Raw genomic sequence first — 114,051 nt, 5'->3', positions numbered from 1 at the left:
GATCCAGGCCAACCTGAAGGAAACGGTCACCCGCGTCCTCGCCAGCCTGACCCCGCGCGAGGAACGCGTGCTGCGCATGCGCTTTGGCATCGGCATGAACACCGACCACACGCTGGAGGAAGTGGGCCAGCAGTTCTCGGTCACCCGCGAACGCATCCGCCAGATCGAAGCCAAGGCGCTGCGCAAGTTGAAGCACCCGAGCCGGTCACGCAAGATGCGCTCGTTCCTGGATCAGTAAGCCTGGTTCCGGAGGACGGGGGCTGATGCGGAAGTTCTTGCTTGCTGCCGCGCTGCTTTCAGGCGCGCAGCCGAACATGGTGACGGCAAAGACCGTGGCGCCCGGCAGCGCCACGGGCAAACCGCAGGATGCCAACGCGCCCATCGACCCCGAGGCCCTGGCCTTGGCGCGGATGATCATCAGCATCGGATTTCCCGAAGCGCAACGATCTTCGATGTTCAACAATCTGCTGGATACGATGACCGGACAGATGCGCGGGGTCTTTTCCGCGAAACTGGACAACGATCCCCGCGCGAAGGCGATTGTCGAAAAGCATCTTGATGGATTCATCGCATCGAGCCGGGGTATCATGAATGCGCATATTCCGGCCTTCATGGATGCTTATGCGCAAGGCTATGCACGGGAGTTCAGCATCCCCGAACTACAGAGCATCCTCGACTTCGTGAAGACGCCTGCCGGTACGCATTTCTTCTCGCGAAGCTCTGCCATTATCGCAGACCCCGCGTTCGTCAGTGCCAATCAGGATTATCTGCGTGACCTGCAGCCAAACATCGAAAAGATGCAGGCTGACCTTATTGCAGAACTGACGGCCTACTTCGTGGAACACCCGCCGAAGCCGAACTCGTCATCCTGAGACGGCTGGTACCCAGACCGCACCTTTGATGTGCTGGATCAGGCCGTGTGGATTGAGGGTGTAAAGGATCAGGAACTCGACCTGTACCTGCACGCCCTGCGGCACCACGCTCATCCCTGAGTAGCCGCGTTCGGCCAGCACCTCGGCCGTAAGATCCTGCAGACCTTCAAATACGATCACCACGTTGGCAACGAACCCGCCCTTGCCGGGATAGAAGCCACGGAATGACACCGTTTCGCGGCAATAGGCATGGAAGAAGCGATAGAATTCGCGGAAGGCCGGTTTGCCTGAAACCCGAAAGCCGGCGTTCTCCAGCACGAAATCATCGGAGAAGAAGGTTTCGAGCATCGCGTAGTCACGCGCGTTGAAGGCTTCGATGTAGCGATGGTAGTCCTGCTCGTTCATGGCATTCTCCCAAATGTTAGGATAGCCGAAACGAGGGCACTGTCTACTTCAATCCACCCGGTACACTGCAAGCCGCACCGTGTTGCCCACTTTGCCACCGCGCGCGAGAAACAGGGCGCGGTTGACCCAGTCGTAGGCCGGGTGGCCGGTTTCGAGGCGGATTGCGGTGCGCATGTAGTATTCGGCAGGATCGACCTGTTCACCGGCGGCGATGCGGGCGTGGACCTGCGCCGGGGCGTGGCGGATGCCCTCGCTGATCACCTCGATCACCGCGCCATCCGGCGTCTCTATCGCATAGCGCGCGTCGAGATCGGCGATGCCGCCTTTCAGCACCGTCTGCCAGTCAGCACCAATCGGCAGGATCCGGCCCGACAGCAGCGGTCCGGATGCGCTGCCGCCAGTGATGGGGATGATGCGCCGCGTGCCCGCCGGGCAATCACCCATCTCGTGCGGGGGCGAAAGTTCGACGATGAGGTCAGTCGCATGAGTCAGCGCGATGGTCATGCCAGCACCTTTGCCACTTGCGCGCCTTGGGCAATGGTGCGCGGCGCGGCGTTGAGGCGATCCTTGGCGAAGCCAGCGGCCTGCTGGTAGGCCAGCATGAAGGCCGCGCGTTCCTCTGCCGGGATGACCGCGTCGATATCATCAAACTGGCCGCCGCAGCGTTCATCCACCATGTTGAGCAGGCCGAAGGGCCCAGCCCCGCGATTGCGCATGGCGACCTGGCCAATCGGCGCGCACAGTTCGGCATCGAAAGCGGCCAGCGCGGCGGGGGTGGCGCCGCGTTCCACCATGATGCGGCCGATCACGCGGGCATCGACGATCGCCTGTGAGGCGCCGTTCGATCCGGTGGGATACATCGGGTGCGCCGCATCGCCCAGCAAGGCAACCGGCCCATCGACCCAGGTGGGCAGCGGATCGCGGTCGATCATCGGGTTCTCGTAGGCCACGTCGGACCCGGCGAGCAGCGCGGGCAGATCGAGCCAATCATAGACGAATCCGTCGAATTCGTGCGCGAACTCGGCCAGCTCCACCGGGCGGAACCAGCCCGACTTGGACCAGTCATGATCGGTGTCGAAGGTCTGTTCGGCAATCCAGTTGATATCGGCCAGGCCGTTCTCGTCCGGATGCGAGATCGGGTAGATCACCACGCGGTGGCGGCTGGTGCCGAGCCCGACGAACGAGGAGCCGGTGCGGATCGGCACGCCCCTGGCCGTGCCGCGCCACATGATCGTGCCGCCCCAGTGGATCGGCGGCTGGCCGGGATGCATCTGCGCCCGCACCGAGGAATGGATGCCGTCCGCGCCGAACAGCAGCGCGCCGTTGAACTCCGCCTGCGTGTCGTCAGCCCGGTCGACCAGCGCGGTGACAGTGCCGTCGGCTTCCTTGCGGTATCCGCTCACCTTGTGCCCCAGCTTCACCGAGTCCGGCCCGAGCCGATCCAGCACTTCATGATAGAGCATCAGGTGAAACTTGCCGCGGTGCACCGCATACTGGTTCCAGTTGTAGCCGGCAAAGCGGCCGCGCGGCTCGGCATAGATCTCCTTGCCGTTCAACCCGACCAGCGCCCATTCGCGCGCCGGCACGCCCACGGCATCGAGCGCCGCCTCACCTATGCCAAGGTCCTCCAGCTCGCGCACCGCGTTGGGCTGAAGGTTGATGCCCACACCCAGCGGGCGCAGTTCGCGCACGGATTCGAACACGGTGCAGCGCACGCCGATCTGGTGAAGCGTGAGCGCCAGCACCAGCCCGCCGATGCCACCGCCGGCAATCAGAACCTCATCCCGCGCCATCGCGCATCCCATTCCTGCAAACGTTACCGCAGGGGCCTCTATCGTTGCCGATGCAGGCTGGCAATCGGCCCGTCCGACCGGTGATGCTCCCGGATGTTACAACAAACCCCTTTTGGGCAGGCCCCTCTGCCCCGATTTGCGGTGGATTGCAGCGCCACATGGGCCTAAGGGGGCGGCCACGAATCCCCAAACAGAGACGCAAACCCCACGATGCGCATCGCCATTGCATCCGATCACGCCGCAGTCGAGCTGAAGGCCGTGCTGCGCGAATACCTGATCGGCCTCGGCCACGAAGTTGCCGACCTCGGCCCGGAAACGGCAGATCGGGTGGACTACCCCGACTATGGCTACAAGCTGGCCGCCGTGGTTGCCGAAGGCGTGGCCGAACGCGGCGTGGCGCTGTGCGGATCGGGCATCGGCATTTCCATCGCGGTGAACCGCAACCCCGCCTGCCGCTGCGCGCTGGTGGGTGAACCGCTGTCCGCCGCCCTGGCGCGCGAGCACAACGACGCCAACGTGATCGCCATGGGTGCACGGCTGACGGGCGAGGACATGGCCAAGGCCTGCCTCGACGCGTTCCTGGGCACCGACTTCGGCGGTGGCCGCCATGGTCCCCGCGTTTCCAAGCTTTCCAACCCGCAGTTCTGAAGGAGCCACCCACGATGACCCTCGCCGCCACCGCGCAGCCGGAAATCCGCAAGGCCGGCTTCTTCACCGAACACCTCGCCAGCGCGGACCCCGAAGTCTTCGCCGCCGTGAAGGGTGAACTGCACCGCCAGCAGACCAAGATCGAGCTGATCGCGTCCGAAAACATCACCAGCCTGGCCGTGCTGGAAGCGACCGGTTCGGTCTTCACCAACAAGTATGCCGAAGGCTATCCGGGCAAGCGCTATTACGGCGGCTGCGAATATGCCGACGTGGTGGAGAACCTGGCGATCGAGCGCGCCAAGGCGCTGTTCGGCTGCCAGTTCGCCAATGTGCAGCCCAATTCGGGCAGCCAGATGAACCAGGCCGTGTTCCTTGCGCTGCTGCAGCCGGGCGACAGCTTCATGGGGCTGGACCTCAATTCGGGCGGGCACCTTACCCACGGCAGCCCCGTGAACATGAGCGGCAAGTGGTTCAAGCCCATCCCCTATGGCGTGCGCAAGGATGACGAGCAGCTCGACATGGAGCAGGTCGAGCGGCTGGCCCACGAGCACAAGCCGAAGCTGATCATCGCCGGCGGCACCGCCTATTCGCGCGTGTGGGACTTCGGCAAGTTCCGCGAGATCGCCGATGCAGTGGGCGCGCTGCTGCTGGTGGACATGAGCCACTTCTCCGGCCTTGTTGCCGGTGGCGCGCACCCTTCGCCCTTCCCGCATGCCCATGTGGTGACCACCACCACGCACAAGAGCCTGCGCGGCCCCCGTTCGGGCGTGATCCTCACCAATGACGAGGACATCGCCAAGAAGATCAACATGGCGGTGTTCCCCGGCATGCAGGGCGGCCCACTGGTTCACGTGATCGCCGCCAAGGCAGTGGCCTTCGGCGAAGCGCTGAAGCCCGAATTCAAGGCCTATGCCGCGCAGATCGTGGCCAATGCCCGCGCGCTGGCCGCCAGCGTGGCCGACAACGGGCTGCGCATCGTTTCGGGCGGCACCGACAACCACCTGATGCTGGTGGACCTGAGCCCCAAGAGCGTGACCGGCAAGGCCGCGGAAAAGGGCCTCGATCGCGCCTGGCTGACCTGCAACAAGAACGGCATCCCGTATGACACGCGTTCGCCGTTCGTCACCTCGGGCATCCGCCTCGGCACCCCGGCGGGCACGACCCGCGGTTTCCGCGAGGAAGAGTTCCGTGCCATCGGTGCGCTGATCGCGGAAGTGGTGGACGGCATGGCCCGCAACGGCGATGAAGGGGACGGACAGGTGGAACAGCGTGTGCGCGACCGGGTGGCCGCGCTTTGTGCGCAGTTCCCGATCTACCCGGAGCTGTAAGACCATGGATGACCGCAACGATCTGCCTTCCCGCGCGATGGACGAAATCACCGGCATGGCGAAGCAGGGCATGGCCCACCCTTCGACCAGGCCGGTGCTGACCGGGGCGGCGATCGGTGCGGTGGCCGGCGCCTTGCTGCCGGTGGTTTCGCTGCCGCTCGGCCTGGTTGCCGGCGCGGGCTTTGCGCTGTGGCAGAGGATCAAGAAGTAATTGCGCTGCCCCTTCTGCGCCCATGACAACAGCCAGGTGAAGGACAGCCGGCCGAGCGAGGACAACACCTCGATCCGCCGGCGCCGCCAGTGCGAAGGCTGCGGCGCGCGCTTCACCACGTTCGAACGCGTGCAGCTGCGCGAGGTTGTGGTGGTCAAGAGCGGCGACCGGCGCGAACCGTTCGATCGGCTGAAGATCGAACAGTCCGTCTCGCTCGCCTGCCGCAAGCGGCCGGTGTCACAGGAACGGCTGGACCAGCTGGTTTCCGGCATCCAGCGCCAGATCGAGACGATGGGCGATGCCGAAGTGCCTTCCAAGCTGATCGGGGAGATGGTGATGGAAGGCCTGCGCCAGCTGGACAGCGTGGCCTACATCCGCTTCGCCAGCGTCTATCGCGATTTCACCGAGGCGCGCGACTTCGAGGAATTCGCCAGCTCCGTACGCGAAGTGGCAGGGCCGCAGTCCGCATGAGCGAACAACCCGTGATCGTGCTCGTCCGGCCGCAGCTGGGCGAGAATATCGGCAAGGCGGCGCGCGCCATGCTGAACTTTGGCCTCACCGAGATGCGGCTGGTCTCGCCACGCGATGGCTGGCCCAATCCCTCGGCCGGCCCTGCCGCCGCCGGGGCGGACGTGGTGCTGGAAAAGGCGCAGGTGTTCGAGACGCTGGCCGAGGCGGTGGCCGATTGCAGCCACGTCTACGCCACCACCGTGCGCAAGCGCGGCGTGACCAAGCCGGTGCTGACGCCCGAGCAGGCGGCCAAGGACATCGTCGCCGCGCCGGGGCGCAGCGCGCTGGTGTTCGGGCCCGAGCGGTCGGGGCTGGAAACTGACGACGTGGCGCTGGCCCGCGCGATCATCACCGCACCGATCAATCCGGAGTTCGGTTCGCTGAACCTGGCGCAGGCGGTGATCCTGTGTGCGTATGAATACTCCAAGCATTGCGACCTGGTGCAGCCCACGCTGGAAGACCTGCTGCCCCCTGCCCCGCAGGAGGAGTTCGAAGGCATGTTCGAGCAGTTGACCGACATGCTGGAGCCGCGCGGTTACTTCGAACCATACAGCCGCGCCGCCGCCACGCGCCGCACGCTGCGCACCATGCTGACCAAGCCCGGCTGGAACCATCTGGAAGTGCGCACCATGCGCGGTGTGTTGAGCGCCCTTGCCCGCAAGCCCGGCCCCCGGCCCGGCAAGACCGGCGAGAAAGCTTGACATTCGGGGGAATCGCTGGTCTAGGCGCGCCTTCGCAATTGGCCCCGCAAGCCCGGTGAAGCGGCGGCCGCACGATCCCAAGGGGTTCGTGGTGCGGTTCCGGGTCTACGAAAACACCGGCACGATGCCGGGTTACATGGCAAGTTGAAAGGAACCTTACGTGTCAAAGCGCAAGGCATCGAAGCACAAGATTGACCGCCGTCTTGGCGAAAACATCTGGGGCCGTCCCAAGTCCTCCGTCAACCGTCGCTCGTATGGCCCAGGCCAGCACGGCCAGCGCCGCAAGAGCAAGGTTTCGGACTTCGGTCTGCAGCTGCGCGCCAAGCAGAAGCTCAAGGGCTACTACGGCGACGTGACCGAAAAGCAGTTCAAGGCCACCTATCAGGAAGCCGCCCGCATGAAGGGTGACACCGGCCAGAACCTGATCGGTCTGCTTGAACAGCGCCTCGACATGATCGTGTACCGCGCCAAGTTCGCGCCGACGATCTTCTCGGCCCGCCAGATCGTTTCGCACGGCCACATCCGCGTCAACGGCGTGAAGTGCAACATCGCCAGCCGCCGCGTGCGCGCGGGCGACGTGATCAGCCTCGGGCCCAAGGCCAAGGAAATGGCGCTGGTCGCCGAAGCCCAGGCGCTGCCCGAGCGCGAAGTGCCCGACTACGTCGTGGCCGAGGGTGACAAGGCGACGTTCGCCCGCGTCCCCACGCTGGACGAAGTGCCCTATCCGGTGAAGATGGAACCGAACCTGGTCGTCGAATTCTATTCGCGCTGACCGGTCCTTTCCGGACCTTCGGAACAGAACGAGGCGGGACGAAAGTCCCGCCTTTTTCGCATGTTACGCACTGGCTCAAAAATCGCAGGGATTGATCGCGGACAAGGGAACCGGGTCCCATTCTCGCGATTGACCGGGCATGACCACGATGTTTCGCTTCGTCACCGCGCACCGCACCGGCAAATGGTACTCAGACCTCGTTACCGCACAGCAGCAGGCCGGCGCCATCGGTGCCGGCTTTCGCGATCCGCGATCGGGCATGTTCTACCAGTACCCCGGCACCCAGCTTGAAACGCAGGTGGTGGACGACGATGACGGTGAAGCCATCGCCGCCTGAGCATCAGCGCATCAAGGTGCGAGGCCGAGTGCCTTGCGTATGAAGGCATCGCTCTTCGCCAACATGACGGCCCGAGCCTGGCTGTCTTCCAGATAGTGATCGAGACCTGCGAATTCGGTGTAGTCGACGCCCTTGCCCGCTTCGCGCAGCGTTTCAGCCATCAGCCGCGATTGGCTGACGCCGACATTGGCGTCGACATCGCCGTGGAACAGGAGGACGGGCGCCGCGATGCTGGCAGCGTGCCTTGCGGGTGAACCACTTTCGACATGTTCTCCATGACCGATGAACCGGTCCACCAGCACCCCGTTGGTATAGCCGTTGGCATCGGCGCGCAGTCGGTCAAGATCGGTGACCGGGGCCACAGCGACGATTGCCTTGAACAGGCCGGGTTCCGTTGCGACCGATTGCAGCGCGGCGTAACCGCCATAGGACCAGCCGAACACGGCCAGCTTGCCCGGCGCGGCGATGCCCTGCGAGACCAGCCAGCGCCCGGCATCGTCGATATCGCCGATGGCCGCGCGCCACGACTGGAAGCCATTCTTCTGATACCAGTCAGCGCCATAGCCCGCCGACCCGCGATAATTGGGTTGCAGCACGGCATAGCCGCGCGATGCGAAATACTGCACCAGCCAGTCGAATCCCCACTCGTCGCGTGAAGCGGGCCCGCCGTGCGGCATCACGATGGCCGGCAGGTCCTTGCCCGTTCCGGCGGCAGGGAGCGTAAGGTAAGCCGGAATTTCGGTGCCATCGGCCGCGAGATACCGCACCGGCCTCATCGGCGAAAGCGTCAGCCCGGCAAGATCGGGGCGCGAGGCAAGGATCTGCTCAAGCTTGTGCGCAGTCTTGTCGTAGAGATAGAACATCCCCGGATCGACATCGCTTCCGGCAAACAGCAGCAGGCGCTTTTCATCGGCACTGGCATCGACAAAGCTGATCGACGGATTGCCCGGCAGGGCGCGTTGCAGCGCAGCGCCCAGCTTGCGCAATTCGGGATCGAAGAATTCCACCTGCCGGCGCTCGGTGGCGAAGCTGGCCCCGACAACCCGGTGCTGCCGACCGATGGTGACCAGCGAATCCACATCGACATCATCGCGCGACAGCACAGTCTCGCGCATGGCGGTGTCATCCAGCTTAATCCGGACCAAGGCGGTGCGGCCGTTTCCCTGCGCTTCGAAGCCATAGACGACATCAAGCGCGGGATCGACGGCTTGCGGATCGAACCCCGTGGCAAGGTTGCCGTCGGACTGGTCAAGCCGGCCAAGATCACGCCAGACATCACCGTCCGCCTTGCGATAGAAATAGTCGATCACCCCGCTGGAGTAGCCGCCGGGAATTTCCTTCATCAGCCCCATCACCCGCACGCGGCCCAGCCCGTCGGAGATGTAGTCCGCTGCGTTGCGCTTGGCGGCTTCCACCGTGTGGCGCTGCAGGGTAACCGTGTGGATGGATTCCACGCCCAGGCCTTCGTCCGATTTGGCGAGGCGGGTGTTGATCGTTGCCTGCGGCACGAATTGCCGGGTCATCAGCACTTCGCCGGGCTTGTCCCCGGTCCAGTCGATCACCCGGCCGCCATAGTTCGCCACGTAAAGATCGCGGCCGTTCTCCTGCGCGGACAGGATTTTGGCGTTCCCGCCGTCGCTGTCCATGGCAGCCAGACGGGTGAAGCCATTGAGGATGCCGCCGGCGAAAGTCTGGACATAGATGCTGCAGACAAGCCGCGTGTCGGTCGACCACTGGCAGCGGCGCAGGCGGCTGATGGCGTTGCCGGTCTTGTTGTACCCCTCGACTGCGAAGATGCCCTTGGGCGCGCCGCCGGCGACCAGGTCCGCAATCAGCACGCGCTGCCCACGCACCATCGGCACGATCATCGCGACATGGCTGCCATCGGGCGAGAGCGACATCGCCTCGATCCCTTCACGCGCGCCGAACTTTTCCGCCAGCGTAGCACCGCCTGCCTCGTCGGCCTGCGCAACGCCTGCCCATCCGAGCGCCAGCACGGCACCGCACAAACCCATCTTCTTCCGCATGAAGCCCCCTGGTAAACGCCCGAAGACTGGCGCGACAGGTGAGGACTTGCCAGCAAAATCAGCACGTTCACGCCGATCTGGCGCTATCTGCCGAAGTAGTCCCGGCGGAAATCCGCGGCGAAGGCGGTGAAGCGCTGTTCGGCGATGGCGGTGCGCATGGCGGCCATCAACTGCTGGTAGAAGCTGATGTTGTGCTCGGTCAGCAGCATCGCGCCGAGGATCTCGCCCGACTTATGCAGGTGGTGCAGGTAGGCGCGGCTGTACTTGGCGCAAACCGGGCAGGTGCAGCGTTCGTCGATCGGTGCGCTGTCTTCCGCATGGCGCGCGTTGCGCATGTTGAGCGGGCCGTTCCAGGTGAAGGCCTGCCCGTTGCGGCCCGATCGGCTGGGCAGCACGCAATCGAACATGTCCACCCCGCGCTCCACCGCGCCAACAAGGTCGTCTGGCTTGCCCACGCCCATCAGGTAACGCGGGCGGTCAGTCGGCAATTGATCAGGCGCGAAATCGAGCGTGGCGAACATCGCTTCCTGCCCCTCACCCACCGCGAGCCCGCCGATGGCATAGCCATCGAAGCCGATGTCGGTCAGCGCATCGGCGCTCGCCTTGCGCAAGGACTCGTCCAGCGCGCCCTGCTGGATGCCGAACAGGGCGGCGCGGCCCGCATGTTCTGCTCCTGCATCGAACGCATAACGGCTGCGGCGGGCCCAGCGCATCGACATTTCCATGCTGCGCGCGATCACGTCGCGCGGCTGGTCTGCCCGCGGGCATTCATCGAAGCACATCACGATGTCGGACCCCAGCAGCCGCTGGATCTCCATAGACCGTTCGGGGCTGAGCATGTGGCGCGAGCCATCGAGGTGGCTGGCGAAGGTCACGCCCTCTTCGGTGATCTTGCGCAGGTCCGACAGGCTCATCACCTGGTAGCCGCCACTGTCGGTGAGGATCGGGCGGTCCCAGCCCATGAACTTGTGCAGGCCGCCCAGCCGCGCCACGCGTTCAGCGCCGGGGCGCAGCATCAGGTGATAGGTGTTGCCAAGGATGATGTCTGCGCCCGTGGCGCGCACGTCCTCAACCTTCATCGCCTTCACCGTGGCGGCGGTGCCCACCGGCATGAACGCCGGCGTGCGGATGTCACCGCGCAGCATCTGGATCGCGCCGGTGCGCGCCTTGCCGTCGGTGGCGTGAATCTGGAACGAAAAGCGGGTCATTGCAATGGGCCGGGGCAAAAGGAGATTGCGGCCCTTAGGCGCAAACGCCATGGCGCGCAAATGCATGACCCGATGATCCTGTCCGGCTGGTTCTATGCGGGCCTTACCGCGCTGGCCGTGGTGACCGGCTTCATCGACGCCATCGCGGGCGGCGGTGGCCTGCTGATGATGCCGGCGCTGATCACCACGGGTCTGCCCCCGCATGTGGTGCTGGGCACCAACAAGGTGCAGTCGATCTGCGGCACCACCATGGCCGCGTGGCGATATCGCAAGGCGGGCCTGTTCAGCATTGCCGAATCCTGGCCCAAGGCGCTGGCCAGCCTGGCAGGAGCTGCGGCGGGTGCCTGGCTGATCCAGCACATGGACGCGCATGTGCTGAAGCTGGTGGTGCCGCTGCTGCTGATGGCCGTGGCGATCTACACCGTCGTCTCTCCGCGCATGGACGATGGCGACAGCCGTTCACGCCTGTCCGAACGGCAATACCTGCCGGTGTCGGGCGCGATCGGGTTCTACGATGGATTCTTCGGCCCCGGTGCGGGGCAGTTCTACACCACCAGCCTGGTCGCATTGCGCGGCTTCGGCCTTACCCGCGCCACGGGGCTTACCAAGTTCCTCAACGTGGCAAGCAACTTTGCCAGCGCGGTGGTTTTTGCCGCAGGCGGACAGGTGCTGTGGCTGCTGGGCCTGTGCATGGGCCTGGGTGCGATTGCGGGTGCATGGCTTGGCAGCCACGCCGCCACCCGCTTTGGCGCACGCGTGATCCGGCCGTTGCTGGTTGCTGTCAGCCTGGGGCTGACCGGCCGGCTGGTCTGGGGCTGGTTCCATCCCTGATGCACCCTCGACCGTCCCGATATGAGCCAGATCGGATCGAACTAAGCCATCAATAGCGCTAGCCCTTAGTTGGCGAACCCGCAGTACAAGCGCACCCTTTTTGGTCAATAGGGGGCGAATCATGGTCGGGGCAACGGCACAACAACTTGAATTCAGGCCAAAGGGAGATGGCGTGCTCGCACGTGATCTGCGCGATGGCGGCTGGCGTGATCAGTGCCGCACGGCCTTCTTCAAGGCAGACCCATTCCCGCACATCGTGATCGACGGGCTGTTCGAAACCCAGTTCCTGCGCGAGGTGCGCGCTGAATTCGACAGCGGCCTTGCTGCCGCGCGCATGATCGCCAACCAGCGCGAACAGACCGTGCGCTCCACCGATCCGGCGACCTTCGGCCCGCAGACCCTGCGCTATTTCGACGCGATGCACCGCCACGCCATGGTGGATTTCCTGCAGGACATCACCGGTATCTCCCCTCTGCTGGTGGACCCCACTCTGCTGAACGGGGGCCTGCATGAATGCCGCGATGGCGGGCGGTTCGACATCCATCTCGATTTCAACCGACACCGCCACACCATGCTGGACAATGCGCTGGTGGCGCTGACCTATCTCAACGAAGGCTGGCAGGACGATTGGGGCGGCGGACTGGAGCTTTACTGCAGCAAGCGGCGGCAGGTGGTGCGAACGGTGGCCCCCGTGATGGCCCGCACGATCATTTTCGCCCATGGTCCCAACAGCTTCCATGGCCACACCCAGCCGGTGAACACCGGCGGGCGCATGGTGCGCCGATCACTCGCCACCTACTTCTACACCCGGCGCACCGGTGCGGGTGACAAGATCGGTTATCGCAGCACGGTTTTCGCCATGGATGGCAACCGGCGGTTTGCGCCGACCGATATCGTCTCAGCAGGGCCTGACCGCAGTCCGCGCCAGCGGATTGGCGAGGCGGCACGGCTGGTCACCCCCCCGCTGTTGTGGAACTGGATGCGGCATCTGGTCGGTTCGCTCTAGGGCGTTTTACTTCACGGAAACCTTCCATGCTATGCTGGCGCTCCAGTTTCGGAGAGTCACATGGCGATCACCCCCACGTTCCAGATGGTCAACACCGCAGCGGTGGACCAGGCAAAGGTAGACGCGCTGCAGGCCGTGGCCGCGCAGGCGGTGGCGCTGTGGGGCAAGGCGCTGGCCGGCAATGCCGCGCTTACCATCCGCATCGAGATCACCACCGACGTGCCCAGCGGCCGCGCCGATGGCGGCTGGCTGAACGGCACCACCCTGCCCAAGATGGATGGCTTCTGGATTGCCGATGGCGGCCCTGCCTACAAGCTGCAGGGCAATGCCAAGGCAGGCACCGAGCCCGACATCAGCATCCGCGTCGCCCCGGATTACCTGCTCAACGAGCTGTTCCTTGATCCCACCCCTGCCACGCGTGGCGAAACACCGTCAGATCGGACCGACGGCCTGGCGGTGATGCTGCACGAGATCGGCCACGCGCTCGGCTTCACGGGATACTATGACGAGGCACAGAACAGTTTCCCCGCCGGGTTCAAGACCGCCTACGACTATCGCCTGAAGATCGATGGTGGGGCGGTGATGTTCGATGGACCCAACGTGCGGGCATTGACCGGGGGCGCAATGCCGCTGACCGACAACAACTATTCCCATTATGGCAATTCGAACGCCTACCCGGGGGACAGCAACGACCCGTTGCTCGGGCTGATGAACGGCGTCGTCTATTATCGCGGGTATCCCTATGCCATCGGCGATCTGGACCTTGCCGTGCTTGCCGATACCAGCCTCGGCACGATCCGGGACGATATTCTCGACCTGCCGTTCCTTCCCTCCATGCGCGGAGGTGCAGGCAATGACACAATCAGCGGCGGCGTGGCAGACAACCTGCTCCAGGGCGATTCCGGTACCGATACAATCAGCGGCAATGACGGTAACGACACGCTGAAGGGCGGCGCTGGCGTGGATACGCTGAACGGTGGCGCCGGCAACGATTGGCTCGACGGTGGCAAGGGTGCCGACATCATGGCCGGCGGCACTGGCAACGACATCTATCTGGTAGATTCCACGGATGACAAGGTTTTCGAGGCGGTGACCACCGCGCCGGGCGACACCACCGACGCGGGAGGCACCGACACGGTTCGCACGGCATTGTCGTTCGACCTCTCCGCTCTCGCCTATGTCGAAAACCTGCAACTGGTGGGCAGTACGGCGATCAACGGTACTGGCAGCGCGCTGGCCAATCGCATTATCGGCAACGCCGCTGCCAACACGCTGTCCGGCCTTGGCGGCAGGGACATCCTGATCGGCGGTGGCGGCGACGATCGGCTGTTCGGCGGTAGCGGGAAGGACGCGCTGACCGGCGGCGCGGGGGCGGATCGCTTCGTCTTCGACACGGCATTGGATGCCCGCACCAACCGCGACAGCATTGCGGACTTCAACCATGGCGAAGGCGACAAGATCGTCCTCTCGCGCACGGTTTTCGGCGCTGTCGGCGCCGTGGGCGCGCTGGCCGATGCCGCGTTCCATGCTGCCGCCGATGCCACGCAGGCGCACGATGCATCTGACAGGATCGTCTACAATACCAGCACCGGCGTGCTCTACTATGATGCCGACGGGTTTGGTGGGGCGGGATCGGTGGCCTTTGCGATCCTGAAGGGCATTCCTGCGCTTGTTGCTGCGGATCTGCTGATCACGGCCTGACACCGCTTGCCGGGTGAGGCGCTTTGCCATAGCGCTCTGGACGGAGGAGAAGCCTGCCCGTGTCCGCGCCCGAACTTCACTCGAACTATCCCGCCAACCCCGCCTTTGGCACTGGCGTTTTCCGGCGCCGCATCCGGCTGGATGGCCGTGCGGGCGTTGTGGTGGTTCAGCTTGACGACAATTGCCACGCGATGTGGCTGCGGCTGGAACACGATGGCGCACGGGTTAAGGATGTGGTGGGCGACCTGACCCGATTTCCGACCACGGGCTGCCCCTCCGCCCCGGCCGGGCTGCGGGTGCTGAAAGACAAGCCTCTCAATGCCCCGCAGGCTGCGCTCTATTCCGGCGGCGGCCCGGTTGGCACCTGCACCCATATGTTTGATCTGGCCGTGCTGGCCATGGCGCACGCGCAGCGCGACCCCGGCCTGCGGACGTGGGATGTCATCGTGCCCGACATGGTAGACGGCATCACCACAGCGTCTGTCGAACTCGATGGCAGGCCCCTTCACCGGTGGCGGGTGGAGGAGCGGTTGGTTATCGCACCGGGACTGGAAGCCGATCCGCAGCCGCTGTTCCACAAGTTTCGTCCCTGGGCCGAACGACACTTCAGCGGCGATGCGCTGGAGGCCGCATTGGTGCTGCGCATGGGCCTGTTCGTGTCGCGAGCGCGGTTCTACATTACCGACGCACGCGAGATTCCGCTGACCGAAATGGCGATGCGGGAAGGTTCCTGCCACGCGTACTCGCGACCACAGATCGAGAGTTCACATGTCCTGCTCGGCACCGTGCGCGATTTCAGCCAGCAGTTGGAGGAAGCACCCTTGCCCGAGGCAGCGCTGCACGGCTCCGCACGATAAAAGCCGCAAAAGCTTCCGCGCGCTGGACCGCGATCAGGGGATCAGCAGGCTGGAATCACCATAGGAATAGAACCTGTAGCCCTGCGCGATGGCGTGGGCATAGGCGTCCTGCATGCGATCGAGCCCCATGAGTGCGCTGACCAGCATGAACAGGGTCGACTTGGGCAGGTGGAAGTTGGTCATCAGCCCGTCGATCGCGCGGAAGCGATAGCCCGGGGTGATGAAGATGCTGGTATCGCCTTCGAACTGACGAATGATCCTGTCTTCACCGGTCGCGCTTTCCAGCAGGCGCAGGCTGGTGGTGCCCACCGCGATTACGCGCTTGCCAGCAGCGCGTGCGGCGTTCAGCCGGTCTGCCGTGGCGGCGTCGATACGGCCCCATTCGGCGTGCATCGCGTGTTCGGTCGTGTCTTGCGCCTTCACCGGCAGGAATGTGCCCGCGCCCACGTGCAGTGTCAGCGTTTCATGCACCACGCCGCGCGCGTCCAGGGCGGCCAACAGTTCCGGGGTGAAATGCAGCGCGGCAGTCGGCGCGGCCACGGCCCCGTCCTTCTGCGCGAACATCGTCTGGTAATCCCGGCGGTCCTGCTCGTCGGTCGGCCGCTTGCCTGCGATATAGGGGGGCAAGGGCATGGTTCCGGCGCGCTCCAGCAGGACCTCCACCGGCTCGTCACCGGGGAAGAACAGCGTCCAGCTGCCATCGGCATGGCGCGCCTCGGCGGTGGCGGTCACCCCTGCGCCGAATTCGATCGTATCACCCCCGCGCAACCGCTTGCCATTGCGGACGAAGGCCTGCCAGCGCCGCAGGTCGATCCGCTTGTGCAGCGTGGCGCCGATCCTGGCATCTCCGCGTCGGCCTTCCAGCTGGGCGGGAATCACGCGTGTGTCGTTGAACACCAGCACATCGCCCGGGTTCAGAAGGCCGGGCAGATCGCGCACGATCAGATCGGCAAACGGCCCCTGCCCCGGCACCGACAGCAGCCGGGCCGAATCGCGCGGACGCGCCGGACGCAGCGCGATGCGCTCGGGCGGCAGCTCGAAGTCGAACAGATCGACCTTCATGGGAGATCAGTTGGACCGTGAATTGCTCAGCATGTCGGCGGTGATCGCCGGAGCGGCGGCAGGGGCCGGCGGGGCCGGCCGCGGCTTGTTGTCAGCGCCGATGGAGGCCTGGACGATGCGCGTGGGATTTGCTGGCGGCTCGCCCCGAACGATCGCGTCGACCGCATCCATGCCACCGATGACACGGGCAAAGTTCGTATATTTATGATCCAGCCCCATCCGCGGATAGAACACGATGAAGAACTGGGAATTCGCCGAATCCGGCTCATCCGTCCGTGCCATGGAGACGGTGCCGCGCAGGTGGGGGACATCGTTGAATTCGGCCTTGAGATCGGGCAGCTTCGAACCGCCCTGCCCGGTGCCGGTGGGATCGCCGGTCTGCGCCATGAAGCCATCGATCACGCGGTGGAAGATGATGCCGTCATAGAAGCCTTCGCGCACCAGCTGCTTGATCCGTTCCACGTGGTGCGGCGCCCAATCGGGCTTGAGCCGGATGGTCACGCGGCCCCCGTTCGACAGATCTAGATAGAGCACGTTCTCGGGATCGTGCGTCGGGTCCATGTCCACCGCATACTGCACGGCCTGCGAAGAGACGACGCGATCAACCTTGATCGGCTTGACCGGGTCCTTGCCGGGAGCGCCTTGCGCCAGGGCCGGGGCGCCGGCCAGCAGGACAGTTGAGGCGGCCATCGTGATGAGGAAGCGCGAAAGCATCAAGGAACCACCTGTGGAAGACATCATCCCGCGCGGATAGGCCCGGCGCGCTGACGCTGCAATGAACAAAACGAAACGTCCGCCGCGGCGGCTCAATAGTCGCCGAGCTGGCCGAGGCCCCTCACCCGCTCGATCACGTCCTCGCAGACGGTGGGCGTCACGAAGCGGTGGATGTCGCCGCCGAACAGGGCGATTTCCTTGACCAGCTTTGAAGCGATCGGCTGGAGCGAGACGTCGGCCATCAGGAAGACCGTTTCGATCCGGTCATTCAGCTGCTGGTTCATGCCGGCCATCTGGTATTCGTATTCAAAGTCGGCCACCGCGCGCAGGCCGCGCACGATCACGCTAGCGCCCTGCTTTTCGGCGAACTTCATCAGCAGCGCGTTGAAGCCCATGACGGTGACGTTGCCGATGCCCTGTGCCGCCACTTCGCGCTGAACCATGGCCATGCGCTCTTCGGGCGTGAACATCGGGTTCTTCGACGGGTTGGTGGTGACGCCGATGATCAGCTTGTCGACCAGCTTCGCCCCGCGTCGGATGATGTCCAGGTGCCCCAGCGTGATCGGGTCGAACGTGCCCGGATAGACGCCAATCCTCTCCCCCATGTTCAGTGATTCCTCTCGACTATGTACCGCGCCAGATCGCGGAGCAGGTCCGCCTCCGCGCCATAGGGGGCAAGGTGCTGGACCGCCTGCTCCACCAGGATGCGCGCCTGTTCACGCGCCCGTTCGATGCCGAGCAGGGACACGAAGGTTTCCTTGCCCTGCGCCGCATCCTTGCGCAGCGCCTTGCCTGCGGCGGCTTCGTCCCCTTCTTCATCAAGCAGATCGTCGGCGATCTGGAAGGCGAGGCCGATATCGCGCGCATAGCCGCGCAGGTGGGTGCGCCCTTCGGACGGGATCTTGCCAAGGATGGCGCCCATCTCCACCGCCGCGCCGAGCAGCGCGCCGGTCTTGAGCTGCTGCAGCCGGGTGACGGTGGGCAGGTCGAACGAAGCGGTTTCGGCGGCGATGTCCATCATCTGGCCGCCCGCCATGCCATTGGCCCCGCTGGCGGTGGCCAGGGTGCGGATCAGTTCGACACGGACGAAGGGATCGCCGCTCATCGCCGGATCGGACAGCACCTCGAAGGCGAAGGCGTGGAGCGAATCCCCCGCGAGCACGGCAGTCGCCTCGTCAAAGGCGAGGTGCAGCGTGGGCTTGCCATGGCGCAGCGCGTCATCATCCATGCACGGCAGGTCATCGTGGATCAGCGAATAGACGTGGATCGCCTCAATCGCTGCGCCTGCGCGCACCGCCGATGTGCGATCGACGCCAAACATCTGCGCGACGGCGCTGACCAGCAGCGGCCGCAGCCGCTTGCCCCCGCCGATAGCGGCATAGCGCATCGCCTCGACCAGCCGGTCGCGCGGGTCACCGGGAACAGGCAGCAGCGCATCGAACGTGGAATCGATATCGCGCTGGATGGCCGCGAGGGCCTGCTTCAGCGCGGCTTGGGGGGCATCGGCCTCCGACACGGCAATCACCCTGCGGTTTCGTCGAACGGACGCGTACCCTGCGCGCGCCCGTCGCGATCGGTAACGATGGCCTCGATCCGCGCCTGCGCGGAATCGAGCCGCGCCTGGCAATGCGCCCGCAGGGCATCGCCACGCGCATAAAGTTCAATCGATTCGTCGAGCGGCGCCTCGCCGCTCTCGAGCTTGCGCACGACATCTTCGAGCGCCTTGAGCGCGTCTTCGAAAGAAAGTGCCGCGATATCTGCCTGGGTTCCCATCGGAGGCAGCTTTGACCCGCCACAAGCGACTGGTCAAGCGCAACCGGAACGGGCCTGTCGGAAGAGGTCTGGCGCAAGCCGCGCCTAGAGGCTAAGGGCGCTGCCATGTCCGAAATCACTCCCGATGTCGTCGCCGCCCACGGGCTGTCCGAGGAAGAATACGCCCGCGTGCTGCACGCGCTGGGGCGTGAGCCGAACCTTGTGGAACTCGGCATCTTCTCGGTGATGTGGTCGGAGCACTGCTCCTACAAATCGAGCCGCATCCACCTGAAGAAGCTGCCGACCGAGGCCCCTTGGGTGATCTGCGGCCCCGGTGAGAACGCAGGCGTGATCGATATCGGCGATGGGCAGGCCGCCATCTTCAAGATGGAGAGCCACAACCACCCGAGCTACATCGAACCCTATCAGGGCGCAGCCACCGGCGTGGGCGGCATCCTGCGCGACGTGTTCACCATGGGCGCGCGCCCGGTGGCGAACATGAACGCGCTGCGATTTGGCCGGCCGGACCACCCCAAGATGAAGCACCTGGTGCAGGGCGTGGTTGCCGGGATCGGCGGTTACGGCAACTGCGTGGGCGTGCCGACCGTGGGTGGCGAGACCAACTTCCACAAGGCCTATGACGGCAACATCCTGGTCAACGCGATGACCGTGGGCGTGGCCGACACCGACAAGATCTTCTATTCGGCGGCAACCGGCATCGGCAACCCGATCGTCTATGTGGGTTCGAAGACCGGCCGCGACGGCATCCACGGCGCGACCATGGCCAGCGCGGACTTCGACGAGAAGAGCGAGGAAAAGCGCCCGACCGTGCAGGTGGGCGATCCGTTCACCGAAAAGCTGCTGATCGAGGCGTGCCTTGAACTGATGGCCACGGACGCCATCGTGGCGATCCAGGACATGGGCGCGGCGGGCCTCACCTCGTCATCGGTGGAAATGGCCACCAACGGCAAGGCCGGCATCATCCTGAACATGGACAAGGTGCCCTGCCGCGAAGAGGGCATGACGCCTTATGAAATGATGCTGTCGGAGAGCCAGGAGCGCATGCTCATGGTGCTGAAGCCCGGCAAGGAAGCCATGGCCGAGGCGATCTTCCGCAAGTGGGAGCTGGACTTTGCCGTGATCGGCGAAGTGACCGATACCGGCCACATGGTGCTGACCTTCCAGGGCGAAACGGTGTGCGACATTCCGCTGGGCCCCCTGGCCGAGGACGCGCCGCTGTACGACCGCCCTCACCTTTCGCTGGAGGAATACAAGGCCTGGGCCAACGTGGCGCCGCTGGGCGACGTGCCGGCGAGCAGCGACCTGGGCGCGGACCTGCTGAAGCTGATCGGCTGCCCGGACCTGGCCAACCGTCGCTGGATCTTCGAGCAGTACGACAGCCAGGTGGGTGCCGACACGCTGCAGAAATCGGGTGGCGACGCCGCGGTGGTGCGCGTGCACGGAACCGAAAAGGCGCTGGCGATCAGCACCGACTGCACTCCGCGCTATTGCTTTGCCGACCCCTATGAAGGTGGCAAGCAGGCGGTGGCCGAAACCTTCCGCAACATCTGCGCCGTGGGCGCGACGCCGCTGGCGATCACCAACTGCCTGAACTTCGCCAATCCGCAGCGCCCCGAAATCATGGCGCAGATCGTGGAAGCGCTGAACGGCATGGGCGACGCCTGCCGTGCGCTGGACTACCCGATCGTTTCGGGCAACGTCTCGCTCTATAACGAATCCAAGGCGACCGGCGGCGGCAGCGCGATCCTGCCCACCCCGGCCATCGGCGGCGTGGGCCTGATGCTCGACCACGAGCAGATGGTGACCGTGCCGTTCAAGGCCGAGGGCGAGGCGATCTTCGTGATCGGCCAGAGCAACGGGCACCTGGGCCAGAGCCTGTGGCTGCGCGAAATCCACGGTCGCGAGGACGGCGAGGCGCCGAAGGTGGACCTTGCCGCCGAACGCCGCCACGGCGAGTTCGTGCGCGAGCTGATCGCCGACGGCAAGGTGACGGCGGTCCACGACATTTCGGACGGTGGCCTGCTGGTCGCACTGGCCGAAATGGCGATGGCGAGCGGCATCGGCTGCCAGTTGGAAGGGATCGGCGACCACTTCACCGCCTTTGGCGAGGACCAGGGCCGCTATATCGTGACCAGCGCGGTGGCAGACACGATCCAGGCGGCGGGCATCCCGATGACGCGCATCGGCACGACCGGCGGATCCGCGGTTTCAGGTCCGGGCTTCTCGGTGCCGGTGGCAACGCTGCGCGAAGCGAACGAGGCGTTCTTCCGGGTGTGGATGGAAGGGTAAAGGACCCCTCAGGCCTGCCTGCGACCGGCCCCCTCCCCATTTGTGCTGCGCAAAAATGGGGAGGACTTTGGGGTTACGCCGCCTTTTTCTTGCCGAGGAGGTCGTAGGGATCGACGCCCATGGCCTTCCACACGGCGTGCGCCTGATGATAATGCACCGCAGGCGTAATGTTCAAATGGCGGCGCGCCTCGTCCAGACCAAGCGGCAGGATGTCGGTGATCGCCTGTTCGCACAGGCGCGGGCAGGCCTTGCCCAGACGCTGGCCTTCGCGGATGGCGCGCAGCACGGGGGCGCTGCTTTTCACCTGCTTGCGGATGTTGAGCCCGGCCATGTAGCCGATGAACAGGTGCGCCGGTGACGGCTGCTGGCTGTAGGTGAAAGCCAGCACGCAGGCTTCGCCCAGCGCATCGCGGCCATAGCCGGTAAGGACGTGCAGCAGATCGTGCACATCGCGCATGCGGTTCAGGTACCACAGGAACTGGTCCTGGAAGCGGGGGCGCCCTTCCGCAAACTTGTCGAATTCGGCAACGAGACCGGCGGCGGTGAGGCCTTCGTGCTCCATGAAATCGCAATAGGCGTGTGCGACCGAGCCGGCAGGCATGCGGCGCAGCGCATCGTGATCGTCAAGGATCGTCGGCAGGCTGGGTTCGCGCGCGCGAACCGACTGGCCCACCTCGCTCCTGAGATAGCGTTCCGCCGAGGCCCGCAGCCCCTGCCAGGGCAGCGCCTCGAAGATGGCGAAGACTTCCTCGGTGCGCTCCTTGTCCTTCAGCAATTCGCGGAAGTGATGGAGCGCCTTGCGCGGCTGCAGCGTGAGCACCGGGCGGCGCTCATCATAGAGCGGCAGGTCCGCAGACAGGGTTCCAGCAAAGGCGTTCATGCGATTCGTCCTCTGGTCGTCCTCTGGGCAGGACGGCTCGATCTATTAACACCTATGTAAATATTGCGTCAATCAAACACCCAGTCATCGCGCGCAATGCCATAGAGATCGAGGATCGCGGTCAGGTCGCCCCGGTCGATCCAGCCATCGGCGGCGGCGCGCGCCTTGGGCTTGGCGCGATAGGCGATGCCGTGGGTGGCAGATTCGATCATCGGGATGTCGTTGGCGCCATCACCCGTGGCGAGGCTAACCACATCTTCACCCAACCGCGCCGTCTCTTCGAGCAGGACCTTCTTCTTCACCGACGAATCGACGATACCGCCAACGAGATCGCCCGTGAGGCGGCCGTCATGCAGGCCCAGACGGTTGCCCACGACGCGATCGAAGCCAAGCAGATCGGCCACGGGATCGGCAAAGGAGTGGAACCCGCCGGTGACCAGCACGGTGTGGCAGCCGCGCGACTTGAGCGTGGCAACCAGCGTGCGCGCGCCGTCCATCGGACGGATGCGTTCATCAAGGCATTGGCGGATCGCGTCTTCGGGCAGGTCTTTCAGCAGCCCGACGCGTTCGCGCAGGGCGGATTCGAAATCGAGTTCCCCCTGCATCGCGCGCTCCGTGATCGCGGCGATGCGGTCCTTGAGCCCAGCAAAATCGGCCAGTTCATCAATGCATTCCTGGCCGATCATGGTCGAATCCATGTCGGACACGAACAGGCGCGGCGTTTCGAACGGGACGGTGGAAAGCAGGAGGTCGCTGTCAGGGAAGCACTGGTCAAGAATCTGGCGGATGCCGGCAGGATTGCCCTCAACCACCTCGAGTTCCAACACGTTGGTGCAGAATTCGAGCATGCCGGCGCCGGCCACTTCCCAATCGCGCGCCTCGATCATTTCCATGGCGAGCGCAAGATTGTCACCAAGCGTCTCAGGGTCTGCTATCAGCCGCGCGATGATCACAGGGAATTCCTCAGGTGTTGATGGCGTGAAGCCGAAGGTCGCGCTCATTGCAGGGCCGACGGCGAGCGGCAAGAGCGATCTGGCCGTGCGGCTGGCACTGGCCGAGATGGCCGCGGGACGCAAGGCGGTGGTGATCAACGCCGACAGCGCACAGGTCTATGCCGATCTTGGCGTGCTGAGCGCGCGCCCTTCGGCAGAGGAGATGCGCGGCGTGCCCCACCGGCTGTTCGGCGCCTGGGACGCGGCGCAGGCCTGTTCGGCGGCGGATTGGGCCGCGGCGGCGAAGGCGGAGATCGCAAAGGCGGCGGCGCACGGCGCGCTGGCAGTGCTGGTGGGCGGAACGGGCCTCTATATCCGCACCCTGCTGGACGGCATCGCGCCGGTGCCCGAAATCGAACCGGCGGTGCGCGAAGCCGTGCGGGCGCTGCCGGTGGCGGAGGCCTATGCCGCGCTGCAGAAGGAAGATCCAGCGCGGGCGGCGGTGCTGGGCCCAGCCGACAGCGCGCGGATCGCGCGGGCGCTTGAGGTCGTGCGATCGACCGGGCGGCCGCTTTCGGCGTGGCAGGCGGAAAAGGTGGGCGGAATCAGCGGTGAAATCGATCTGACCGCCGTGGTGCTGATGCCGGATCGGGACTGGCTTTATGAACGCTGCGACCGGCGGTTCGCGCTGATGTGGCAGGCGGGTGCGATGGCCGAGGTGGAGGCGCTGCTGGCGCGCGGGCTGGATCCTGCCCTGCCCGTGATGCGCGCGATCGGGGTGCCGGAAATCGCCGCCTTCCTGCGTGGTGACCTGAACGAGGAAGAGGCCATCGCAGCGGGTCAGCAGGCGACGCGGAACTACGCCAAGCGGCAGTACACGTGGCTGCGACACCAAGTTCCGGGCCACTGGCCCCGACTGCAGCAGCAGGATTACGCTGAAAACCACATTATTGAAATAATATTTCACAAATAGCCGGTTGACACGTTCGTTTATGTCATTTAGCAGGCCGTCAACTGCCTGAGAGTCCGCTTCTGTGGATTGCAGGCACCCGAAAGGGAGAGAAGGCCCGGCGCAGCCAGCCCTGCGCCGGGCCCATGTTTTTGGATGATCCGTATCGGCAGGCCCCTCGCCTGTCGGACATGCAAGGGAAGCTACCTGTGAAAACCGAGCGCAGCGGCGCCGAAATCCTGGTCGAGAGCCTGGTCGCAAAGGGCGTGGAGTTCGTCTTCGGCTATCCCGGCGGCGCGGTGCTGCCGATCTATGACGCACTGTTCGGCGACGAGCGCATCCGCCACATCCTGGTGCGGCACGAAGCCGGCGCGGCCCACGCGGCCGAAGGCTATGCCCGCGCCACGGGCAAGCCCGGCGTTGTGCTGGTCACTTCCGGCCCCGGTGCCACCAACGCGGTCACCGGCATTGCCGACGCCTTCATGGATTCGATCCCGCTGGTGGTCATCACCGGCCAGGTTCCCACTGCGCTGATCGGGTCGGACGCGTTCCAGGAAGCCGACACCGTTGGCATCACGCGCCACTGCACCAAGCACAACTATCTGGTGAAGGACCCGTCGCAGTTGGCCGGGATCATCGACGAGGCTTTCCGCATCGCCACCGAAGGCCGCCCCGGCCCGGTGGTGATCGACATTCCCAAGGACGTGCAGATCGCCTCGGCCGCGTGGAGCGGCCATGCACCGCAGCAGCGCAACCGCTATACCCCGCAGACCGAAGCCCCGGCGACAGACGTTGCCGAAGCCGTGCGCCTGATCGCCGCAGCGAAGGCGCCGGTGCTCTATACCGGTGGCGGCGTGATCAATTCGGGCGACGAGGCGACCCGTCTGCTCCGCGAACTGCAGAAGCTGACCGGAGCGCCTGTCACCTCCACGCTGATGGGCCTTGGCGCCTATCCGGCGGGCGATCCGGCGTGGCTGGGCATGCTGGGCATGCACGGCACCTATGAAGCGAACATGGCGATGAACCGGGCGGACCTGATCGTCTGCGTCGGCGCGCGCTTCGATGATCGCGTGACCGGGCGGCTCGATGCCTTTGCGCCCAACAGCAAGAAGATCCACATCGACATCGACCGCGCCTCGATCAACAAGACCGTGCAAGTTGACCTGCCGCTGATTGGCGATTGCGCCAAGGTGCTGGGCCAGATCGTGGAAGGCTGGCTGGAAACCGGCTGCACCAGGCAGGACCTGACCGAATGGTACGCCCGCATCGATGGCTGGCGCGCGCGCCAGAGCCTCGCCTACCCTTCGCGCGGGCAGGAAATCATGCCGCAGAAGGCGATCGAGCGGCTTTATGAGCTGACCAAGGACCGCGATCCGATCATCAGCACCGAAGTGGGCCAGCACCAGATGTGGGCGGCGCAGCACTTCCACTTCATGAAGCCGAACAAGTGGCTGACGTCCGGCGGGCTCGGCACCATGGGCTATGGCCTTCCGGCCGCCATCGGTGCGCAGGCCGGCTTCCCGGAAACGCTGGTGATCGATATCGCGGGCGACGCCTCGATCCAGATGAACATCCAGGAGATGGGCACGGCCACGCAGTATCGCCTGCCGGTGAAGGTCTTCGTGCTCAACAACGAATGGATGGGCATGGTCCGCCAGTGGCAGGAACTGACCTATGAAAGCCGCTATTCCAACTCCTATTCGGACAGCCTGCCCGATTTCGTGAAGCTGGCCGAAGCCTATGGCTGGAAGGGCATCCGCATCACCGACATGAGCGAGCTGGACGCCGGCATCCAGGCGATGATCGACCACGATGGCCCGGTCTTCGTCGATTGCCTGGTGACCAAGGAAGCCAACTGCTTCCCCATGATCCCGAGCGGCGCGGCGCACACCGACATGATCCTCTACGGCGACGAAGTGGCCGGCACGATGGACGACGAAGCCAAGGCGCTGGTCTGAGGGGGGACGGAACAATGATGCACATCAAGCAGGAGGCGCAGGAGCGCCACGTCCTGACCATCACGGTCGACAACGAGGCGGGCATCCTGGCCAAGATCGCCGGGCTGTTCACCGCGCGCGGCTATAACATCGACAGCCTGACCGTGGCCGACATCACCGACGGGCACGACGTGAGCCGGATCACCATCGTGACCCACGGTCCGCCGCCAGTGATCGATCAGATCCGCGCGCAGCTGGAACGGCTGGTGCCGGTCCACAAGGTGACCGACCTGACCGAGGTTGGCCCCTTCGTGGAACGCGAACTGGCGCTGATCAAGGTGGCCGGCAAGGGCGAGAACCGTGTCGAGGCGCTGCGCCTTGCCGACGTGTTCCGTGCCAAGGTTGTCGACACCACCACGGCAAGCTTCGTTTTCGAACTGACCGGCACGCCGGACAAGATCGACACCTTCGTGGGCCTGATGAAGGAACTGGGCCTGGTCGAGGTTGGCCGGACCGGCATCGTCGGCATGGTCCGCGGGGCGAACGCGGCCTGACATTCTTTGCACTGGCGGCGCCGCGGCCTGACGGCTATCGGCGCGCCCAAGTTTACCGATCACACAGAATGCCATTTGAAAGGAATACAGCGTGAAGGTCTATTACGACGCGGACTGTGATCTGAACCTGATCACCGGCAAGAAGATCGCCATCCTGGGTTACGGTTCGCAGGGCCACGCCCATGCGCAGAACCTGCGTGATTCGGGCGTGAAGGAAGTGGCCATTGCGCTGCGTCCCGGTTCGGCCAGCGCCAAGAAGGCCGAAGCGGCCGGTTTCAAGGTGCTGCCCAACGCCGAAGCAGCCGCCTGGGCCGACATCCTCATGATCCTCGCCCCCGACGAGCACCAGGCCGCGATCTATGCCGACGACCTGCATGCCAACCTGAAGCCCGGCTCGGCTCTGGCCTTTGCCCACGGCCTCAATATCCACTTCGGCCTGATCGAGCCCCGCGCCGACATCGACGTGATCATGATCGCGCCCAAGGGCCCCGGCCACACCGTGCGCGGTGAATACCAGCGCGGCGGCGGCGTTCCCTGCCTGATCGCGGTGCACCAGGACAAGACCGGCAATGCGCACGACGTGGCGCTGGCCTATGCCTCGGGCGTGGGCGGTGGCCGTTCGGGCATCATCGAAACCAACTTCCGCGAGGAATGCGAAACCGACCTGTTCGGCGAACAGGCCGTGCTGTGCGGTGGCGCCACGCATCTGGTTCAGGCCGGCTTCGAAACGCTGGTGGAAGCCGGCTACGCCCCGGAAATGGCCTATTTCGAATGCCTGCACGAACTGAAGCTGATCGTCGACCTGATGTATGAAGGCGGCATCGCCAACATGCGCTATTCGATCTCGAACACCGCCGAATATGGTGACATCAAGACCGGCCCGCGCATCATCACCGACGAGACCAAGAAGGAAATGAAACGCGTTCTGGCCGACATCCAGTCGGGCCGCTTCGTGAAGGACTTCGTGCTCGACAACCGCGCCGGCCAGCCCGAGCTGAAGGCTTCGCGCATCGCCGCCAAGCGTCACCCGATCGAGGAAACTGGCGCCAAGCTGCGTGCGATGATGCCCTGGATCGGCGCGAACAAGCTGGTTGACCAGACCAAGAACTGATCCGGCGCAAGCAGGACCAGCGAAAGGGCCGCCCGGGGATACCCCCGTGCGGCCCTTTCCTTTGCGGGCTTTCAACTTTCTCGAACGGTGACAGCCGAAGGATCGCAATTGGCAGTCATCGCCCGGTGCGATACCTCTGTCACTCCAGAGCCTGTTTCAGGGAGATCCCGTCGTGCCCCAGTTTACCCGCATCATGAAGTATGCGCTTCCCGCAGCCCTTGCCGCCGTGGTCGCGGCCCCGATCGTCGCCCAGATGCCTGCTGGCCAGCCCGGTGCTGCCGACAAGGCGCGCGTCACGGCCGGAACCTATGTTGTCGATGCTGGCCACGCCCAGATCGGCTGGCGGCTCAACCACATGGGATTCAACGATACTCTGGGCCTGATCGGTGGCGAGACCGGCACCCTGACGCTCGACCCGGCGAACCCGGCAGCGTCGAAGGTTTCGATCTCGATCCCCGTTGCCAAGCTGGTGTCTGCTGACGCCGGCCTCACCGCGCACCTGATGAAGCCCGCCGGCGCCAACGGCAAGGCAGACTTCTTCGGCGCGAATCCGGCGCCCGCCACGTTCGAATCGACCAGCGTCGCCGTGGGCGCCGACGGTACCAGCGCCAAGGTTGCCGGCAACCTGACGCTGAATGGCGCGACCAAGCCGGTGACCGTGGACGTGACCTTCGTCGGCGCAGGCAAGAACCCGATGAAGGGTGTGGAGACCGTGGGCTTCCACGGCACGGCCACGATCAAGCGCAGCGACTTCGGCCTTGGCTATGCCGTGCCCGTGGTGGGTGACGACGTGTCACTGACCATCTCGATCGCCTTCGAAAAGAAGGCCTGACCGGTCGAGGGGAGCGGCAGGGCGCCGCTCCCCGCCCTGTTCGCATTCGTACCAAGGCCGCTGCGCAATCGCGCCGGTGCCAGGCGGGCTTCTCCATCGCTGGAGAGACCGCCAACCTTTTTCCAGATTCGCGTGCTGGCGCAATCTTGACCATTGGGTTGCGAACCTTTCGCGCCAACAGGCAGGCTTTTTCCCGGTCTGCCCTGCCGCTTGACGCTTTCATTCTGGACAACCGTTGACGGAAACACCATAGGCTGACGGCATGACCGTTCGGCTGGACCTTACCCTGCGACTTATCCGCCCTTGGGCGTGAGCTGACGCGTCTCTTCCAGGCGCGCACGGCGTCCAGGGGTCCCGAAGAAACCAGATCCAGACATTCCGGCTTCGAGAAGACGCAAACCCATGTCCATGCTCAAGAATCCCTCGGTCAAGTATCGTCCGTTCCCGCAGGTTCCGATCTCTGATCGCCAGTGGCCGAGCCGCCAGATCACCAAGGCGCCACGTTGGCTTTCCACCGACATGCGAGACGGCAACCAGTCGCTCATCGACCCGATGGACGCCGAAAAGAAGGCGCGCTTCTTCGATCTGCTCGTCAAGGTCGGGCTGAAGGAGATCGAAGTCGGCTTCCCCAGCGCCGGGGCGACTGAATATGATTTCATTCGCGGTCTCGTCGATGCGGGCCGCATTCCGGACGACGTCTTCGTTCAGGTGCTCACCCAATCGCGTGAAGACCTGATCAAGACCTCGTTCGAAAGCCTTGCCGGCGCAAAGCAGGCGATCGTCCACGTATACAACGCGGTTTCGCCGCTGTGGCGCAACGTGGTGTTCGGCATGGAAAAGCCCGAGGTGAAGGCAATCGCCCGCGCAGGGGCCAGTTACCTGCGCGATCAGGCGGCTCGCTTCCCCCAGACCGACTGGCACTTCGAATACAGCCCCGAGACCTTTTCCACCGCCGAGCTCGATTTCAGCATCGAATGCTGCGAGGCGGTGATGGATATCCTGCAGCCCACGGTCGAAAAGCCGATCATCCTCAACCTGCCGGCCACGGTGGAGGCGGCGACGCCGAACATCTATGCCGACCAGATCGAGTATTTCTGTCGCAACCTGCCGAACCGTGACCGCGCGGTGATCAGCCTGCACACCCACAACGACCGCGGCACCGGCGTGGCCGCTGCGGAACTGGGCATCATGGCCGGGGCAGATCGCGTCGAAGGCTGCATGTTCGGCAATGGCGAGCGGACGGGCAATTGCTGCCTGGTGACAGTCGCCCTCAACATGTACACGCAGGGCATTGATCCGGAACTGGATTTCTCGAACATCGATGAAGTGATCCAGACGGTGGAATACTGCAATCAGCTGCCGGTTCACCCGCGCCACCCCTATGGCGGCGAGCTGGTGTTCACGGCCTTTTCGGGCAGCCATCAGGACGCGATCAAGAAGGGCTTCGCCGCGCAGGAAAAGCGCAATGACGAGCTCTGGGCCGTGCCCTATCTGCCGATTGACCCGGCGGACCTTGGGCGCAGCTATGAAGCGGTGATCCGCGTCAATTCCCAGTCCGGCAAGGGCGGTTTCGCCTGGGTGCTGGAACAGGACCAGGGCCTGAAGCTGCCGAAGAAGATGCAGGCGCACTTCAGCCGTCACGTACAGGAACTGGCCGATGAACTCGGCCGCGAACTGCAGGCGGTGGATATCTGGAGCGTTTTCCGCAAGGTCTACCGCCTCGACGTGCCGCAGCACTTCCAGCTTGTGGACTATGAAGAAGCCCGTTCGCCCGACGGCACCCGCGTGTTCGCCGGAAAGATCGAGGTGGACGGCAAGGTGCAGAGCGTATCCGGGCGCGGCAACGGCCTGATCTCATCGGTCGTAGCCACGCTGAAGGATGGCTTCGGCATCGAGATCGACGTGCGCGACTATTCCGAGCACGCCCTGACCGGCGGCAGTGATGCGCGCGCGGCGGCCTACGTCGAATGCGTTGCACCCGATGGCCGGGTGTTCTGGGGCGTGGGCATCGACGAGGACGTGGCCACCGCCAGCGTCCGCGCGATCCTTTCAGCCGCCAACGCGGCCAGCAACTGACAATTCTTTAATGGAGCGGTCGCGACAGCACCGCTCCATTCAATCGCCCGATTGAACGAATAGTTGCGGGACATCGCCAGCCCCAATACGCTCGCCCCCGAAGCCCGCCAGAGGCAACGACGCGAGAGGTTCAATGGCTGAAGACATTATCGAGCCCGATCTGCCGATCATCGATCCGCACCACCATTTGTGGGATCTGCGGCCGCTGCTCGGCTCATTCCCTACGCCCCGCCACCCGTTTCTCGATGCCCTGACGCTTGGCGCGTACTACAATTTCGATGCGCTGCATGCCGATGCAACAAGCGGACATCACGTTATCGCCACGGTCTATATGGAATGCGGCGCCTACTATCGCGCTGATGCCGAACCTGCGTTCAAACCGGTGGGCGAAGTGGAAATGGCCAATGGCGTGGCCGCGCAGGGCGCCAGCGGGCTGTACGGCGATTTCCGCCCTTGCGCCGCGATCATCGGCCACGGCGATCTTACGCTGGGCGATGGCGTACGTCCGGTGCTGGAAGCCCTGCAGGCGGCGGGTGGCGGTCGCTTTTGCGGCATCCGGCACCAGGGGGCGTGGGATGCGGATCCCGACGTGCTTGGTCCGCCGTTCCACGCGCCGCCCCAACTGTATGCCAGCGATGCTTTCCGCTCCGGTTTCCGCCAACTGGGCGCAATGGGGCTTACGTTCGATGCCTGGGTGTGCGAACCGCAACTGCCCGACGTGATCGCCCTTGCCCGCGCCTTTCCGGAACAGCCGATCGTGCTTGATCACTGCGGCACCCCGCTTGGCATCGCAAGCTACAAGGGCAGACTGCCCGAACGCTTCGACACCTGGCGGGCATCGATCCGGGCGCTCGCGGAACTGCCCAACGTGTCGATCAAGCTGGGCGGGCTCGCCATGGCGTTCTGCATGATGCCTAGCGAAGGCCCTGCCGCCGGGGTGGGATCGGAAGCGCTGGCCGCGATGTGGCGGCCTTATATCGAAACCTGCATCGAAGCGTTCGGGCCACAACGCGCCATGTTCGAAAGCAATTTCCCGGTCGACCGCTGGGGGGCCGACTATCGCACCTTGTGGAACGCGTTCAAGCGGCTGACAGCAGGTGCCAGTGCGGAGGAAAAGCGCGCCCTCTTCGCCGCGACGGCCGCGCGGACCTATGGCATCGAGCATCTTCTGCCCCAGGGCTGAAAGCTTGCCCCAAAGGAACTTTGACAGGGCCCCGGACAGGGCATACGCAGTTCTTAAGTGATTGGTTAAATCTGGACGGAGAGATCCTGCATGGCCCTGCCCCCCCTGTTCGCCAACCTGCGCCTGCCAGTGATCGCCTCGCCTTTGTTCATCATATCCGGGCCGGAACTCGTGATTGCGCATTGCAAGGCCGGGGTCGTGGGGTCGTTTCCATCGCTCAACGCGCGGCCGATCAGCCAACTGGATGAATGGCTGCACCAGATCACCGAGGAATTGGCCGCCCATAACCGCGCCAACCCGCAAGCACCGGCCGCACCGTTTGCGGTCAACCAGATAGTCCACCGCACCAACAACCGCCTGGAAGAGGACATGGCGCTTTGCGCCAAGTGGAAGGTGCCGCTGATGATCACGTCTCTGGGGGCACGGGAGGACATCTATCAGGCGGCGCATTCGTGGGGCGGCATCGTGCTGCACGATGTTATCGACGATCGTTTTGCCCGCAAGGCGATCGAGAAGGGCGCGGATGGCCTTATCCCGGTGGCGGCGGGTGCTGGCGGCCATGCCGGTGCGCAAAGCCCGTTTGCCCTGATGCAGGAGATCCGCAGCTGGTTTGACGGCCTCATCGCCCTGTCCGGTGCCATTGCCCACGGGCGTTCGATCCTCGCTGCCCAGGCGCTCGGCGCCGATTTCGCCTATATCGGCTCTGCCTGGATCGCCACGCACGAGGCGCGGGCCGTCGACGCCTACAAGCAGGCCATCGTCGATGGGTCGGCTGCGGACATCATCTATTCCAATCTCTTCACCGGCGTCCACGGCAACTACCTGCGTCCGTCGATCGTCAACGCCGGGCTTGATCCCGACAACCTGCCGGTGAGCGACCCCAGCAAGATGAACTTCGGATCGGGCGGAAACACTGACGCAAAGGCGTGGAAGGACATCTGGGGTTCCGGCCAGGGCATCGGCGCGGTCAGGGCGGTCGAGACCGTGGCACAGCGGGTCGATGCTCTCGCTGGCCAATATGCCGAGGCCCTTGTCGCTCTCGACGGGGCTTCCGCCGCTTTCCGTCGCTAGTTCGGTCGCGCCCCACAGCATGTCGGCCATCCGATCGATATGGCTGAAATCGAGCGCCGGATCCCGCGTATTGAGTGGCGTTCCCTTCCAGCGGCGGTGATCGAGCAGACGCCGCCGCAAGGCCCGCTGCAGCAGGTCCAACCGCATCAGCGCCTCAGTCGTTGCTCTTTCGCCCACGGCGCGACTGCGGGCCTGCCAGCCCGAAGTTATCGGGCCCAACCGCTCGAGCACAACCTCGTTGTAGCGGTGGTGAGGGCCGCGGTGCATAGGTAGGCCGATGCGCAGGGCAACGCCTTCTTCGGCTGGCAGGAGCAGTCCATTGCGGCGAAAATCGTGGAAGCCGACCCGCTCAAGCCCGACCTTTTCCAGGAATGCACGGACCGCCGCGCTGGAGAAGATCTGGCGCGGCAGGATATGGTGTCGCTGAAGTCCAGCACTGTATCCTGCCGAACCAGCCGTGTTGACCGCCCTGAACGGAAGAATGGGACGGCTGGGCCGCGCCATAACTGGAATTTCCTCACTCCTGTTCATGAGCACAAATTCAAGGAACAGGGTTAAGAAAGACCTGCGAATTTCAGTTCACATCGGACCGAATTGCAACCGATTTGGCAATTGATTCGTTCCGCAAGCCGCAGAACCGGAAACCTAAAGCGGCCGGGCCTTGATGCGGAATGCCCCGTCCAACTCCAGCAAGACCTTCCCGAAGCCAGACAGCACCACTTCGCGCGCGCTGTCGAGACGACCATGCGCCACCAGCCAGTCCGTCAGCCGGATGGCGATCCGCGAATCCTCCTGGCTGATCTGGCCATCCTTGCCAGCAAGCACGAATTCCTGACCCGTGAGGAAGTGCAGGCCTTCACTGGCAAAGGAATCCGCCTCGCGGATCAGAGCTGTCAAGGCGAGAGCAGGAAACGGGCCTCCGCCGAGCCAAACGCCGACGGCTTCGTGAAACCACGCCACGCTCGTGGCCAACCGCGCAGGTTGCCACACGATGACTTCCGCGCCGGGCAGATTTCCCAATTCGCCAATCAGCGCCGCCATGACGCGGACGACTGGCAGGAGATGATCCGCCCCCACAAGGTGTTTGCCCGCGGCAACCGTGATCGCTGCCTTGCCTTGCAGTGTGATGGACGAAGGCAGGGCGACACGGTGCGCGATTTCAGGTGCATCGCAAATTTGCCCGGGACGAAGTCCGCCCACTTCAAAGCTGAGGCCGTCCTTGATGATGGCAAGGGTGCCATCACCCAGGGAGCCATCAATCGCGAATGATCCAAGCGAATCCGCGAGGTCGATAACCGCCTTCGCATCGGGTCTGGCGCCAGGATCGAACAGGAGCGCCGCCACCGGCGCGCAAGCTCCTGTTGATTGAGTGGCCACCCCGTCTGCTCCCTGCTCTTCGGAAAATCTTGGCACCATCGTCGCCTCTGCGTCGAGTCCCGAGTAGGTCGAATTTCAGCCCGAAACGGAGCCGTAGGGCCGGTTATGCCTAGAATATACCCATGGAAAGCCCGCTGGAGAGCAGCTGTCCCATTTCGCGACACTTGCCGAGTACTTCGCTGGGCACAACCTTCGGTGCCATGATTTCATCGGGCGTCTGTACCCCCAGGCGCGCGATCACTGGCGCGGCCACGCGGCGCAGGCGCCAGCCGGTGGCGATTCGGTCGATCTGGCGCTGCGTCCCCTCACCATCCGAACCCGCGGCGATCAGAGTGGCGAAAGGGCGACCTTCGATCCTGCCCAACACCGGATAATACGTCCGGTCGAAGAATGCCTTCATCTCACCACTCATGCTCGCCAGGTTCTCCGGGCAGGAAAAAACGTAGCCTGTCGCGGCAAGAAGGTCCGTGGCTTCCGCCTCCATCGCAGGCAGGGCGCGGGCATCGCCCATCTCCTTTGCCCCTGCCAGTGCCGCATCGGCCATTGCGCGAGCGGCGCCGGTACGGCTGTGCCACACGATCAGAAGCACGGGCTTCGACGCTGGTCGGAGTAATTCGTTTCAGCAGCCGCCATTGCTGCCCGGAACACCCAGTGCGCCGCCGATCAGGCCACCAAGTCCACCGAAGCCCCGCTTCTTCTTGGGCGGGCATTGCGGCTGCTCCCCACTCTGCTGTGGATTGCGCTGGCTCGCCTCATCCATGCCCGGCATACCCGGCATGATGGCGGTCATCGACCTGTGGCGGATGCGCGCCTGCCATTCGATGTTCCAAGCTGCCTTCGGGTTGGCCGGCTTGGGCGGATAGACGAAGTCCTCCTGGGGCCCATAGGCATAAAGCGAGACCATCATGAACTGCGGCGCCGCCTGCCTGACTTCGGCCGGGATCATGCAGGTGGTGGTCTGGGGCGAGAGGACCGTCTTGTTGGCCACCAGCCGCGCCACCGTGGCGGGCGAAAGCCAATCGACCAGCCCGCCCCCGAACTCGCGCGTCATGCTGGATGACCACCACACGATGTCCTGCATTTCGCGCCCGTCGCCCTTCCCCCCGATCAGCGACGCGTGATAGCCTGTCGCGTCTGCCAGCGGGCTCCACCGCAGCAGCGTGGCCCCGCTGGGCTGCGCGTTGGACGCGGCGCGCAGCGGCCCCATGAAATCGTGCGTCAGGGTAAAGGTCATCTCGGGCGAGTAATTGCCCGCCACGCGGTGCTGGCCGAGCAGCGAACTGTCCGGCTTCACCGCCTTGCCATCGCCCCATGGCCAGTAGCCGTAGGTCTTGCTGGAGGACGGCACAACATAGCGATCGGACGGGACCGAACTGGTCCACAGCCCCGGCGGCATCTGGCCCGCCGCGATCTTGGCGAAATCGATCACCACCGGCTGCCCCTTGGGTGCGTGTTCGCCGCAGCCCCAGAAGATCAGCATGCGCCCCTTCGGCCGCTGGAAATCACGCTCGGCCGGCATCTCGGGCGGGCCGGGCTTGACCTTCTCCGGTGTTTTCAAAACCACCGACGGTCCCAGCTTGGCCCCTGCAGGCATGAAATGGTCGGCCTTGGGCGCTGTGCCAGCCGGGGCCCTGCTCGATCCCAGGTCCAGCCAAAGCTCATGCTGCGCCGAATTGCCGCCGCGCCCCATGGCCATGCTCAAAGCAGAACCCATGCTCGGCTTGCCGCCCGATGCCATGCCGGCAAAGCCCGAGGTGGTGCCGGCGCGCATCTCGTAGCGGGCGACCGGGCCAGTGGTCGATTGGGCATAGACGAACGCGCCCACCGCGCCGAGGCCGATACCCGCCAGCGCCAGCGCCCTGAACTTTCCCAAATGCCGCATGCTCATGCCCCTGTGTCTGCCCGGCGTGATTCCGGCGGGGCATGGCCCCTTATGGTTGGACAGCGACCTTCTCGTTATTTCATCCGATAGTTACTGTGACCGCATGCACTTCTCCAGCGAATTTGATCACGATTGCATTCGGTCCGGCGCTTTTCCACGTCGGCCGGATGGTCTAGCGGAGACTGCATGATCCCCGTCAACGCCATCACCCGCTCGCTCTCCGGTCTTTCCTGGCGGTGGCGGGGAGGAAACATGGATATCGGCGGGGGAGAACACCACGGCGACGATCTGGTCGACCAGCTGCTGCTGGCCCGGGGCGTGAACCGTGACGAGCTTGATCGACACCGCCGGCCAACCCTGCGCGACTTCCTGCCCGATCCTTCCATCTTCCGAGACATGGACGTGGCGGCGGAACGGCTGGCGCAGGCTGTTCTCCAACGCGAATCGATCACCGTCTTTGGCGACTACGACGTAGACGGCGCCACCAGCGCGGCGCTGCTGATCCGGCTGCTGCGCGATCTGGGGGTGGAGGCGCGCGCCTATATCCCCGATCGCCTGCTGGAGGGCTATGGCCCCTCCGGCGAAGCGCTGGTTCGCCTGGCGCGCGAAGGATCGCGGCTGATCGTCACCGTCGATTGCGGTGCCATGGCGTACGAGGCGCTTGAGATGGCCGCCGCGGAAAGCGTGGATGTGATCGTCGTCGATCACCACAAGTGCGCGCCAGAGCTGCCGCGCGCCGCCGCGCTGGTGAACCCCAACCGGCTGGACGAGGCCGACGACGCCGCCGCGCACGGCCACCTTGCTGCGGTGGGCGTCGCCTTCCTGCTCGCCGTCGCCACCGTGCGCGCCCTGCGCCATCGCGGCTATTTCGAAAGCCGCAAGGCGCCCGAGCTGATGGGCCTGCTCGATCTCGTGGCGCTGGGCACCGTGGCCGACGTGGCGCAGCTCAAGGGTCTCAACCGTGCGCTGGTGGCGCAGGGCCTGAAGATCATGGCCCGGCGCGAGAACGTGGGCCTTGCCGCGCTGATCGATGCCTCCCGCCTAACCCGTGCGCCCACCTGCAGCGACCTCGGCTTCGCACTCGGCCCGCGCATCAACGCCGCGGGGCGCATCGGCGATTCCTCGCTCGGCGTGCGCCTGCTCACTACGCAGGATCCCGACGAAGCGCAGCAGATCGCCACGCAGCTCTCCGCGCTCAACGAAGAACGCCGCGCCATCGAACAGGCGGTGCAGGAAGCGGCCGAAGCGCAGATCGATTCGCAGCACAACCGCGCCGTCGTGGTGGTCGCGGGTGAAGGCTGGCACCCCGGCGTGATCGGCATCGTGGCCGGGCGCATCAAGGAACGCACCGGCAAGCCCACGCTGGTGATTGCGCTGGGCGCGGACGAGGCAGGCATGGGCAAGGGCTCGGGCCGCTCGATCGCCGGGGTGGACCTTGGCGCCGCAATCATCGCCGCGCGCGAGGCGGGAATGCTGGTGGCAGGTGGCGGCCACGCCATGGCCTGTGGCCTCACCATCGATCCCGCCCATCTGAATCGCCTGGCAGACTGGCTGGACGAACACCTTGCCCGTGATGTCGTGTCCGCGCGCGCATCGCAGTCGCTGCTGCTTGACCTGTCGCTCGCCCCCGGCGGCCTGACTCCTGCCCTTGTCGAATCACTCGATGCCGCCGGCCCCTTCGGCATTGGCTGGCCGGGTCCGCGCGTGGCGGTGGGGCCGGTGCGGCTGGTGAAGTGCGATCTCGTCGGTACGGACCACGTTCGCATGGTCGCCACGGGCCGCGACGGGCGCTCGTTCAAGGCCATCGCCTTTCGTGCGGCGCAGACCGAGTTGGGCCAGGCGCTGCTCCACGGTTCGCGCGGGCGGCAGTTCTGGCTGGCCGGGCGTGCCAGGATCGACGACTGGGGCAGCCGCCCTGCGGCCGAGCTGCACGTCGAAGATGCCGCCTTTGCGGATTGATGACAAAATTGCCCAAATCGATGCTTGACGCCCCCGCCTTTCGCCAATAGAGGCGCGGACCTGCCCAGCGGCGCTAGCCCAGTGGCCCCTTCGTCTAGCGGTCAGGACGCGGCCCTTTCACGGCTGAAACACGGGTTCGATTCCCGTAGGGGTCACCACTAGCAGCCCGGCGCGGGAACCCAAGGTTCCCCCTCCGGCCCCTTCGTCTAGCGGTCAGGACGCGGCCCTCTCACGGCTGAAACACGGGTTCGATTCCCGTAGGGGTCACCAGTTCAGCCAATCGCCGAAACTGCGGCCAACCGGCACAGATCAGTGCGTATGCGCCGGCTTCACCGCCACCGCGATCACGTTGGCAAAGTGTATGCGCAGCAGGTCGGTACGGATGTCCAGCTGGGCGTCGTGCCCCTCGAAGATCCGGGCCATCTCGGCCGGCGTGCGCACATGGCGGCCACGATCACTTTTCACGATGAACCGCGAAACCGCACCCTGCCCCTCGATCAGGGTCGGGTCGATCGTCACGAACCGCCCACCGGGCCGAAGCCGCCGCATGGCGCCGGCCACCAGCCGGGCCGCGATGTCATCCGGCAGGTGGTGCAGCACGCCAAAGGCATAGGCCGCATCGAATGCGCCACCAAGATCGAGCGACGGATCGGAAGCATCCGCCACAAGGAACCGCGCCTTGCTGCCGTGGCGCGCCTGGCTGGCCGCGATATAGGCGCTGGAGATATCCACGCCGATCGTCTCCACCCCTTCCGGCAGGAACGGGATCACCGCGCCAGTGCCGCAGCCGATGTCCAGCAGGCGCTCACCGGCGCGCGGACGCAGCCACTGGTCCACGAACAGGCGCTTGGCGCGGTTGGCGCCGACCCCGGCCTGATAGACATCGATCAGCGCCGGTACGGCAAGAACCTGACGAGCGAGCGCGATCATGCAAGACTCCCGATTGCGATGCACCCAATGCCGCCCAGGATCATCAGCGAACCGGCAATCACGGCGGGTCCGGGCCGTTCGCCCAGCACGGCTATCCCGGCGACCATCACCAGGATGAACGTGAGCGCGTTGAACGGATAGACCACACTGAGCGGCGCGCGGGACATGGCGAAGATCCACGCCGCGCTGCCTATGCCATAAAGGGCGAACCCCGCGAACACGCGGATGTTGATGTAGTCTGAAAGGGCCGTCGCGCCGTTCGCGCCCAGCTTCAGCAGGAACGTCCCCCCGGCGGCACACAGCGATCCCGCGATCAGCGCGACCAGCACGGGCCAGCCGAGCCCCGAAGGCGATGCAGCCGTCATGCGGCCAGCCGGCGCGCGGCCGCCGCCTTGCGCCGGGCATTGGCAGTGGCAATGCCCATCACCAGCGTTTCCGGCATCAGGCCAACGATCGCACGGCGCAGGTGCCAGCCGAACGAGCCGGCCATGCGCACCTTGTCACCATCTGCAACGCGCGTGGCCCGAACCGCCTCGGCCAGCCTCGCCTCTCCCGCGGCATTGGCAAAGATCAGGCTGTTATACCGGTACCAGGGCTGCACCTCGGCACGGTCGGCAATCTGCGGTCGCAGCCAGTCGAAACAGGCATAGCCGTGCCGTGCGAATTTCTGTCGCCAGTATTCCGGATGCTGCTCGTTCACATGGTGCTCGCCGCCCTGCCCCGGCACGGCCGCTGAAAACAGCACCACGTCCCCGTGCCGCACCAGCAAGGCGACAAAGGCATCGGCTTTCTCCGCCGGAAGGTGCTCGGCAACTTCCAGTGTCTGGACAAGGTCGAAGCGTCGACCAAGATCGAGAGGCTGGCCCAGATCGTGCGCCACGAAGCATTCGTCGGGAACCAGCAGCTTGAGCGCCCTGGCATAATCGCCATCCACCGCGATCACGTCGCGCACCCCGCCGGCGATCCACTCCGCCGCCCAGGCGCCAACGCCCGCGCCCACGTCGAGCAGGCTTTCGACACTCAGGGCCTGCTGCATGATCGGGATGACCACCTTGGCCGAGGCGCGGGAGCCGGCGTTGATGTAGTCATAGAACGCGTCGTTGTAGACATGACCCATAGTAAGCCGCCCCCTGTTCCGTTCACCAAATCTGCACGGAAGTGGTTAAGAATCACTTTCAGAACACGCGGCTCAATGGATTGTTAACCAAGTAATCGCATCATTCCCCTATCGCACTCCGGGGGCTGACGATGAACGACATGAGCTTTCAGCGCGGATTCGGGCCCGGAACTGGTTTCGGCTCGGATGCAATTCTGCGCGCCATGTTCGCCAATGCCCAGTTGTCCGATCCGCTGCTTCCCCGGCCGCGCCTGTCGATCGTGGTGCCCTGCTATAACGAGGAAGCCTGCCTCGAAACGCTCCATCGCCGCCTGACCGAACAAGCCCGTACGGCCGTGGGCGAGGATTACGAGATCGTGCTGGTCGATGATGGCTCGAAGGACCGCACCTGGCCGATGATGCGCGCCCTTGGCGAAACCGATCCGCACGTGCGCGCCCTTCGCCTGTCACGCAACCACGGCCACCAGCTGGCGCTATCCGCCGGGCTTGACCTGTGCCGGGGCGAACTGATCCTGATCATCGATGCAGACCTCCAGGATCCGCCCGAACTGCTCGGCGCAATGATCGCGCGGATGGAGGCCGAAGAGGCCGACGTGGTCTACGGCGTGCGCACGCAGCGGCTGGGCGAAACCGTGGCCAAGCGCGCCACAGCCAAGCTGTTCTACCGCCTGCTCGCCCACCTCTCGGATGGGGTGGAAATCCCGCTCGACACCGGCGACTTCCGCCTGATGAGCCGCCGTGCGCTCGATGTGCTGCAGGCCATGCCGGAACGCTCGCGCTTCATCCGCGGCATGGTGGCGTGGATCGGGTTCAAGCAGGTCGCCATCGAATACCAGCGCGACGAGCGTTTCGCTGGTGAGACCAACTATCCCTTCGTCAAGATGATACGGCTGGCGGTCGATGCGCTCACCGGCTTCTCGGTCGCACCGCTGCGCCTCGCCAGCTATGCGGGCTTCGCCTTCTCGCTGCTGTCGCTGGCGCTGATCGCCTATTCGCTGATCGGCTGGCTGGGCGGGCATACCGTGCCCGGCTGGACCTCGCTGATGATCGTCGTGCTAGTGCTCGGTTCGGTCCAGCTTTTCGTGCTCGGGCTTCTCGGCGAATACCTCGGCCGGCTCTATCACCAGGCCAAGGGCCGACCGCTCTATATCGTCAGCGAAATGGCAGTGCATCCCGGCGCGATGGCCCCATTGCCGCAGGCGCGCCTTGGCGTCGTCACCGCGCATCCGCCACGTCCCTGATGCCTGAACCCGCCGTGATCGAGACGACTGGAGCCAGACGCGCGCGTGCTTGGTTTGCCATCGCGCTCGGTACGCTGCTGATCACGCTCGTCGCCGGGCTGCTCGTGCCGGTCTATTCGGACGAAACCGGCTGGCGGTTCCAGGAGCGCGCCGGCATCGATGGCTTCGACATCCTGTTCAGCGATCTGTGCGGCCCCAACACGATCGCCACCGCCCCGTGGCACATGATGACCGTGCGCTGGTTCTCCGCTGCCGCCAACCTCACCTTTGCCAGCCCCTTCTTCATCCGGCTGGAGGGCGTGCTCTGCGCGCTGGCATGGCTGGTCATGGTCGGACTTCTGCTGCTGCGCCTTGAACCTGCGCGGGAACGGCGCCTTCAGCTCGGCACGATTGCAGCCGGCCTGCTGTCGCTCGGCACCCTGCCGTTCCTGCTGGTTCTCAGCCGGCCGGAACAACCCCTGATCCTCACCACGGCGCTGATCCTGCTGGTCACCTTCTGGCGTCCACCATCGCACACCATCACGCCCTTCTCCGCCTTGGCAAAGATCGCGCCCATCGTGATCCTCACGGTGATCGCGCAGAGCTATCACATGAAGGGCGTGCTCTACGCGGTCATCGCCTGCACCGCGATCCTGGTCTGCGCGCAGGGGCCGCGCACCTTGCTTCCCCGTGCTCTCGGGCTTGCGGCTGTTATCACCGTCATGCTGGCATCGGCACACTATTGGACCGCGCGGCTCGCCTGCCCCGGCAATGCGGCGATCGCGGCCATGTATGCGCATGAAAACGTCGCCTCCGCGCTTGCGGAAGGAAAGGGTCTCGGCAACGCGGTGCAGACCCTGTTGGCCGGTGCCAGCCCCCTGAACTACGTCGCCCTTACCGTGCCAACCGGCGCACCGATGTCGTCATGGCTGCCGCCCGGGCACGTGCCGACCTTGGTCACGGTCGTTTACCGTCTCGGTCTGCCGCTGTGCTGGGGGGCGGCAATCGTGGCCGCGCTCCTGTCCCTGACCATGCACATCCGCGCAAACGGCTTGCGCAGCCTGTTTGAACCGCGCCCGCTTCTCGCGTTGGCCCTGCTTGGCTGCGTGGCCATATGGGGGGCCAGCCAGCTCAATCGCAATGTCTATGAAGCAGGGCACGTGCTGCCCGCGCTGGTCCTCGCCACCCTGCTTGCCCTTACCCTGCCGCGCGCGGCCCGAGGTCGGTGGATGGCGCGCGCCACCGTGGGCGTCACCATCATTGGCGCGGCCAGCCAGCTCTTCCTGCTCGCGGCGTTCGTGCCACCTCTTGCCGCTGCGGCCCACACGCCGGGCTACGTCTCGGGCCAGCCCTATTCGGCATCCATCGCTGACTATGCCCCGGTCAGGCAGGATATCCATTCCGCCATGGTCGCGGCGGGGATTCCGCAAGGCAGAACGCTGAACCGCGTGATGGTCGATGAAGTGACCTACCTCGCCCTGCAGGATACGCGCCTGCCCATTCACCGGTTGGGCGTGCTGTCGGTCTGGAATGGCGGCCTTGCCGATCCGGTCGGCTATCTCCTGTCGCGCGGATCGGATGGCATCGTAATCGGTTGCCACCTACTTCCAGCGCGCCTGCGCCAGGCTGCGGCCCGGTCCGGTCCGATCTGCGCGCTCTCGGCAAAGACACTGGATCGCCTGCGCGGCGCGCCCTAAAGCGCGGGCCTGCATCCCTTTGAAGGCCCATTCGTGATCGACCTGGATACGCTGTCCACGGCGCAACTGTTCCTCGCCATCGCTGCGCCCGCGCTGCTGCTTTCGATCATTGCCGGCTGGCAGGATCACCGCCAGCAGCGCCGCCGCGATCTCGACAGGATCAGCCCGGTGCCCTGGCGGCCGATTTCGATCTTTGCCGCCTTTGTCGCGGTGGCCTGCATCGCCACCGCGATCCACGCGGGCTGAACGTCTTCGTCAGAAGCTGGCGTTCAGCGCCACCGACGCCACGTGGTCGTCGGTGTCTGGCCCGCCCCGCGCAAAGCCGTGCTGGTTCAGATACCCTGCTTCCAGCGTCACGTGCTTCACCAGCGGCGTGTTCACGCCCACGAAGGTGCGCATGCGGTCAAGGCCGGTCTGGCGCTGGAACGCCATCCGGTTCAGGTTGAAGAAGCTCTCGTTGCTGGCCACCAGCAGCGTCTTGCCCGCAATCGGCATGGTCGCCTTCACGAAGGGCCGCATGCGATACCCGGTGCCGACCACCCCGTCGCGCCAGCGCTCCTCGCCGCGCAGGCGCGCGCTGAACTTCACCGAACCCGCAGCCACGAAGTTGTCGAACGTCACCTGCTGGCGAAAGCGGTGCTCCATCACCGTGAAATCGCCATGCGAATAGTTGGGATCGTGGGTGTAGCCGGCCCAGACGGTCGTCGTCCGGTTCAGCTTGTAGCCGACCAGCAGGTTGTCCTCGACTTCGTAGAAGCCACGGTGGTTGGCAGTGCGCAGCACGGTCTCGTTGGTCACGCGAAAGCCGTGGCCCAGGTCCACGCCCACGTTCACCGTCTGCCAATACTGGCTGTCGTCACCCGCATGGGCTGCTGCCGGCAAGGCGGCAAGGCAACCCGAACCGATCGCCGCGAAAAGGATTGTGCGCACTGAACTCTCCATTGAAACGACGGTCCACCGGCGCGCTATGACATATTTATGACGCTAATATTTCAGTTTCACGACTTTTGTGACACTCATGGGACCATATTTTGACAATCCGCCAGATCAGCGCCCTCGCCTGAAATGTGACGGGCACGGCATCCCCTTGCGGCCCCTCCGTCGCTTCGCCTATCAGCGCGCTCACACATGAAGGCGTCATCGTTCCCTTGGGCCGCGGTCGGCATTGCGCTCGCCACCGGCATCGCCATGGTGCTGGCAGGCGCGCATCCGGGCCTCGTCGGCGCGGTGCTGCTGGTCTGGCTCGCCACGCTCTGGCTCGTCCGGCCCGAACCCGTGGTCGAATACCGCCCGCCCGATGACGGCAGCGTCTCGCGCCAGGCGATGATCGAGCTGGTCGAACCGTTCAGCGTGCCCGTCCTCATGCTCGATGCCCAGCGCATCGCCGCCGCCAACGCCGCCGCGCGTGAGGCGCTGGGCCGGCATATCGTGGGGCAGGACGCCCGCGTCGCCCTGCGCCATCCCGAGGCGATCACCCTGCTGTCCAAGCCCGAGGGCACCGCCACGGTAAAGGGCCTCACCGGTCCCCGCTCGATCTGGCAGGTCCGCCGCGTCGCCATAGATCCGCGCTATTCGCTGATCGAGATGGTCAACCGCACGGCCGAGGCGGACATCAGCCGCGCCCACACCGATTTCGTCGCCAACGCCAGCCACGAACTGCGCACGCCGCTCGCCTCCATCATCGGCTATATCGAGACGCTGTCCGATCCCGAGGCGAAGGTGGACGACGCCACCCGCACCCGCTTCCACGCCACCGTGCTGCGTGAGGCGAAGCGCCTGCAGAGCCTGGTGGAAGACCTCATGTCGCTTTCACGCATCGAGGCGGAAAAGCACGATCCCCCGCGCGATACCATCGACCTTGGCCAGATGGCTGCCAGCATCGGCGCCGAAGTCGCCAGCACTGCCGGCGAAGACCGTATCAACACCGATATCGAGGAAGCGGTGGTGGTGGGTGACCGGCAGCAGCTCGACCAGGTGATTCGCAACCTGATCGACAACGCGATGAAGTATGCCGATCCCAAGGCCGCCGTCTCCGTCTCGGTCCACGCCCGCGATGGCGAGGCGGTGCTGCAGGTGCAGGACCGGGGCGAAGGCATCCATCCGGACCACCTGCCCTACCTCACCCGCCGCTTCTACCGCACCGATCCCGGCCGCAGCCGCACCGCCGGCGGCACTGGTCTGGGCCTCGCCATCGTAAAGCACATTGTGGAACGCCACCGCGGCAAGCTCGACATCGGCAGCAAGCTGGGCGAAGGAACCACCGTAACGATCCGGCTGGCCCTGAAAGGTCAGACGGCCACTGTCACAAACACGGATGGATTGTCATAAACCTGTCACGAAGCGGTCGCATTGGGGCGCCAGCAACGGGCAAGGAAGGTTTGACCCAATGAAGACGAATCGCTGCATCGCCGTTTCTGCTGTGGCGCTTGCCGCCCTGTCGCTCGCTTCCTGCGGTTCGCAGGGCGATGCCGGGCGTGACCAGATCCGCGCCGTGGGCTCCTCCACCGTGCTGCCCTTTGCCAAGGCGGTGGCCGAGGAATTCGCCAAGTCGAACGCCGGCATGAAGGCCCCCATCGTCGAAGGCAACGGCACCGGCGGCGGCATGAAGCTGTTCTGCGGCGGCGTCGGCGCGCAGTTCCCCGATATCGAGAACGCCTCGCGCCGCATGAAGAAGTCGGAATTCGACGACTGCCAGGCCAATGGCGTCAAGGAAATCACCGAAATCCAGGTCGGTCTCGATGGCATCGCCTTCGCTTCGGACAAGGCCGGGCCGGACTTCAGGCTGACCCCGCTGATCATCTACAAGGCGCTGGCCAAGACCCCGTTCGGCAAGCCGCAGACGGCGAAGACGTGGAAGGATGTCGATCCCTCGCTCCCGGCTGAACCGATCATGGTCTATGGCCCAGCGACCGTTTCGGGCACGCGCGATGCGCTGAAGGAGCTGCTGCTGCACAAGGGCTGCGAGACCGACGCCGCGACCAAGGCCCTGAAGGACACCGACAAGAAGAAGTTCGACGCCATCTGCGGCGATATCCGCGACGACGGTGCCTATGCCGATACCTCGGACAACTACAACCTGATCGTGCAGAAGCTGCAGGCCAATCCCAAGGCCGTGGGCATCTTCGGCTTCTCCTATCTCGATGAGAACAAGGACAAGCTGAAGGGCATGACGATCAACGGCGTCGCCCCGTCGTATGACACGATCTCCGATTTCAGCTACCCCGGCGCCCGCCCGCTGTTCATCTATGTGAAGAAGGCGCACCTGCCCGCGATCAAGGGTCTCAAGGAATATGTCGCCCAGTGGTCACAAATGTGGGGCAAGGGCGGCCCTCTGACCAAGCTTGGCATGATCGCCGCGCCGGATGACGTCCTGGGCAAGAGCGCCAAGGCGGCCAGCGAAATGCCGAACCTCGATGGGTCGGAACTGAAGTAAGGACCGCGTAACGATCGATGTCGCCGGCTATCCTCATCCTGCTCGCCTTCGGGCTGAGCCTCGCAGGCTGGCTGGCGGCACGATCGCGCGCCTGGGCCTTCAAACGGGCCAACCCGGCGCAGCGGCTCGCCTCGCTGCCCGGCTATCATGGCTGGTACGTGGCCCTGTGGGTCGCCGTGCCGGCCGTTGTCTTTGCGGTCGCCTGGTCGATCCTCAGCCCCAATCTCGTGCTGGCCAGCGTGTTGGCCGATCCCGCCGCGTCCGCCCTTCCCGCCTTCGGCTTCGAACGCCAGACCATCCTCGGCGAAGCGCGCGCCGTCGCCACGGGGAAGGCTTTCGCCGTGTTCAATCCGCTGGCGCAGCCGCTGATCGAACCCTTCCGCAACGCCCTCCATCGGTATGACATCATCGGCCTGCTCGTCACACTTGCCGTGGCGCTGGGCGGCGGCACCTTCGGCTTCCTGCGCCTGCGGCCCGATTTCAACACCCGCACCCGGGTGGAACGCTCGGTCATGGGCATCCTGCTGGTTGCCTCGCTGGTCGCGGTGCTGACCACGGCGGGAATCTTCCTGTCGCTGCTGTTTGAAACCGTGCGCTTTTTCGGCATGGTCTCGCCGGTCGATTTCCTCACCGGCACGCACTGGTCGCCCGATCCGATGGCCGCCTCGGCCGATCCGGGCAACTACGGCGCGATCCCGCTGTTCTGGGGCACGCTCTATATCGGCGCGATCATCGCCATGGTCGTCGCCATCCCGCTCGGGCTGATGAGCGCGATCTACCTCACGCAATATGCCTCCTCCTCGGTGCGCAAGGTGATGAAGCCGCTGCTGGAACTGCTCGCCGGCGTGCCCACCGTGGTCTACGGTTATTTCGCCGCGCTCACCGTGGCGCCTGCGGTGCGCGATTTCGGCCAGGCCATCGGCATTGCCAGCGCCTCCAGCGAAAGCGCGCTGGCCGCCGGCCTCGTGATGGGCGTGATGATCATCCCGTTCGTGTCCTCCATGGCTGACGATTCCATTGCCGCCGTGCCGCAGGCCATGCGTGACGGCAGCCTCGCCATGGGTGCCACCCGGTCTGAAACCATCGTCAAGGTGCTGATCCCCGCCGCCCTGCCCGGCATCGTCGCCGGCGTGATGCTGGCGGTCAGCCGCGCCATCGGTGAAACCATGATCGTGGTCATGGCCGCCGGTGCCGCCGCCAATCTCAGCGCCAATCCCTTCCAGGCGATGACCACGGTCACCTTCCAGATCGTCGCCATGCTCACTGGTGAAGGCAGCTTCGATCATCCCGCCACGCTCGGCGCCTTCGCGCTCGGCATGCTGCTGTTCCTCGTCACCCTCACCCTAAATTTCGTCGCCCTGCGCGTCGTCAAGCGGTACCGCGAAGCCTATGAGTGATCTCGCCACAGCAGACCGCAACGCCCGGATGCAGGCGCGGCTGAAGCAGCGCTATGCCGCCGAGCGCCGCTTTCGCCTGCTCGGCCTCGCCGCGGTCACGTTCTCGGCGCTGGTGCTGGCGTTCCTCATGGTCACCATGGGGGCAAAGGGCATCGCCGGGTTCCAGCGTACCGAACTGCGCCTCTCGCTCGATCTCTCGCAGGGTCAGCTTCAGGTCACGCCCGAACGCCTGGCCCAGCCCGACGCCACCGGCGCACTGCAGGGCGCTGGCCTGCCCGCGTTGATCGACGATGCGGCGGAAACCACCTTTGGCAAGGGCGGCGCCGCGCTGCTGGCCGAAGGGGCCTGGCGCGATGCGGCCGAACAGCTGGCCGCCAATCCCGGTCTCCTGAACAAGAAGATCGATCTCTCGCTGCCCGCCTCCGATGATCTCGTCGCCGCGCGCCGGGGCGATGGCGGTGATCCCGCGCTGCAGTCCAGGGCCGATGAACTCGGCCGCAAGGGCCTGCTCGTGCGCACTTTCGACAGCGGCTTCCTCTCCCGCTCGGACGCCACCAGCCCGCAGCAGGTCGGCATCTGGGGCGCGCTTAAGGGGTCGATCCTGACCATGCTGGTCACGCTCGGCCTCGCTTTCCCCATCGGCGTGCTCTCGGCGATCTACCTTGAAGAATACGCCCCGCGGAACCGCTGGACCGACCTGATCGAGATCTCGATCAACAACCTCGCCGCCGTACCCTCGATCATCTTCGGCCTGCTCGGCCTTTCGGTCTTCCTCGGCCTGTTTCCGAACCTGCGCTCGGCCCCTCTGATCGGCGGCATGACGCTGGCCCTGATGACCATGCCGGTCATCGTCATCTCGGGCCGCAACGCCATCAAGGCGGTGCCGCCGTCGATCCGCGATGCCGCGCTCGGCATCGGCGCCAGCCGCGTCCAGGTGGTGTTCCACCACGTGCTGCCCTTGGCCCTGCCCGGCATCCTCACCGGCACCATCATCGGCATGGCCCGCGCGCTGGGTGAAACCGCGCCGCTGTTGATGATCGGCATGCGCGCCTTCGTCGCCACCCCGCCCGGTGATTTCACCGCGCCGTCCAGCGTGCTGCCGGTGCAGATCTTCCTGTGGTCGGATCAGGTCAACCGTGGTTTCATCGAACGCACCAGCGCGGCCATTGTCGTGCTGCTGGTGTTCCTCCTGCTGATGAACGGCCTCGCCATCTACCTTCGCAACCGCTTCGAGAAACGGTGGTAAAATGAACGCCCCCCTGAACGCCGCCGCCGAAAACGTGTTTCCCGAACCTGTCGCGGAAGCCAAGATCAGCGCGCGCAACGTCTCCGTCTATTATGGAGCGAAGCAGGCGATCGATTCTGTTTCGATCGACATTCCGAAGAACTATGTCACCGCCTTCATCGGCCCTTCGGGCTGCGGCAAGTCCACGTTCCTGCGCACCATCAACCGCATGAACGATACCATCGCCGGTGCCCGCGTGGATGGCGAGATCCTGCTGGATGGCGAGGATATCTACCGCTCCGGCATGGACGTGGTGCAGCTGCGCGCGCGGGTGGGCATGGTCTTCCAGAAGCCCAACCCCTTCCCCAAGACGATCTATGAAAACATCGCCTATGGCCCGCGCATCCACGGGCTGACCACCAGCAAGAGCGAACTGGACGGCATCGTCGAATCCTCGCTGCAGCGCGCCGGCCTGTGGGATGAAGTGAAGGATCGCCTGACCGACAGCGGCACCGCGCTGTCCGGTGGCCAGCAGCAGCGCCTGTGCATCGCCCGCGCCATCGCGGTCGATCCCGAAGTGATCCTGATGGACGAGCCCTGCTCGGCGCTCGATCCCATCGCCACCGCGCGTATCGAGGAACTGATCGACGAACTGCGGGGCAAGTTCGCCATCGTCATCGTCACGCACTCGATGCAGCAGGCCGCGCGCGTCTCGCAGCGCACCGCGTTCTTCCACCTCGGAAAGATCGTGGAATACGGCACGACTTCCGATATCTTCACAAATCCGCGGCAAGAACGGACGAAGGACTACATCACCGGGCGCTACGGGTAAGGAACAGCATGGTGGCCGAACATACCGTCAAGGCATTCGACGAAGACATCACGCGCCTGCGCGGCCTCGTGGCGGAAATGGGCGGCCTCGCCGAACTTTCCATTGCAGAGGCGATGGACGCACTCGTCCAGGGCAACGAGGATCTCGCTGCCGGCGTGATCGCGCGCGACAAGCGGATCGACCAGCTGGAAGGCGAAGTCGACAAGCTCGCCGTCCGCGTCCTCGCCCTGCGCGCGCCCATGGCGGATGACCTGCGCGAGGTGATCGTTGCGCTCAAGATCGCCGGCGTTGTCGAACGCATCGGCGATTATGCCAAGAACATCGCCAAGCGCGTCGGCCATATCGAAGGGCGCAAGCGGTTCGAACCACTCACCCTCCTGCCGGCGATGAACGAACTGGCGGGCGAAATGGTCCACGATGTGCTCACCGCCTATGCCGCGCGTGATCCGGTCGCCGCCACAGAAGTGATCCAGCGCGATGCCAAGGTCGATGCCTTCTATGACAGCATCTTCCGCAACTTCGTGTCCTACATGGTTGAGAATCCTGCAACTATCAGCTCCGTCGCGCAGCTGATGTTCGTGGCCCGCAACATCGAACGGATCGGCGATCACGCTACCAATATCGCGGAAATGGTCCACTTCGCCGCCACCGGCAACTACCTGCCGGACCGTGGGGATGTGCCCGCACCTGCAGTCTAGGGCTTCGTCACACGGCGGTAACAATTTCCGTGTCTTGGCAATGTGACTGTCACGGAGGAAATTGTGTCGGCACCCAAGTTGCTTCTCGTCGAAGATGATACCGCACTGGCCGAACTCGTCGAGTATCGCTTCCGTGGCGAAGGCTACGATGTGCGGACCACCGACGATGGCGACGAGGCGCTGCTTCTGGCTGCCGAGGATACGCCCGATCTCGTCCTGCTCGATTGGATGATCGGCGGCACCAGCGGCATCGAAGTCTGCCGCCGCCTGCGCCGCAACAAGTCCACCGCCCACGTCCCCATCATCATGCTCACCGCCCGGCATGACGAGGACGACCGCGTTCGCGGCCTCGAGACCGGGGCCGACGACTACGTGACCAAGCCCTTCTCCCCGCGCGAGCTGATCGCCCGCGTCGGCGCCGTGCTGCGCCGCGTGCGCCCGGCCCTGGCGGGGGAGACGATCACCGTGGGCGATCTCTCGCTTGATCCCACCGCCCACCGCGTCGCGCGGCGCGGACAGGCGATCAAGATCGGGCCGACCGAGTTCCGCCTGCTCCGCCACTTCATGGAACACCCCGGCCGCGTCTTCTCGCGCGGGCAGTTGCTCGATGCGGTGTGGGGCAGCGGCAGCGACATCGAACTGCGCACGGTGGACGTCCACATCCGCCGTCTGCGCCAGGCCATTGCCCTGCCGGGCGCGCCCGATCCGGTGCGCACGGTGCGCTCGGCCGGCTATGCGCTTGAAGGCGTCTAGACGGCCTCTCAGCCCGTCTCAGTCGCTCTCAGCCCCCTCTCAGTCCATCTCAGCTTACGTCAATTCGGCTTCGCGCCGGCTGCCGATTCCATCCATCGGCTCACGTCGAGATCGTCAATCGTGATCCAGTGGTTTATGTAATTGGCGTAGTAAGCACCGAAAAGGATTGCGGAAAGTATCGTCGCGCGCAGTGCGATCCGCTTGGGATTCCAGTTCCCCGGCGCGCTGTGCACCTGCCCCGGTACTTTCTCCAGCCCCAGCTCCTCATGGGTCTTCACCCCGAAAGGAAGGACGAGGAAGGCGGAGAGGACCCAGAACAGCGACCAGATGGCGAGGATGGAAGTCCAGCGCATCGCATTGATTTCCTTACGATTCCCGCAGCATCACCTGGACCACGGGTTTCTTGCCCGACCACCGCTGCGCGCACCGCCTTACCGCCAGCCGCACGCATTCGGCAATGGCCACCCGGTCCTTCTTGCGATCGCCCTTAAGGGTACGCACCGCCTCGGCCGCATCTTCTTGAGCTTCCACGATAAACGAGCCCATGTCCTCGTCCAGCGGCAGGCCGATTGAGGCGACCTCGACATGGCTCGCCAGCTTGCCATCGCGCCCCACGGCCAGCGCCACGGTGACGAGGCCGTTGTTCGCCAACCGCCGCCGCGCGCCCATCGCCTCGCCATCAGCGGGGCCGATGATGTCACCATCCAGCACCAGGCGCCCGGCGCGGACTTCGCTGATCTTGTGCGGCCCGTTGGGTGTCAGGCGGATCAGGTCGCCGTTTTTCTGCACGATCGTGCGCTTGATCCCCTCGGCCTTGCCCAGCTTGGCCTGCTCGCTCATGTGGCGCAGCTCGCCGTGCACCGGCACGAGGATTTCCGGCCTGATCCAGTCATATAGCGCAACAAGTTCAGGCCGGCCCGGATGTCCGGACACGTGGATCATCGACTGACGGTCGGTGACGATCTCCACGCCCTTGGCCGTCAGCGCATTCTGAACGCGGCCGATGGCGATCTCGTTGCCCGGAATCTGGCGGCTGGAAAACAGCACCACATCGCCCCGGTCCAGCTTGATCGGATGCTGGTCAGACGCGATGCGCGCCAGCGCCGCGCGTGGCTCCCCTTGCCCGCCCGTGGCGAGGATCATCACCTCGCCCCGCGGCAGGTCCATCGCCTGGTCCATCGAAATGGGATCGGGGAAATCCTGAAGATAACCAGAGGCTTGCGCCACGGAGATGATACGGTCCAGCGACCGCCCGGCCACGCAGAGCCGCCGCCCGGTTGCCTCGGCCACTTCTGCCAGGGTCTGCAACCGCGCCACATTGGAAGCGAAGGTGGTCACCACCACGCGCCGCCCGGCCAGCGCCTCCACCGTCTCAAGCAGCCCGGCCCGCACCGCGCCTTCGCTGCCTGAGGCTTTCGGATTGAAAACGTTGGTGGAATCGCAGACCAGAGCCAGCACGCCCTCGTCGCCGATGGCGGTCAGTTCTTCCTCGGTGGCGGGCTTGCCGATGCGCGGTTCGTCATCCAGCTTCCAGTCGCCGGTGTGGAACACGCGACCATAGGGCGTGTCGATCAGCAGCGCGTTGCCTTCGGCGATCGAGTGCGCCAGCGGGATATAGCGCAGGCCGAACGGGCCGAGGTGGAAGCTGCCCTCGTTGGGGATCACGTTCAGCTCGACGCTGTCCTCGATCCCCGCCTCGACCAGCTTCTCGTGGATCAGTCGCGCGGTGAACGGTGTGGCATAGAGCGGCACGCCAAGGTCCTGCGCGAAATAGGGCACCGCGCCGATATGGTCCTCGTGCGCATGGGTCAGCACCACGCCCACGAGATCCTCAAGCCGCTCCTCGATGAAATCGAGATCGGCAAAGACCAGATCGACACCCGGATACCACGGATCGGCGAAGGTCATGCCCAGATCGACCATCAGCCACTTGCCGTCACACCCATAGAGGTTGACGTTCATCCCGATCTCGCCCGAACCACCGAGCGCACAAAACAGCAGTTCCTTACCGGGCTTCACGTCTGTTCCTGTTCCTTATGCCTGGCTCGCCCGCGCCCGTTCGCCCAGCAGGGCAAGGCCATCGAGCGTCAGGTCCGTATCCACGTGATCGAAAATATCGGTGTGTTCGCCGAACAGCACCGCCAGGCCACCTGTCGCGATCACCAGCGCAGGCCGTCCGATCTCTGACCGCATCCGCGCGATCAGTCCTTCCATCATCGCCACATAGCCCCAGAACACGCCGATGTGCATCTGGTCTTCGGTGTTGCGGCCGATCACGCTTTTCGTCCGCGTGGGCGCTTCAATGGCGATGCGCGGCAGCTTTGCAGCGGCATTGACCAACGCATCGAGCGACAGGTTGATCCCCGGCGCAATGATCCCGCCCTTGTAGGCGCCCATGAAGTCCACATGATCGAACGTGGTGGCCGTGCCGAAATCCACGACGATCAGGTCACCGGGATAGCGCGCGTGGGCGGCAATGGCGTTCACCGCGCGGTCCGCCCCCAGCGAGCGCGGTTCGTCCACGTCGGCCTCGAAGCCCCATTCCACCGGCGGCTGGCCAGCCACGAGGGCATCGCGCTTGAAGTATTTCTGCGAAAGTACCTGCAGGTTGTGCAGCGCGCGCGGCACCACGGTGGAGATCAGGATCTGATCGACCTCGTGCGGCTCCACGTCCTCCAGCCGGAAGAGCTGGAACAGCCAGACCGCGTATTCGTCCGCCGTGCGGCGCGGATCGGTGGCGATGCGCCAGCGGCCCTTGATCGTGCGCCCATCGAAGAGCGCGAATACCACATTGGTGTTACCCACATCGACAGCGAGGAGCATCATCCACCTACCAGATCGAGATCACCCGCGTGGATGGCACGCATCGACCCATCGGCCAAGCGCAGAAGCGCAACGCCATTGTCGTCGATGCCCGCGAATGCCCCGCTGACGGTGCCATGCGACGGATCCTTGACCGAAACCTGCGTGCCCACCGGATGCGCCCGCAACAGCCATTCCTGCCGCAAAGCGGGCCATTCCCCGCAATGCCACCGCGTGAGCACCGCCTGCCAGTGCGCGGCAAGGCGTTCGGCAAAGACATCGCGCGCAGTGCCATGGCCGAGCCGGGCCAGCGAAACCGTGGCGCGATCAGGCACATCGGGCGCGAACGACAGGTTCACACCGATCCCGACCACAACCGCATCGGCATGGCGTTCCAGCAGGATGCCCGCCAGCTTCGCCCCGGACACCAGCAGGTCATTCGGCCATTTCAGCAGGCAATCGGTCAGGCCCGGCGCACATTCCTGCACCACGCCGTGGACCGCCAGCCCGGCGACCAGGGCCAGCGACTGCGGCAGGGGATCGGTCGCGCGCAACTGCGCCACGGTTGATCCCATGAAGTTGCCGTAGCCATCGCTCCACACGCGCCCGGCACGGCCGCGACCGGCAGTCTGCCGGTCTGCAACCAGCCACGCGCCCTCGTCGATCACTTCACCCCGGCCAAGCCGCGCCAGCAGCGCGGCGTTGGTGGAATCGATCTCTGCGACGGTTTCGATCAAGCGTGGAACAGCGCGCTGGCGGCGTTGCCGGCCAGAAGGTGCAGCCAATTGGTCAGCAGGTAACCCAGCGGCGAAAGGAAGATCGACGCGGCGACCAGCAGCACGGTGTGCGCCAGATCGTTGCGGCCGTGCACCTTGTCCGCCGCATCATCGAAGTACATCACCTTCACCACCTTCAGATAGTAGAAGGCGCCGATCACCGAGGCGGCGATACCGATGGCGGCGAGCGCCACGAGGTTGGCCTGCACCGCGGCCTGGAACACCACGAACTTGCCCCAGAAGCCGAACAGTGGCGGAATGCCGGCCAGGCTGAACATCACCGCGGCCAGCGCAACGGCAAGGCCGGGACGCGTCTTCGACAGCCCCGAAAGGTCGGCAATGCTTTCCACCGGGCGATCATCGGCATCGCGCAGCATCAGGATGGCAACGAAGCCGGCGATCGACATCACCACGTAGATCGCGAGGTAGACCAGCATCGCCGAGACACCCGCCTGCGTGCCACAGGCAAGGCCGATCAGCATGAAGCCGACGTTGTTGATCGACGAATAGGCCATCAGGCGCTTGATGTTGTCCTGACCGATCGCGCCGAGCGCGCCGATCACGATCGACAGCAGCGCGGCGAAGATCACGATCTGCTGCCACGCACCGGGCTGCGACCCGAAGGCTTCGATGCTGACGCGCATCAGCAGGCCCAGCGCTGCCACCTTGGGCGCGGTGGCGAAGAACGTCGTCACTGGCGTGGGCGCGCCTTCATAGACGTCGGGCGTCCACATGTGGAACGGCGCGGCGCTGATCTTGAAGGCAAGGCCGGCGAGCACGAAGACGAGGCCGAACGTGGCGCCGGTGGACATCACACCCGCACCCAGCGCGGCGCGGATGCCGGCGAAATCGGTGTGGCCGCTGAAGCCATAGGTCAGGCTGATGCCATAGAGCAGGATGCCCGAGGCGAGCGAGCCGAGCACGAAGTACTTGAGGCCCGCTTCGGCCGAACGGTCATCGGTGCGCAGGAACGCCGCGAGCACATAGGCGGCGAGGCTGTTCAGTTCGAGCCCGATGTAGAGCGCCAGCAGGTCTCCGGCCGAAACCATGATGCCCATGCCCAGCGCCGCGAACAGCACCAGCAGCGGGAATTCCGCGCGCATGGCGTTGAAGCGATCGAGGAACGCCGGGGCGACGATCAGCGTAACCGCCGCGCCGAGATAGATCAGGATCTTGCCGAAGGCAGAGAAGGCATCGGCCTTGTACTGCGCGCCGAAGGCATAGGTATCGGGACCGGCAGCAGCGCCGGCCAGCGCCGGCACGGCCAGCGCGGCACAGGCGACCAGCACCGCGACCGAGGCGATAGAGATCAGGCGCGCGGCCTTGTCGCCACTCCAGGCGGCGACCAACAGCAGGATCAGGCCCGAAACGCTGATCAGCTCTTCGGCGAGTGTCAGCTGGAGCGAATGAAGCAGGTCCATCAGTGGGCCTCCCCTTCATGCGCCATTTCGGCATGCGAACCTTCGGCAGCAGGCTTCACGGCTGCGATCTTCACGTCGGAATCCCCCTTGGGGCTGGCGGGGGCAAGGCGAGCCTCCAGCGCCGCGATATCCTTGCGCATCGGCGCCAGGAACGTTTCAGGATAGACGCCCATCCACAGCACCACGATGGCGAGCGGGACCATCATCGCCCATTCGCGCCCATCAAGATCGGGCATGGCAGCGGCATCTTCGTTCTTCTGCACCCCGAACACCACGCGGCGATAGAGGTAGAGCATATAGGCCGCGCCAAGGATGATGCCGGTGGTGCAGACCAGCGCCACCCAGCTCGACATCTGGTACACGCCCATCAGCGACAGGAATTCACCCACGAAGCCGCTGGTGCCCGGCAGGCCGATGGAGGCCATGGTGAACAGCAGGAAGAACAGCGCGTAATACGGCATGTTGATGGCGAGGCCGCCGTAGCGATCGATTTCGCGGGTGTGCAGGCGATCGTAGATCACGCCCACCGCGAGGAACAGCGCGCCGGCGACAAGGCCGTGGCTGAGCATGATCAGCATCGAGCCTTCGAGACCCTGCTGGTTGAAGGCGAAGAGGCCGATGGTCACGATGGCCATGTGCGCCACCGAGGAATAGGCGATCAGCTTCTTGATATCGTGCTGCACCAGCGCGATCAGCGAGGTGATCACCACCGCCGCCATCGACAGGCCCCAGACCAGCGGTGCGAACTGCGCCGAGGCTTCCGGGAACATCGGCAGCGAGAAGCGGATGAAGCCGTAGCCACCCATCTTCAGCAGCACGCCCGCCAGGATCACCGAACCGGCGGTGGGCGCCTGCACGTGTGCATCGGGCAGCCAGGTGTGGACCGGCCACATCGGCATCTTCACCGCGAAGCTGGCGAAGAAGGCCAGCCACAGCCACGTCTGCGCGTGAACCGGGAAGTTGTACTGCATCAGCGTGGGAATGTCGGTCGTGCCAGCAGCATTGGCCATCCAGAACATCGCGATCAGCATCAGCACAGAGCCGAACAGCGTGTAGAGGAAGAACTTGTAGCTGGCGTATATGCGGTCAGCCCCGCCCCAGATGCCGATGATCAGGTACATCGGGATCAGGCCGGCTTCGAACATGATGTAGAACAGGAACAGGTCCTGCGCCGCAAACACGCCGATCATCAGCGTTTCCATCAGCAGGAACGCCGCGTAATATTCACCCGCGCGCTTTTCGATCGAGTTCCAGCTGGCGCCGATGCAGATCGGCATCAGGAACACGGTCAGCGCAATCAGCAGCAGCGCGATGCCATCGATGCCCAGCTTCCATTCGAATCCGGCAAACAGCGCGGCGCGTTCGGTGAACTGCCACTGCGCGCCGCCGATGTCGAACTTGGCCCACAGCATGGCGCCGAGCACGGCGTCGATCAGCGTGGCGACCAGCGCGATCATGCGGGCCTGTTCGCGCCCGGCCTTGAGGACGGCCACCGCGCCGACCAGCGGCACCAGCAGCATGAGGCTCAGGATAGGAAAACCGCTCATCGTGCAATCACCCAGCTGATCGCGCCGACAAGGCCGACGAGCATGACCAGCGCATAGCTGTAGAGATATCCGGACTGGAGCTTGACCGCGGCCTTGCTCCCCTTCTGCACCACCCAGGCGGCGCCGTTAGGGCCGAAGCGGTCGATGATGCCCTGATCACCCACCTTCCAGAAGATCCGGCCCAGCGCCATGGCGGGGCGGACGAAGATGAAGTGATAGAGCTCGTCGAAGTACCACTTGTTGAGCAGGAAACGGTAGAGGAAGCCGAACTGGTCAACGAACGCCGCGGGGAAGCGCGTGTTTTTGATATAGCCGTACCAGGCGATCAGCAGGCCCGTGGCCATGACCACGAACGGAGCCCACTTCACCCAATGCGGCGCTTCGTGCATTGCGTGGATCAGGTGTTCGTTGAACACCAGCGCGCCCTTCCAGAACTCGCCCGTGCCTTCCGACACGAAGGCGTGCTGGAACACGAAGCCCGCCGCCACCGCGCCGACCGACAGGATGCCGAGCGGGGCGAGCATGTTGGCCGGGCTTTCATGCGGGTGATAGCCGGCGGTGCCATCGGAATGCGCGTGATCGTGATGATCGTGGGCGTGGTCATGGGCATGATCGTCGTGCCCGTGGCCATGCGCATCATGAACGGCGTGCTGGATGTGCTCGCTCTGCTCCCACCGCGGCTTGCCGAAGAAGGTGAGGAACACCAGACGCCACGAATAGAAGCTGGTCAGCAGCGCGGCGAAGATGCCCATGAAGAAGGCGAAGTGCGAAAGCTCGGTGCCCTTCGCATAGGCCGCTTCGAGGATCGCGTCCTTCGAATGGAAGCCGGCAAAGCCGCCCACGTCGACGATGCCGACGCCGGTGATCGCCAGCGTGCCCGCCATCATCGCCCAATAGGTGAGCGGGATGTGCTTACGCAGGCCGCCATAGTACCGCATGTCCTGTTCATGGTGCATCGCGTGGATCACGCTGCCCGCGCCCAGGAACAGCAGCGCCTTGAAGAACGCGTGCGTGAACAGGTGGAACATCGCCGCGCCATAGGCGCCGACACCCGCGGCAAAGAACATGTAGCCCAGCTGCGAACAGGTGGAATAGGCGATCACGCGCTTGATGTCGGTCTGCGTGGTGCCCACCGTCGCCGCGAAGAAGCAGGTCGCCGCGCCGATGAAGGTGACGAACGAGAGCGCCGTCGGGCTGGTTTCGAACAGCGGGGAAAGGCGGCAGACCATGAACACGCCCGCGGTCACCATCGTGGCCGCGTGGATCAGCGCCGAAACCGGGGTCGGGCCCTCCATCGCGTCGGGTAGCCAGGTGTGCAGGCCGAGCTGGGCCGACTTGCCCATCGCGCCGATGAACAGCAGGATGCACAGCACCGTGGCGGTATCGAAGCGGTGGCCAAGGAACCCGATGGTCGAACCGTTCAGCACGGCCGGGGCGTTCTGCAGGATCGCCGGGATCGACACGGTGCCGAACACCAGGAACACGCCGAAGATGCCCATCATGAAGCCAAGGTCACCCACCCGGTTGACCACAAAGGCCTTCATCGCGGCGGCGTTGGCGCTGGGCTTGCGGAACCAGAAGCCGATCAGCAGGTACGAGGCAAGGCCCACCCCTTCCCAGCCGAAGAACATCTGGACGAGGTTGTCGGCCGTCACCAGCATCAGCATGGCGAAGGTGAACAGCGAGAGGTACGCGAAGAAGCGCGGCTGGTCCGGCTCCTCGCTCATGTAGCCCCACGAGTACAGGTGGACGAGCGCCGAGACGCTGGTGATGACCACCAGCATGACCGCCGTCAACGTATCCACGCGCAGCGCCCATGCGAAGTCGAGATTGCCCGACTTCACCCAGTGCAGCACCGGCACCACGGCGGCTTCGGCGCTGCCGTTCAGGAACGACAGGAAGATCGGCCACGACAGCGCGCACGACACGAACAGCGCCCCGGTGGTGACGATCTTGGCGGGCACGAGGCCCAGCTTCTTGTTGCCGAGGCCGGCGACGATCGCTGCCAGCAGCGGCAGGAAAACGATGATCAGGATGGAAGACATCGGTTCAGCCCTTCATCCGGTTGACGTCGTCAACGGCAATGGTGCCGCGGCCGCGGAAGTAGATGACAAGGATGGCAAGCCCGATCGCCGCCTCGCCCGCCGCCACGGTCAGCACGAACATGGCGAAGACCTGACCCACGAGATCGTGGAGGAAGGCACTGAACGCGACGAGGTTGAGGTTCACCGACAGCAGGATCAGTTCGATCGCCATCAGGATGATGATCACGTTCTTGCGGTTGAGAAAGATGCCGAGCACGCCGAGCACGAACAGGATCGAGCTGACGACGACGTAGTGTTCGATGCCGATCATCAGAGCGAGACCCCCTTGCCCACTTCCGGCTGCACGTTGATTGTGGCCTCTTCCGGCCGGCGCGCCACCTGCTTCGAAACGTTCTGGCCGCGCACCCCGCCACGCTGGCGGTGGGTCAGCACGATCGCGCCGATCATCGCCACCAGCAGGATGATGCCCGCCGCTTCGAACAGGAACAGGTACTTGCTGTAGAGCAGCGCACCGATGGCCTGCGTGTTGGTGAGGCCCGCGGCCGGCGCCGCCGTGCCCGATGCATGGCTCAGCTGCAGCGAACCGGCGCTGCGCACCACGATGCCGACGAACAGTTCCACGAACAGCACCGCCGCCAGCAGCATGCCCAGCGGGAAGTTCTTGATGAAGCCTGCCCGCAGTTCGGCAAAGTCGATGTCCAGCATCATGACCACGAACAGGAACAGCACCGCGACCGCGCCGACATAGACGATGACCAGCAGCATCGCGATGAATTCAGCCCCGGCAAGGACCATCAGGCCCGCCGCGTTGAAGAACGCGAGGATCAGCCAGAGCACCGAGTGCACCGGGTTGCGCGCAAGGATGGTGACCGCCCCGGAGAACAGCATCATGCCGGCGAAGAGGTAAAAGGCGAAAGCCTGGATCATGCCACTTTGTCCATTTGGGCGGGCCCCTTACCGATACGCCGCATCGGCTTCAAGGTTGGCAGCGATGGCGCGCTCCCACTTGTCCCCGTTGGCGAGAAGCTTGGCCTTGTCATAGAGCAGTTCCTCGCGCGTTTCGGCGGCGAATTCGAAGTTCGGCCCTTCGACGATGGCGTCCACCGGGCAGGCTTCCTGGCAGAAGCCGCAGTAGATGCACTTGGTCATGTCGATGTCGTAGCGCGTGGTGCGGCGGCTGCCGTCCTCGCGCGGTTCGGCCTCGATCGTGATCGCCTGCGCCGGACACACCGCCTCGCACAGCTTGCACGCGATGCAGCGCTCCTCGCCGTTAGGATAACGGCGCAGCGCATGTTCGCCGCGGAAACGCGGGGACAGCGGGTTCTTCTCGAACGGGTAGTTGATCGTCGCCTTGGGCTTGAAGAAATACTTCAAGGTCAGCCAGTGCGCCTTCACGAACTCCCACAGGGTGAAGCTCTTGATGAGTTGAGCGGCGGTCATTTCATTTCCTGCATCGTCGGTCCAAGGCCGCGAAAGTTTTCCAGCGCCTCATCCGGTTTGCCGAGGAGGCAATTGCCTGAGTACATATGATCAGCATTGCGCTTCTTGCCACTCTTGTCCGAAGCTACAAGAAAAGCATCCAAGACCATACTATCGGGAGAAGACCTCTCATAGCGCTTCAACTGCAATGCGCCAAACGTAACGAACTGTTCGGAATTCAAGAAAGTGAACGAGGTGAAGGAACTTTCGTTCAACGCCCTGCCAAGGACTTTCGGTTGACCATAGATAAAGAGGTTATTCGGATCAAAGATCTTCAAGGAGCCATCAACTGAATCAAGACTCTCCCATTTCGCGTCAGGATGGAGCCTAAATATGAACGCCACGGTAAGGCGAGGTCCTTCCCTGCGAAAATCTTCAGACGCGATGGTCTTCTGCAGCCCACAAAGAATGAATTGCTTAGGGAAAGCCTTATCCTCGGTCGGAGTTGTTGCCCCACCCAGAAGAAAGACCAAAGCAGGAAGAGCTAATCTAGCTGCTTTCATACGGCGTACCTCGTCAGCATCAGCCAACCGCTTACGAGGAAGACGAACAGCAGCGAGACGGGGAGGAAGATCTTCCAGCCCAGGCGCATCAGCTGGTCATAGCGATAGCGCGGGACGGTGGCCTTCACCCAGCTGAAGATGAAGAAGAAGAACAGGATCTTCAGCAGCAGCCACACGATGCCGGGCACCAGGTAAAGCACCGGAATGTCCAGCGGGGGCAGCCAGCCACCCCAGAACAGCGTGGCGTTGAGCGCGCACATCAGCAGCACGTTGGCGTATTCGCCCAGCCAGTAGAGCGCGAAGGCCATCGACGAATATTCGGTTTGGTAGCCGGCGACGAGTTCGGATTCCGCCTCGGTCAGGTCAAACGGCGCGCGCGCCGTTTCGGCCATGCCGGAGATCAGGAACATCACCCACATCGGGAACAGCAGCGGGTTGGCCACGAAGCCGTTGATTTTCCACCCAAGGACCGGGACATCCGCCAGGGCGGGAATTGCATACGCGAGCGAAATCGCCCCCTTCTGCGCCTTCACGATGTCGTTCAGGTTGAACGTACCCGCCCACAGCACCACGCAGATCAGGATGAAGCCGATCGAGACTTCATAGGAGATCATCTGCGCCGAGGCGCGCATGGCCGAGAAGAACGGGTACTTCGAGTTGGACGACCAGCCCGCGATCACCACCCCGTAAACCCCCAGCGACGAGATCGCGAGGACATAGAGCAGGCCGACGTTGATATCGGCCAGCACCGCGCCCGAATTGAACGGGATCACCGCCCAGGCCATCAGCGCAACGGTGAAGGTGATGATCGGCGCGATCAGGAACAGACCCTTGTTCGCGGCGGCCGGAATGATGGTTTCCTGCAGGAACACCTTCAGGCCATCCGCGAAGGACTGCAGCAGGCCCAGCGGCCCCACCACGTTCGGCCCCTTGCGCAGCGCCATCGCCGCCCAGATCTTGCGGTCGGCATAGATGATCATCGCCACGCCAAGCATCAGCGGGAACGCGATCAGCAGGATCCCGCAGATGGTCGAAATCGTCCAAGCCAGTTCGTAGCTAAGGCCGAGGCCCTGGAAAAACGCGGTCATTCCGCAGCCTCCGCAAAGCTTTCCCCATGCACCAGTTCGGCCGAGCAACGCTGCAGCGTGACGCTGGCCCGCGCGATGGCGTTGGTGAGGTAGCGATCCTTGATCGGGTAACCCGCAATCGCGCCCTCGGCCTTTGCGCCCGCAGGAGCAGCCGGGAGCGCGCCATAGTCGGCCAGCCCTTCGCTGCCCAGCGCGGGCACTTCGGCCACCATCGCGGCGCGCAGCTGTTCGAAGCTGTCAAAGCCGACCGACACGCCCAGCGCATCGGCCATGGCGCGCAGGATCGTCCAGTCCTGCCGCGCATCGCCCGGCGGGAACACCGCAGCCTCGGCGTACTGCACCCGACCTTCGGTGTTGACGTAAGTGCCGTCCTTTTCGCTGAAAGCGGCGGCGGGCAGGATCACGTCGGCGGCGTGGGCCGCCTTGTCACCATGGTGGCCGATGTGGACGATCATGCTGTCGGCGAACTTCGTGAAATCCACCTCGTCCGCACCCAGCGAGATCACCATCTTCGGCTTGGCGGCGGCCAGGTCGGCAATGCCGCCCTTCTGCGCATAGCCGAGCATCAGCCCGCCCATGCGGCTCGCCGCCATGTGGACGACGTTGAAGCCGTTCCAGCCCTCACGCACCAGGTTGAAGCGTTCGGACAGCGCCAGCGCCGCCTCGCGCCCGCCCTTGGCAAGGCCGGCGCCGCCGACGATGACGGCCGGCTTCTTCGCCGCTTCGAACACCTGCGCCACTTCGGCGGGCAGGTCGTTCGCCACGGCGATGTCTTCGCCCAGGAACGTGGCGGGATAGGTCGGGTCCCATTCGGCGCCGACGATGAACACCTTCGCGCCCTTCTTCACCGCCTTGCGCAGGCGGGTGTTGAGCAGGGGGGCTTCGTCACGCACCATCGAACCGATGATCAGGATCGCATCCGCATCCTCGATCCCGGCCAGCGTGGAATTGAAGTTCACTGCGGCGAGGTTCGAACAGTCATAGGCCAGCCCGGTCTGGCGGCCTTCGAGCAGCGTGGAACCGAGCGCACCGGCCAGCTTCCTGGCCGCAAACATCGTCTCGCAATCGACCAGGTCGCCCGCGATCACCGCCACCGACGGACCGGGGTTGATCTTCGCCACGGCGTCGAACGCCTCGGCCCAGGTTGCGGCGACGAGCTTGCCGTCACGGCGCAGCCACGGCTTGTCGAGGCGACGGCGGGTCAGCCCGTCGACCATGTAGCGGCCCCGGTCGGACAGCCATTCCTCGTTCACGTCATCGTTCACGCGCGGCAGGATGCGCAGCACTTCGCGGCCGCGGCTGTCGAGCCGGATGTTGGAGCCGATGGCGTCGGACACGTCGATCGACAGCGTCTTCTTCAGCTCCCACGGGCGCGCTTCGAAGGCATAGGGCCGGCTGGTCAGCGCGCCGACCGGGCAGAGGTCGATCACATTGGCCGAAAGCTCGTGCTTCGCCGCCTGTTCCAAATAGGTGCTGATCTGCATGTTCTCGCCGCGATAGAGCGCGCCGATCTCGTCCACGCCGGCGATCTCTTCACTGAAGCGCACGCAGCGGGTGCAGTGGATGCAGCGGGTCATGATCGTCTTGATCAGCGGGCCCATGTACTTCTCGGTCACCGCGCGCTTGTGCTCGTGATAGCGCGATGCGCCACGGCCATAGGCGACGGACTGGTCCTGCAGGTCGCACTCGCCGCCCTGGTCGCAGATCGGGCAATCGAGCGGGTGGTTGATGAGCAGGAACTCCATCACCCCTTCGCGCGCCTTCTTGACCATTTCGGAATCCGTGCGGATTTCCTGGCCCTCGCTGGCGGGCAGCGCGCACGAAGCCTGCGGCTTGGGCGGTCCGGGCTTCACTTCGACCAGGCACATGCGGCAATTGCCGGCGATGCTCAGCCGTTCGTGATAGCAGAAGCGGGGGATTTCCTTGCCGGCAAGCTCGCAGGCCTGCAGCACTGTGGCGCCTGCAGGGACTTCGAGTTCGACGCCGTCTACTTTGAGCTTAGGCATTATTCAGCAGCCTCCCGGACGTCACCCGCGCGTACGGCGATGCGGCGTTCGATTTCGGGGCGGAAGTGGCGGATCAGGCCCTGGATCGGCCAAGCGGCCGCATCGCCCAGCGCGCAGATGGTGTGCCCTTCAACCTGCTTGGTCACTTCCTGCAGCATGTCGATCTCGGCGAGGTCGGCATCGCCGGTGCGCAGGCGTTCCATCACGCGCCACATCCAGCCCGTACCTTCACGGCACGGCGTGCACTGGCCGCAGCTTTCGTGCTTGTAGAAGTAGGACAGGCGGCTGATCGCGCGGACGATATCGGTGGACTTGTCCATCACGATCACGGCGGCGGTGCCAAGGCCGGAGCCGAGCGCGCGCAGGCCGTCGAAGTCCATCGGCGCGTCCCAGATCTGCTCGGCCGGCACCAGCGGCACCGACGAACCACCGGGGATCACCGCCAGCAGGTTGTCCTTGCCGCCACGGATTCCGCCGCAGTGCTTCTCGATCAGCTCGCTGAACGGGATGCTCATTTCTTCCTCGACCACGCAGGGGCGGTTCACGTGCCCGCTGATCTGGAAGAGCTTGGTGCCCTTGTTGTTGTCACGCCCGAAGCTGGAGAACCACGCCGCGCCACGGCGCAGGATGGTGGGGGCAACGGCGATCGATTCCACGTTGTTCACCGTGGTCGGGCAGCCATAAAGACCCGCACCGGCCGGAAACGGCGGCTTCAGGCGGGGCTGGCCCTTCTTGCCCTCAAGGCTTTCGATCATCGCGGTCTCTTCGCCGCAGATATAGGCGCCCGCGCCGCGATGGACGAAGACGTCGAAATCGTAGCCCGATCCGCAGGCGTTCTTGCCCAGCAGGCCGGCGTCATAGGCCTCGCGCACGGCGGCGAACAGCGTCTCGGCCTCGCGGATGTATTCGCCGCGGATGTAGATGTAGGCCGCGCGGGCGCGCATGGCATAGCCGGCGACCAGCGCGCCCTCGATCAGCTTGTGCGGATCGTGGCGGATGATCTCGCGGTCCTTGCACGAACCGGGCTCGGATTCGTCGGCGTTGATCACGAGGAAGCTCGGACGGCCGTCCTTGCTTTCCTTGGGCATGAAGGACCACTTCATGCCGGTGGGGAAGCCCGCACCGCCGCGACCGCGCAGGCCGCTCGCCTTGATTTCCTCGATGATCGCGTCCTGGCCGCGCGCCAGCAGGTCCCTGGTGTTGTCCCAGTCCCCGCGCGCCTGCGCCGCCTTCAGGTTCCACGGCTGGAAGCCATAGACGTTGGTGAAGATGCGGTCCTTGTCAGCGAGAGCCATCTTACCACTCCCCTCGATAGTCGTGGTTCTCGCTCACCATCGCAGTCAGGTTCGACAGCGCGCCGGCGGGCTCCACGGTGTGGCGGCCCGGCTCCTGCGTGCCCGTCTTCGGCTGGCGGCCAGCGGCAAGCTCGTCGAGAATGTGGGTGACGCGCTCGGCGGTCAGATCCTCGTAGTTGTCGTCGTTGATCTGCACCATCGGCGCGGAGGCGCAGTTGCCCATGCACTCCACCTCGGTCAGCGTGAACAGGCCGTCCGGGGTGGTGTGCCCCTTCTTCAGGCCCTTGGCCTTGCACGCCGCCATGATGTCGTCCGACCCGCGCAGCATGCACGGCGTGGTGCCGCAGACCTGCACGTGGAACCGGCCGACCGGCTGGATATTGTACATGGTGTAGAAGGTGGCGACTTCCAGCACACGGATGATCGGCATGTCGAGCTGAGCGGCGACGTATTCCATCACCGGCAGCGGCAGCCACCCTTGCGTGTTCTCTTCCGCGCCCACCTGCCGCTGGGCAAGGTCGAGCAGCGGCATCACCGCGCTGCGCTGCCGCCCGGCGGGATAGCGGGCGATGATTTCCTTGGCCTTCTCCGCGTTCTCGGCGGTCCAGGCGAAGTTGCCCCAGCGCGCGCGCAGTTCAGGGCTGTCGGGTTCGGGATGACGGTCTGCCATGTGCTTACCTTCCCGCCCGCTTCAGCCACACGCCCTGGCCGAACAGGAACAGTTCGAACCCGCCGATCGCCGCGATCATCATCGGCAGCCAGTCGGGCGTATCGGCATGCAGGTACAGCGCGCCGAAGAAAATCGCGGCCAGCACCAGGCCCGACGCGCAGGCGAGGATGGAAAGCTGGCGGGTCTGGTCTTGCTTCACCGGATAAACTCCAACACCACGCTAGATCCTCCCCCGCCGGGGGAGGTGGCAGCCGCGCCAGCGGCTGACGGAGGGGGCATGAGGAACGCGATGTCGGCGGCGGCCAACACCCCCTCCGCCTCCGCTTCGCTGCGGCACCTCCCCCGGAAGGGGAGGATCGTCAAGGGCGCGATCATCGGATGAACTCCACGCGGCTGCACTTGTCGCCCTCGAAAGAATAGACTGCGATCACGTCGAACGGCTCGACCAGCGCCGAACCATCGGAGGCGGGGCCGCGCGTCACATGCTCGCGCATCAGCACATAGTTGCCGATGGCTTGTGCTTCCTTGATCTCGGCATGGTTCTGCGGCCAGCGCGCGAACGCGGCGGCAAGGCCCGAACGCGTGCCCTCCTTGCCTTCGCGCACCACATCCCCACGATAGTTCGCCTCGCAGGCGTCGTCGGTCATGTACGAGACGTAGGTGTCCACGTCCTGCGCGTTGTAGGCGGCGATCATCGCCTTGGCGGTTTCGAGATTTTTAGTCATTCGAACCAACCCGAGAGGTGGGATTGAGGACCCAGAAGATCGCCCATCCGATTGATCCAACCAGTCCTGTAAAGGCTACTCCGAGGACTAAGCCGAAGCCATCGAACAGGCCTCCGTCGCCGCCCATAGCCGAGTAGGCGTAAATTGGAACGCCCGCCCATAGCAGGTAGGCCAGCGCTATCAGCCCTAGCTTTGCCGCATCGGAGTCCCAATGAAGTGCGCCCATTGCCCAACGGGCTGTCCCAAACACAATGCCGCCTTGCACACCTGCCATGGCTACAAAAAACACGATCAGGACGAGGCCGAAGATCAGTCCCATTACCGGTCGCACTCCCCGAACACCACGTCGATCGCGCCGAGGATGGCGGTCGCGTCGGGCAGCATGTGGCCCTTGGACATGAAGTCCATCGCCTGCAGGTGGCTGAACGCGGTCGGGCGGATCTTGCAGCGGTAGGGCTTGTTGCTGCCATCGCTGACCAGGTAGACACCGAATTCGCCCTTGGGGCTTTCGGTGGCGACATAGACTTCGCCAGCCGGCACGTGGAAGCCTTCGGTGTAGAGCTTGAAGTGATGGATCAGCGATTCCATCGACTGCTTCATCTCGCCGCGCTTGGGCGGCGCCACCTTGCGGTCGGTGGTCATCACCGGGCCCTGCGGCATCTGCGCCAGGCACTGCTTCATGATCCGGGCCGACTGGCGCACTTCTTCCACGCGCACCATGAACCGGTCATAGCAGTCGGAGTTGGTGCCGACGGGAATGTCGAACTCCATGCGGTCATAGACGTCGTAGGGCTGGCTCTTGCGCAGGTCCCACGGGATGCCCGCGGCGCGGATCATCGGGCCGGAGAAGCCCCAGGCCAGCGCGTCCTTGCGGCTCACCAGCGCGATGTCGACATTGCGCTGCTTGAAGATGCGGTTGTCCACCACGAGGCTCATCGCGTCCTCGAACAGCGGGAACAGCCGGCTGTCGATCCACTCGCCGATGTCCACCAGCAGCTTTTCCGGCACATCCTGGTGCACGCCGCCGGGGCGGAACCACGCCGCATGCATGCGCGCGCCCGATGCGCGTTCGAAGAAGTTGAGGCAGTCCTCGCGGATTTCGAACAGCCACAGGTTCGGCGTCATCGCGCCCACGTCCATCACGTGGGAGCCGAGGTTGAGCATGTGGTTGCAGATGCGGGTCAGTTCCGCGAACAGCACGCGCAGGTACTGGGCGCGCAAGGGAACTTCGACGTTCAGCAGCTTTTCGACCGCCAGCACGTAGGAGTGTTCCATGCCGAGCGGCGAGCAGTAGTCCAGCCGGTCGAAGTACGGCAGCGCCTGCAGGTAGGTCTTGTGCTCGATCAGCTTTTCGGTGCCGCGGTGGAGCAGGCCGACGTGCGGGTCGATCCGCTCGATGATCTCGCCGTCCAGCTCCATCACCATGCGCAGCACGCCGTGCGCCGCCGGGTGCTGGGGCCCGAAGTTGATGGTGTAGTTGGTGATGACCTCGTCGCCGGTGGTCGGCGACTGTTCGAGGCTGAGGCTCATTCGCCTTCTCCCTCAGTCTTCTTCGTGCGCGTGCGCTTGGACTTTTCCGCAGCGGGTTCCGCCGCACCGTCGGTGTCGGTCACCTTCTTCGCGCGGGGCTTGCGCGCCGGGCGGCTTTCGGTCGGCTCAGGTGCAGCAGGCTCTCCCGTCTTGGCCACAGCGGGCGCAGCTGCTTCGGCCACGGGCTTGGCCGCGTCCTTGTTCGCAGGCTCGCCCGCGCCGGTGTCGGCCGGCTTGTCGGTGGTCTTGGGCGTGTCGACCTTGGCCGGGCCGCCGGTCACGGGCGCGGTGGCGACCGGCGCGGACGCCGGCGGCGGGGTAACCGCCTTCTCGTCACCCGGCAGCACATAGTCCGCGCCTTCCCACGGGCTCATGAAGTCGAACTGCCGCAGGTCCTGCGCCAGCTGCACCGGCTCATAGACCACGCGCTTGTCCTCTTCGGAATAGCGCAACTCGACATAGCCGGTCAGCGGGAAGTCCTTGCGGAACGGATGCCCCTGGAAGCCATAATCGGTCAGGATGCGGCGCAGGTCGGTGTTGCCGGCAAACAGCACGCCGAACATGTCGTAGACTTCGCGCTCATACCAGCCGGCATTGGGCCACAGCGTCGTCGCCGTCGGCACCGGGGTGGCCTCGTCGGTCGTCACCTTCACGATCAGGCGCAGGTTGCGCGTCACCGAAAGCAGGCAATAGACCACGTCGAAGCGTTCCAGCCGGTTCGGATAGTCCGCCCCAGCGATGTCCATCAGCTGCTGGAACTGGTGCTCGTCACGAAGCTTGCGCAGCGCATCCTCGATCCGGTCACGCACCACGTTGATCACGATCTCGCCATGCTCATCGCGCGAGGCGACGACCATGTCGCCCAGCGAAGCCACGACCTCGTCAAGCACGCCCTCGAACGAGGCATAGCGCGGAGCGGGGTGAAGAACGGTCATGCCCTGTTCTCCCTCAACGCTCGATCGTGCCGGCGCGGCGGATCTTCCGCTGCAGCTGCATCACGCCATAGAGCAGCGCCTCGGCGGTCGGGGGGCAGCCGGGAACATAGATGTCCACGGGCACGATGCGGTCGCAGCCGCGCACCACCGAATAGCTGTAGTGGTAATAGCCGCCGCCATTGGCGCAGCTGCCCATCGAGATGACATACTTCGGCTCGCTCATCTGGTCATAGACCTTGCGCAGCGCCGGGGCCATCTTGTTGCACAGCGTGCCGGCCACGATCATCACGTCCGATTGGCGCGGGGAAGCGCGCGGGGCAACGCCGAAGCGCTCCATGTCATAGCGCGGCATGTTCACGTGGATCATTTCCACCGCGCAGCAGGCAAGCCCGAAGGTCATCCACCACAGCGAGCCGGTGCGCGCCCACTGGAACAGTTCCTCGGTGCTGGTGACAAGGAAGCCCTTGTCACTCACCTCGGCGTTGAGGCTGTCGAAAAACGCCTGATCGGGCGCGGTCACCGCGCCCTGATTGGCTGTAACGAGCGGATTAGTGGCCATGTTGCTCATTCCCAGTCCAGCGCGCCCTTCTTCCAGGCATAGATGAAGCCGATCACCAGTTCGGCCAGGAACACCATCATGGTGGCCCAGCCGGCCCAGCCGGTTTCCTTAAGGCTGACAGCCCAGGGAAACAGGAACGCCGCTTCGAGGTCAAAGATGATGAACAGGATCGCCACCAGGTAGAACCGCACGTCGAACTGGCTGCGCGGGTCTTCGAACGCGGGGAAGCCGCATTCATACTCGGCCAGTTTCTCGGCATTGGGCTGGTGCGCGCCGGTCAGGCGGGCAATGCCCATGGGCAGGAACACGAAGGCCGTGGATAGCGCCAGCGCGATCCCCAGGAAGATCAGGATCGGCAGGTATTGGGCCAGGTACGATGATTGGTCGACCAAGGGGCTGACTCGCCTGTTAAGAGTTGGACCGCGCCCTAGTCCCGGCAGGCCCGCCGCGCAAGTGGGGTGCGACCGCATTACCCCTCTTGCCCGCAACCTTTTTGTGCTGTGCGGCACCGTGCCGCAGCATGAAACCAACCGTTTGCGCCGTTATCGGGGCACTCTTATTTCAGTTGCATCTTCAGCGTGCGCTGCGTCGCCTTGCCATAGGGCGGCTTCAGCCCGGCGATCCCGGCAATGTCGAACTTCGGCTGGCGATAGACCGCGCGGGCATGGCTGAAGGCACGGAACCCCTCGATCCCGTGATAGCTGCCCATGCCCGATGGCCCCACCCCGCCGAACGGCAGGTCGTCAGCCGTCACATGGAAGATCACGTCGTTCACCGTCACCCCGCCCGACAGCGTCCGCGTCAGCACCTGCTCGCGCTCTCGCGCGTCCTCGCCAAAGTAGTAAAGCCCCAGCGGCCGATCATGCGCGTTCACATAGAGAATGGCCTGTTCGATGCTGCGATAGGTCATCACCGGCAGCACCGGACCAAAGATTTCCTCCTGCATCACCTTCATGTCGTCGTTCACGCCGGTCAGGATCGTCAGCGGCAGCTTGTTGCCATTGGTTGCGGCAAAGTCCTCTCCGCCCGGGTTGACCTCGATCGCCTCGGCTCCCTTGGCCACGGCGTCCTCCACCAGCCCCAGCAGCCGGTCACGATGGCGGCGGTTGATCACCGAGGTATAGTCGTCATTGGCCAGCAGCGTGGGGTACATCGCCGTTACGGACTGCCGCATCGCATCGATCGCCTGCCCCTGCAGGTCTTCGGGCACCATCAGGTAATCCGGCGCAAGGCAGATCTGCCCGGCATTCATCATCTTGCCCAGCGCGATCCGCTCGGCGCTGCGCTTCAGGTCGGCGCTGCGGCCGATGATGGTGGGCGATTTGCCGCCCAGTTCCAGCGTCACCGGCACCAGGTTCTCCGCCGCCGCACGCATCACGTGCCTGCCCACCGATGTCGCCCCGGTGAACAGCAGGTGGTCGAACGGCAGGCTGCAGAAATCCGCGCCCACATCCGGCCCGCCCACGATCACCGCCACTTCGTCTTCCGAGAAGTACCTGGGGAAAACCTCGGCCATCAGGGCGGAAGTCGCCTCGGTGTATTCCGAAGGCTTCACCATCGCACGGTTGCCGGCGGCAAACGCCTGCGCCAGCGGCGCCACGGTCAGCCCCACCGGGAAATTCCATGGCGATACGATGCCGATCACGCCCTTCGGTTCATAGCGGACCTCTGCCCGCGCCCCCAGCAGGCCCAGCGGAAAGTTCACCTTGCGCCGTTCCGGGCGGCTCCACGCCTTCATCGTCTTCTGCGAATGGCGGATCAGGCTCACCGCGGGCATGATGTCGGTCAGCATCGATTGTTCGTGGCTGCGCTGGCCAAAGTCCTCGCTCATGGCGCGGGCAAAGGCGGTGGCGTTGTCCTTGGTCAGCGCCGCCAGCCGTTCCAGCCGGTCGTGCCGCGCGGAAAGCGGCTCGGGCCGCGCGCCCGTGAACGCGGCCTTCTGCCGGTCGAGCAGCGCATGCATCACGTTCTTGCCGGTCACGTCCATTGGCCTTCTCCCCTCGAGCGATTTCGAGCCAGATGGCTTCATCTGGCGATTGGGAAATCGCCGCAAAACGTGAATCCGGAGCCGAGGCTCCAGACGCTGATTCGTTAACCAAATCCGCTGAACAGGAACATTGGCCATGCCGTAGCGGCAAGGCATGTTCCCAGCGGAAGCGCGGTATCCGCACCGATCTTACGCCCGGAAACGTGCATGGCAATCGCTGCGATCAGGCCCACCAGCGCCGCGCCCAGCAGCGTATGGACCACGCCCAATGGCCCCAGCCACAGCCCGATCGCCCCCATCAACGGCGGATCGCCCCCGCCCATGCCTTCGCGCCCGCGCAACCGGCGATAGCCGAAGGCCACGCTCCACAGCATGCCAAAGCCCAGCGCCCCACCGATCAGCGCCCATTCCAGCGGAAAAATGTCCTGCATCGCCCAGCTTCGCCCTGCTGCCAGCAGCAGGCCATTGGCGGCCAGCACCCCGGTCAGCACGCGCGGCAGCCACAGATGGCGCAGGTCCAGCAGCGCCAGCAGCAACAGCTGCCAGCCAAGAACCATCGCCGCCAGCGCCAGCCCTACGGGCGCCAGGGCCACGCTCGCCAGCCCGATGGCCGCCCCGCCCAGTTCGCAGGCCAGCTGCCACGCGCCGATCCTGCCGCCACAGGTGCGGCACCGCCCTTTCAGCGCGAGCCAGGAGATGACGGGTACGAGGTCCTGCACCGCCAGTGCCGTTCCGCAGTGGTCGCAGGCCGATCTACCGGTGACGATGGACCTTTCCGCAGGCAACCGCTCAAGCGCGGCGCCCAGGAAACTGCCGATGATCGCGCCGAGCACGCCGCCCCCCGCCAGCATGACCCCCGGCGGAATGGTCGCGGACAGGATCAGGTCGGTGTCCATGGCAATCCGCCCCCCGTCCCCGAATTGCAATTGTTGCGGTGCAACACTATTGAACACCCCGATCCCGAGTGGCTCGTCACCTAGCACAAGAAAGAGTGTTCGCCATGGCCCAGTTCTCCGCTGCCGATCCGGTCGTCATCCTGTCCTATGCCCGCACCCCGATGGGCGGACTTCAGGGCGCGCTGGCCGATGTTTCCGCCACCGATCTCGGCGCCACGGCGGTGAAGGCCGCAGTCGAGCGCGCCGGCGTTGCCGGTGACGACATCGAACGCATCTACATGGGCTGCGTGCTGCCTGCCGGCCTCGGCCAGGCCCCTGCCCGCCAGGCCGCGCTCAAGGCCGGCCTGCCCAAGTCGGTTGAGGCGACCACCGTCAACAAGGTCTGCGGTTCGGGCATGATGACCGTGATGATGGGTGCCGAAGCCATCGCCGCGGGCAGTGCCGACCTGATCGTGGCGGGCGGGATGGAATCGATGACCAACGCACCCTACCTGCTCAAGAAGCATCGCTCGGGCGCGCGCATCGGCCACGATACCGCCTATGACCACATGTTCCTCGATGGCCTGGAAGACGCCTACCAGGGCGGCGCGATGGGCACGTTCGCGCAGGCGACCGCCAACGAATACCAGCTGACCCGCGAACAGCAGGACAGCTACGCCATCGAATCCCTGCGCCGCGCCCAGGCCGCGATCGCCGATGGCGGCTTCGCCAGCGAGGTCGTGCCCGTCACCATCGCCACCCGTGCCGGTGAAACTGTTGTCGATACCGACGAACAGCCGGGCAAGGGCCGGCCGGACAAGATCCCGTCGCTCAAGCCCGCCTTCGCCAAGGACGGCACGATCACCGCAGCCAGTTCTTCCTCGATCTCCGATGGCGCCGCCGCGCTGGTGCTCACCCGCGCCAGCCTCGCTGCCGAAAAGGGCCTCGCTCCGGTGGCCAAGGTTGTAGGTATCGCCGCCCATGCACAGGAACCGGCCAAGTTCACCACTGCCCCGGTTGGCGCGATCCAGAAGGTGCTGGCCCAGGCCGGCTGGTCGGTCGGCGACGTCGATCTGTTCGAGGTGAATGAAGCCTTCGCCTGCGTCGCCATGTTCGCGATGCACGATCTGGGCATTCCGCATGACAGGATCAACGTTCACGGCGGCGCCACCGCCCTCGGCCACCCGCTCGGCGCATCGGGCGCGCGCATCGTCACCACGCTGATCGGCGCGCTGAAGCACAAGGGCCTGAAGAAGGGCGTCGCCAGCCTGTGCATCGGCGGGGGCGAAGCCACGGCAGTGGCCATCGAACTGGTTTGATATAGCGAAGTCTCCCCGGTTCGCCGGGGAGCCTCACCCTCCTACGGGGCGCCCGCGCCCCACATCGCGGCCTGGTTCATGAAGCCCTGCCGACCATCGACGTCAACCTTGCACCAGCCGTCGTCGCAGTCCTTGATCTTTGCGACCACGCCCGGCGCCGCGCGCCACAGCAGGCGGCCCGATCCGTCCTTGTTTTCGCGGATTTCCGCCACCTGCCCCTTGACCACGCCGGTGTGGACCTTGCTGGTGATGAACTGCTGCAACATCCAGCCGCGCACGCCGTCCGGGTCTTCCACCAGCGCCCAGCCGCCCATTTCGCGCAGCACCTTCATCGGCAGGCCGGGCCGAATGTAGACCCAGCTGATGCGGTATTCCCGCCCGGGCCCCACGCGCATGTTGCTTTCGCTCTTGCGCAGCGAAACCCAGTACCGCCCGTTGCCGTCCTCGGCCTGTGCGGCGCCCCCGGCCACGGCAAGGCCCAGCGCGATCGCGATCAGCGGTTTCACCCGGGACATTGGCGTCGGCTCCTTTGCTTCATGCGGCGTCCCTGCCCCGATACATCATCATGTCGCAAGGGCAAGGCAAGCTTGACCGCAACGCGTTATGGGCAGGGCGCGCTTGACCGCAACACGATCTGGACAAGGCGCGCTTGACCGCAACGCATGAGGGGGGATAGCGGTTGCGCCATGCCAACTCATGCCCGCCAAGCAGACCTGCGTTCCACGCGCCGCATCGAAGGCAGGCCCCGCGTCGCCGTCACCCGCCGCCTGCTGCCCGAAACCGAGGCGCGCATGGCCGAACTGTTCGACGTTGTCCTCAACGAATCCGATGGCCCGCTCTCGCCCGACGATCTTGCCGCGCTAATGGCCGAAGCCCACGTGCTGGTACCCACCGTCACCGATACCATCGACGCCGCCCTCATCGCCCGTGCCGGGCCGCAGCTGGGCCTGATCGCCAATTTCGGCGCCGGCATCGAACACATCGATCTCGCCGCCGCCCGCGCGCGCAAGATCATCGTCACCAACACACCCGGCGTCTTCACCGACGATACCGCCGACATGGCCATGGCGCTGATCCTCTCGGTCACCCGCCGGCTCAACTATGGCGGCCGCGTGCTGCGTTCGGGCCAGTGGCAGGGCTGGTCGCCCTCCACCCTGCTCGGCCACCGCGTCGGCGGAAAGGTGCTGGGCATCGTCGGCATGGGCCGCATCGGCCAGGCCGTCGCCCACCGCGCCCGCGCCTTCGGCCTCTCGGTGGTTTATCACAACCGCCACCGCCTGCCCGAAGCGTTGGAGAACATGCTCGGCGCGCGTTTCGAACCCGATCTTGATGCGCTTGTCGCCGGGGCGGACATCCTCACGCTCCACTGCCCCGCCAAACCCGACACCCGCCACCTTATCGACGCCCGCCGCATCGCGCTGATGCGGCCCGATGCCTATCTGGTGAACACCGCGCGCGGCACCATTGTCGAGGAAGAGGCGCTTATCGAGGCGCTGCAGGAAGGCCGCATCGGCGGCGCCGGGCTCGATGTGTTCGAACACGAACCGATGGTCGACCAGCGCCTGCGCGATCACCCCAATGTCGCCATCCTGCCCCACATGGGCAGCGCCACCTTTGAAGGGCGCGCCGCCTCGGGCGACAAGGTCATCGCCAACATCCGCTTCTGGGCCGATGGTCATCGCCCGCCAGATCAGGTGCTCGAAGGCTGGATGTGATTGGCCTCGGTATTACGCCAGCGCCCATTTTGTAACACTTCGTTTCGCGAACCGCTTGCGGCGCGCAATGCTCTTGCCTAGACGATGCGCGGGATCAGGCCGCCGCAAGCGATTGCACGGCGGTGCGAGGGAGAGCTTTGCAATGCGGAAATCTTTGGGCGCCATCGCCGCGCTGGCGGCACTGACGCTGCCGGCCCTCGCACATGCGCAGGTTGGCGGGTCCACGGTTGACGCGGCCGATACCGGCGACACCGCATGGATCCTCATTTCCTCCGCGCTCGTGCTGATGATGGCCGCCCCCGGCCTCACCCTGTTCTACGGCGGCCTCGTCCGCGCCAAGGGCTTCCTCGCAGTGCTGGTTCAGGTCGGCGCGATTGCCGCCGTGGCCTCGCTGCTGTGGGTCATGGTGGGCTATACGCTCGCCTTCGGCACCGTCACCAACGGCTGGCTGGGCGCGGGCAACGCGTGGATGCTGCTCGATCTGGGCAATGTGCGCCCCAACACCGCCATTCCCGAAAGCGCCTTCGCCCTGTTCCAGATGTGCTTTGCACTGATCACGCCCGCGCTGATGGTCGGCGCCTGGGTTGACCGCGCCCGCTTCGGCTGGGTCGTCGCCTTCTGCGCACTGTGGAGCCTGATCGTCTACGCTCCCGTCGCACACTGGATCTGGGGCGGCGGCTGGCTCGCCACGCGCCTCGGCACCATGGATTTTGCCGGCGGCATTGTCGTCCACACCACGGCGGGCGTCTCCGCGCTCGTCGTCGCGCTCCTTCTGGGCAAGCGCATGGGCTTTCCGAAGACGCTGATGCTGCCGCACTCGCCCGCGCTGACGATGGCCGGCGCGGCGCTGCTGTGGGTGGGCTGGTTCGGCTTCAACGGCGGATCAGCACTCGCCGCCAATGACGACGCTGCCGCCGCGATTATCAACACCCACGTCGCCGCCTGCGTTGCCGCGCTGGTGTGGATCCTGATCGAACGCTTCGCCGTGGGCAAGTGCACCTCGGTCGGCTTCGCCACCGGCGCCATCGCCGGCCTCGCCACCGTCACGCCTGCCGCTGGCTATATCGCGCCTGGCGCGGCGATGGTCTTCGGCGTCGCCGCGGCAGTGGTCTGCTATCCCATGATCCTGCTGGTCAAGCAGCGGCTGGAGATCGACGATTCACTCGATGTCTTCGCCGTCCACGGCGTCGGCGGCATGATCGGCTCGGTCCTGCTGGCGGTGTTCATCTCTCCCGCGCTGGGCGGCACCGGCTATGCCGAAGGCATGGGCCTTGCCCGCCAGCTCTTCGCCCAGATCGCCGGGGTGGGCGTGGTCGCCGCCTGGAGCGCCATCGCCACGGTCATCGCCGGCCTGATGGTCTCGATGGTCGTGCCCATCCGCGTCAGCGAGGACGAGGAACGCGAAGGCCTCGACATCACCAGCCACGGCGAACGCGCCTGGGAATTCGACTGAGCCTGGTGGGTCATAAGCGCACCCCGGTCCTCCCGCCTGCGGAAGAAGTCGGGGTGGGCTTCTTTGCTCGTGCAAAGCCACTAAGAGTATCGCGCAGAGGCGCGGAGAAGCGATAAAGGCCTGCGGTGCGGCCGCCTTTTATCACTTCCGTTTCTCTGCGCCTCTGCGCCTCTGCGCGAACCCTAATCTTCGCGTCTTTGCGCGAAACCTGCTTCCTGCACCCGACCACCAAAGAAAAACCCCGCCAGGCACCAGGCCCGGCGGGGTCTTTTCTTTCAGGCCTTCGCCCTGGGCCCGATCAGGCCCCGAACGTGCGCTGCCACCAGCCGCGGCGCGGCGGGCCATCCTCGGCGGATTCCGCTGCCGGGGCGGCATCTGCGCCAGCGTCGGCAACCGGCTCGCTCACCGCTTCGGCAGCCGGCGCTTCGGCCACTTCTGCCGGGGCGGCATCGGCCTTCTTCTTGCGCGGCGCGCGCTTCGGCTTGGCCGGGGTTTCCTCGGCAACCGGTTCGGCGGCAGGCGCTTCCTCGGCCACAGGGGCGGCTTCCGCCACGGCGTCGGCCTTCTTGCGGCGCGGCGCGCGCTTCGGCTTGGCCGGAGCTTCCTCCGCCACCGGCTCGGCCACGGGCACTTCCTCGGTCACCGGGGCTGCTTCAACCACGGCTTCCTCGGCAACCGGCTCGGCCTTCTTGCGACGGGTGCGCTTCGGCTTGGCCGGAGCTTCCTCGGCAACCGGTTCTGCCGCGGCAACAGGCTCGGCCACTTCGGCCACCACAGCCTCTGCGGCGGCAGGCGCATCGGCGTCATCGCCGGCTTCATCGCCCGCTTCGCCTTCAGCCTGGCCTTCGCCGTTAATGCCACCATCGCGGCCACCCCGCCGACGACGACCACGCCGACGGCGCTTGCGACGGCCTTCACCGTCGTTTCCTCCTTCGCCGCCCTCGCCAGCGCCTTCACCGGCTTCGATGGCACCATCCTCGCCAGCACCTTCGCCGGCTTCTTCAGCGCCCTCGGTCTCGTCTTCGTCACCGGCTTCGCCCTGCGGCGCACCGTCCTCGTCACGACGATCGCGATTGCGGCCACGACGGCGCTTGCGGCGCTTGCGACGGCCTTCGCCCTCACCTTCGCCTTCACCCTCTTCACGGCCACGCCCACGGCCACCACGGCCCTGCTGGCGCTCGCCCTGATCCTCGGCTTCTTCCTCGTCCTCGTATTCGTCCTCGATCACGTCCTCTTCTTCAGGCTCGATGATCGGTTCGAAGCGGGGCACGAATTCCGGCTTTGGCCCGCGTGAGGCGACGCGCATCTTCGCGCCTTCGTTCTCGCCTTCGGGGATCACTTCCACCGTCACGCCATAACGGTCCTCGATCTCGGCGAGATCGGCGCGCTTGGCGTTGAGCACATAGATCGCCGCTTCCTGCGAAGCATAAAGCGTGATGACGTTGCCCTTGCCCTTGGCGGCCTCGTCCTCGATCATGCGCAGCGCGGAAAGCCCGGCCGATGATGCCGTGCGCACCAGGCCCGATCCGTCGCAGTGCGGGCAGGCGCGGGTGGTTGCTTCCAGCACGCCGGTGCGCAGCCGCTGGCGGCTCATTTCCATCAGGCCAAAGCCCGAAATGCGGCCCACCTGGATGCGCGCACGGTCATTCTTCAGCGCGTCCTTCATCGCCTTCTCGACCTTGCGGATGTTCGATCCGTATTCCATGTCGATGAAGTCGATGACCACCAGCCCGGCCATGTCGCGCAGGCGCAGCTGGCGGGCAATCTCGCGCGCCGCTTCCAGGTTGGTGTTGAGCGCGGTCGCCTCGATGCCGTGCTCCTTGGTGCTGCGGCCCGAGTTGATGTCGATCGAAACCAGCGCCTCGGTCGGGTTGATCACCAGGTAACCGCCGCTCTTCAGCTGCACCACCGGGTCATACATCGCGGTCAGCTGGTCTTCCGCGCCATAGCGCTGGAACAGCGGGACCGGATCGACATAGGCCCGCACGCGCTTGGCGTGGCTGGGCATCAGCAGCTTCATGAAGTCCTTGGCGGCGCGGTATCCGTACTCGCCCTCAACAACCACTTCCTCGATGTCGCGGTTGTAGATGTCGCGGATCGCGCGCTTGATCAGGTCGCTGTCCGAATGGATCAGTGCCGGCGCACTGCTCTTCAGCGTGCGCTCGCGGATCTCGTCCCACAGCCGGGCAAGGTAGTCGAAGTCGCGCTTGATCTCGGGCTTGGTGCGCTGCAGCCCCGCCGTGCGCACGATGCACGACATCGATTTGGGCAGCTCCAGCTCGGTCATGATAGATTTCAGCCGCTTGCGGTCCGCGGCAGAGCTGATCTTGCGGCTGATGCCGCCGCCATGGCTCGAATTGGGCATCAGCACGCAGTAACGGCCGGCCAGCGACAGGTACGTGGTCAGCGCCGCGCCCTTGTTGCCGCGCTCTTCCTTCACCACCTGCACCAGCAGAACCTGGCGGCGCTGGATCACGTCCTGGATCTTGTAGCGGCGGCGCAGCGCCATGCGCTTGGCGCGCAGTTCGTCAGCTTCCTTGCCCTGCGAACGGCCCTGGCGGCGGCCACGGCGCTGGCGACGCTGGCGGCCACCGTCCTCGCTGCCTTCCTCGCCTTCGCCGCCGTCTTCGGCGTCGCTGGCTTCGGCTTCATCGCCCTCTTCGCCGGCGTCCTCGCCATCATGCTCGAAGCCGCGCTCCACCACGCCGCCATCGATCGTGGCAACGTCGTCCTTCTCGGACGTATCGACCTCGGTCACGCCCTCGTCGGAATAGCCGTCTTCGCCCTCGGCGTAGTCGTCCTCTTCCTCATCGTCCTCGGCGGCGCGCAGGGCGGCCTCTTCCTCGGCATGGGCGGCCTCTTCGGCCAGCAGGGCCTCGCGGTCCTCCTTGGGAATCTGGTAGTAATCCGGGTGGATTTCGCTGAAGGCCAGGAAGCCGTGGCGGTTGCCGCCAAAGTCGACGAACGCCGCCTGCAGCGACGGTTCGACCCGTGTTACCTTGGCCAGATAGATGTTGCCCTTGATCTGCTTGTGATCCGCAGATTCAAAGTCGAATTCCTCAATACGGTTGCCCTTCAGCACCGCCACCCGGGTTTCTTCCTGGTGGCGCGCATCGATCAGCATGCGCGTTGTCATCAAATAATCTCCAGCCGCGCCGCCGCGGGACGTATCCCGGGATCAGGGCGCGGTTTTCATCAAAGGCGCGAGCGCGCGCATCGGCAGTATGCCGGATGCCTCGCTTCGCGAATGCGGAATTGCCGGATCGGAGCGCGGTTGCGAAACGCATGCGCTCGCCGCCCGGCGGCGGTTGGTGTGTGTCTGCGGTGATGACAATTCGCGGAAACGTGCGCGCGCCGGTGTCCGACGAGCCGTAACGCGCCCCTTTCGGGCGGTTCGGCTGGGCGGAAACTTGGCTCATCATCACGGCATCAACCTCTGGCGCGGGTGGGGGATGCGGTTGCAACGCCGTCCCCGCGTTCTTGTCCGGATAGTGTGCCAGCAGGCCCCTGAACCCGGCGGTCATCGCCTTCCTGGCTTGGCCGGGCCGGTGCTGGCATGCCCCGGTACATGGGTTGCTAGCACTGCAATTGCAAAGCGGCAATTAAAACCATGGCAGGATTGAAACGGTTCGCGTCAAAGGTTCCCCCGGAATGGAAGCGTCGTGGTGAATTCCGGCTTTACCGTGGCGCACCGGGCGTTGCATAGCGCAATGCAATGGAACGGCGGGCGCTTTTGCAAAGGCTGGGGGTGGCTGCGGGCTTCGCTGTCCCGCTGGCCGTGCTGGCGCTCTGGGCCGTGCGGCTGCAGGCCACCGGCACCACCGTTCCCCCCTATGTCGCCCGTGTCGCCTTGCCCGATGGCAGCGCCACCATCGGGCTTCCCCCTGTCCTGGGCCCTGCAGACGCCAGCCGCCCGCTCGTTGTGATCGACGCCGGCCATGGCGGGCATGATCCCGGCGCGGGCGGCCCCGGCGGGGAACGCGAAAAGATCCTCACCCTCGCCCTCGCCCGCTCGCTGCGCGATGCCCTGCTCGCCGATGGCCGCGTCCGCGTCGCCCTCACGCGGGACAGCGACCGCTTCCTCGTGCTTGAAGAACGCGCCGGCATCGCCCGCCGCCTTGGCGCAGACCTCTTCGTCTCGATCCACGCCGACGCCGCTGAAAACGACGAGGCCGGCGGCGCCACCATCTACACTCTGTCCGATCGCGGATCGGATGCCGTGGCCGATCAGGTCGCCGCGCGTGAAAACAAAGTCGATACCGTCAACGGCGTCAGGCTGGGTGACCAGTCCGACACCGTGACCTCGATCCTCGTCGATCTTTCCCAGCGCGAGATGCGCGGCCGCAGCCAGGCGCTGTCCGACCTCATCCTGCGCGAAGGCCAGGGCGCGCTGCAGTTCCACGCCAATCCGCAGCGCCAGGCCGCCTTCATCGTGCTCAAGTCGCTCGACGTGCCCTCGGTCCTGCTCGAAGCGGGCTACATCTCGAACGAAGACGACGCCCGCGCCATGCGCGATCCGCAATGGCGCGCCACCTTCGCCCGCCATCTCGCCCGCGCGATAGAGATCGCGCTCGCCCGTCAAGAGACCCGCTAGCGCCGCCCGCGCCCGCCGTGCTAGAGCGCCCGCGACCATGGCCGACGACACGACCCCGCAAGACATCCGCTTCCGCATCCGCCGCGATGCTTCGGGGCTGTTCCAGCTGGCCCGCGAACAGTGGCGCACCAACCGCTGGGTGCGCCGCCTCGGCTATGCACTGGGCGTGCTGGTGCTGCTCTACGCGCTGCTCTGGGTCACGATGATCCGCACCCTGCCCTCGGCGGACAAGCTGCTCACCTACCAGCCGCCGCTGCCCACCATGGTGCGCGGCAACGATGGCGAGATCGTTTCCAGCTACGCCCGCGAACGCCGCGTGCAGCTGCGCTACGTCGATTTTCCCGAACCGCTGATCCACGCCTTCCTCTCGGCAGAGGACAAGACCTTCTTCAGCCACGGCGGCATCGACTACCTCGGCTTCGCCGGCGCGGTGGTGGACTATGCCACCAAGTTCGGCTCGGGCGAGCGCGCCCGCGGCGGCTCCACCATCACCCAGCAGGTCGCCAAGAACATCCTGATCGGCAACGAATACTCCGTGGGGCGCAAGCTCAAGGAGATGATTCTCGCCCGCCGCATCGAATCCGTGCTGAACAAGCAGCAGATCCTCGAGCTTTACCTCAACGAGATCCCGCTCGGTCGTCAGAGCTTCGGCGTGCAGGCCGCCGCCCGCGCCTATTTTGACAAGGACGTGGGTGACCTGCAGCTGCACGAATTCGCCTTCCTCGCCATCCTGCCCAAGGCGCCCGAAACCTATGGCCGCGCCCGCAACGCCGAAAAGGCGCTGATCCGCCGCAACTGGGTGCTTGATCAGATGGTCAAGAACGGCTGGACCACGCCGCAGGCCGCGGCCCAGGCCAAGTCCCAGCCGCTCGGCCTCGTCCCCCGCCGCGCCGAGAACTACACCGCCGACGCCGGCTATTTCCTTGAGGAAGTGCGCCGCCAGCTGATCGACAGGTTCGGCGAGAATGCCGACAACGGCCCGAACAGCGTCTACGCCGGCGGCCTGTGGGTGCGCACCTCGCTCGACACCCAGTTGCAGACCGCGGCGCAGGCCGCCCTGCGCGCCGGCCTGCTGCGCTACAGCGGCGGCCGCGCCTGGAACGGCCCGATCGCCCGCGTCTCCGATCTCGAACGCTGGCAGACAGAGCTGATCTCCAGCAACATCTCGATCCATTATCAGGACTGGCGCGTCGGCGTCGTCCTGTCCAAGAGCGGCAGCGCCGGCACCGTCGGCTTTGCCGATGGCAAGCAGGGCCCGCTCTATGGCATGCCCGATGCCATGCGCGCGGGTGACATCATCGCGGTTGCTCCCAACGGCAATTCCTGGGCCGTGCGCACCATTCCCGAAGTCTCGGGCGGCATGGTGGTGGAAGATCCGCAGAACGGCCGCGTCCTCGCCATGCAGGGCGGGTTCGATGCGCGGCTCGGCTCGTTCAACCGCGCCACCCAGGCCAATCGCCAGCCCGGCTCCACGATCAAGCCCTTCGTCTATGCCACCGGGCTGGACAACGGCATGACCCCCGCCTCGATGGTGCTCGATGGCACCTTCTGCGTCTATCAGGGCGCGGCGCTCGGCCAGAAGTGCTTCCGCAACTTCGGCAACGAAGGCGGCTCGGGCAGCCACACCATGCGCTGGGGCCTTGAACAGTCGCGCAACCTGATGACCGTGCGCATCGCCAACGATGTCGGCATGGACAAGGTCGTGCGCACCATCAAGAATGTCGGCATCGGCGATTACCAGCCCTTCCTGTCGATGGCGCTCGGCGCGGGTGACACCACCGTGGCGCGCATGGTCAATGCCTATGCCGCGCTCGCCAACCACGGGCGGCAGCATGACCAGTCGCTGGTCGACTACGTGCAGGATCGCAACGGCAAGGTCATCTGGCGCAACGACAACCGCGATTGCTCCACATGCAACATGGCGCAGTGGGACGGCCGGCCGATGCCCCGCTTCAAGCCCACCGGGCGGCAGGTGATGGACGCGCGCACCGCCTATCAGGTCGTCCACATGCTTGAAGGCGTGGTGGTGCGCGGCACCGCCGTCACCCTGCGCGATCTGGGCCTGCCGCTCTTCGGCAAGACCGGCACCACCTCCGGCCCCACCAACGTCTGGTTCGTCGGCGGCTCGCCCGATATCATCGCCGGGGTCTATCTCGGTTACGACCAGCCGCGCAGCCTTGGCGGCTATGCCCAGGGCGGCCGCATCGCCGCGCCGATCTTCAAGCAGTTCGTCCTCCAGACGCGCAACCGCTGGTCCGACATCCCCTTCACCGCGCCCGAAGGCGTGCGCATGGTCCGCATCGATCGCGTCTCGGGCAAGCGCGTGTTCGGCGGCACTGCTGAAAACGACGTCGCCAAGGCCTCGGTCATCTGGGAAGCCTTCAAGCCCGACACCGAACCCAAGCGCACCGCCCGCGCCGAGGAACTGACCGTCAAGGAAGCGGTGATGGACGCCCTGCGCAAGGCCCGCGCCGCCCGCGGCCAGTCCGTCACCAGCAACGAAGGCGCCAGCGAGGAAGGCGACTTCGTCGAAGAACAGGGCGGCATCTACTGACGGAAAGCCCCAAAGAAAGCCCCTCCCCGACGGGGAGGGGTTGGGGTGGGGGCTCAACATCTCGGTAAAAGCGGGACGCTCCGAATTAAGCGGGACCCCGGATCAAGTCCGGGGTGACGATGAAAGTAAAGCGTGGCAGTCCAACTCGCGCGCGGCTTTAGTCTCCATCAATACACAGCGCACCCGTGATTGATCCTCCTTCTGCGAACATAACGCAGACACCAAAATCCCGTCACCCCGGACCTGATCCGGGGTCCCACTTCTTAATTTTCCACCGTCTCCATCATCACCAAGACTATCCGACGTCTGCACCACCCACGCATCCTCCGGAATTTGCGTGTAGAGGTAATGCACCACGGCATCCCGTTGATCCCAAACCGTCCAACTACTGCGCCCTCGCGATAGGCCGACTTGCGCCGCAAGCCATCCGGGCATACCGCTTGCGTAATCTCGCACGCCCAACAGGCAATGGACGTGCTGGGATGCAGATGTGGACGCGCCGCCGCGCATCACCCAATTGATTTCCGTGTCGATCGTATGGTGCAGCAACTTGCAGCGGCTCAGCGGATCTTCCCGATACGAAACATCCGCCCTCGCCGGTTCGGCCAGATCCATTGCGTGGAGGAACACCTTGGGTGACACTTTAACGGATGCGCGTCTGATCTGCTCCCCATCGGGCGATTCCCAAGCCTGCAACCTACCGTCTCGATCAATCCTGTATTCGTAACCCGGAACCCACACACCACTCTGCCGGATCACAAGTTTCTGCACCCCGCTGTCGATCGGTCGATGCAGGGCTGCGGTAAGACGGCCTGCCAAGAAAAGCGCAGCGGCAAACACCCCCACACCGAGGCCAAACTTCTTCCACCGCCCTCGCGCGGCGACCGCAATGACAGCCGCAATCGGCGCCAATACGGCGACCGTCCAGTAAGGATCATCAAAGTCCGGCATCGTCAGCCCTCAGCTAACAAGCAAGCTACCTGCTAACGATACCGATACAATAGCCCCTCTCAATCCCCCCAGCGCACCTGCACTGACCACCCCGGCCCCCAGCCGATCCCATGGTCCTTGGCATAGTTGCCCTGGTTCAGCGCCACCGACAGGTTCAGCAGGCTGTTGATATAGACCATCGGCGCGCCCACCGGCACGTCGCCGAACGTGTTGGTGAATGGCGCGGTCACGCTGTCCACCACCTTGCCCTCGTGCAGGATGTCCACGCTCACGCGGTCGCCCACCTTCAGCCCGGCCCGCGCCACCATTTCACGCGGAATGTTGGTCCACACGTTGCCATACTGGATGTCCAGCACCGGGATCATGCCCTTCAGCGCGCCCCCTTCCACCACCGCGCGCTGGTAGCTCAGCCGCACCAGCTTGGCCGGGTCCGCCAGCGGCCCCACCTGGTCGAACGTGATCGTGCCCGAAGCCAGCCGCGCGCCGGTATAGCCGAACACGTCGCGCCCGTGGAACGTGTTGGAATCCTGCGATCCGGGCAGCCGGTTCACCGTCTCATCGATCACCCGCACCGCATCGATGCCCTCGGCCTCGTCGATCAGGGTATAAAGCCCGTTGTCCGGCCCCACATAGTAATGCCCCGCCCTGGTCCGCGCCACGATGGACTTGCGCGCCGTGCCCACGCCCGGATCGATCACGGTCACGAACACGGTGCCCTTCGGCCAGTACGGCGCCACCTGGAACAGGCGATAGGCCCCGTCCCAGATCCCCTCGATCTCGTGACTGAGGTCCGAAATCAGCAACTTGGGCGATACGCCATAGGCCACCCCCTTCACCGCCGAAACCGCCCCGTCCTTCACCCCGAAATCGGTCATCAGCACCAGCGGCACCGTGCGCGGCAGCGCCGCCCGCGCCCGCTGCGCCGCAGGCTTGGCGATAACGGGCGCTCCCGCCCCCGCCACCAGCCCCGCTGCCGCACCCGCCGCCGCCAATGCCAACCAGAACCCCTTGCCGCGCATCGCCACCTCCATCAGATGCGCCCTTTCTGCCGCGCCGCCCACGCGCACTTCAAGTGGGACTTCCTAATAAGGCGGCGACACCGCACATACGCAGCGCGCCATGCTTGCAAGGTCGCCCCCATCCGCTACCACCGCGCACGATGACCGTCCCCGCCTGCACCACGCCCGAACTCGCCGCCGCCGCACAGGAACTGATCGCTGCGCACACCGATTCATGGGCGGTGCATTATGGCCGTACACAGGCGTTGCGCTGCGCTGATGATGCCCTGCGGCTGGCCCGGCTCGTTCCCGGCGGCCGTGTGCTCAATGTCGGCGGCGCGCCCTATCTGTTCGAGGTTTTCGCCGCGCGGCTCGGCCTCCACGTCACCTCGCTGGATATTGATCCCGCACGCCACGCCCCGGTGATCGAACGCTTCGGCCTCACGGTTCGGGCGCTTGATTTCGAGGATGCGGCCCAGCGCGCCACGCTCGATCTTTCAGCCTTCGATGTGATCTGCCTGTGCGAGGTGTTCGAACACATGCGGATCGATCTTGTCGGCATGTTGCGCGATATTCGCGCACGCATGGCTCCGCAGGCGCTGATCTATCTCACCACACCCAATTTCTTCTACGCTCCGCGCTTCGTGCCCATGCTCCGCCGCGGCCGCAGCGGCCCCTCGCTCGTCTCCGAATGGCGCAAGCTGCACGAACTCGGCCACATGGGCCACATCCGCGAATACACCCGCACCGAACTCGAAGAACTCTTCGCCTTCACCGGCTTCACCACCACCTGCGCCTTCCGCAATTCCCGCCCCACCAAGAAGCGTTTCCTCGGCGCACTCTCCCGCCTCGACCGCTTCTGCCAGGAATTCGTGTTCACTCTTCGGGCGGGGTGAGGGTTGGGAGGCGGCAAGCTTGGCTGGCTCACGATCATGCTTGCCGGCCAGAAGCGGCGGTACCGGCTCCATCTCTCGTCATTGCGAGGATGCGAAGCCGACGAAGCGATCCAGAGCCTGCCAACACTCCCTTCCGTCTCCCAATTCCTACACCAAAAATAACAGACATGTCTGTTATTTATTTTCGCCTTTCCTACACGCCACCGATTTGCATAATTGCACCGGCCAACACCGCTCCTTGAACCCGTGAATCGCCCTCGGATGCCGCAGAAATCCTTCGCTTCCGCGTCCGCACTCCGGTCTGCCCCGCAGGTCGGCAGGTGCCTTGCGCATGGCCAGAAAGGCCGCGCCGAGTTTTGCCCATTGGACAGTGTCAACCGTGTCAACCTCACCCAACCGATCCATCGCCAGAAATCGCCGCCCGCATCGTGTCAACCTCGCTTCCGCAGGCCCGCCGATGTGCTAGGCAGCATGGGGGTAACGGGATGGGAATCGGCGCGACATGAATTGGCAGAAGCTGGCGCTTATCGCCGGACCGGTGGGGTTTGCGGTCACGCTGCTGCTCGGCGCGCCCGCCGGGATGCCTGCCCCCGCCTGGACCACCGCAGGTCTCGTCTGGTGGATGGCGGTCTGGTGGATGAGCGAGGCGATGCCGCTTTCGGCCACCGCGCTGCTGCCGTTCATCGTCCTGCCGCTCACCGGCGTGTCCAACGCCAACAAGACCGCCTCGGCCTATTACTCGCCGATCATGTTCCTCTTCGTCGGCGGCGCGTTCCTCGCCCTCGCCATCGGACGCACCGGGCTGCACCGGCGGCTGGCGCTGTTCATGCTCAGCCATGCCGGGGAAAGCCCGGTCCGCCTGCTGCTGGCGGTGATGACCGCCACCGCCGCGATCAGCACCATGATCTCGAACACCTCCACCGCGCTGATCATGATGCCCATGGCGCTGGCCATCCTCGCTTCGGGCGGGGTGAAGCCGGGGGACACGCACGGCATGGCCGGCGCGCTGCCGATGGGCGTGGCCTTCGCCGCCACGCTGGGCGGATACGGCACCATCGTCGGCACCCCCACCAACGCCATCGCCGTCGCCCTGCTCGACAAGACGTTGGGCGTGAAGATCAGCTTCGTTGAATGGTCGCTGTTCGGCATGCCGGTGGTGCTGGTCGGTGTGCCGCTGGCGGCGTGGATCATCAGCCGGGTCCACGGCCTGCGTACCGACAGCTTCGATCCCGCCGCCGCGCGCAACGCCATCGAACATTCGGTGGCGTGGACCGTACCGGAAAAGCGCCTCCTGCCGATCTTCATCGTCACCGTGCTGGCCTGGACCACCCAGCCGCTCACCGAACCGCTCTTTCCCAAGGGCGGGCTGACCGACGGCACCATCGCCGCCATCGCCGGGCTGCTGCTGTTCGTGGTGCCTGATGGCACCGGGCGGCCGCTGCTGGTGTGGAAGGAAGCCAACCGCGCGCCGTGGGATGTGGTGCTGATGTTCGGTGGCGGCCTCTCGCTCGCCGCCGGCATGGATGCCTCCGGCCTCAGCGACTGGCTGGCCACCGCCATGCTGCCGTTGAAGGCGGTGCCGCTGCCGATCGTGGCGCTGGTGCTGGTCGCCTTCGTGGTGCTGGTCACCGAATTCGCCAGCAACATCGCGGCGGCCAGCGGGATCATGCCCGTGGTCGCCGCGCTGTGCGGCGCTTTGAAGGCAGACCCGATCCTGCTTGCCCTGCCAGCCGCGCTCGCCGCCAGCTGGGGCTTCATGCTGCCCGCCGGCACCGGGCCAAACGCGCTGGCCTGGGCCACCGGGCACATCGCCATGCCGCGCGTGATCAAGGCCGGGTTCCTGCTCGATGTGGCGGGCGTGTTCCTAATGATCGGCGTGGTCTGGGGCGCGGCGGCGCTGCTCGCGCTCTAAGGTCTTGACCTGAGCGGCAGTTTCAGGACAACTACGTACGAGACGGCGCAACGCCGCCTGCCTCGGTCGCCCATAACCATTGAATGAAAAAGGGAGAGCCGGCTTCGCAAGCCCACGCTTGCGCGGCCCCTCATGGACCCTCGGGTGGGAAACGGCGGACGGTCAAGGCGTACGGCCCATGCCTCTCCACCCGGGGTCCGCCCCGGTCCATCGGGGAACCCGCCTTTTCGCTCGCCCGTTTCGATCCCCTGCCCTACTGGTTGCACTTGCAACCGGATAGCCATGAGGACCGAATGACCGAAACCCCGCCCCGCCGCACCTCGAAGATATCGCCCCACGCGCTGCCCGGCCGCGAACTGCAGCCCTCCACCCTGATGATGGGCCACGGCTATGACCCGCGCCTGTCCGAAGGCGCGCTGAAGCCGCCGATCTTCCTCACCTCCACCTTCGCCTTTCCCAGCGCGGCGGCGGGCAAGCGGCACTTCGAGGCGATCACCGGCCAGCGCGCGGGTGATGCCGAGGGCCTCGTCTATGGCCGCTTCAACGGCCCGGACCAGGAGATCCTGGAAGACCGCCTGTCGGTGTGGGACGGGGCGGAGGATTCGCTGGTCTTTTCCAGCGGCATGTCCGCCATCGCCACGCTGCTGCTGGCGTACTGTTCGCAGGGGGACGTGGTGGTCCATTCCGGCCCACTCTACGCCGCGACCGAAGGCGTGATCGCCAAGACGCTCAGCCGCTTCGGCGTGCGCTATGTGGACTTCCCCGCCGGCGCCACCGAGGCGGAGATCGCCGCAAAGCTTGAGGAAGGCCGCGCGCTGGCGGCGCAGAACGGCGGCAGGCTGGCCGTGATCTATCTGGAAAGCCCCGCCAACCCCACCAACGCGCTGGTGGATATCGAGGCCGTGGCCGCCGCCCGCGCGGCGGTGTGCGGCACGCAGGATGCCCCGCCCATCGCCATCGACAACACCTTCCTCGGCCCACTGTGGCAGCGCCCGCTGCGCCACGGGGCGGACATCGTGGTCTATTCGCTGACCAAATACGTTGGCGGGCATTCCGACCTCGTCGCCGGCGGCCTCTCCGGCGCGCGGGTCTGGCTGGACCGCGTGCGCGCGCTGCGCAACACCTTCGGCACGATCCTTGACCCGCACACCGCATGGATGCTGCTGCGCAGCCTGGAGACGGTGGAGCTGCGCATGACCCGCGCGGGCGAGAACGCTGCCAAGGTCTGCGCCTTCCTTGCCAGCCATCCCAAGGTGGAGCGGCTGGGATATCTGGGGCAGATCGACGATCCGCGCCAGCAGGACATCTTCAACCGCCACTGCACCGGCGCGGGCAGCACCTTCTCGCTGTTCGTGAAGGGGGGAGAGGCGGATTGCTTCCGCTTTCTCGACGCGCTGAAGATCGCCAAGCTGGCGGTAAGCCTGGGCGGCACCGAGACGCTGGCCAGCCACCCCGCCTCGATGACCCACCTTTCCGTGCCGCCCGAGCGCAAGGCGCTGCTGGGCATCACCGACAACCTGGTGCGCGTGTCCATCGGCATCGAGGACGCGGGCGACCTGATCGCCGACTTCGAACAGGCGCTGGCGGCGGTTTAGGCTCCCCGCATCCACCGGTGCCGCTCCTCGCCCGTTCGTGTCGAGCCCCTCGACAGGCTCGGGATAAACTTCGGGCCATAGGCCCGAAGTCGAGACACCTGCGCACTGTGTCTCGACTTCGCTCGATACGAACGGGGGTGGGTGCGTGATGGAATTAGGAAGGTCGGTTAAGCCTCGAAAATCTGGACAAGCCCCTGCCCCATCCGCCACAACAGGCGGGACGAGGGGCACAGGATTTGGAACCGGTTAGCCAACCATCGGCGCTGTCGCAGGGCGCCAACAGCGTGCTGGGATCGCCACTGCGGTTGCTTTCGGGCACGCTGATCTTCGAGGCGGCGGTGTTCTGCATCTCGACGCTGGGATACCTGCGCGCCGGATGGCCGCCGGGCGATGCGGCCTACATGGTGCTGCTGACCATCTTCTCGGTCGGCTATGGCGAAGTGCGGCCGATCGACACCACGTTCCTGCGGCTGTGGACGGTGAGCACCATCGTGATGGGCTGCACCGGCATGATCGTGCTGACCGGCGCGCTGGTGCAGGTGTTCACGCTGTTCCAGTTCCGCCGCCTGCTGGGGATCGACAAGATGCAGACCGAAATCGAGAAGCTGAAGAACCACACGATCATCTGCGGATACGGGCGCATCGGCATCCAGCTGGCCAAGGCCCTGCACGACGCCAACCACCCGTTCCTGGTGCTGGAACGCAATGTGGCCAAGGCCGAGGAAGCCAAGAACCACGGGTACCTTACGCTGGTGGGCGAGGCGACGCACGAGGAGACGCTGAAGCAGGCGGGTATCGCCCAAGCGCGCGAACTGGCGACGGTGCTGCCCGACGACGCGGCCAATGTGTTCATCACCCTGTCCGCGCGCAGCCTGAACCCGCATATCCGCATCATCGCCCGGGGCGAGGAGCCGACCACGGAATCCAAGCTGTTCCACGCCGGGGCCGACAAGGTGGTGCTGCCCACGCACATCGGTGCGGAGCGGATCGTGGAACTGATCCTCTACCCCGCCACCGAGACCGCCATCGCCGATACCGAGCAGATGGGCACGGTGAAGCGCAACCTGCACGACTTCGGGCTGGACCTCGAAGTGGTGAAAGTGCCCGGCCACAGCGCGATGAAGGGCCAGACCGTGGGCGACGCCGAACGCCGCGGCAACGGCGCCTTCTTCGTCGTGCAGATCGACCGCGTGGGCGGCCAGTCGATCCAGCACCCCGGCGAGGACGTGAAGATCGAGGTGGACGACACCGTGCTGCTGGTGGTGCGCGGCAGCCGCCTGTCCGCCGGCGCGGTGTTCAGCGAACCGGCGCGGCCGGTGAAGCATGGGCGGACGTTTGTGGGGTGATGGGGTGTGGGGATCGTTGGTGGCGGAGAGTGGCCACTTGCAGACGCTTCGGTCAGCAGCGCATGTTCCTCGGATGGGCAAGAGATCAGGCGTTCCTCACCGAAACAGCGAGCTAATGAGACTGTCCGATGAACAACTACTGGAGGAACTCGTTCGCTCGCGCACGCGTCTCAGCCTGACGCCATTCGCGAAGATGGCAAAGCTTTGGCATCAACGTATCCATTGGCTGGAGGCGGAGTTAGCGCGCCGCACTTGACGTCCGCTCCCCACCAACATCCGCCGTCGCCCCGTGCTTTGACACGGAGCTTGGCTGATTTGCGGTCTCGTCTTGCAACGCGGCCAACGGGTGTTACTGGTTCTGCCAATCGAGGTTATCGGGCTCGATCGCGGCTCGCACGTTGCAGGCCCCGCCGCGCTTTTCCGTTTTCCGGCATGCCAAACGTGGGGTGGCGAAGGTAGCCAAGCCCCGTGTCACGCACGGGGCGACGGTAGTTTTTTGGATCGGCGTCCGGGTTCGGGATGCGCCAGTTGCCGCCCTACTTCGGCATCCGGTTCCATGCATCCAGCGCCGCGATCTTGTAGGCTTCGGCGAGCGTGGGGTAGTTGAAGGTGTTCTCGATGAAGAAATCGAGCGTGCCTTTCAGGTTGAGCACGGCCTGGCCGATGTGGATCAGTTCGGTGGCGCCTTCGCCCGAGATGTGGACGCCGAGGAGGCGGCGGTTCTTGAGGGAGAACAGCATCTTCATCATGCCGGAATTGAGGCCCATGATGTGGCCGCGGCTGGTTTCACGGAAGCGGGCGATGCCCACTTCGTAGCCGATGCCGCGCGCCTTCACCTCCTCCTCGTTCATGCCCACGGTGCTGATTTCGGGCACGGCATAGATGCCATAGGGGAAGAACTGCGGCGCGGGCGGCATGGGAAGGCCGAAGGCGTGGCAGGCGGCGATGCGGCCCTGTTCCATCGAGGTGGAGGCGAGGCTGGGAAAGCCGATGACATCGCCCGCGGCATAGATGTGCGGCACGGCGGTCTGCATCGTCTTGGCATCCACGGCGATGCGGCCGCGATGATCGGTGGAAAGGCCACAGTTGCCGAGATCGAGCGCGGCGGTGGCGCCGGTGCGGCCGGCGGCATAGAGCAGCATTTCGGTGCGCACCACGCGGCCATCGGCGAGCGTGGTGGTGACCCAGCCATCGGCGCCCTTCTCCACCTTGTCCACGCTGGCGCCTAGGCGGATGATCATGCCGCGATCGCGCAGTTCGTGGATGAATTCGTCGATGATCTCGCGATCGATGAAATCGAGGAAGCTGTCGCGCGGCTCGATCAGGGTGACGGGCACGTCCATCGCCGAAAAGATCGTGGCGTATTCGATGCCGATGACGCCCGCGCCGACCACGGCGAGGCTGCGCGGCACGCGCGGGACTTCGACGATGGTGTCGCTGTCCACCACGCTGAATTCATCAAAGGGGATGCTGTCAGGCCGGTGCGGCACGGTGCCGCAGGCGATGAGGAAGCGGTCCGCGCTGATCGGCAAGTCTGAATTGTCAGGCCGGCGCACGGCGATTTCATGATCGGAGACGAAGCGGGCCATGCCCGATACGGTGCGGATATGGTTTCGGTGGAACTGGTGCTCCAGCACGTTGACCTCGTGCTCCAGCGTCTTGTTCAGCCGCATGCCGAGGTCTTCGCCGCCGATCTGCTGCTTCACGCGGTAGGCGTGGCCATAGAAGCCGCGCTCGCGCCAGCCCGAAAGGTTCAGCGCGGTTTCGCGCAGGGTCTTGGACGGGATAGTGCCGGTGTGGACCGAGACGCCGCCAACGCGGCGACGGCCTTCGACCACCAGCACCTGCTTGCCGAGCTTGGCGGCCTGCACGGCGGCGCGGCGGCCGGCCGGGCCGCTGCCGATGACGACGAAATCGTAGTGTTCCATTCGTGCCCCCACACGCCGCCGCCCTGCCCCGCTGGCAGTGCATCACGCCTGTTCCGGCACGTTCTCCCATAGGCCCGCAGGCGTCACCGCTGCCTTTCGGGCTTCCTAGGCAAGACTACGTTAACCAAGCGCGGGTGCAACGCCCTTATCCATGCGCGCCGAAGTAATTGGCGATGGCGACAGCGATGCGGATGTTGAGGGCGTGGGCGCGCTCGATCGGATCGATGAAGCGGGCGCGGATGGCGCCATAGTCTTCGCCCGCCTTGTCAGGATAGTCGGTCGGTTCATCGAGCACGAAATCGCCGATGCGCGGTTCTGCCACCGGATAGGCGCGGCGCAGCTGGGCCAGCGCTTCGTCGACGCGCAGCGAGAGGACCATTTCCAGCACGTCGTCACGGCTGACGTCGTTGGAGCGGCTGAACGCGGGCACCTGCACCGCGCGCAGGAACATGTGCATCAGCAGCGAAAGGCGCACCGCCTGGAGCAGGCCGATGTTGCGACGCTGTTCGTCGGCATGGGGATCACGCGCGGCGGTCTGGCCGGGGATCAGCGCGAGCAGGCGGTGGAGCTTCATCCAGTCAACCCGCAGGCGTGAGGCGAGACGGCGGAAGACGCCGGCGCGGTCATCCTTGGTCAGGTATTCGGCCAGGGCGAGGCAGCCGTTTTCCAGCGCGGTTTCGGTGCCGCGATAGGGGCGGCTGGCCCAGTAGGCGGAATTGAACAGTTCCCCGAAGGCGCCGACCGTCTTGATCGAGGCGAGTCCGTTGGCGGCGCGCAGCAGGCGGACAAGCTGAGAGCCGCGTTCCGACCGGCCGAGCAGCTCGGCAATCGCCTCGATCTCCTCACCCGCGGCGGTGCCGGCCCCAGCGATGACGTTAACCGCATAGCCGATCTGCTGCAGGATGGCGTTGTGCGGGATGGCGCGGATCTGGCGCAGGCTCATCGACCGGTCGGCATGGATGTCAGACTGGCGGCGCGAGACGCGGCTGCCGGTGGCTTTGAGCAGGCCGAGCCCGAAGGCGGTGAGCGCGCGGGAATAGGTCGCGCTTTCAAGGTGTTCGCGCTGCACGCGGCGGATCGAGCGGTAGAAATCGAGGCTGAGATCGGTGCGATTGTAGAACGGATCGTTCTGGTAGGGCCCGGCGAGCGCGGCCTCCGCCTCGGCAATGCGGGTGAGCGTGGCGAGCGCGAGATCATCGTTGCGGAAGAACAGGTAGCCGTCGCCGCCCTGGAAGCTGGCCTCGGCCTCCACGCGGATGCCGGCACGGGCAAAGCGCCCCCTCGCCCAGCGGCTGAGCGGCCAGGTGAGGCGATCGGTGAAGCCGGACGGATGCGCGCCACGGCCCATGCTTTCGCCATGGGTGTCAAAGATCAGCGCGGCGACATCGGTGAGGCCATTGGCCTGCATCGCATCAGCCAGGCGACCCTGCAGGCGTTCGATCGCCAAGGCGGCGGGAATCTGGCCGAGGAAGCGGCCGGCATCGGAAAAGCCGGTCTGCACCGAGACGCGGCCACGGGTGCGGGCGTAAGCCTGGTAGGCCGGTTCGGCCAGCAGGGCATCGAGGAAGCGGCCGCCGTGTTCAAGCGCGGTTTCGGTTTCGAAAAGCGGGGAGACATCGACCTTGCCATCGATGCCGAAGAGCTTGGCGAAATAGAGCGCGGCGAGCACGGTCTGGGGCTGTTCGCATTCCGCGATCAGCATGCGGATGGGCGCATCGGCATCGATGTGGTGGAGGATCTGCGCCATGACCAGGAACTGGCGCATGGCGGTGGAAGTCTCGATGGCGAGCGCGGCGAAATTGACACGCAGCGGCTGCGCATCGGCCAGAACCTCGCGCAGGCGGGAGAGCGCGCCCTTGCTGCCGAGATCGAGCGTACCGTCGGGGTCGATGCGGCGGCGCAGCGCGTTGTGGAGCTGCGAGGAGTTCACGCGGAAGTGGATCCAGCCCATGCCCAGGCCATCGGCGCGCATCGCGGCGGCGAGCGTGGCATAGGCAATGGCGGATTCGCCGGGGGCGGCCCTGGCGTCTGCCTCAAGCCGGGCGATTACCGGGGCGAGGCTGAGCAGCTTGGCGGGATCATCGGCAGTAAGGCGATTGGCGGCGGTGGCGAGCGCCTCGGCCTCATCCAGAGGCTGGCTGAAGGCTTCGGCCATGGCGCCGGCGTGGACCTGCGCGCCATCGAGCGTGGGCAGGAGATCGTGCGCTTCGTCTATGCCGCGCAGGGTGGCAGCGTAGCTGGCGAGGCGGCGGGCCTTTTCACGCAGGCGGAAGGCGATGGAGGTGGTCCAGCCGATGTCGGTCCGCCCGTCCATGTCATAGCCCACCCACGAGGCGAAGCGGAACGGCAGCGGGCGGAAATCAAGCCAGCGGCCCGGCCAGCGGCTGCGCGCATGGGCAAACAGCGTGGCGTTGATGCGATCCCGCGCGCTGGCCGCGCGCTCGATGGCGTTGCAGGCCTCGACGTGTTCGAACTCCAGCGTGATCTTCGGCCCGGCGTGGGGCACGGCGCAGACCGTTGCGGCCAGCGGATCGTCCGCCAGCGCGGCGGTGGCGACGGCGTCGGATTCGGCAGGGCTGAGCAGGAATGTGGGGTGCGCGGTGAACACCGTGTGCAGCAGCGGCCGTTCCCAGCGGGCACGAAATTCGCCGAAGCCGTCTTCCTCGGGATTGAGCGCAGCGATGCTGGCGAGGTTGGCGCCGCCATCGGTGGGCGCGATCAGCCGGCGCAAGCGGCCGGCGCGGCTTTGCAACGCTTCGCACTCCAGCTCGGCCACCAGCGATTCCACCTCGGCCAGCGAGAGCCCGCCGCTCTCGATCTCGCGCGAAAGGTCGTGGCTCAGCTGGAAGACAGGGTTGAACAGCGGCGTTTCGGCGGTGCGCCGGTGCAGGTCCTGCAGGCGTTCACGCAATTGCTGGACCGTCCTCATCGCCCGCTTTCCCTTCTTCCGGTTTGCCCCACGCGCCATGACGGTCGGTTCAGCGCGAAAGCGCCGAAGCCCCCCGCGCGGCCATTTCGATCGCTGCTTCGTCCGGCTCGCCCTTGCCCACGACCCAGCTGCCGCCGACGCAGAGCACGGGATCGAACCCGAGCCATTCCGGCGCGGAGGCGAGCGTGATGCCGCCGGTCGGGCAGAACCTGCACTGGTAGAAGGGTGCCGCCAAGGCCTTCAGCGCGGGAAGCCCGCCCGAAGTGGCCGCCGGGAAGAACTTGAAATGCGCGAGGCCGAGATCGAGCCCGCGCATGATGTCACCCGCCGAGGCCACGCCCGGAAGGTAGGGAATGCCGGCATCGACGGCGGCGCGACCGAGCGTGTCGGTGAGGCCGGGAGACACGATGAATTCGGCCCCCGCATCGATCGAGGCCTTGAGCTCGTCCGGATTGGTGACGGTGCCCGCACCGACGATGGCGCCGTCCACCTGCTTCATCGCGCGGATCACGTCGAGCGCGGCCGGGGTGCGCAGAGTGACTTCGAGCACGCGCAGACCACCAGCCACGAGCGCGCGGGCGACGGGCAGCGCGTGCGCGACGTCCTCGATCACCAGCACCGGGATGACCGGCGCGGTGCGCATGATGGACTCGATGGGCTTCATTGCAAATTCCCCGGCAAACTATGGAACCGGGAAACTAACGCGCAACACCCTATTGTGCAGCCGCTAACAGGCCACGCGCATACTTATTCGTCTCGGATCAGACCGCCGAGCTGAACTGGCGCGCATCCTCGCGATAGGCGTCGAACACCGCGGCGATGGAGCGGGCATAGGGTTCGCTGCCCGGCGCGAGCACCAGGCGATCGCCCTCCACCCACGCCAGATCGCGGGCGAGGAAGGGTTCGAGCCGATCCCAGGCCATGGCGCGCAGATCACCATCGAGGCGGGCGGTGCCACGGCACAGCAGGTCTTCTATAATGCCGCCCCGCCTGCGGTCTTCGGGCGTGCGTTCCACGCCCTTGCGCCCGGCAAGGCAATCGGAGGCGACGAGCATGCGATAGCGGCCGGCGTTCTTTTCGTTCTGCACGAACAGTTCCGGGAAATCGCTTATCGAGGAGGCGCCGAGGCCGATCAGCGTGGGGGCGTGATCGTCGGTAAAGCCCTGGAAATTGCGGCGCAGGGTGCCGCCGACGGCCGCCTGGGCAAGATCGTCACCCGGCAGGGCAAAGTGATCGAAGCCGACCGCCTGGTAACCGGCATCGACCAGTTGCGCATGGCCCAGCGCCGCCATGCGGAAGCGCGCGCGCTGATCGGGCAGTTGGCTGGCATCGATACGCTGCTGGCGCGGGATCATGTGGGGCACGTGGGCATAGCCGAACAGGGCAACGCGATCCGCCCCCATGGCGGCGGCTTCATCAAGCGTGTGGGCCAGCGTTTCATCGGTCTGGAAAGGCAGGCCGTACATCAGGTCAAAATTGATGGAATCGACGCCGGCAAGGCGCAGGCCCGCAACGGCGCGTTCAATCGCATCGCGCGGCTGAACGCGGCCGATGGCCTGCTGGATCTGGGCATCGAGCGTCTGCACGCCGAGGCTGGCCTTGATCACGCCGATGCCGCGAATGGCCATGAACCAATCGGGGGTGAGGCTGCGCGGATCGAGTTCGATCGACAGCACCGGCAGGTCCATGCTGAAGGCAAGCGTGAGCGTGTCGATCAGGCGGACGAAATCAGTGGGCTTGATCGCATTGGGGCTGCCACCCCCAAAGGCGATGCGCGAGACCCGCACCGAAGGGTGCAGTTCGGCCGCCACCAGCTCGATCTCGCGATGCAGCGCCTCGAGATAGGCGGTAAGGCGGTGGGTCTTGTTCGCGGCGCCGGTGTTGCAGCCGCAGTACCAGCAGATTTCCTGGCAATAAGGGATGTGGAGATAGAGCGAGACGGTGCCGCGCAAGGCACGCAGGGCATTGCGCTGGCGCTCCTCGAAGCTCTCCTCCACGAATTCCGCCGCGGTGGGATAGCTGGTGTAGCGCGGCACCGGGCGGGCGAGCAGATCGGGGTAATAGGTCCAGTTGGCGAAGCGTTCATGCGGCATCTGAGTCATCCTCTTCGCCACAACAGCTATCGCCGCCCAAACGCTTGCGCATTGCGATATGGCAAATCTTGCAGCACGGAGCGCCCCCCGGGCCATCGTTCTTCATCGGGATGTTGAGCGGCACCGTGCGCCCGCCACCTTCGCCACACACCGGCACCAGCATGACCATCGCGCCGCCCGGCATGGGGGCGACCATCTGGAACACCGCGAGCGGCGCAAGGATGGAAAACAGACGCGTCACGGCTGGCCCGGCTGATCTTCATCATCGATCAGGATGCGCGCGGCAGCGCCATCGAGATCGGAAAACTGCCCCCTTTTCAACGCCCAGAAGAACGCGCCGAGGCCGAACAGGCCCATGGCGAGCGCGATAGGGAGGAGGAAGGCGATCGAGGTCATGGCGTCAATCCCTTCCATCCACCGGGCCGGTGGCGCGGGCCAGCCGCAGCGAATTGCCGACCACGATCAGCGACGAAGTGCTCATCGCCACGGCCGCGAGCAGCGGCGTGACCAACCCGGCAATGGCGAGCGGCACGGCCAGAACATTGTAGCCGATGGCCAGGGTGAAGTTCTGGCGCACCACCTTCATGGTGAACCGCGCGGCGCGGACCGCGCGCGGCAGGGCGAGCAGCGAATCGCCTGTAAAGACGAGATCGCTGGCCTGCCGGCCGACATCGCTGGCGCTGCCGGGAGCCATGGAAGCATCGGCTTCTGCCAGGGCCGGCCCGTCGTTCAACCCATCGCCGACCATCAGCACGTTGCGGCCGGTGCGCTGCAACCGCGCGATGGCGTCGCGCTTGTCCGCCGGGCTGGCCGAAGCCTGCGCGGTCAGGCCGATCTGGCGGGCGACCTGCGCCACGGCGGGCACAGCATCGCCCGAAAGGATCGAGCATTCGATGCCGAGCGCCTTGAGCTGACCAAGCGCGGCGTGGGCATCTGGCCGCAGCCGATCGGCAAAGCCGATCATGCGGACCGGGCGATCGCCCACGGTGAGCGCAGTGGCCATGCCTTCGGCAGCAACGGGCTTGCCCAGCATCACCGACGCACCGTTCCAGCGCGCGGTGACGCCACGGCCGGGCAGTTCGACGACATCGTCCAACGCGGCCGACTTTAACCCGCGCGCGGCAAGCGCCTGTGCAAGGCCGAGCGAAAGCGGGTGACGGCTGTGACTGGCGAGCGCCAGCGCAATGGCCGCTTCGTCAGCCGAAAGCGCATCGAGCGCGGCATCATCGGGAACCGGGCGGCCGAGGGTGAGCGTACCGGTCTTGTCGAGCAGGGCGCGGTTGATTTCGGCCAGGCGTTCCAGCGCAGAGCCGTCTTTCACGAGGATGCCGTGCTTCATCAGCGCGCCTGCCGCAACGACCTGCGCCACCGGCACGGCCAGGCCGAGCGCGCAGGGGCAGGTGATGATCAGCACGGCAATGGCGATGACCAGCGATTTGTAGACCCCGGCCCCGGCCAGCATCCAGCCCGCAAAACTGAGCGCGGCAAGCGTGTGGACCGCCGGTGCATAGAGCCGCGATGCGCGATCGGCGATGCGCACATAGGCGGAGCGTGACTGGCCCGCCGCCTCCATCAGCCGCGCGATCTCAGCCAGGGCGGTATCCTGCCCGATGGCGGTGACGCGCACGTCAACCGGCGCTTCGACATTCAGCGTGCCGGCGTGGACTGTATCGCCCCTGCCCGCAGCGACGGGTTCGCTTTCCCCGGTGAGCAGCGACTGATCGAATGTGCTGGCGCCGGCCACGAGTTCACCATCGGCGGCGAGCCGCTCACCCGAGGCGACGCGCATGACCATGCCGGGCTGAAGCGCAGCAGCGGCAACCCAGCGGGTGGTGCCATCAGCCTCAACCACCATCGCGCCAGAGGCGGCCTGCCGCAGCAGCGAATCCACCCCGGCCCGCGCGCGATCGCGCATCATCGCATCGAGGCAGCGCCCGGCGAGCAGGAAGAACAGCAGCATCAGCGTGCCGTCAAACCAGGCCTCGGGCCCGTGGGTGACGGTTTCATAGAGCGAGAGGCCAGTGGCCAGCGTGACGCCGATGGAGATCGGCACGTCCATGTTGGTGCGGCCGCGCTTGAGCGCGGCGAAGGCCGAGGTGAAGAACGGGCGGCCGGCATAGAGGATCGCCGGCACGCCGATGGCGGCGGAGATCCAGTGGAACATGTCACGCGTGGTGCCTTCGGCGCCCGACCAGATCGACACCGACATGAGCATCACGTTCATGCAGGCGAAGGCGGCGACGGCGAGCGGGGCAAGCAGCGGCTTCACCGCAGAGGGCGCGTCTTCCACCAGCACGCGCGGTTGCGCCTCGAACCCGGTGGTGGCGAGCGCGGCGACGAGGTCCGGCATGTCCAGCGCGGGATCGTGGACCACTTCCACGGTGCGCGCGGTGAGGTTGGTGCGCGCCGAGGCGACGCCGGGTACGGCGGCCAGCGCGCGTTCAACCTTGCCCATGCAGCCGGCGCAATGCATGCCGGGCACGGCGAGGACGGAGTGGACCTGCCCCTGTGGCGCGAGGGCCCGGGCCGCGGCAGTCACTGCACGTCTCCGATGGTGCGCCAGGTGCGGCCCTGCGCCATGACCGCGAGCTTCACGTGCCAGCGCCCGGCGCTGAGCCTTGCCGTGTAACGACCGGGGGCGACTTCGCGCAGGGTGAGCTGTTCATCGTCACGCAGGCCAAGCGGGTGTTCGGCCACGGCGGCAAGGCTGGCGCCGGTGATCGCCCTGCCCTGCGCATCGGCAAGCGTGACCTGCATCGCATCGGGCGCGCTGCGGGCCATCGCGGCGTTCCAGCCGAGCGCCTTTTCGTTGCGCGCTTCGTCCAGCCAGCCATTGAACTTCTGGCTGGCGACATAGGAGTTTTCGACGACGAGGCCGCCGAAGGTGGAACTGGCGAGCCGCGCCATGAGGACGTTGACGGCGATGACGACGCCGAAGAACGCGATCATGATCGCGGCCATGTGCTTGCCCGTGAACGGTCGGGCGATACGGCGCTGCTGGGTCACTGGCCGTTTCCTTCCGGAGTGGTGAACGTGGTGTGGGCCGAGTCCTGCCCGCCTTCCCGGTCATTCGCCTTGATTTGGAACAAGAATTCACCGGGCTTTGCGCCACGTGGGGCAACCGCGTAGACGCGCAGGCGTCTGGTCTCGTCAGCCGGCACGGTAACGGCGAGCGATGGCCTTGCGTCTTCCGCCTCCATGTCGTCGGTGAAGATCGCCCCACGTGGCAGGCCGGCGATCGACAGCGTCATCGGGCGCGGGCGGTCTTCCATGTTGCGCAGCTTCACGGTGAAGCCGTTGCGCAGCGAGCCGTTGGACAGCATCACGTATTCGGGGTTGCGGTCCTTGGCCACCGACACGTCGATGCGGGTGCGCTGGCCGAGCATGAACAGCATGGCCACGCCGATCGAGGCCCAGACCCCGAAGTAGACCAGCGTGCGCGGGCGGAAGATCGTCTTGAGCAAGGGCGCATCGTGCTGCCCGTGCTGTTCCAGATTGGCGTCGACCAGCGTGCAGTAATCGATCAGCCCGCGCGGGCGGCCGACGTCCTTCATCGCCTTGTCGCAGGCATCGATGCACAGCGCGCAGGTGATGCAGCCGATCTGCGGCCCCTTGCGGATGTCGATCCCGGTGGGGCACACCGCCACGCACTGCATGCAATCGATGCAGTCGCCGAACGGCTGGTTCGAGCCTTGCGCTTTCTGCGCCGCCTTCACCGACATGCGCGGTTCGCCCCGCCAGTGCTTGTAGGTGACCGTCAGCGACTTTTCATCGAGCATCGCGGTCTGGATGCGCGGCCAGGGGCACATGTAGACGCAGACCTGTTCGCGCATGAAGCCGCCGAGCCAGAACGTGGTGAGCGTGAGCACGCCGGTGGTGGTGTAGGCGATGGGATCGGCGGTGCCGGTCCAGAACGCGTGCTGCAGCGTGGGGGCATCGGCGTAATAGAAGATCCACGCGCCGCCGGTGAGGAACGAGATGCCGAGGTAGACGCCCCACTTGAACACGCGGCGCGCGAGCTTCGAGGCCGTCCACGGCGCGTTCTGCAGGCGGATCTGGGCGTTGCGGTCCCCGTCGATCAGGCGATCGACATGCTGGAACAGATCGGTCCACACCGTCTGCGGGCAGGCATAGCCGCACCATGCGCGGCCGACCGCGCTGGTCACCAGGAACAGGCCGACGCCTGCCATGATCAGCAGGCCGGCGACGAAGTAGAATTCGTGCGGCCAGATCTCGATGTCGAACATGTAGAACCGGCGGTGGGCGAGATCGATCAGCACCGCCTGATCGGGCGCGTAGGGGCCGCGGTTCCAGCGGATCCAAGGCGTGCCCCAATAGACCGCCAGGCAGACGATCATCACTGCCCACTTGAAGCGGCGGAAGGTTCCGTCGGTCTTCCGGGGAAAGACGCCCTTGCGCTTGGCGTAGAACGAAATCTGGTTCGAATGGTCCGCGCGGGGGAGCTTGGGATCGTGCGCGTTCATCGGTCTGTGTCCCTGAAGAAGTGCGGCCGCCGTCCCGCGCCATGGGGCGCAGGTCCGGCGGCCGGCTTTGCCGTTATTTTGCCGCCGCCGGGGCTGCAGCGGGCGCCGCATCCGCCGCCACGGGTGCGGGCGTTGCCTCACCACCGCCACGCGCGTGGACGTAGGCCGCCAGCATCTTGACGGTGACGGGATCGAGACGGCTGCCCCAGGCCGGCATCACGCCGTAGCGGGCGTTGGCCACGGTTTCGGTCAGCGCGGCGCGATCGCCGCCATAGAGCCAGATCGCATCGTTGAGGCGCGGCGCGCCGACGCTGCGCCCCCCTTCCCCGTTGGCGCCGTGGCAGACCACGCAGTTCTGGGCGAACAGGGCCGCGCCGCGCTGCGATGACGGGCTGGCCTTTTCCTGCCCGCTGATCACGCGAACGTGGCTGACCACGTCCTGCACCTGCGCCGCCGTGAGGATGCCGTCACGCCCGAAGGCCGGCATCTGGCTGGTGCGGGTGGCATCGTCGCCCGGCTGGCGGATGCCGTGCTGCAGCGTCTGGTGGATGGTGGCGATGTCACCACCCCACAGCCAGTCGTCATCATTCAGGTTGGGATAGCCCTTTGCCCCCGCGGCGCCCGCGCCGTGGCACTGCACGCAGTTGACCTTGAACGCCGCCGCGCCGCCATCGATCGCGGCGCGCAGCAGCCTGGGATCATTGGCGAGCTGGTCCACCGGCGTCTTGTCGATCACTGCGCGGATGCCGGCGCGCGATGCCTCTGCCGCGTTCATGTCCATGGCGAGGGCGCCACGGCTGGTCCAGCCGGAGGTGCCGGCGGTGGCGGAGTGGAGGCCGGGGATTGCCGGGTAGACCACGCAATACCCCACTGCGAAGACCACGGTGGCATAGAAGGTCCAAAGCCACCAGCGCGGCAGCGGATTGTTCAGTTCCTCGATGCCATCCCATTCGTGGCCGACGGTTTCGACGCCCGTGGCGTCGTCGATGCGCTTATTGGCCATCGTTCTCATCCTTGAAGATCGAGTTGGCGGCTTCGGTGTTCATCGCGCTGGCACCCGGCCGGAACGGCCATAGGCAAAGCAGCAGGAACACCACGCCCATGGCCACAAGGCCCCAGCTGTCCGCGAGGTGGCGGAGGTTGTCGTAGGTGCTCATCGCCCCTTCTCCTTCGCCAGGTCTTCCTGCGCGGCCGGCGCGTTGACGTCGACCATCGTGCCCATGACCTGCAAGTACGCGACGAGCGCGTCCATCTCGGTCAGGCGCTTGGGATCGCCGTCGAAATCACGCACCTGCGCCTTGGGATAGCGCTGCTTGAGTCCGGCCGAATCCGCCTCGGGATCGGCCTGCGCCTTCAGGTCGTCGTTGGCCTTGGCGATGGCGTCCTTCGAATAGGGAACGCCGACATCGTAGAGCGTGCGCAGCTCTGCGGTCATGTCGCCCGCGTTCAGGTCCTTATCGGCAAGGAACTGGTACGTTGGCATGATCGATTCCGGAACGACCGCGCGCGGGTCCTTCAGGTGCTGCACGTGCCATTCGTCGGAGTATCTGCCGCCCACGCGTGCCAGGTCGGGCCCGGTGCGCTTGGAGCCCCACTGGAACGGATGGTCGTACATCGATTCCGCGGCAAGGCTGTAGTGGCCATAACGTTCGACCTCGTCCCGGAAGGGGCGGATCATCTGGCTGTGGCAGACATAGCAGCCTTCGCGGATGTAAATGTCGCGGCCGGCCTGTTCGAGCGGGGTGTAGGGCCGCATGCCCTCCACCTTCTCGATCGTGTTGTCGATCCAGAACAGCGGCGCGATTTCCACGATGCCGCCAACCGTCACCGCGGCAAAGGCGCAGATGCCCAGCAGGGTGATGTTGCGTTCCAGCTTCTTGTGACGCTCCATGATGGAGAGTGCCATTGTCGTTCTCCTTCCCTGGACTTCAGGCCCGGGGCTTCAGGCGTGGGCCGCGGCGACGGCGGCGGGCTTGCCGGCAAGCGGCACGTCCTTCGCGGCGTCGTACGGAGTCTCGGTCATCGGCGCTTCGCGCCGCAGCGGGCTGCCCATGATGGTGCGGGCGATGTTCCAGGCCATGATCGCGGCGCCGCTGAGGTACATCAGGCCACCCAGAGCACGCAGCGCGTACATCGGGTGAAGCGCGGCGACGGTATCGGCGAAGGAGTTCACCAGGTAGCCATCAGGCCCGTATTCACGCCACATCAACCCTTGCGTGATCCCCGCCACCCACATGCTGGCGGCGTAGAACACGATGCCCACGGTCGCGAGCCAGAAGTGCCAGTTGACCATGCGCAGGCTGTAGAGCCGCTGACGGTTCCACAGGCGCGGCGCGAGGTAATAGAGGCAGCCGAAAGTGACCATGCCGTTCCAGCCGAGCGCGCCCGAATGGACGTGGCCGATGGTCCAGTCGGTGTAATGCGAGAGCGAGTTGACGCTCTTCACGCTCATCATCGGGCCTTCGAAGGTGCTCATGCCGTAGAAGGCAAGGCTCATCACGAACATGCGGATGATCGGATCGGTGCGGATCTTGTCCCATGCGCCGTTCAGCGTCATCAGGCCGTTGATCATGCCGCCCCAGCTGGGCATCCACAGCATGACCGAGAAGACCATGCCGAGCGTCTGCGCCCAATCGGGCAGCGCGGTGTAGTGCAGATGGTGCGGACCCGCCCAGATATAGAGGAAGATCAGCGCCCAGAAGTGGATGATCGACAGGCGATAGCTGTAGATCGGGCGTTCAGCCTGCTTCGGCACGAAGTAGTACATCATCGCCAGGAAGCCGGCGGTGAGGAAGAAGCCGACCGCGTTGTGGCCATACCACCACTGCACCAGCGCGCCCTGCACGCCGCCAAACACCGAAACCGAGCGCGAACCGAAGAAGCTGACCGGGATCGCCGCGTTGTTCACCAGGTGCAGCATGGCGACCGTGAGGATGAACGACAGGTAGAACCAGTTGGCGACATAGATGTGCGGCTCGGTACGTTTGAGGATCGTGCCGCCGAAGACGACCAGGTAGGACACCCAGACGATCGTCAGCCAGAGATCGACGTACCATTCGGGCTCGGCGTATTCCTTCCCCTGGGTAATCCCCATCAGATAGCCGGTGGCGGCCAGCACGATGAACAGCTGGTAGCCCCAGAACACGAAACGGGCGAGGCCGGGGAAGGCCAGCCTCGCCCGGCAAGTGCGCTGCACCACGTAATACGACGTGGCGATCAGGGCATTGCCTCCGAAAGCGAAGATGACCGCGCTGGTATGCAGCGGGCGCAGGCGACCGAAGTTGATGAACTCCAGCCCCAGGTTGAGCTGTGGCCAGGTCAGTTCGAGCGCGATGTAGAGCCCGGCGAGGAAACCCGCCATGCCCCAGAACACCGTGGCGATCACGCCCCAGCGGATCGGGTCGTCGTCATACTTTCCCTGATCGGGAGTGGTGACGATGCCCTTGGCGATGGAGTCCACATCCGCCCCGCGCAGCGAGACGATCAGGCCGATCAGCGCGGCCAGCGCGCAGATCGTCATGTGGACGGCGAACCCCCAGTCGGCCGCGAGCGCGACCGCCATGACGGCGAATATCAAAGCGGCAAACCATATGCCGCTTCGCGTGACGAGCGAAACCATGGAGCCTTCCCTTCCATGCAATATGACAGGGATGCCCGTGGGCCTGATAAGGTTTGCCAGCATTGATGCGGGTCAAAAGACCACTAAGTTTCAGCATCATACCAAAGTCGTATGTGTCGCGTCGCAAATTTGCGTTCCGTCAATGAGAGGGATTCGCAGGCGGTGCATCTGGCATTTCACGTTGCAGGCGATGGCTGGCGAGGGGCTGGCCACCCGCAACGGCAGGATGAAACGCATGAAGAAGATCCTCTCCGCAGGCCTTGGCGCAGCTCTCGCCGGAACGGCCCTCCTCGCCCCCGCAGCGGCGCACGCCGGATCGGCCGACGGCAAGTGGCAGATCAAGGTTGTCGGCACCGCGGTGCTGCCCGATGGCAAGATCGACAAGGTTGAGGCGATCAACACCACGACCACCCTTGGCAGCACGCTGGCCGGCATCACCACGGCCTATGACACCAAAGCCAACGACAACTATGTGCCCACGATCGCGGTGGAATACTTCTTCACGCCGAACGTGTCGGTTGAGACGATCTGCTGCCTGACGCAGCACCATGTCGACGGCACCGGAGCGCTGGCCGGCGCAAACATCGTCAACCACGTGCTGATCCTGCCCGCAACGGTGACCCTGAAGGGCCATCTGCCGCTCGGCGCGATCAAGCCCTATGTCGGCGTTGGCCCCACGGTGTTCTTCGTGCTGGGCGAAAAGCCCGGCAGCACCGCCACCACGCTGGGCATCGACAAGGTGAAGATGAGCAATTCGATCGGCTTGGCGCTGCAGGGCGGCGTGGACATCGCGCTGGGCGACAAGGGTTTCGGCCTGAGCCTTGACGCCAAGAAGTACTTCGTCAAGCCGACCGCCAGCTTCTATGACAGCGGCGTCCTCGCGCTCAAGACCAAGCACGACCTCAGCCCCTGGGTGCTGAGCGCGGGCGTGACCTACCGCTTCTGACGGATACCCCTCACCGGCCGATGCCACGCACGGTCGATGGGAGGAAGGCGGGTGGAGCAATTCGGCGATCTGGGATCTCGCCGTGGTTGGTCCACCCGCCACTTTTTTGTTTGCTGCACCAAGGTGATGTCGCGGTAAATATCTGAAATATTTGGACCACGCACCTTCGACTGTGGCTACGTGATCACAGTTCCCATCAATTGAAAAGTTGCATCGGAAACCGGGGTTGCGACAGCGCCGGGGGTTGCAGCATGAGCGGGCACACGGCGCCTGACGCCGCAACAAGCCCTTTTTGACAACGCAGAGCCTGGGAGGATACAAATGGCTTCGCACTTCAGCACGCGCTTCGCGATGCTTGCTACCACCGCCACGATTGCCCTGTTCGCAACGCCCGCCATGGCGCAGGATGCTGCGCAGGCCGATGCCGCCGGAGACATCAACGGCAACGAGATCGTGGTCACGGCGACCAAGCGCGCCCAGACGATCCAGGAAGTGCCCTTCTCCGTGAACGCGCAGACCGCAGCGGACATCGAGAAGGCGGGCGCCACCTCGATCGAGGACATTTCCCGCTCCGTTGCCGGCCTGACCGTGCAGAACCTCGGGCCCGGGCAGAGCCAGGTATCGGTCCGTGGCGTTTCTGCCGGCCAGATCGTGCGAGACCAGCCCGGCGTGAAGGAACAGGTCGGCATCTATCTTGACGAATCCGTGATCTCGCTCTCGCTGTTCACGCCCGATTTCGACCTGTTCGACCTCAACCGCGTGGAAACGCTGCGCGGGCCGCAGGGCACCCTGTTCGGTTCGGGTTCAGTAGGCGGGACCGTGCGCTACATCACCAGCCAGCCCAAGCTGGGCCGCACCGAAGGCCAGGTGGCGGCGGACGTCAACGTGCTCAAGGGCGGCGATGTCGGCTATTCCGGCAAGGCGGCGGTCAACCTGCCGCTGGGCGAAAAGGCCGCGCTGCGCGTGGTCGGCTATGGCGAACACTTCGCCGGCTTCATCAACGCGGTTGGCCCGGCTGCGGGCAAGAACGTAAACGATGGCGAACGCTATGGCGTGCGTGCCGCCGTGCTTTTCGAACCGGTCGACGGCCTCAAGATCACGCCGCGCGTGGTCTATCAGGACATCAAGACCAACGGCTTCAACCGCGCGGAAATCTACAACATCTATGCCAGCCCGCTCGCCGGCGCTGCGCCCCTGCCCGAAAACACGCAGTACCTGCGGCTGCGCGAGGGCTTTCGCGACAAGACCACGCTGGCCGACCTGACGATCAACGCACCGATTGCAGACGGGATCGAGGCGACCAGTGTCACTTCCTACATCAACCGCGATATCGTGGTCAGCCGCGATGCTTCGGCCCTGACCGGCTCGGTCTATGTCTCCTTCTCGGGCGCTGCCCCGGCGGCTTTGGGCGGCGCGGCGCTCGCCTCCAACCTGCGCGATACCACCAAGCTGAAGCAGTGGACGCAGGAGCTGCGCCTCTCGTCAACCGGCACGGGTCCGTTCCAGTGGGTGTTCGGCGGGTTCTACACCGACGTTAACCGCAAGTACGCCCAGCGCCTGCCTACTCCGGGCGCGGACGTGTTCAGCCAGGCCTTCCTTGATGCGATCGCGCCGGGCACGCCAGTTTCCGCGACTTACAACGGTTTCCCGGCGGACTCTCCCTACAACGCCGACATTCCTTACAAGATCAAGCAGTTCGCCGTCTTCGGCGAAGCCAGCTACAAGGTCGGCCAGTTCAAGCTGACCGCCGGTGGTCGCTACTACGACTTCAAGGAATCGCGTGACTTCATCTCCGGCGGTGTCTTCGCCAATGGCGATCGCAACATCGGCGACAAGACCAAGAGCAACGGTTTCAACCCGCGCTTCATCGTCAGCTACCAGCCGGACCGCAATCTTTCGGTCAACCTTCAGGCGTCAAAGGGCTTCCGCCTCGGCGGTGTAAACGATCCGCTGAACATTCCGCTGTGCTCCGGCGGGGCGACGGGTGACGACGCCAAGACCTATGGCAACCGTCCGAACTACAAGGACGAATCGCTGTGGAACTATGAAGCCGGGATCAAGGTCGGCAGCGGCGCGGTCACTTTCAATGCGGCCGCGTTCTACAACGATATCCGCAACCTGCAGGTGACAGCGGATGCCGGCAGCTGTTCTTCCCGCGTGGTGTTCAACGTGCCCAAGGCGCACACGGCCGGTGTCGAGTTCGAACTCAGCGCCCGCCCGGCCAAGGGCTTTGAACTGGCGGTCAACGGATCGGTCATTGAATCCAAGTTCGACAGCACCGTGACGGACGCCAATGGCGTGGTGATCGCTGGCATCCGCGATGGCAACCGCCTGCCCACCGTGCCCAAGTTCCAGATGTCGGCCACCGCGTCGTACATCACGGCACTGTCGGACACGATGGACTGGACCGCCAATGCCAGCTTCCAGCATGTGGGCAACCGCTTCACCCAGCCATCGGACCAGGAAGCGGGAGCCGGATCGTTCACCAATTCGATCTTCTACAACCCCGCCACCGGCGCAGCGGGCACCGGAAGCTACAACTTCGGATCGTATCAGCTGCCCAGCTATGACCTGGTGAACGTTTCCACCGGGGTCAGCTGGCAGAACGGGCTGTCGGTGCTGGTCTATGCCAACAACCTGTTCAACAAGAACCCGCTGCTCTCGCTGGACCGCGAGCGCGGTGGCCGCGCCCGCCTTTCCTACAACGTCGGCTCGCCGCGCAAGATCGGCGTGACCGTGCGCAAGACGTTCTGATTGCGGGACTGAACAAGGAAAGGGCCGGTCCGCGATGGCGGGCCGGCCCTTTTCCTATTCGCGGGGCAAGGCGGCTCGGCTCAGCCCGCCAACGCCACCAACGCGCCGCGATTCACGATCTCGACCTCGCGCCGCGAGGGGAGCTCGATCACGCCTTCGTTCTTCAGCTTGGTGAACTGGCGGCTGACCGTCTCGATCGTCAGGCCCAGCACGTCGGCCACCTGCTGGCGCGAAAACGGCAGCGAGAAGCGGTTCGCGGGGCCGAAGCTGGGGGTGCAGCCCGTCTCGGCCAGGCGCTCCGACATTTCCAGCAGGAACGTGGCGATCTTTTCCGGCGCGGTCTTGCGGCCCAGCAGCATCATCCACGAACGTGTGCGGTCGAGTTCCGCCAGCGTACGTTCGAGCAGCTTGTGCTCAAGCTCGGGGTGCTCGCGCGCGAACCGGTCAAAATCATTGCGCGAGAAGACGCAGACACGAGCATCGGTCAGCGCGACAACGCTGGCCTTGCTGGTGGGGCCGAACGGGCGGCCGATGAAATCGGACGGATAGGCCACGCCGACAATCTGCTCGCGACCATCTTCGGTCGACGTCGTCAGCTTCAGCACGCCATCAATCACGTTGGCCACGAGCAGGGAGTCGTCGTCCTCCCAGATCAGCGGCTCACCCGCTGTCACCGAGCGACGGCGGCCAATCGCGTTCAGGGCGTGGATTTCACGCGAATCGAGGCCGGCACAAATGGCCCGGTTCCGCACCACGCAAGTGTCACATGAAGACATAGCTATCCGCCTACCAAAACTCGCAAGCTACGACAATTACGCGTTTCGATAGTGTGAATGCAAAAAATCGGGCGGCCAGTTTAACCAGCCGCCCGAGTTGGGGAGAAATCGGCGGAGAGGGAGGGTTGAAACTTCGAACCGTCCCGTCCGTCGAAAGCCGGTATCGGGCATTTGCGGGCGCCGAGCCTTGACGAAAGTCAAATAAGAGCGAGAATTCGCATCATCGACTTTGGTCGTAGGCAGCCGACGGATCAGTCGGCCAGGTTGGCGAGGTCATGATACTGACCCCGGAAAAACATCAGCGGCGTACCATCCGCGCGCTTGTCCAGCGCTTCCACCGCGCCCACCACAAGCCAGTGATCGCCCACGTCAACCACCTTGTCGATCGAACAGTCGATCCAGGCGATGGCGTTTTCCAGAAGCGGCTGGCCCGAAGGCGTATGGCCATGTGCCAACTCCGCAAACTTGTCGTCGGCGCGTGAGGCGAAGCGACGGCACAGTTCAAGCTGGTCCGCCCCGAGCACGTTGACGCAGAAGCGTCCGACGGATTCGATAAAGCTCCAGCTGCGCGAACGCTTGTCGGGAAAGAAGCCGACCAATGGCGGATCGAGCGAAATCGAGGTGAATGAGCCAACTACCAGACCGTGCCTTTCGCCGGCCGGATTGGCTGCTGTGATAACACTGACACCAGTCGGATAGGCGCCAAGTACGCTACGGAAGTGGGCGGAATCGATCATTTCGCCCTCGTGTCCGCAATTGTCGATTTAAGCAATCGGTGAGTTGCAACGGCTACTCGAAAAAAGCGATGCCACGCACCTCGATGCTTGTCCTCGTGCGTGCATCTTGCATGCCAACGTCTTGAAATGCAGTGTGCGGGCAGCGCCAAGTGACTGACTTATCACTATCCTGGAACTTGAAGAGCAGCACATCATCCCTGGTCATGTTCGAAAAATACCACCAGCGGTGCCGCTCGCGATATCGGAAAATCGTCGCTGCGATCATCTGATCCTCGCCTTCAACCGGGGCGGTCAGATCTTTGCCCTGCGGAAACTCGTCGACAACGAACAGGGTGTTGGAAGCGGTCTCTTCATCTGTGACCGAGCGCCCGTCGCACACCGCCAGCGGCCAATCCTGCGGTCCGGGCGAATAGGCACGCCACAACGAGAAGCAGATGTAACGGCGATAGCCCGGCCCATCGGGAAACGCCTGCGCATAGACGCGCGCGGCCGACCGACGGCCGGTGATCTCGTTGAAATCAACGTGCGCCTCACCGGCAGGAGGCTGGATCCCCCCTGCGTGGACGTAACCTTCAACTTTCTCGGCCGCGCGCTGCGAAAGGTCAGCCGATGTCCTGACCATCCAGCCCTGCGCAGAAACCCGGTCCGCTCCGAACCAGCGCTTCGCCAGGTCCTCAACCTCGGCAAGGTAAAGCAGCTCGACCTGCTTCGCGTCTCGAAAGTCTTCTACCGCCGAGACATGTCGGCCCAGCATGAATCCATGGACATCGAGCTGAAAATGATCCCGGATCGGCATTCCGTCGCGGATCACCACATCATGGTCGCTGTATTCGCCCGTGTTCATTTCCGCACCTCGGCTGACATAGCGCCGGGTCACGAACTCGCCTTCGGAGAGATAGCGGATGCGGGCTGGCACCAGTCGCGCCGTGTCCTCGATTTCGGCAGTCCTGGCGTCCACGCGGTCTCTCCCGGTACGTTTGCATCGAACCCTACAAACCCACATTCTCCAAGTAAGTCGCTGATTTCGCTGTCGTAATCGTGATATTTCGCATATAAATCATGGCGTTGACGGCTGCGAGGGGCGCGTTTCATGGATCACCTGGAGGGTGCGGGCTTGGC

At 65.2% G+C, this 114,051-nt stretch carries 109 protein-coding genes, 2 tRNA genes and 1 pseudogene (1 of these 112 only partly in view); 47 read left to right on the top strand and 65 right to left on the bottom strand.

Features of this window, described 5'->3' with window-relative positions:
* Both rpoD and POM99_RS00555 read left to right on the top strand, forming a co-directional pair.
* On the top strand, positions 1–238 hold the final stretch of the coding sequence (gene rpoD / locus POM99_RS00560) for an RNA polymerase sigma factor RpoD (protein WP_277274784.1). Its footprint begins 1,766 nt before the window's first position; only the last 238 of its 2,004 coding nucleotides appear in the window; the start codon falls outside the window, past its left edge; the stop codon is at positions 236–238.
* A 76-nt stretch (positions 239–314) separates the two neighbouring features.
* Positions 315–872 (top strand): DUF2059 domain-containing protein, encoded by a 558-nt coding sequence (locus POM99_RS00555; protein ID WP_277274783.1) that lies wholly within the window; start codon positions 315–317, stop codon positions 870–872.
* Here POM99_RS00555 and POM99_RS00550 read toward each other — a convergent pair.
* The 3 genes from POM99_RS00550 to POM99_RS00540 are packed head-to-tail and all read right to left on the bottom strand — an operon-like array spanning position 864 to position 3,070.
* Positions 864–1,277: a nuclear transport factor 2 family protein gene (locus POM99_RS00550; protein WP_277274782.1), complete on the bottom strand. Its 414-nt coding sequence runs from the start codon at positions 1,275–1,277 to the stop codon at positions 864–866. The genes POM99_RS00555 and POM99_RS00550 overlap by 9 nt on opposite strands.
* Before the next feature lie 48 nt (positions 1,278–1,325).
* Entirely contained in the window at positions 1,326–1,781 is a 456-nt protein-coding gene (locus POM99_RS00545; RefSeq protein WP_277274781.1) for a DUF3237 domain-containing protein, read from the bottom strand.
* The gene (locus tag POM99_RS00540; protein ID WP_277274780.1) at positions 1,778–3,070 is read right to left on the bottom strand and encodes a flavin-dependent oxidoreductase; all 1,293 of its coding nucleotides are present in this window, start codon (positions 3,068–3,070) and stop codon (positions 1,778–1,780) included. The genes POM99_RS00545 and POM99_RS00540 overlap by 4 nt, the downstream gene beginning before the upstream one ends.
* Before the next feature lie 210 nt (positions 3,071–3,280).
* Here POM99_RS00540 and POM99_RS00535 point away from each other — a divergent pair, with 210 nt between their 5' ends.
* From POM99_RS00535 to POM99_RS00505, 7 genes are all read left to right on the top strand, one after another.
* Positions 3,281–3,718: an RpiB/LacA/LacB family sugar-phosphate isomerase gene (locus tag POM99_RS00535; protein WP_277274779.1), complete on the top strand. Its 438-nt coding sequence runs from the start codon at positions 3,281–3,283 to the stop codon at positions 3,716–3,718.
* Between the two features lie 14 nt (positions 3,719–3,732).
* Positions 3,733–5,046, top strand: coding sequence for a serine hydroxymethyltransferase (gene glyA, locus POM99_RS00530; RefSeq protein ID WP_277274778.1), 1,314 nt, complete (start codon positions 3,733–3,735; stop codon positions 5,044–5,046).
* A gap of 4 nt (positions 5,047–5,050) precedes the next feature.
* Positions 5,051–5,257 carry a hypothetical protein gene (locus POM99_RS00525; RefSeq protein WP_277274777.1) on the top strand — a complete coding sequence of 69 codons (207 nt, stop codon included), beginning with the start codon at positions 5,051–5,053 and terminating at the stop codon, positions 5,255–5,257.
* Positions 5,258–5,728, top strand: a complete 471-nt coding sequence (gene nrdR, locus POM99_RS00520) for a transcriptional regulator NrdR (RefSeq protein ID WP_277274776.1) — start codon at positions 5,258–5,260, stop codon at positions 5,726–5,728. It begins immediately after the preceding gene.
* A complete protein-coding gene (locus tag POM99_RS00515) occupies positions 5,725–6,468 on the top strand; it encodes an RNA methyltransferase (RefSeq protein WP_277274775.1) in 744 nt (247 codons plus the stop codon). The genes nrdR and POM99_RS00515 overlap by 4 nt, the downstream gene beginning before the upstream one ends.
* 160 nt (positions 6,469–6,628) lie before the next feature.
* Complete coding sequence (gene rpsD / locus POM99_RS00510; protein ID WP_277274774.1) at positions 6,629–7,240, top strand: 30S ribosomal protein S4; 612 nt, start codon at positions 6,629–6,631, stop codon at positions 7,238–7,240.
* Between the two features lie 139 nt (positions 7,241–7,379).
* Positions 7,380–7,577, top strand: a complete 198-nt coding sequence (locus POM99_RS00505; RefSeq protein WP_277274773.1) for a hypothetical protein — start codon at positions 7,380–7,382, stop codon at positions 7,575–7,577.
* Between the two features lie 11 nt (positions 7,578–7,588).
* On the opposite strand, the gene POM99_RS00500 is transcribed toward POM99_RS00505, so the two are convergent.
* Complete coding sequence (locus POM99_RS00500) at positions 7,589–9,604, bottom strand: alpha/beta hydrolase family protein (RefSeq protein ID WP_277274772.1); 2,016 nt, start codon at positions 9,602–9,604, stop codon at positions 7,589–7,591.
* Between the two features lie 83 nt (positions 9,605–9,687).
* On the bottom strand, positions 9,688–10,812 hold the full coding sequence (gene tgt / locus POM99_RS00495) for a tRNA guanosine(34) transglycosylase Tgt (protein WP_277274771.1): 1,125 nt from the start codon (positions 10,810–10,812) through the stop codon (positions 9,688–9,690).
* Between the two features lie 60 nt (positions 10,813–10,872).
* Here tgt and POM99_RS00490 point away from each other — a divergent pair, with 60 nt between their 5' ends.
* The 4 genes from POM99_RS00490 (at position 10,873) to POM99_RS00475 (ending at position 15,207) form a co-directional block, all read left to right on the top strand.
* Positions 10,873–11,643 carry a TSUP family transporter gene (locus POM99_RS00490; protein ID WP_277274770.1) on the top strand — a complete coding sequence of 257 codons (771 nt, stop codon included), beginning with the start codon at positions 10,873–10,875 and terminating at the stop codon, positions 11,641–11,643.
* A gap of 172 nt (positions 11,644–11,815) precedes the next feature.
* On the top strand, positions 11,816–12,649 hold the full coding sequence (locus tag POM99_RS00485; protein ID WP_277274769.1) for a 2OG-Fe(II) oxygenase: 834 nt from the start codon (positions 11,816–11,818) through the stop codon (positions 12,647–12,649).
* A 60-nt stretch (positions 12,650–12,709) separates the two neighbouring features.
* Positions 12,710–14,350, top strand: coding sequence for a calcium-binding protein (locus POM99_RS00480; RefSeq protein WP_277274768.1), 1,641 nt, complete (start codon positions 12,710–12,712; stop codon positions 14,348–14,350).
* Between the two features lie 59 nt (positions 14,351–14,409).
* Positions 14,410–15,207, top strand: a complete 798-nt coding sequence (locus POM99_RS00475) for a hypothetical protein (protein WP_277274767.1) — start codon at positions 14,410–14,412, stop codon at positions 15,205–15,207.
* A gap of 33 nt (positions 15,208–15,240) precedes the next feature.
* Here POM99_RS00475 and queA read toward each other — a convergent pair whose 3' ends face one another.
* The 5 genes from queA to POM99_RS00450 form a co-directional block, all read right to left on the bottom strand.
* Complete coding sequence (gene queA / locus POM99_RS00470; RefSeq protein WP_277274766.1) at positions 15,241–16,269, bottom strand: tRNA preQ1(34) S-adenosylmethionine ribosyltransferase-isomerase QueA; 1,029 nt, start codon at positions 16,267–16,269, stop codon at positions 15,241–15,243.
* A gap of 6 nt (positions 16,270–16,275) precedes the next feature.
* Complete coding sequence (locus POM99_RS00465) at positions 16,276–17,007, bottom strand: peptidylprolyl isomerase (RefSeq protein WP_438822975.1); 732 nt, start codon at positions 17,005–17,007, stop codon at positions 16,276–16,278.
* 68 nt (positions 17,008–17,075) lie between these two features.
* The gene (gene coaD, locus POM99_RS00460) at positions 17,076–17,588 is read right to left on the bottom strand and encodes a pantetheine-phosphate adenylyltransferase (protein ID WP_277274764.1); all 513 of its coding nucleotides are present in this window, start codon (positions 17,586–17,588) and stop codon (positions 17,076–17,078) included.
* 2 nt (positions 17,589–17,590) lie between these two features.
* Complete coding sequence (locus POM99_RS00455; protein WP_277274763.1) at positions 17,591–18,499, bottom strand: polyprenyl synthetase family protein; 909 nt, start codon at positions 18,497–18,499, stop codon at positions 17,591–17,593.
* A gap of 5 nt (positions 18,500–18,504) precedes the next feature.
* Positions 18,505–18,756 carry an exodeoxyribonuclease VII small subunit gene (locus POM99_RS00450; protein WP_277274762.1) on the bottom strand — a complete coding sequence of 84 codons (252 nt, stop codon included), beginning with the start codon at positions 18,754–18,756 and terminating at the stop codon, positions 18,505–18,507.
* Between the two features lie 105 nt (positions 18,757–18,861).
* Between POM99_RS00450 and purL the strand changes: the two genes are divergently transcribed.
* Positions 18,862–21,045 (top strand): phosphoribosylformylglycinamidine synthase subunit PurL, encoded by a 2,184-nt coding sequence (gene purL / locus POM99_RS00445; protein ID WP_277274761.1) that lies wholly within the window; start codon positions 18,862–18,864, stop codon positions 21,043–21,045.
* Positions 21,046–21,118: 73 nt separating this feature from the next.
* Here the strand turns inward: purL and POM99_RS00440 are convergent, their stop codons facing one another.
* Both POM99_RS00440 and serB read right to left on the bottom strand, forming a co-directional pair.
* Complete coding sequence (locus tag POM99_RS00440) at positions 21,119–21,925, bottom strand: Coq4 family protein (RefSeq protein WP_277274759.1); 807 nt, start codon at positions 21,923–21,925, stop codon at positions 21,119–21,121.
* 68 nt (positions 21,926–21,993) lie between these two features.
* Positions 21,994–22,878, bottom strand: coding sequence for a phosphoserine phosphatase SerB (gene serB, locus POM99_RS00435; protein ID WP_277275067.1), 885 nt, complete (start codon positions 22,876–22,878; stop codon positions 21,994–21,996).
* Between serB and miaA the strand changes: the two genes are divergently transcribed.
* The 8 genes from miaA to POM99_RS00395 all read left to right on the top strand — a co-directional run bounded on the left by miaA (position 22,871) and on the right by POM99_RS00395 (position 32,570).
* The gene (miaA, locus tag POM99_RS00430; RefSeq protein WP_277274757.1) at positions 22,871–23,830 is read left to right on the top strand and encodes a tRNA (adenosine(37)-N6)-dimethylallyltransferase MiaA; all 960 of its coding nucleotides are present in this window, start codon (positions 22,871–22,873) and stop codon (positions 23,828–23,830) included. The genes serB and miaA overlap by 8 nt on opposite strands.
* 185 nt (positions 23,831–24,015) lie before the next feature.
* Entirely contained in the window at positions 24,016–25,764 is a 1,749-nt protein-coding gene (gene ilvB / locus POM99_RS00425; RefSeq protein ID WP_277274756.1) for a biosynthetic-type acetolactate synthase large subunit, read from the top strand.
* Between the two features lie 17 nt (positions 25,765–25,781).
* Entirely contained in the window at positions 25,782–26,297 is a 516-nt protein-coding gene (gene ilvN / locus POM99_RS00420) for an acetolactate synthase small subunit (RefSeq protein ID WP_277275066.1), read from the top strand.
* A gap of 91 nt (positions 26,298–26,388) precedes the next feature.
* Positions 26,389–27,408 carry a ketol-acid reductoisomerase gene (ilvC, locus tag POM99_RS00415; RefSeq protein ID WP_277274755.1) on the top strand — a complete coding sequence of 340 codons (1,020 nt, stop codon included), beginning with the start codon at positions 26,389–26,391 and terminating at the stop codon, positions 27,406–27,408.
* 193 nt (positions 27,409–27,601) lie between these two features.
* Entirely contained in the window at positions 27,602–28,240 is a 639-nt protein-coding gene (locus POM99_RS00410) for a YceI family protein (RefSeq protein ID WP_279644336.1), read from the top strand.
* Positions 28,241–28,642: 402 nt separating this feature from the next.
* Positions 28,643–30,316, top strand: coding sequence for a 2-isopropylmalate synthase (gene leuA, locus POM99_RS00405; RefSeq protein ID WP_277274753.1), 1,674 nt, complete (start codon positions 28,643–28,645; stop codon positions 30,314–30,316).
* 133 nt (positions 30,317–30,449) lie between these two features.
* Entirely contained in the window at positions 30,450–31,499 is a 1,050-nt protein-coding gene (locus POM99_RS00400; RefSeq protein ID WP_277274752.1) for an amidohydrolase family protein, read from the top strand.
* Between the two features lie 90 nt (positions 31,500–31,589).
* On the top strand, positions 31,590–32,570 hold the full coding sequence (locus POM99_RS00395; protein ID WP_277274751.1) for an NAD(P)H-dependent flavin oxidoreductase: 981 nt from the start codon (positions 31,590–31,592) through the stop codon (positions 32,568–32,570).
* Between the two features lie 231 nt (positions 32,571–32,801).
* Here POM99_RS00395 and POM99_RS00390 read toward each other — a convergent pair.
* Positions 32,802–32,981, bottom strand: a pseudogene (locus tag POM99_RS00390) (AHH domain-containing protein); the annotation flags it as partial.
* Between POM99_RS00390 and POM99_RS22365 the strand changes: the two are divergent.
* On the top strand, positions 32,904–33,128 hold the full coding sequence (locus tag POM99_RS22365; protein WP_277274750.1) for a hypothetical protein: 225 nt from the start codon (positions 32,904–32,906) through the stop codon (positions 33,126–33,128). The pseudogene POM99_RS00390 and the gene POM99_RS22365 sit on opposite strands and share 78 nt — an antisense overlap.
* A gap of 87 nt (positions 33,129–33,215) precedes the next feature.
* Here the strand turns inward: POM99_RS22365 and POM99_RS00380 are convergent, their stop codons facing one another.
* The 3 genes from POM99_RS00380 to POM99_RS00370 form a co-directional block, all read right to left on the bottom strand.
* Positions 33,216–33,914, bottom strand: a complete 699-nt coding sequence (locus tag POM99_RS00380; RefSeq protein ID WP_277274749.1) for a hypothetical protein — start codon at positions 33,912–33,914, stop codon at positions 33,216–33,218.
* A 142-nt stretch (positions 33,915–34,056) separates the two neighbouring features.
* A complete protein-coding gene (locus POM99_RS00375) occupies positions 34,057–34,491 on the bottom strand; it encodes a flavodoxin family protein (protein ID WP_277275065.1) in 435 nt (144 codons plus the stop codon).
* A 75-nt stretch (positions 34,492–34,566) separates the two neighbouring features.
* The gene (locus POM99_RS00370) at positions 34,567–35,829 is read right to left on the bottom strand and encodes a hypothetical protein (protein WP_277274747.1); all 1,263 of its coding nucleotides are present in this window, start codon (positions 35,827–35,829) and stop codon (positions 34,567–34,569) included.
* Between the two features lie 186 nt (positions 35,830–36,015).
* Here POM99_RS00370 and recJ point away from each other — a divergent pair, with 186 nt between their 5' ends.
* From recJ to POM99_RS00355, 3 genes are all read left to right on the top strand, one after another.
* Positions 36,016–37,788, top strand: coding sequence for a single-stranded-DNA-specific exonuclease RecJ (gene recJ / locus POM99_RS00365; protein ID WP_277274746.1), 1,773 nt, complete (start codon positions 36,016–36,018; stop codon positions 37,786–37,788).
* An 83-nt stretch (positions 37,789–37,871) separates the two neighbouring features.
* Positions 37,872–37,946 (top strand) — tRNA-Glu (locus tag POM99_RS00360).
* Between the two features lie 37 nt (positions 37,947–37,983).
* Positions 37,984–38,058 (top strand) — tRNA-Glu (locus tag POM99_RS00355).
* Between the two features lie 39 nt (positions 38,059–38,097).
* On the opposite strand, the gene POM99_RS00350 is transcribed toward POM99_RS00355, so the two are convergent.
* The 3 genes from POM99_RS00350 to POM99_RS00340 are packed head-to-tail and all read right to left on the bottom strand — an operon-like array spanning position 38,098 to position 39,835.
* Positions 38,098–38,718: a class I SAM-dependent methyltransferase gene (locus POM99_RS00350; protein ID WP_277274745.1), complete on the bottom strand. Its 621-nt coding sequence runs from the start codon at positions 38,716–38,718 to the stop codon at positions 38,098–38,100.
* Positions 38,715–39,083: a DMT family transporter gene (locus tag POM99_RS00345; protein ID WP_277274744.1), complete on the bottom strand. Its 369-nt coding sequence runs from the start codon at positions 39,081–39,083 to the stop codon at positions 38,715–38,717. The genes POM99_RS00350 and POM99_RS00345 overlap by 4 nt, the downstream gene beginning before the upstream one ends.
* Positions 39,080–39,835 carry a class I SAM-dependent methyltransferase gene (locus tag POM99_RS00340; RefSeq protein WP_277274743.1) on the bottom strand — a complete coding sequence of 252 codons (756 nt, stop codon included), beginning with the start codon at positions 39,833–39,835 and terminating at the stop codon, positions 39,080–39,082. Before POM99_RS00340 ends, POM99_RS00345 begins: the two co-directional genes overlap by 4 nt.
* A gap of 203 nt (positions 39,836–40,038) precedes the next feature.
* On the opposite strand from POM99_RS00340, the gene POM99_RS00335 reads away from it, so the two are divergent.
* From POM99_RS00335 to POM99_RS00325, 3 genes are read left to right on the top strand one after another with little or no spacing between them, the layout of a single operon-like run.
* Positions 40,039–41,076 (top strand): glycosyltransferase family 2 protein, encoded by a 1,038-nt coding sequence (locus POM99_RS00335; RefSeq protein WP_277275064.1) that lies wholly within the window; start codon positions 40,039–40,041, stop codon positions 41,074–41,076.
* Positions 41,076–42,752, top strand: a complete 1,677-nt coding sequence (locus tag POM99_RS00330; RefSeq protein ID WP_277274742.1) for a hypothetical protein — start codon at positions 41,076–41,078, stop codon at positions 42,750–42,752. Before POM99_RS00335 ends, POM99_RS00330 begins: the two co-directional genes overlap by 1 nt.
* 33 nt (positions 42,753–42,785) lie before the next feature.
* A complete protein-coding gene (locus POM99_RS00325) occupies positions 42,786–42,998 on the top strand; it encodes a hypothetical protein (RefSeq protein ID WP_277274741.1) in 213 nt (70 codons plus the stop codon).
* Between the two features lie 9 nt (positions 42,999–43,007).
* Here POM99_RS00325 and POM99_RS00320 read toward each other — a convergent pair whose 3' ends face one another.
* Positions 43,008–43,682 carry a DUF2490 domain-containing protein gene (locus POM99_RS00320; protein WP_277274740.1) on the bottom strand — a complete coding sequence of 225 codons (675 nt, stop codon included), beginning with the start codon at positions 43,680–43,682 and terminating at the stop codon, positions 43,008–43,010.
* Between the two features lie 198 nt (positions 43,683–43,880).
* Here POM99_RS00320 and POM99_RS00315 point away from each other — a divergent pair, with 198 nt between their 5' ends.
* The 7 genes from POM99_RS00315 (at position 43,881) to phoB (ending at position 51,090) form a co-directional block, all read left to right on the top strand.
* Positions 43,881–45,080 carry a sensor histidine kinase gene (locus POM99_RS00315; RefSeq protein WP_277274739.1) on the top strand — a complete coding sequence of 400 codons (1,200 nt, stop codon included), beginning with the start codon at positions 43,881–43,883 and terminating at the stop codon, positions 45,078–45,080.
* A gap of 58 nt (positions 45,081–45,138) precedes the next feature.
* Entirely contained in the window at positions 45,139–46,185 is a 1,047-nt protein-coding gene (locus POM99_RS00310) for a substrate-binding domain-containing protein (protein WP_277274738.1), read from the top strand.
* A gap of 17 nt (positions 46,186–46,202) precedes the next feature.
* The gene (gene pstC / locus POM99_RS00305; RefSeq protein ID WP_277274737.1) at positions 46,203–47,582 is read left to right on the top strand and encodes a phosphate ABC transporter permease subunit PstC; all 1,380 of its coding nucleotides are present in this window, start codon (positions 46,203–46,205) and stop codon (positions 47,580–47,582) included.
* A complete protein-coding gene (gene pstA, locus POM99_RS00300) occupies positions 47,575–48,828 on the top strand; it encodes a phosphate ABC transporter permease PstA (protein ID WP_277274736.1) in 1,254 nt (417 codons plus the stop codon). The genes pstC and pstA overlap by 8 nt, the downstream gene beginning before the upstream one ends.
* Before the next feature lies 1 nt (position 48,829).
* Positions 48,830–49,639: a phosphate ABC transporter ATP-binding protein PstB gene (pstB, locus tag POM99_RS00295; protein ID WP_277274735.1), complete on the top strand. Its 810-nt coding sequence runs from the start codon at positions 48,830–48,832 to the stop codon at positions 49,637–49,639.
* An 8-nt stretch (positions 49,640–49,647) separates the two neighbouring features.
* Entirely contained in the window at positions 49,648–50,337 is a 690-nt protein-coding gene (phoU, locus tag POM99_RS00290) for a phosphate signaling complex protein PhoU (RefSeq protein WP_277274733.1), read from the top strand.
* Positions 50,338–50,400: 63 nt separating this feature from the next.
* Positions 50,401–51,090, top strand: coding sequence for a phosphate regulon transcriptional regulator PhoB (gene phoB, locus POM99_RS00285; protein WP_277274732.1), 690 nt, complete (start codon positions 50,401–50,403; stop codon positions 51,088–51,090).
* Between the two features lie 59 nt (positions 51,091–51,149).
* Here the strand turns inward: phoB and POM99_RS00280 are convergent, their stop codons facing one another.
* From POM99_RS00280 to POM99_RS00165, 24 genes are all read right to left on the bottom strand, one after another.
* Positions 51,150–51,443: a DUF1467 family protein gene (locus POM99_RS00280; RefSeq protein WP_277274731.1), complete on the bottom strand. Its 294-nt coding sequence runs from the start codon at positions 51,441–51,443 to the stop codon at positions 51,150–51,152.
* A 13-nt stretch (positions 51,444–51,456) separates the two neighbouring features.
* Positions 51,457–53,109, bottom strand: coding sequence for a ribonuclease J (locus POM99_RS00275; RefSeq protein WP_277274730.1), 1,653 nt, complete (start codon positions 53,107–53,109; stop codon positions 51,457–51,459).
* Between the two features lie 15 nt (positions 53,110–53,124).
* The gene (locus POM99_RS00270) at positions 53,125–53,913 is read right to left on the bottom strand and encodes a type III pantothenate kinase (protein ID WP_277275063.1); all 789 of its coding nucleotides are present in this window, start codon (positions 53,911–53,913) and stop codon (positions 53,125–53,127) included.
* Positions 53,913–54,629, bottom strand: a complete 717-nt coding sequence (locus POM99_RS00265) for a biotin--[acetyl-CoA-carboxylase] ligase (protein WP_277274729.1) — start codon at positions 54,627–54,629, stop codon at positions 53,913–53,915. Before POM99_RS00265 ends, POM99_RS00270 begins: the two co-directional genes overlap by 1 nt.
* Entirely contained in the window at positions 54,626–56,089 is a 1,464-nt protein-coding gene (gene nuoN / locus POM99_RS00260) for an NADH-quinone oxidoreductase subunit NuoN (protein ID WP_277274728.1), read from the bottom strand. Before nuoN ends, POM99_RS00265 begins: the two co-directional genes overlap by 4 nt.
* Entirely contained in the window at positions 56,089–57,636 is a 1,548-nt protein-coding gene (locus POM99_RS00255) for an NADH-quinone oxidoreductase subunit M (protein WP_277274727.1), read from the bottom strand. Before POM99_RS00255 ends, nuoN begins: the two co-directional genes overlap by 1 nt.
* On the bottom strand, positions 57,633–59,681 hold the full coding sequence (nuoL, locus tag POM99_RS00250; RefSeq protein WP_277274726.1) for an NADH-quinone oxidoreductase subunit L: 2,049 nt from the start codon (positions 59,679–59,681) through the stop codon (positions 57,633–57,635). The genes POM99_RS00255 and nuoL overlap by 4 nt, the downstream gene beginning before the upstream one ends.
* A gap of 4 nt (positions 59,682–59,685) precedes the next feature.
* Positions 59,686–59,991, bottom strand: a complete 306-nt coding sequence (gene nuoK, locus POM99_RS00245; RefSeq protein WP_277274725.1) for an NADH-quinone oxidoreductase subunit NuoK — start codon at positions 59,989–59,991, stop codon at positions 59,686–59,688.
* Entirely contained in the window at positions 59,991–60,608 is a 618-nt protein-coding gene (locus tag POM99_RS00240; RefSeq protein ID WP_277274724.1) for an NADH-quinone oxidoreductase subunit J, read from the bottom strand. The genes nuoK and POM99_RS00240 overlap by 1 nt, the downstream gene beginning before the upstream one ends.
* A gap of 27 nt (positions 60,609–60,635) precedes the next feature.
* Complete coding sequence (gene nuoI / locus POM99_RS00235; RefSeq protein ID WP_277274723.1) at positions 60,636–61,121, bottom strand: NADH-quinone oxidoreductase subunit NuoI; 486 nt, start codon at positions 61,119–61,121, stop codon at positions 60,636–60,638.
* Positions 61,118–61,690 carry a hypothetical protein gene (locus POM99_RS00230; RefSeq protein ID WP_277274722.1) on the bottom strand — a complete coding sequence of 191 codons (573 nt, stop codon included), beginning with the start codon at positions 61,688–61,690 and terminating at the stop codon, positions 61,118–61,120. The genes nuoI and POM99_RS00230 overlap by 4 nt, the downstream gene beginning before the upstream one ends.
* Positions 61,660–62,751 (bottom strand): NADH-quinone oxidoreductase subunit NuoH, encoded by a 1,092-nt coding sequence (gene nuoH / locus POM99_RS00225; RefSeq protein WP_277274721.1) that lies wholly within the window; start codon positions 62,749–62,751, stop codon positions 61,660–61,662. Before nuoH ends, POM99_RS00230 begins: the two co-directional genes overlap by 31 nt.
* On the bottom strand, positions 62,748–64,757 hold the full coding sequence (nuoG, locus tag POM99_RS00220) for an NADH-quinone oxidoreductase subunit NuoG (RefSeq protein WP_277274720.1): 2,010 nt from the start codon (positions 64,755–64,757) through the stop codon (positions 62,748–62,750). The genes nuoH and nuoG overlap by 4 nt, the downstream gene beginning before the upstream one ends.
* A complete protein-coding gene (gene nuoF / locus POM99_RS00215; RefSeq protein ID WP_277274719.1) occupies positions 64,757–66,052 on the bottom strand; it encodes an NADH-quinone oxidoreductase subunit NuoF in 1,296 nt (431 codons plus the stop codon). Before nuoF ends, nuoG begins: the two co-directional genes overlap by 1 nt.
* A gap of 1 nt (position 66,053) precedes the next feature.
* Complete coding sequence (locus POM99_RS00210; RefSeq protein WP_277274718.1) at positions 66,054–66,722, bottom strand: complex I 24 kDa subunit family protein; 669 nt, start codon at positions 66,720–66,722, stop codon at positions 66,054–66,056.
* A gap of 4 nt (positions 66,723–66,726) precedes the next feature.
* Complete coding sequence (locus POM99_RS00205; RefSeq protein WP_277274717.1) at positions 66,727–66,921, bottom strand: hypothetical protein; 195 nt, start codon at positions 66,919–66,921, stop codon at positions 66,727–66,729.
* Between the two features lie 172 nt (positions 66,922–67,093).
* On the bottom strand, positions 67,094–67,447 hold the full coding sequence (locus tag POM99_RS00200; protein WP_277274716.1) for a nuclear transport factor 2 family protein: 354 nt from the start codon (positions 67,445–67,447) through the stop codon (positions 67,094–67,096).
* Positions 67,440–67,766: a hypothetical protein gene (locus POM99_RS00195; RefSeq protein ID WP_277274715.1), complete on the bottom strand. Its 327-nt coding sequence runs from the start codon at positions 67,764–67,766 to the stop codon at positions 67,440–67,442. Before POM99_RS00195 ends, POM99_RS00200 begins: the two co-directional genes overlap by 8 nt.
* The gene (locus tag POM99_RS00190) at positions 67,766–68,977 is read right to left on the bottom strand and encodes an NADH-quinone oxidoreductase subunit D (RefSeq protein ID WP_277274713.1); all 1,212 of its coding nucleotides are present in this window, start codon (positions 68,975–68,977) and stop codon (positions 67,766–67,768) included. The genes POM99_RS00195 and POM99_RS00190 overlap by 1 nt, the downstream gene beginning before the upstream one ends.
* Positions 68,974–69,912 (bottom strand): NADH-quinone oxidoreductase subunit C, encoded by a 939-nt coding sequence (locus POM99_RS00185; RefSeq protein WP_277274712.1) that lies wholly within the window; start codon positions 69,910–69,912, stop codon positions 68,974–68,976. Before POM99_RS00185 ends, POM99_RS00190 begins: the two co-directional genes overlap by 4 nt.
* A gap of 13 nt (positions 69,913–69,925) precedes the next feature.
* Entirely contained in the window at positions 69,926–70,480 is a 555-nt protein-coding gene (locus POM99_RS00180) for a NuoB/complex I 20 kDa subunit family protein (protein ID WP_438822972.1), read from the bottom strand.
* The gene (locus tag POM99_RS00175) at positions 70,477–70,863 is read right to left on the bottom strand and encodes an NADH-quinone oxidoreductase subunit A (protein ID WP_277274710.1); all 387 of its coding nucleotides are present in this window, start codon (positions 70,861–70,863) and stop codon (positions 70,477–70,479) included. The genes POM99_RS00180 and POM99_RS00175 overlap by 4 nt, the downstream gene beginning before the upstream one ends.
* A 164-nt stretch (positions 70,864–71,027) precedes the next feature.
* Entirely contained in the window at positions 71,028–72,458 is a 1,431-nt protein-coding gene (locus POM99_RS00170; RefSeq protein ID WP_277274709.1) for a coniferyl aldehyde dehydrogenase, read from the bottom strand.
* A gap of 104 nt (positions 72,459–72,562) precedes the next feature.
* Positions 72,563–73,354 (bottom strand): prepilin peptidase, encoded by a 792-nt coding sequence (locus POM99_RS00165; protein WP_277274708.1) that lies wholly within the window; start codon positions 73,352–73,354, stop codon positions 72,563–72,565.
* Positions 73,355–73,458: 104 nt separating this feature from the next.
* Between POM99_RS00165 and POM99_RS00160 the strand changes: the two genes are divergently transcribed.
* Positions 73,459–74,652: an acetyl-CoA C-acyltransferase gene (locus POM99_RS00160; protein WP_277274707.1), complete on the top strand. Its 1,194-nt coding sequence runs from the start codon at positions 73,459–73,461 to the stop codon at positions 74,650–74,652.
* Positions 74,653–74,693: 41 nt separating this feature from the next.
* On the opposite strand, the gene POM99_RS00155 is transcribed toward POM99_RS00160, so the two are convergent.
* Positions 74,694–75,167 (bottom strand): SH3 domain-containing protein, encoded by a 474-nt coding sequence (locus POM99_RS00155; protein WP_277274706.1) that lies wholly within the window; start codon positions 75,165–75,167, stop codon positions 74,694–74,696.
* Positions 75,168–75,338: 171 nt separating this feature from the next.
* On the opposite strand from POM99_RS00155, the gene POM99_RS00150 reads away from it, so the two are divergent.
* Both POM99_RS00150 and POM99_RS00145 read left to right on the top strand, forming a co-directional pair.
* A complete protein-coding gene (locus POM99_RS00150; protein WP_277274705.1) occupies positions 75,339–76,367 on the top strand; it encodes a 2-hydroxyacid dehydrogenase in 1,029 nt (342 codons plus the stop codon).
* 142 nt (positions 76,368–76,509) lie between these two features.
* Positions 76,510–77,820 (top strand): ammonium transporter, encoded by a 1,311-nt coding sequence (locus POM99_RS00145; protein WP_277274704.1) that lies wholly within the window; start codon positions 76,510–76,512, stop codon positions 77,818–77,820.
* Positions 77,821–78,118: 298 nt separating this feature from the next.
* On the opposite strand, the gene POM99_RS00140 is transcribed toward POM99_RS00145, so the two are convergent.
* Together POM99_RS00140 and POM99_RS00135 are read right to left on the bottom strand one after the other, a co-directional pair.
* Positions 78,119–80,956, bottom strand: coding sequence for an Rne/Rng family ribonuclease (locus tag POM99_RS00140; protein WP_277274703.1), 2,838 nt, complete (start codon positions 80,954–80,956; stop codon positions 78,119–78,121).
* Positions 80,880–81,344 (bottom strand): hypothetical protein, encoded by a 465-nt coding sequence (locus POM99_RS00135; protein ID WP_277274702.1) that lies wholly within the window; start codon positions 81,342–81,344, stop codon positions 80,880–80,882. Before POM99_RS00135 ends, POM99_RS00140 begins: the two co-directional genes overlap by 77 nt.
* 224 nt (positions 81,345–81,568) lie before the next feature.
* On the opposite strand from POM99_RS00135, the gene POM99_RS00130 reads away from it, so the two are divergent.
* Together POM99_RS00130 and POM99_RS00125 are read left to right on the top strand one after the other, a co-directional pair.
* On the top strand, positions 81,569–82,414 hold the full coding sequence (locus POM99_RS00130; protein ID WP_277274701.1) for an N-acetylmuramoyl-L-alanine amidase family protein: 846 nt from the start codon (positions 81,569–81,571) through the stop codon (positions 82,412–82,414).
* Between the two features lie 37 nt (positions 82,415–82,451).
* Entirely contained in the window at positions 82,452–84,968 is a 2,517-nt protein-coding gene (locus tag POM99_RS00125) for a penicillin-binding protein 1A (protein ID WP_277274699.1), read from the top strand.
* 102 nt (positions 84,969–85,070) lie between these two features.
* Here the strand turns inward: POM99_RS00125 and POM99_RS00120 are convergent, their stop codons facing one another.
* Both POM99_RS00120 and POM99_RS00115 read right to left on the bottom strand, forming a co-directional pair.
* Entirely contained in the window at positions 85,071–85,919 is an 849-nt protein-coding gene (locus POM99_RS00120) for a hypothetical protein (RefSeq protein ID WP_277274698.1), read from the bottom strand.
* A gap of 59 nt (positions 85,920–85,978) precedes the next feature.
* Positions 85,979–86,950: an SAM hydrolase/SAM-dependent halogenase family protein gene (locus tag POM99_RS00115; protein ID WP_277274697.1), complete on the bottom strand. Its 972-nt coding sequence runs from the start codon at positions 86,948–86,950 to the stop codon at positions 85,979–85,981.
* Positions 86,951–87,078: 128 nt separating this feature from the next.
* Between POM99_RS00115 and POM99_RS00110 the strand changes: the two genes are divergently transcribed.
* The 4 genes from POM99_RS00110 to POM99_RS00095 all read left to right on the top strand — a co-directional run bounded on the left by POM99_RS00110 (position 87,079) and on the right by POM99_RS00095 (position 92,666).
* Positions 87,079–87,813 (top strand): class I SAM-dependent methyltransferase, encoded by a 735-nt coding sequence (locus POM99_RS00110; protein WP_277274696.1) that lies wholly within the window; start codon positions 87,079–87,081, stop codon positions 87,811–87,813.
* A gap of 502 nt (positions 87,814–88,315) precedes the next feature.
* Complete coding sequence (locus tag POM99_RS00105; protein WP_277274695.1) at positions 88,316–89,725, top strand: SLC13 family permease; 1,410 nt, start codon at positions 88,316–88,318, stop codon at positions 89,723–89,725.
* A 293-nt stretch (positions 89,726–90,018) separates the two neighbouring features.
* Positions 90,019–91,320, top strand: coding sequence for a cystathionine gamma-synthase family protein (locus POM99_RS00100; RefSeq protein WP_277274694.1), 1,302 nt, complete (start codon positions 90,019–90,021; stop codon positions 91,318–91,320).
* Between the two features lie 236 nt (positions 91,321–91,556).
* Complete coding sequence (locus tag POM99_RS00095) at positions 91,557–92,666, top strand: potassium channel family protein (protein ID WP_277274693.1); 1,110 nt, start codon at positions 91,557–91,559, stop codon at positions 92,664–92,666.
* 536 nt (positions 92,667–93,202) lie between these two features.
* Here the strand turns inward: POM99_RS00095 and sthA are convergent.
* From sthA to ccoN, 13 genes are all read right to left on the bottom strand, one after another.
* Positions 93,203–94,594: a Si-specific NAD(P)(+) transhydrogenase gene (sthA, locus tag POM99_RS00090; RefSeq protein ID WP_277274692.1), complete on the bottom strand. Its 1,392-nt coding sequence runs from the start codon at positions 94,592–94,594 to the stop codon at positions 93,203–93,205.
* A 145-nt stretch (positions 94,595–94,739) separates the two neighbouring features.
* On the bottom strand, positions 94,740–97,523 hold the full coding sequence (locus POM99_RS00085; protein ID WP_277274691.1) for a phosphoenolpyruvate carboxylase: 2,784 nt from the start codon (positions 97,521–97,523) through the stop codon (positions 94,740–94,742).
* 49 nt (positions 97,524–97,572) lie between these two features.
* Positions 97,573–98,187: a bifunctional 4-hydroxy-2-oxoglutarate aldolase/2-dehydro-3-deoxy-phosphogluconate aldolase gene (gene eda / locus POM99_RS00080; RefSeq protein ID WP_277274690.1), complete on the bottom strand. Its 615-nt coding sequence runs from the start codon at positions 98,185–98,187 to the stop codon at positions 97,573–97,575.
* Between the two features lie 97 nt (positions 98,188–98,284).
* Positions 98,285–99,616 (bottom strand): oxygen-independent coproporphyrinogen III oxidase, encoded by a 1,332-nt coding sequence (hemN, locus tag POM99_RS00075; RefSeq protein ID WP_277275062.1) that lies wholly within the window; start codon positions 99,614–99,616, stop codon positions 98,285–98,287.
* On the bottom strand, positions 99,606–99,857 hold the full coding sequence (locus POM99_RS00070) for a hypothetical protein (RefSeq protein WP_277274689.1): 252 nt from the start codon (positions 99,855–99,857) through the stop codon (positions 99,606–99,608). The genes hemN and POM99_RS00070 overlap by 11 nt, the downstream gene beginning before the upstream one ends.
* Entirely contained in the window at positions 99,854–100,012 is a 159-nt protein-coding gene (gene ccoS / locus POM99_RS00065) for a cbb3-type cytochrome oxidase assembly protein CcoS (RefSeq protein ID WP_277274688.1), read from the bottom strand. Before ccoS ends, POM99_RS00070 begins: the two co-directional genes overlap by 4 nt.
* A 4-nt stretch (positions 100,013–100,016) precedes the next feature.
* Positions 100,017–102,155: a heavy metal translocating P-type ATPase gene (locus POM99_RS00060; protein WP_277274687.1), complete on the bottom strand. Its 2,139-nt coding sequence runs from the start codon at positions 102,153–102,155 to the stop codon at positions 100,017–100,019.
* Positions 102,152–102,622: a FixH family protein gene (locus tag POM99_RS00055; RefSeq protein WP_277274686.1), complete on the bottom strand. Its 471-nt coding sequence runs from the start codon at positions 102,620–102,622 to the stop codon at positions 102,152–102,154. The genes POM99_RS00060 and POM99_RS00055 overlap by 4 nt, the downstream gene beginning before the upstream one ends.
* The gene (ccoG, locus tag POM99_RS00050) at positions 102,619–104,100 is read right to left on the bottom strand and encodes a cytochrome c oxidase accessory protein CcoG (RefSeq protein ID WP_277274685.1); all 1,482 of its coding nucleotides are present in this window, start codon (positions 104,098–104,100) and stop codon (positions 102,619–102,621) included. Before ccoG ends, POM99_RS00055 begins: the two co-directional genes overlap by 4 nt.
* 73 nt (positions 104,101–104,173) lie before the next feature.
* Positions 104,174–105,103: a cytochrome-c oxidase, cbb3-type subunit III gene (gene ccoP / locus POM99_RS00045; RefSeq protein ID WP_277274684.1), complete on the bottom strand. Its 930-nt coding sequence runs from the start codon at positions 105,101–105,103 to the stop codon at positions 104,174–104,176.
* On the bottom strand, positions 105,093–105,257 hold the full coding sequence (locus tag POM99_RS00040) for a cbb3-type cytochrome c oxidase subunit 3 (protein ID WP_277274683.1): 165 nt from the start codon (positions 105,255–105,257) through the stop codon (positions 105,093–105,095). Before POM99_RS00040 ends, ccoP begins: the two co-directional genes overlap by 11 nt.
* Positions 105,254–106,006: a cytochrome-c oxidase, cbb3-type subunit II gene (gene ccoO, locus POM99_RS00035; protein WP_277274682.1), complete on the bottom strand. Its 753-nt coding sequence runs from the start codon at positions 106,004–106,006 to the stop codon at positions 105,254–105,256. The genes POM99_RS00040 and ccoO overlap by 4 nt, the downstream gene beginning before the upstream one ends.
* 36 nt (positions 106,007–106,042) lie before the next feature.
* Entirely contained in the window at positions 106,043–107,719 is a 1,677-nt protein-coding gene (gene ccoN / locus POM99_RS00030; RefSeq protein WP_277274681.1) for a cytochrome-c oxidase, cbb3-type subunit I, read from the bottom strand.
* 235 nt (positions 107,720–107,954) lie between these two features.
* Here ccoN and POM99_RS00025 point away from each other — a divergent pair, with 235 nt between their 5' ends.
* Complete coding sequence (locus tag POM99_RS00025; protein WP_277274680.1) at positions 107,955–108,665, top strand: OmpW/AlkL family protein; 711 nt, start codon at positions 107,955–107,957, stop codon at positions 108,663–108,665.
* Between the two features lie 321 nt (positions 108,666–108,986).
* Positions 108,987–111,419 (top strand): TonB-dependent receptor, encoded by a 2,433-nt coding sequence (locus POM99_RS00020; RefSeq protein ID WP_277274679.1) that lies wholly within the window; start codon positions 108,987–108,989, stop codon positions 111,417–111,419.
* An 80-nt stretch (positions 111,420–111,499) separates the two neighbouring features.
* Here POM99_RS00020 and POM99_RS00015 read toward each other — a convergent pair whose 3' ends face one another.
* The 3 genes from POM99_RS00015 to POM99_RS00005 form a co-directional block, all read right to left on the bottom strand.
* Positions 111,500–112,195, bottom strand: a complete 696-nt coding sequence (locus POM99_RS00015) for a Crp/Fnr family transcriptional regulator (protein ID WP_277274678.1) — start codon at positions 112,193–112,195, stop codon at positions 111,500–111,502.
* Positions 112,196–112,446: 251 nt separating this feature from the next.
* Positions 112,447–112,932 (bottom strand): flavin reductase family protein, encoded by a 486-nt coding sequence (locus POM99_RS00010; RefSeq protein WP_277274677.1) that lies wholly within the window; start codon positions 112,930–112,932, stop codon positions 112,447–112,449.
* A 52-nt stretch (positions 112,933–112,984) separates the two neighbouring features.
* Positions 112,985–113,935 carry a CmcJ/NvfI family oxidoreductase gene (locus POM99_RS00005; RefSeq protein ID WP_438822971.1) on the bottom strand — a complete coding sequence of 317 codons (951 nt, stop codon included), beginning with the start codon at positions 113,933–113,935 and terminating at the stop codon, positions 112,985–112,987.
* Positions 113,936–114,051: the final 116 nt, after the last annotated feature.

Source organism: Novosphingobium cyanobacteriorum, from assembly GCF_029436685.1.
Taxonomy (GTDB): domain Bacteria; phylum Pseudomonadota; class Alphaproteobacteria; order Sphingomonadales; family Sphingomonadaceae; genus Novosphingobium; species Novosphingobium cyanobacteriorum.
The sequence above is the reverse complement of the archived record's forward strand: the minus strand, read 5'-3'. Positions and strand labels throughout refer to the sequence as shown.

What these genes read in the sequence shown, in the direction of transcription:
- POM99_RS00555 (WP_277274783.1), top strand. Translation starts at nt 315, where the DNA reads ATGGTGACGGCAAAGACCGTGGCGCCCGGCAGCGCCACGGGCAAACCG.
- POM99_RS00550 (WP_277274782.1), bottom strand. Translation starts at nt 1,277, where the DNA reads ATGAACGAGCAGGACTACCATCGCTACATCGAAGCCTTCAACGCGCGT.
- POM99_RS00545 (WP_277274781.1), bottom strand. Translation starts at nt 1,781, where the DNA reads ATGACCATCGCGCTGACTCATGCGACTGACCTCATCGTCGAACTTTCG.
- POM99_RS00540 (WP_277274780.1), bottom strand. Translation starts at nt 3,070, where the DNA reads ATGGCGCGGGATGAGGTTCTGATTGCCGGCGGTGGCATCGGCGGGCTG.
- POM99_RS00535 (WP_277274779.1), top strand. Translation starts at nt 3,281, where the DNA reads ATGCGCATCGCCATTGCATCCGATCACGCCGCAGTCGAGCTGAAGGCC.
- glyA (WP_277274778.1), top strand. Translation starts at nt 3,733, where the DNA reads ATGACCCTCGCCGCCACCGCGCAGCCGGAAATCCGCAAGGCCGGCTTC.
- POM99_RS00525 (WP_277274777.1), top strand. Translation starts at nt 5,051, where the DNA reads ATGGATGACCGCAACGATCTGCCTTCCCGCGCGATGGACGAAATCACC.
- POM99_RS00515 (WP_277274775.1), top strand. Translation starts at nt 5,725, where the DNA reads ATGAGCGAACAACCCGTGATCGTGCTCGTCCGGCCGCAGCTGGGCGAG.
- POM99_RS00505 (WP_277274773.1), top strand. Translation starts at nt 7,380, where the DNA reads ATGACCACGATGTTTCGCTTCGTCACCGCGCACCGCACCGGCAAATGG.
- POM99_RS00500 (WP_277274772.1), bottom strand. Translation starts at nt 9,604, where the DNA reads ATGCGGAAGAAGATGGGTTTGTGCGGTGCCGTGCTGGCGCTCGGATGG.
- tgt (WP_277274771.1), bottom strand. Translation starts at nt 10,812, where the DNA reads ATGACCCGCTTTTCGTTCCAGATTCACGCCACCGACGGCAAGGCGCGC.
- POM99_RS00490 (WP_277274770.1), top strand. Translation starts at nt 10,873, where the DNA reads ATGCATGACCCGATGATCCTGTCCGGCTGGTTCTATGCGGGCCTTACC.
- POM99_RS00480 (WP_277274768.1), top strand. Translation starts at nt 12,710, where the DNA reads ATGGCGATCACCCCCACGTTCCAGATGGTCAACACCGCAGCGGTGGAC.
- queA (WP_277274766.1), bottom strand. Translation starts at nt 16,269, where the DNA reads ATGAAGGTCGATCTGTTCGACTTCGAGCTGCCGCCCGAGCGCATCGCG.
- POM99_RS00465 (WP_438822975.1), bottom strand. Translation starts at nt 17,007, where the DNA reads ATGTCTTCCACAGGTGGTTCCTTGATGCTTTCGCGCTTCCTCATCACG.
- coaD (WP_277274764.1), bottom strand. Translation starts at nt 17,588, where the DNA reads ATGGGGGAGAGGATTGGCGTCTATCCGGGCACGTTCGACCCGATCACG.
- POM99_RS00450 (WP_277274762.1), bottom strand. Translation starts at nt 18,756, where the DNA reads ATGGGAACCCAGGCAGATATCGCGGCACTTTCTTTCGAAGACGCGCTC.
- purL (WP_277274761.1), top strand. Translation starts at nt 18,862, where the DNA reads ATGTCCGAAATCACTCCCGATGTCGTCGCCGCCCACGGGCTGTCCGAG.
- POM99_RS00440 (WP_277274759.1), bottom strand. Translation starts at nt 21,925, where the DNA reads ATGAACGCCTTTGCTGGAACCCTGTCTGCGGACCTGCCGCTCTATGAT.
- miaA (WP_277274757.1), top strand. Translation starts at nt 22,871, where the DNA reads ATGATCACAGGGAATTCCTCAGGTGTTGATGGCGTGAAGCCGAAGGTC.
- ilvN (WP_277275066.1), top strand. Translation starts at nt 25,782, where the DNA reads ATGCACATCAAGCAGGAGGCGCAGGAGCGCCACGTCCTGACCATCACG.
- POM99_RS00410 (WP_279644336.1), top strand. Translation starts at nt 27,602, where the DNA reads ATGAAGTATGCGCTTCCCGCAGCCCTTGCCGCCGTGGTCGCGGCCCCG.
- leuA (WP_277274753.1), top strand. Translation starts at nt 28,643, where the DNA reads ATGTCCATGCTCAAGAATCCCTCGGTCAAGTATCGTCCGTTCCCGCAG.
- POM99_RS00400 (WP_277274752.1), top strand. Translation starts at nt 30,450, where the DNA reads ATGGCTGAAGACATTATCGAGCCCGATCTGCCGATCATCGATCCGCAC.
- POM99_RS00395 (WP_277274751.1), top strand. Translation starts at nt 31,590, where the DNA reads ATGGCCCTGCCCCCCCTGTTCGCCAACCTGCGCCTGCCAGTGATCGCC.
- POM99_RS00375 (WP_277275065.1), bottom strand. Translation starts at nt 34,491, where the DNA reads ATGGCCGATGCGGCACTGGCAGGGGCAAAGGAGATGGGCGATGCCCGC.
- POM99_RS00370 (WP_277274747.1), bottom strand. Translation starts at nt 35,829, where the DNA reads ATGCGGCATTTGGGAAAGTTCAGGGCGCTGGCGCTGGCGGGTATCGGC.
- recJ (WP_277274746.1), top strand. Translation starts at nt 36,016, where the DNA reads ATGATCCCCGTCAACGCCATCACCCGCTCGCTCTCCGGTCTTTCCTGG.
- POM99_RS00350 (WP_277274745.1), bottom strand. Translation starts at nt 38,718, where the DNA reads ATGATCGCGCTCGCTCGTCAGGTTCTTGCCGTACCGGCGCTGATCGAT.
- POM99_RS00345 (WP_277274744.1), bottom strand. Translation starts at nt 39,083, where the DNA reads ATGACGGCTGCATCGCCTTCGGGGCTCGGCTGGCCCGTGCTGGTCGCG.
- POM99_RS00340 (WP_277274743.1), bottom strand. Translation starts at nt 39,835, where the DNA reads ATGGGTCATGTCTACAACGACGCGTTCTATGACTACATCAACGCCGGC.
- POM99_RS00335 (WP_277275064.1), top strand. Translation starts at nt 40,039, where the DNA reads ATGTTCGCCAATGCCCAGTTGTCCGATCCGCTGCTTCCCCGGCCGCGC.
- POM99_RS00330 (WP_277274742.1), top strand. Translation starts at nt 41,076, where the DNA reads ATGCCTGAACCCGCCGTGATCGAGACGACTGGAGCCAGACGCGCGCGT.
- POM99_RS00315 (WP_277274739.1), top strand. Translation starts at nt 43,881, where the DNA reads ATGAAGGCGTCATCGTTCCCTTGGGCCGCGGTCGGCATTGCGCTCGCC.
- POM99_RS00310 (WP_277274738.1), top strand. Translation starts at nt 45,139, where the DNA reads ATGAAGACGAATCGCTGCATCGCCGTTTCTGCTGTGGCGCTTGCCGCC.
- pstC (WP_277274737.1), top strand. Translation starts at nt 46,203, where the DNA reads ATGTCGCCGGCTATCCTCATCCTGCTCGCCTTCGGGCTGAGCCTCGCA.
- pstA (WP_277274736.1), top strand. Translation starts at nt 47,575, where the DNA reads ATGAGTGATCTCGCCACAGCAGACCGCAACGCCCGGATGCAGGCGCGG.
- pstB (WP_277274735.1), top strand. Translation starts at nt 48,830, where the DNA reads ATGAACGCCCCCCTGAACGCCGCCGCCGAAAACGTGTTTCCCGAACCT.
- phoU (WP_277274733.1), top strand. Translation starts at nt 49,648, where the DNA reads ATGGTGGCCGAACATACCGTCAAGGCATTCGACGAAGACATCACGCGC.
- POM99_RS00280 (WP_277274731.1), bottom strand. Translation starts at nt 51,443, where the DNA reads ATGCGCTGGACTTCCATCCTCGCCATCTGGTCGCTGTTCTGGGTCCTC.
- POM99_RS00270 (WP_277275063.1), bottom strand. Translation starts at nt 53,913, where the DNA reads ATGCTCCTCGCTGTCGATGTGGGTAACACCAATGTGGTATTCGCGCTC.
- nuoN (WP_277274728.1), bottom strand. Translation starts at nt 56,089, where the DNA reads ATGGACCTGCTTCATTCGCTCCAGCTGACACTCGCCGAAGAGCTGATC.
- POM99_RS00255 (WP_277274727.1), bottom strand. Translation starts at nt 57,636, where the DNA reads ATGAGCGGTTTTCCTATCCTGAGCCTCATGCTGCTGGTGCCGCTGGTC.
- nuoL (WP_277274726.1), bottom strand. Translation starts at nt 59,681, where the DNA reads ATGTCTTCCATCCTGATCATCGTTTTCCTGCCGCTGCTGGCAGCGATC.
- nuoK (WP_277274725.1), bottom strand. Translation starts at nt 59,991, where the DNA reads ATGATCGGCATCGAACACTACGTCGTCGTCAGCTCGATCCTGTTCGTG.
- POM99_RS00240 (WP_277274724.1), bottom strand. Translation starts at nt 60,608, where the DNA reads ATGATCCAGGCTTTCGCCTTTTACCTCTTCGCCGGCATGATGCTGTTC.
- nuoI (WP_277274723.1), bottom strand. Translation starts at nt 61,121, where the DNA reads ATGACCGCCGCTCAACTCATCAAGAGCTTCACCCTGTGGGAGTTCGTG.
- nuoH (WP_277274721.1), bottom strand. Translation starts at nt 62,751, where the DNA reads ATGACCGCGTTTTTCCAGGGCCTCGGCCTTAGCTACGAACTGGCTTGG.
- nuoG (WP_277274720.1), bottom strand. Translation starts at nt 64,757, where the DNA reads ATGCCTAAGCTCAAAGTAGACGGCGTCGAACTCGAAGTCCCTGCAGGC.
- nuoF (WP_277274719.1), bottom strand. Translation starts at nt 66,052, where the DNA reads ATGGCTCTCGCTGACAAGGACCGCATCTTCACCAACGTCTATGGCTTC.
- POM99_RS00210 (WP_277274718.1), bottom strand. Translation starts at nt 66,722, where the DNA reads ATGGCAGACCGTCATCCCGAACCCGACAGCCCTGAACTGCGCGCGCGC.
- POM99_RS00200 (WP_277274716.1), bottom strand. Translation starts at nt 67,447, where the DNA reads ATGACTAAAAATCTCGAAACCGCCAAGGCGATGATCGCCGCCTACAAC.
- POM99_RS00195 (WP_277274715.1), bottom strand. Translation starts at nt 67,766, where the DNA reads ATGGGACTGATCTTCGGCCTCGTCCTGATCGTGTTTTTTGTAGCCATG.
- POM99_RS00190 (WP_277274713.1), bottom strand. Translation starts at nt 68,977, where the DNA reads ATGAGCCTCAGCCTCGAACAGTCGCCGACCACCGGCGACGAGGTCATC.
- POM99_RS00185 (WP_277274712.1), bottom strand. Translation starts at nt 69,912, where the DNA reads ATGACCGTTCTTCACCCCGCTCCGCGCTATGCCTCGTTCGAGGGCGTG.
- POM99_RS00180 (WP_438822972.1), bottom strand. Translation starts at nt 70,480, where the DNA reads ATGAGCAACATGGCCACTAATCCGCTCGTTACAGCCAATCAGGGCGCG.
- POM99_RS00170 (WP_277274709.1), bottom strand. Translation starts at nt 72,458, where the DNA reads ATGGACGTGACCGGCAAGAACGTGATGCATGCGCTGCTCGACCGGCAG.
- POM99_RS00165 (WP_277274708.1), bottom strand. Translation starts at nt 73,354, where the DNA reads ATGGACACCGACCTGATCCTGTCCGCGACCATTCCGCCGGGGGTCATG.
- POM99_RS00160 (WP_277274707.1), top strand. Translation starts at nt 73,459, where the DNA reads ATGGCCCAGTTCTCCGCTGCCGATCCGGTCGTCATCCTGTCCTATGCC.
- POM99_RS00155 (WP_277274706.1), bottom strand. Translation starts at nt 75,167, where the DNA reads ATGTCCCGGGTGAAACCGCTGATCGCGATCGCGCTGGGCCTTGCCGTG.
- POM99_RS00150 (WP_277274705.1), top strand. Translation starts at nt 75,339, where the DNA reads ATGCCAACTCATGCCCGCCAAGCAGACCTGCGTTCCACGCGCCGCATC.
- POM99_RS00145 (WP_277274704.1), top strand. Translation starts at nt 76,510, where the DNA reads ATGCGGAAATCTTTGGGCGCCATCGCCGCGCTGGCGGCACTGACGCTG.
- POM99_RS00140 (WP_277274703.1), bottom strand. Translation starts at nt 80,956, where the DNA reads ATGACAACGCGCATGCTGATCGATGCGCGCCACCAGGAAGAAACCCGG.
- POM99_RS00135 (WP_277274702.1), bottom strand. Translation starts at nt 81,344, where the DNA reads ATGACCGCCGGGTTCAGGGGCCTGCTGGCACACTATCCGGACAAGAAC.
- POM99_RS00125 (WP_277274699.1), top strand. Translation starts at nt 82,452, where the DNA reads ATGGCCGACGACACGACCCCGCAAGACATCCGCTTCCGCATCCGCCGC.
- POM99_RS00120 (WP_277274698.1), bottom strand. Translation starts at nt 85,919, where the DNA reads ATGCCGGACTTTGATGATCCTTACTGGACGGTCGCCGTATTGGCGCCG.
- POM99_RS00115 (WP_277274697.1), bottom strand. Translation starts at nt 86,950, where the DNA reads ATGGAGGTGGCGATGCGCGGCAAGGGGTTCTGGTTGGCATTGGCGGCG.
- POM99_RS00110 (WP_277274696.1), top strand. Translation starts at nt 87,079, where the DNA reads ATGACCGTCCCCGCCTGCACCACGCCCGAACTCGCCGCCGCCGCACAG.
- POM99_RS00105 (WP_277274695.1), top strand. Translation starts at nt 88,316, where the DNA reads ATGAATTGGCAGAAGCTGGCGCTTATCGCCGGACCGGTGGGGTTTGCG.
- POM99_RS00100 (WP_277274694.1), top strand. Translation starts at nt 90,019, where the DNA reads ATGACCGAAACCCCGCCCCGCCGCACCTCGAAGATATCGCCCCACGCG.
- sthA (WP_277274692.1), bottom strand. Translation starts at nt 94,594, where the DNA reads ATGGAACACTACGATTTCGTCGTCATCGGCAGCGGCCCGGCCGGCCGC.
- POM99_RS00085 (WP_277274691.1), bottom strand. Translation starts at nt 97,523, where the DNA reads ATGAGGACGGTCCAGCAATTGCGTGAACGCCTGCAGGACCTGCACCGG.
- eda (WP_277274690.1), bottom strand. Translation starts at nt 98,187, where the DNA reads ATGAAGCCCATCGAGTCCATCATGCGCACCGCGCCGGTCATCCCGGTG.
- hemN (WP_277275062.1), bottom strand. Translation starts at nt 99,616, where the DNA reads ATGCCGCATGAACGCTTCGCCAACTGGACCTATTACCCCGATCTGCTC.
- ccoS (WP_277274688.1), bottom strand. Translation starts at nt 100,012, where the DNA reads ATGACCTCGATCGCCTTCCTCCTCCCTATCGCGCTCGCCATGGGCCTG.
- ccoG (WP_277274685.1), bottom strand. Translation starts at nt 104,100, where the DNA reads ATGAACGCGCACGATCCCAAGCTCCCCCGCGCGGACCATTCGAACCAG.
- ccoP (WP_277274684.1), bottom strand. Translation starts at nt 105,103, where the DNA reads ATGGCCAATAAGCGCATCGACGACGCCACGGGCGTCGAAACCGTCGGC.
- POM99_RS00040 (WP_277274683.1), bottom strand. Translation starts at nt 105,257, where the DNA reads ATGAGCACCTACGACAACCTCCGCCACCTCGCGGACAGCTGGGGCCTT.
- ccoO (WP_277274682.1), bottom strand. Translation starts at nt 106,006, where the DNA reads ATGGCACTCTCCATCATGGAGCGTCACAAGAAGCTGGAACGCAACATC.
- ccoN (WP_277274681.1), bottom strand. Translation starts at nt 107,719, where the DNA reads ATGGTTTCGCTCGTCACGCGAAGCGGCATATGGTTTGCCGCTTTGATA.
- POM99_RS00025 (WP_277274680.1), top strand. Translation starts at nt 107,955, where the DNA reads ATGAAGAAGATCCTCTCCGCAGGCCTTGGCGCAGCTCTCGCCGGAACG.
- POM99_RS00020 (WP_277274679.1), top strand. Translation starts at nt 108,987, where the DNA reads ATGGCTTCGCACTTCAGCACGCGCTTCGCGATGCTTGCTACCACCGCC.
- POM99_RS00015 (WP_277274678.1), bottom strand. Translation starts at nt 112,195, where the DNA reads ATGTCTTCATGTGACACTTGCGTGGTGCGGAACCGGGCCATTTGTGCC.
- POM99_RS00010 (WP_277274677.1), bottom strand. Translation starts at nt 112,932, where the DNA reads ATGATCGATTCCGCCCACTTCCGTAGCGTACTTGGCGCCTATCCGACT.
- POM99_RS00005 (WP_438822971.1), bottom strand. Translation starts at nt 113,935, where the DNA reads ATGTGGGTTTGTAGGGTTCGATGCAAACGTACCGGGAGAGACCGCGTG.